Genomic DNA, 115343 nt, shown 5'->3' with positions numbered 1-115343 from the left:
CAAAAGATAAAATAGGTCCTAAGTAATTTCCTTCTAAAGCCAGTGAACAACCAATACCGAATAAAATCGGGAACAGGATTCCTTGCATCACCGTATCACCAATACCAGCCACTGGTCCCATCAATCCAGTACGTACCGCATTGATATCTTTTGCTTTGATATCTTCACCATTTGCTCGTGCTTCTTCCATTGAACATGCAATTCCATTGATGATTGGGCCAATAGTAAAGACTTCTGAGTTGTAGAAAACCATGTATTTTTTTAATTCTTCTGCACGCCTTTTATTTGTATCATATAATTCACGAATGGGTGTGATCATTAAGTTGGTAGCACCTAAAGCCTGTAAACGCTCATAATTGTAACAAGCTTCTGTACTTGTTGACCATAACCAAGTTTTAACTAATGTACTCTTGGAAAGCTTTTTCGTATATTCTGGTGCTACAGTGGTATTATTTTCTCTGTCATCAACAGGGGCTACTTCAACATCTTCAATTTTCTTATTCACAGATAAACGTTTGACTTTTTTCTTCTTGACTTTTTCTTCTTTATTATTACTGCCCAAATACACTACTAAAGCAATAATTGCTGAGAAAATTGAAATTGCGGTTATTCCAAGACCTGAATAAACAGTTAAGAAGAAACCACCAAAGAACCAAGGAATCAGCTTTTTCTTACCTAGATAATTCAATAACATTGCGATTCCTAGTGCTGGCATGATCCCACCAACGACTTCTAGTGCGTTAATCAGATGCTTCGGCACCATATTAATTAATTGTTGTGCCCAACTACTGCCAGAATAAACTAATAAGAAGGCTGGAATACCATATAAAATAAAGGACATACAAGCGGATGGAACAAAGTTCATTAAACGCACGCCTCGCAGGTTGCCCCGATCGAGTAATTTATCCGCGCGGTGAATCCAAGCAGCATTGACTGTCATGTAGACTTGGTTCAAAAGCAGACCAAGCATACTGAATGGTATGGCAAAAGTTACTGCCATCTTTGGATCTGCACCAGATAAAATTGTCATCGCTGTACCGAATATGCCTGCAACGATCGTATTACTAGGCATTGTACCTCCAGCTGAAATCCATCCTAGATAAATCAACTGAATATTGGCACCAGCCAGCATTCCTAACATTGGATTACCCATAAATAAACCTACTAAAGTTCCAGTGGTTAATGGGTAAACTAAACATTTTGTTACAGGACCAAAGAACCACCATTGGCCCATCGTTGCTAAGATTGCAACCAAAATTGCTGATACTACCATTTTATTTCCTCCCTAATGGTCTTTGCTTAAATAAACCATCACTTTTCCTTTACGTGCATACTTCAACGTACTTAATTCATCACCAATTTCTTCTAGACTTAGTTCCGCACTAATAATTTTCTCAGTATTAATTAGACCACTTTCTAAAAGCTTGACGGCTCTTTCAGAAGTTTGTGGATTTAAATATGAAGTAAAAATACTTAACTCTTTCGTATAAGCTGCAAACTGATTAAATGAAATCGGTTTTTCTGGATCACCTAAACCAAACAGGAGAACCTTACCATTTTTCCCAGCGATCCTGATAGCCTGTTCCATTGTTTCTTTTAGTCCAATACATTCCACGACATAATCAATATTTATTTCTTGAGCTATGGTTTCGATTTCTTGATCTGTCACAGCTAAAGTGGCACCAAGTTCTAAGGCTAGTGCTCTCTTTTCTGCTTCTTGCTCAATCACAATGATTTCACTAGCTCCGCTGTATTTGATTAATTGCAGCATCAATGAGCCAATAGATCCCATGCCATATATCACTACTGTTTTACCGCTTTTAATTTGAATAAGATCAAGTCCATGAATAGAACAAGATAATGGCTCAGTAAAAGCCGCGGCTTCTAAATCCAACGAATCAGCTATGTGATAAACATTCCGTTCCGGCGGATATACATACTCGGAAAATCCTTTAACCACACCATGGCGTTCTAGACAGAAATTTGGGAAACCTTGCTGGCACCACGTACATTTTCCACAGCCGTAGCTGGGGTCACAAGCGACGCGATCACCAGGTTTAAAATACTTGCATTCTGGCCCAACTTCCATCACGATACCAGAACATTCATGGCCTAAAATAATTGGCGGAACCACGACACTAGCGCCGTTTTTTCCTTGAAACTTATGGATATCAGTTCCGCAGAGTCCGCACCACGCTACACGGATTTTTACTTCATCATCAATTGCAGATCGTTCGGGGATGTCACGTACCTCATAGGTATAGTCCCCAACATAATATCCTGCTTTCATATTTATCCCTCTCACTCACTCAAGTTTTTGAATAAGTTGATTTTACGTGAAACAATCTCTTCGATTTTATCCAAACAAGGAATAACATTGTTACGATTAGAGATATTTTCTTTATTGGCATCGTAACATTCCTTTGATTTACGGTTCCAGCCAACTAGCAATTCTGTCCCTACATTAAATTTTCGAATACCTAAATCAATTACTTTTTTAACATCATCGTCTTTGACACCAGTACCGCCATGAATGACTAAAGGAATGTCAACAGCTTCTTTAATTTGTTTCAATTGATCAAAGCTGATATTCGTTTTCGACTTGTATTGGCCATGATTTGTTCCAATTGCTACCGCCAAAGCATCAATTCCTGTTTCAGCAACAAATTTAACGGCATTTTTCGGATCTGTGTAATATACTTTGTCCTGACTAACTACTATCCCATCTTCTGTGCCGCCAACAGTTCCTAATTCTGCTTCAACACTGACACCATATTTTTTGGCAAAGTTAACCACTTGCTTGGTCTCAAGAATATTTTCTTTAAATGGAAGTGACGAGCCATCAAACATAACTGAGCTGTATCCTGCTCGGATGGCTTTACGAATTTCACCGAAGTCTTTTGCATGGTCTAAATGTAAAACCACATCCACTCCGTATTCTTCAGCCATTGATTTACAAATAGCGACAAAGTTACGATGCCCAACATAATTTGCGGTTCCGCAACTCGTTTGAACAATCACTGGTGTTTTTTGCTTCTCTGCCGCCTTAATAATTGCAGGCAACATTTCCAGGTTGTGAGTATTGAACGCCCCGATAGCCATATTCAACTGATCTGCATCTTTTAAAACTTCTTTTAACGTTACATACATTAAAAATTCCTCCTAAACATTATCTGAATCTCTAACAAAAGATGGCCATCTTTTTTCTATATTATTTCTAAATATAAAAATGTTAGAATATACGTACGTTCGATTCGATTTCATCATATAATATCTAAAAGGCAAATGATATACTTCTAAAATGAAAACCCTTACAGCTTTTACGATATTTTATAGAATTATGTAAATTCATTCATGATAGAATAAAATAAAAGGTATTTGGAGGATGCTATGATTATTGATATTAAAAAGGAGAGCTATGAAAGTTTGTCTGCGTCTGAACGCGCAGTTATAGACTTTTTAAATAAGAATGAACGTCTGATTCCTGAGTTATCTATAACAAAAATCGCAGAGAAAACTTATGTTTCTTCTGCGACAGTGTCTCGAACAATTCAGAAATGCGGGTTTTCTGGAATTAATGAACTTCGATATAAAATATCACAACAAAAACAAGAAAAAAGTACCTTTGATGCTCCATATGTTGTCAATAATATTTTGGCGAAATCTTTTAGAGAGTGTACACAGACAATTGATGACATAGATTCAACTGCAATCTATCAAATAATTGAATATATAAAATCTGCTAAACGAATTTTTATTTACGCAAGAGGATTTACTGCATTAATTGCAGATGAATTTCAGATGTACCTTCAATTGTTAGGTTACAATGCGATAATAGTGAAGGATAGTATGTGGATGAAGAATACTGAACAGATAGTCACTTCTGACGATATTATCATTATTCTTTCTATTCGTAATTCAACACCAGAATTAGCAATATCAGCTCAAAGTGCTAAAAAAGTTGGTGCTAAAGTTGTGACGATTTGCTGTAAAAGTAAGACTAACTTAGAGAAGTATTCTGATATTACAATTATTGGACACTCTGAACAAATTATGGAAGTCAGTGGATTGACAGTTTATTCTAGAATTCCCTTATTAATTATTACTCGCACAATAATAGAATATATTGGCTTATAAAATGATATAAGAAAAAAAACACATTCTTTTCACTTGTTGTGGAAAGAATGTGGTAAAAATATTTACTAGTCTTTGGTACACTTTTGGTATTATTTATAATTTATATTACACTTGATACAAACAAGCATCACGATTATTAGACGTGTAAGTCTTAAAAATAGATATAAAAAAGGTTGAAATAAACTCTCTAGATTAGAGTGAAATCTATCTAGAGAGTTTTTATATTGAAAAATAGTATTAACTATTTTTTATTCTTGTCAGCTTTAGGTAGTGGGTGGGCATTAAGTGCATTGTTAGGGATCTTTAAGAAGTCTTGCTTACCCATATTGCCGTAACTTTGTCCTGCACTAAAGCGCATTAGTTTGTTAACTTTAATTTTTACTAAGTATTGAAAAGAGTATAGTTTTTTGTTTTTGACTACTAACTTTGCAGTCATGCCTTGAATTTTACCCATTTTAACTAATTTATTGTAAATGGTTTTTTGCTTGGGACTTTGTGTATTAGTAGTAAAAATTGGATCAAGCGCATCTTTCATTGTTTGCTGATCCTTGATTTTGGCATTTAAGGTATAAGTATGACCTTTGCGGGTCATTTTATAAGCTTTAGTAAGAGCGGCAGGTGGATCCATCAACATCGCGTTATTAGTGAATGAGTCGAGTAGGTCAGCATAAGAATGACCTGTCAGTTTGTTAAAATCGGCTTTGTACCACTTACTCTGCCCGTTAATATAAACGTGATTGGCACTATCCACCCATTCTTGTGAGGACTGGGTTTTACCCTTAGATTGTGTTTCGTAATTAAGCTGAAAAACAGTTGGGTTGCCGCCGAAAAGGGCGGTAGTAGCAACCACCTGCTTAGATGTATCAGTGCCTAAAGTCACTGTTTGCTTAGCTTGTCCGCTCTTAAATGATTTCTGTGAACATTTGATTACTTGGCTTTTAGTTAGAATTGGTTCGCTTTGTTTTTTCGGCTTGGAACAACCACCCACAACTAGCGCTGCAGCAATACTCAAGCCTAAAATTAGTTTTTTAAATTTCATAGTGAGTTAGATTATCTCTTTTCTTATAATCATTATTATAACTATTGTATCGTAAAATATAAATTTAAAAAATGATTTTTAGTCCTAAACCCTATGAAAACAAAATGTAAATGTGTAAAATAATAAGTGAAACATTTAATTTGCAAAGGAGATATTTCATGTCAAAATTAGTTTTGATCCGTCACGGACAAAGTGAATGGAACCTTGAAAATAAATTTACTGGTTGGATTGATGTAGATTTATCAGAAAAAGGCGTTGAAGAAGCAAAGAATGCAGGTAAGTTAATTAAAGAACACGGTCTTAAATTTGACCAAGCCTATACTTCAGTTTTGACTCGTGCTATTAAGACTTTACACTATGCTTTGGCAGAAAGCGACCAACTTTGGGTTCCCGAAACTAAGAGCTGGAGATTAAACGAACGTCATTACGGCGGTTTACAAGGTTTAAATAAGAAGGCTACTGCCGATAAGTACGGTGATGAACAAGTTCACATTTGGCGTCGTTCATACGATGTTTTGCCACCAAAGATTGAGGATGACTCAAAATACAGCCAAGTTCATGATCGTCGTTACGCCGATCTTGACCCACACATTATTCCACGGACTGAGAACTTAAAAGTTTGTTTGGAAAGAGTTATGCCATTTTGGGAAGACCACATTGCTCCAGACTTATTAGCTGGTAAGAATGTCATTATTGCCGCTCATGGTAACTCACTTCGTGCCTTGACTAAATACATCGAAAACATTTCTGACGCTGATATTATGAACTTGGAAATGAAGACTGGTGAACCAGTAGTTTACACCTTTGATGAAAAGTTGAATGTCACTAACAAAGAAAAGTTAGACGACTAATTTAGAACCTAAAAATAAAATTCCTAACCATCGGTTAGGAATTTTTTAGTATCTGCGACTTATTTGTCACTTGTGATTAAATCGTCAAGTTGCCGCCCATCTTGTTCAGTATATTCTCGTAATTTTAAATCATTTTTATCAGTATGATGGCATGTATGCTTCCATGTTTTACTTGATTTATATCAGTCTAGCTTTCACATATTTTTGAAACATGAAAGTGATGTTAATTAAAGAATCGCAAATTAGGTAAAAATAAAAATTCATCAATATATCTGACGAATTAATAACTCGTTTTATAAACACAAGATTCTTTTTGAAAAGCCTTGCAATAGTTATATAATTAGTTCAAATATAGTTATGAGCAGGATTATAAAATGAATTTTACACAATTACATTGTTTTGTTGAAGCGGTGGATAACTCAAGTTTTACTATTGCTGCAGAGGCTCTGAATTTCACTCAGCCAGCTGTTTCAAAAAATATTAAGGATCTAGAAAACGAGCTTGAGGTGACATTAATAGTTCGTGAGCACCATCGAATTTCGCTGACAGATGCGGGCAGATATTTTTATAAAGTAGCCCGTAATGTGGTGAATGACATGGATTATGCCAAGGATTATCTTAGAAGCAATAAAAGTAAAATTGGAAACTCTTTAAGAATAGGAGTTTGTAATATTCCGTTAGAAGAAGAATTAATGCCAATTGTTTTGCATGAATTGCATAAAATTGACAAAAGCCTGGATATACGCTTTAGTGATGTATTAAATTATTCAATTTCTGAAATTTTAAATCATCATGTCGACATTTGTCTTGTTTCGCGTGATAGTGTAGAGGCAATTAAGAATATTAGTTTTGAGCCCTTAATTGAGGGACATTTTGTTGTGATGTGTCCTTCAAATTCTATACTAAGTAAAAAAGAAAAAGTTACTTTAAAAGATTTACAACAACAAACTATATTCTTATTTAATCCGACAAATTCGTTAAGCTTTCAAACTCAAAATGAATTAATTGCAAATATGAATGTGAAGCATATAAGGTTTGTCAGTGATTTCTTTAAAATGGGCATATATGTTAAAGCTAATTGGGGATATGGTATCTTACCCAATTTTATTGCAGATTATAATGCAAAAGAAGTTAAATATTTACCACTTGAGTGTCGCAAAATACCGCCTTATGGCATTGCTTATATGAAGTCCGCTGTCAGAGATATTGATATTGACAAAGTAATTCAGGTTTTTAAAAGTGCGATAAAAAGGACTGCTTAATTTCATAAATAGTTTTAAGAATTAAAAGGAGCTCGTTAATCTGTTTGCAAGAGATTGACAAGCTTTTTTGCTGCTAAAATACAAAATATTTCAAGCATTCCAGTTTGTTATTTTACATTTTAATGTGCTTGCCTAAATACCAAATTAACATGCTACTTTAAGAGTGTGCACAAAATATAACTAAAGAAAGAGTTGGTAAAAATGGAAAGCAATTATGACGTAATTATAGCGGGAGCAAGCAATTCTGGTGGAATGGCTGCTTGTGCTGCGGCTGAAAAGGGTGCAAAAGTTTTGTTAATTGATAAAATGGGTGATTCAAAATATTTGTATCGCTCATCAATTGCGGCAGTAAACAGTAACGCACAAAAAAAGGCTGGAATAAAAATAGATAAAGCAAAATTGATTAATTTTTTAACTTTATTTGCTCAGTCTAATGTTGACCAGCGCCTTTTATGGAAATGGGTTAATAATAGTGCTGAAACTGTAAATTGGCTTGAAGATAATATTTTAAAACCTAATGGTGGTCACATTATGGCTCAACCAGATGCAGGTTATGAAACTCTTATCAATACTGCTTTTCCAGTCGAAAATGTGATTGCAAATGCGGATGATACTGATTGGGCTCACTATGGTTCTTGGGTAATTAATAAAGCTCAAGAATTAGGAGTGACTTTACAATATAATACCAAGTTGGAAGATTTGATTACTGATGATGAAGGCAAAGTTATAGGCATTGTTGCCAGTGATCGTCAAAGCGGACAAAAAACGAAATATTATGCAAATAAAGGCGTTATTATCTGTACTGGCGGATATGGCGGAAACAAGAGTCTGATGGCGAAATGGAATCCATTCGGTCTAAAAAAGAATGTTTATTCTGATGGCCCGCGTGATGATGGGTCAGGTATTCTGGCTGGTCTTAGAGTTGGAGCAGCTCGTGATGAAGAACCAGCAGAAACCATTTTCGATCGGGGCGGTGTCAAAGTAGGTACAAATGCAGAAGATCACTATGTAGTGGATTATCGCGGGTTTGGCTACTTTTGGCTCGGATCATACCCGTTTTTAAAGGTTAACTTACAAGGGGAAAGATTCGGAAATGAAAGTGAACCATATCAGTTTGACATCAATAGTGCAGCGAAACAACCTGGTTATTTAGAAGCTGTTATTTGGAATGAAGAAATAATGAATCATTTAGAACAGTTTCATACATTAGGCTGTTCAAGACTAAATTGGCCAGGAATATATGATACAGAAGGTGCTAAAGCTGAAGTTCAGCGCCGACTTGATGATGGGACAGCACAAAAAGCAGATAGTATTGAAAAATTGGCCGCTAAACTGCAATTACCAGAAAGGAACTTAGTCAGAAGTGTTGAGCGCTACAATCAGCTATGCCAAAACAAAGAAGATAGCGATTTTGGTAAAGAACCTTATCGAATGTTTCCAATTGAAAAGGGTCCATACTATGGCATAATTTTGGGCGGTCGCTTATTAGCTACTCTTGATGGATTACGGATTAACACTAACATGCAAGTTATTGATAAAAAGGGTAATGCAATTCCACATTTATATGCGGCAGGTAATGCCAGTGGTGGCTTTTTCTGGGGTAGTTATCCTGATCGTGTCCCAGGTCTAGCATGCAGCAGGGCTCAAACTTTTGGGCGACTAGCCGGCAAAAACGCTGCTGATAACTAATTTGCTTTTAGAAGGAGAAAGTAAATATGGAAGAAAAACAAATGCCTCGTCTTTCAAGTTATCGTTGGGTTATTCTAGCAATAGTATGCTTAATGGACGTGGCTAGTAACTATATTCAATTTCAGGTTTCTGTACTGGCAACACAAATTATGCCAGCTTTACACATTTCAACTGCTCAATTTTCAAGTTTGCTAATGGCTCCCATGTTGGTGGCTGTAGTTTTAAGTTTACCAGCAGGATCTTTGGCAGATAAATTTGGTGCTAAAAAGGTTGTAACTGTAGGATGCATTATTTCAATTATTGGTGCCTATGGTCGTTTAATAGCAACTAATTTTGCTATGATGATGGTTATGCTGTTGTTGTTTGGCGTTTATATGTCAATTTTAAGTACCAATACAATTAAAATTTTTGGTATTTGGTTTAAACAAGATACTAATTTAGCAATGGGCATGTTCTTTGCTTCAGCCAGCATTGGAATTATTCTTTCACAATTAACGGGACCGTTATTCTCTAGTGTTAAGGCAGCTTATATGTTTCCTCAACACTGCTACTTGTTTTGTCAATTTGTTGGGTCCTTTTTATTAAAGACGCCCCTAAAGGAGAAAAAGTTCCTCCTTCAGAACCAGTAACAAAATATATCAATATTGCTGTTAAAAGTAAAAAGACTTGGTTAGTTGCGATTGCCGGTGGTATTGGTCAAGCTGCTTCAATGTCATTTACAGGGATTTTGCCACAAGCTTTAATTAATGGCAAAGCAATGACACCAGCCGGAGCTAATGCAATTGCATCTGCTGCAGAAATTGGTAGTCTGATTGGGGCAATGTTAGGGCCTGCAATTATTGGCAAGATGAAAAAAGCTAAGCCAATAATGGTAGTCTTTGTGACCATTTCGGCATTAGCGATGTTCATGGTCGCATACTTATCCGGTAGTGGTCTTTTAGTTATAGACCTAGTACTTGGTGGATTGTTTGGTGCTTCAGCTGGTCCAATTTTGCAGTCAATGATTATTTCATTTCCCGAAATAGGACCTAAATATGCTGGTAGCGCTGGTGGTATTGTTGGTATGACATCTACTTTACTATCTTATATTTTACCAGTTGTGATTTCTTCAATTGCCGGACAAAATTATGCCTTAACATTTATGATTCAAGCTGCTTTGTCCTTCACAACAGCATTTTTTGTTTTAGCACTGCCAGATGCTAACCGTGCAAAAAGAAAATAAATAAGTGAATTAAATAAACTAAAGCGTGAAAAATCTCGTTTTTCACGCTTTTAGTTTGCTTTAGTTTTTAATCTGGTTCGTTAATATTTAAAATAGCATCGAAGACGCTTTGGGGCAACTTGATATCACTTTTAACAGCTTGTCTCTTATTTAGACTTTGTCTCCGCAAAAGTTGCTGTTTCTTTGAAATACTCCGTTTTTCACCATTAACTGCCGCATTCTTGCGCAAAGGCGGCACGTCGACTCTTGCAATTGACTTGTTTTCCACCATTGCTTGCACAGGCATCGGATACAGGCGCCGCGGCACAGTATACTTCAATTTTTTAACTAATTTGTGAGCGATCAAATCTGCTTTTTGGCGGGGCACAATAATATCTAGAGCATCAACAGCGGCGTAGTTAATTTGAATTTGAATTTTGACTACATCTACAAGTTCATAATCCAGAAATTCAGTATCAAGAGTCGCAAAACCATGAGTAATTGATTTTAAACTATTGAAAAAGTCATAGGCAATTTCGGAAACCGGCAGTTTATATGTTAATGTGACTAAATCTTGTTGATTATCTAAATTAACCATTTCCCCAAAATGCTGGTCACACAATTTCATGACTGCACCCAAATAGTCATTGGGCGTAGTAATTACTGCTTTAACGTAAGATTCTGTGACGTAGTCAATTTCGGAAAAATCAGGGAATTTAGCCGGATTGGTAATTGTGACGTATTCTTGCTTTGGCTCAGGCTGCTTGAGATAAACATGGTAGGTGGCGTTGGGAGCAGTTGTCAGCACTTCCACGTGGTATTCATCACGCAAACGTTCTTGGATAATTTGCAAGTGAAAGATGCCTAAAAAGCCGCAACGAAAACCGGCATCGAGGGCTTCAGATTGCTCTGGCGTGTAATGAAAAGCTGAATCATTAAGTGCCAACTTACTAATAGCCTGCTTTAACGCCTCATAGCTGGTTTTTCCTTTAGGATAAAGACCAGCATAAACCATTGATTGTGCGGGTTTGAAGTGCGGAATCGCATTTTTAGTCGGATTGTCTGCAGCAGTTAGGGTATCGCCCACCTGGACGCTGGCGACATCTTTAATTCCTGTCACCACGTAACCAACTTCTCCAGCATTCAGGGCTTTCACTGGCTGCATGTTGGGTGTGAAAATTCCTATTGCTTGTGCGTTAAATATACTGCCGCCTTGCATTAACTGTAGTTTTTGCTCACTTTGCAGCTGACCGTCAATTAGTCTGACATCCGCAATAATTCCCTGATAAGAATCATACTGCGAGTCAAAAATTAACGCCTTAAGAGGTTCATCTGGGTTTCCCTGAGGAGCTGGGATTTTTTGGTAAATTGCTTCTAAGACTTGGTGCACATTTTCGCCGGTTTTAGCAGAGATTTTTAAAATAGCCACATCAGCAAATTCGGGGCGCAGTGCACGTATTTGGGCTTCTATTGCCGCTACGTCAGCAGCTGCGTTATCAATCTTATTAATCACTGGAATGATAGTCAGATTGTGCTTTAAAGCCAAACGTAAATTAGCTACCGTTTGTGCTTGTACGCCCTGGGTTGCATCAACTAATAAAATAGCACCGTCACTGGCAGCCAGACTTTTAGAAACTTCGTAAGAAAAATCAACGTGTCCCGGAGTATCGATTAAATTGTATTCGTATTCCTGACCATTGTCTGCTTGATAAAAATTGCGGACAGATCTTGATTTAACGGTTACTCCATGCGCTTGTTCTACTTCCATGCTGTCGAGCAGTTGGTCACTTAATTGTCTTTTGCTGACAGTATCAGTTTGTTCCATAATTCTGTCGGCTAACGTTGATTTGCCGTGATCAATATGGGCAATTATGGCAAAATTTCTAATATTAGCAAGTTTCATTCTATTTAGCTCCTCCCAGTTTTTGTGCTAATCCTTGTAAATAAAATAGCATTAATTGATTGGCTTCTTGTTCAAGGTCGATTTGAAAACCTTTAAAGTCTACGGGCAATTGATCGTGGTGAAATTCATCCAAGTTCATCATATTCATTAAGCCGCTAATGATGGCACTTTGAATAATGAAAAGGTGACTGGCTTGCTTATCGTCTAAGATATTAATGCGCTTAGCAATGGCTTGCCCTAATTGATGATTTACCTGATATAATTTTTTGCGACCGAGTAAAGTTTGTTCTTTGTCGGCGGCTGTTTCTAAAATTGGACCACGCAAAGCGTTAAGACGTAAGAGATCAGGTCTTTTACTAATTAACAAATGATTTTGCTCTAGTAAAAAAGAAGAAAATGCTGACCAAGTAGTAATATTTTCGGCTGCTTGAAAACGAAGCAGAACGTCTTTTAGATAGTCTTGGTATCCAGAAAGCAGCAGGTACATGAAGATGCTTTCTTTAGTTTTGAAATAATTAAACAGCGTTCCTTTGGCTACGCCGGATTCGCGGGCAATGCGGGCCATGGATATTTTGTTAAAATCATTTTTTTGAAATAATTTGCTGGCAGCCGCCGCAATCAGTTGTTTTTTAGCTTCTTTTTCTTGGGGAGATAAGACATACATAATTATTTTATACTCCTTTTATTCAACAATGACCAACGGTCATTTTACAAATAATTACAAATTTTTGCAAGAAAAAACCACCTCAAGAGAAGGTGGTTTTACATATGAATTAATTATTAATATATTTCTTTAATTGTTGTCCTTTAAAGCCAGCACTTAAACCTACTAAGAGCTTAATTCTGGCTTTTTGCCCATTTAGTCCGCGGCAGAAAATGATGCCCATTTTAGCTAAACTGACACCGCCACCCTGATAATCATAAACTGGTTCTGCGATACCATTAAAACAGCGTGAAACTAGGACAAGGGGAATATTGTTATCAAGCAGTTTTTGCAATTCCGGCAGTGTTTGCGGGGGCATATTGCCGGCTCCTAAAGCTTCAATCACAATTCCATTAGTAGTCGGTTTATTTAAAGCTTGAAAAATTTCTGGTCCCATGCCGGCATAAGCTTTAACCAAATAGACATTTGAAACTACATGGTCAATTGGCAAATGCTGCTGTGGATTAATAGTTTGGACATAATTAACGTGTCCTTCCGAAACAATTCCGATCGGACCAAATGTGGCCGTCCTAAATGTAGCGACATTGGTAGTATGGGTCTTGGTCACATAGCGGGCAGGATGAATCTCATCGTTCATGACGACCACCACCCCTTTACCAATAGAAGCATCTGAACTGGCAACCATTATTGCAGTTTTAAAATTATACAGACCGTCACTGCCAATCTCGTTTGAAGAACGCATAGCTCCCGTAACTACCACAGGCATTTTGCTGGAGATGGTTAAATCTAAAAATAATGCTGTTTCTTCTAAAGTATCGGTGCCGTGGGTAACAACAGCACCGAAAAAGCCTTCTGCTTCAGCTTGGCGTATCCGTAAAGAAATCTGCAACATACGCGCCGGAGTGATGTGTGGTGAAGGTAAATTGAAAATTTCCTCAGTAACTAATTGGACATCATCGTTAACGTTTAAAGATAGATCAGTCAGAGGGTTTTGGCTGTTAGGCTTAATTTTCCCTGTTTCGTCCTCTGACATTGAGATGGTGCCACCTGTGTGTAAAATTAAAATCTTTTTACTCATATTAGTTTACTCCTGTTTTTTATTTGATTGTTCTTCTAAAGGTTAGCATAATTTGCAGGGTGCAGATACCCTTAAAGGCTTTCGGTTTTGGAACAAAAAAGCTGGTTAAAAAGACCAGCTGTCTTAACTTAAAAACTTTAATCCGTAAAGACTTCTTGTGCTATACCGAACGCAGACCATGCTTTGGGCCAACCGCAATAAAAAGCAAGGTGGGTAATTAATTCAACTATTTCATCTTTAGTAATGCCGTTTTTCTTGCCGATAACCATATGTGACTTGAGCTGGGGAAAAGCCCCTTGTGCCATTAAGGCAGCACAAGTAATTAAACTACGGTCACGTGCAGATAGTTTGTCTTCTCTTGACCAAACTTCACCAAATAAAACATCATCATTTAATTCTGCAAATTTAGGAGCAAAATCACCTAAATTATCTCTGCCAGCAGTTTGTTTCTTCATTTTTAATCCTCCAATTTCTGATATTCTTCATCTGTCACTGGTTCAAGCCACTTGGGAGTTCCAGCAGTAATGGCAATGTGGGCAAACCAGCTGTCTTTGGTTGCGCCATGCCAATGTTTAACACTGTCATGAACTACCACTACATCACCAGGGCGCAATTTACGAGGAGCTTTGCCTTCTTCTTGATACCAGCCTACACCGGCAGTAGCCAGTAAAATTTGAAAGCCACCGATATGCTGATGCCAGTTGTTGCGACAACCGGGTTCAAAACTGACATTTGAAACGCTGACATTAATATTAGGATCACTGACTAAACTCTGCAGATAGCTTTGACCTTTAAAATATTTTTGATAAGCAGTATTTTTTTCACCTAAAGCAAAAATACCATCTTGCACATCACTTTTATGATCGTTCATTTTTTACACTCCTTTTTTATAATTTATTATTGTTACTTTAATCCTTAATGTGCAGTTTAAGTCAAGTGCTCTACCGGTTAAAAATAGCAATATATGAATTTTATTAATAATTAGGAATTGTTTTTTGACTGCCGTATTTTATAGGAAACAATGTGATAAAATTAACTTATTAAATGAAAGCGATTTATATTAAGGAGACTATCATGATTTATCATAAAAATTTTGCATGGGATGCTAATTATGATGTTGTTGTATTAGGATTTGGTGGTGCTGGTGCCACTGCCGCCCGGTTTGCGGCAGATAATAACGCTAAGGTCCTGCTGGTAGATTCTGCTCCAGAAGGACATGAAGGAGGTAATACTCGTTATTCCGCTCAATTAATTGGTACGGGAAATGATTTTAAGGAATTGAAAAAGTATTATCAGAAACTAACCGCCCCAATGGAACTTGATGAAGATATGATTGATACCTATGTTCAAGGGATGGTTAATACTCCGCAATATGTTTCCCAGTACTTAGGTGTCAAACCAAATAGTGCTAAAGAATATGCACCAGATAAAAGTTATGCTTTTAGGGAATTTCCTGAGTTTGAAGGATCAGAATCTTATGATTTCACCACTGTTACTAAACATTGGTTTGACGCTTCTTTATGGCAAATTTTGAAAGAGCAGGTAGTTAAGCGGCAAGACCAAATTGATGTTTTATATGGCACACCTGCTGTAGAACTAATTCAGGATCCGGAAAGCAAAAAGATCTACGGTGTGGTCATTAAACGCGACGGCAAACTATTAAAGGTTCAAGCTAAAAATGGTGTCGTCATGACTACCGGTGGTTTTGAAAACAACCAAAGAATGATTGAAGACTTCATCGGAGCAAAAAGATTGGCTCCTTTAGGTACTCTTTATAACAAAGGTGACGGTTTGAGAATGGCGCAGGAAGTTGGCGCCGACTTTTGGCATTTGCACAACTTTGAGTCTTTGGGGCTACTTCATGGTATGGCTTTTGCAGTACCGAAAGGACAGCGTGGTCGTTTAATGCTGGGAGCACAAAATAAAGCTGTTTCTAGCGGCAGTGTCTTTGTAATAGGAGATGATGGTACTAGATACTTCAATGAGGCAGAAGAAAATCGTCATGGTCACATCAAGAACCATGGTCAGTGGAAAGTGCCACTAAACCAAGAGCACCCATACTTAATTTTTGACGAAACCAAAAAGCAGGAGTTAGATAATGATAAGATTATTGGTGATTACAAGCCATACACAGAAAATGTCATTCGGGCTGATTCTGTTTCAGAACTAGCTGCAAAAATTGGGGTTGAACCGGCAGTTTTGTCTGATACTCTTAATCGTTTCAATAAAGCATGTCAAGAACAAGAGGATCCTGAATTTAGAAGGGATCCGGCTACTTTGCGCACATTTGCCGGTAATACGATTTATGCCGTCAAACTGGAACAAACGATGCTTAACACTCAGGGTGGTCCAAGAAGAAATAAAAATGCGGAAATTTTGGATACCAGAGGAAAAGCCATCCCTAACCTTTATTCTGCTGGTGAACTTGGCGGTATCTGTGCTAACCAATACCAAGGCGGCAATAACTTGGCAGAATGTTTGATTTGGGGCAAGATTGCTGGAGAAAATGCGGCTAAGCCCAAAGTTGATGAAACAACCGATGCAGCAAGTGGGGCTACTATGCATGAAAAGCATTTAACCTCCGACCTTAAGCATGAAACCTATGAAGCAGGGAAAAACCAGTACATTGGTAAATCTACTAAAGGTATGGGTGATGAAATAGTTGTGCGGGTAACTGTTGATGAACAAAAGAACTTAAAGAATATTGAAGTTTTGAAACAAGCTGAATCAGACGACTATGGGTTGAAAGCTATCAAGGCTTTGCCTGCAAAAATGGTACAGGCAAATACCGTTGACGTTGATGCAGTCAGTGGTGCTTCAAGCTCGTCTCGTGGTCTCAAAGACGCTGTTAGAGATGCCTTAAGTAAAATTGCTAAGTAGATTATTGTTAATAAAAAGGGTCATTTTAATTAAATGGCTCTTTTGTATACGCCAAAACAAAATATATAGATTTAAAATGCTATTTTTATATTACCTGTTTTTTAGTATAATATACATAGTAACAATTACTACTTTTGGTGAGGTAATAAAATGAATTTTACTCAATTACGCTGTTTTATCAAGGCAATAGATAATTCCAGTTTTACTATTGCAGCTGAGCGCTTAAATTTTTCCCAGTCTGCAGTTTCTAAAAATATTAAGGACCTTGAGAATACTATCGGTGTCACTTTAATTAACCGTGCGCATCATCGTATTTCGTTAACCAGTGCCGGTAAACACTTCTATCATGTTGCACGCAATGTTGTGGATGATATGGATTATACGGTTGCTTATTTGCAGAGCCAGAAAAATGATCCTGAGACTCTTTTACGGATAGGTGTTTGTGATACACCTTTGGAACAAAAAATTTTGCCAATCTTTTTAAGAAAATTGAGAGAGTCTGGTAGTAACCTTAATGTGCAGTTTATTTTTGTACTTAACAATTCTATCGGAGAACTGCTTAATCATCATGTAGACTTGTGCGCTATTGCCCGGGACGATGTTAATGTAGTAGCTGACGTAAAGTTTAAACCGCTGATTAAAGGGCAGTTTGTGCTAGCTTGCCCTAAAGGTTCGCCGCTAGCTGAAAAAAGTTTAATATCTTTAAAAGATCTCAAAGATACCAATATCTTTTTATTGGATCCTAATAGTTCCTTAAATGTCCAGATGAGGTATCAGGACATTCTGATTAATAATATGGGAATGGATCACATTAAATTTGTGCAAGATTTTTTAGCAATGGATATTTATGTTAAAGCCGGTTGGGGTTACGGCGTATTACCTAATTTCATTGTTGATGGCAGTGCAAAAGAAGTTACGTACATTCCAATTGATTATCATGATATTTCACCTTATGGCATTGCTTATATGGAGTCATTTACCAATGAATCAGTGTTAAAAAAGGTTGTTAGCATTTTAAGAGAAACAATCAAAGAGTTTGCTCCAGATAAAAATTAATTTTATCAATTAAAATTATTGTTATTTAAAAATACTTGCAGTAAAGGCGACTTTGCTAATATTGCAAGTATTTTTTATTGCATATTTATGTTGAAGATATTGTTATGTATTCCATTTGGTAATCCTCAATTCTTAAATGCGTGCAGAGATTTCCCTCTTTCATAGTATTATGAAAGCGGTTAAAGGTTTTATTTAAAAGTGAGGGATAAAAATGGAAAATACGTATGATGTAATTATCGCTGGTGCCAGCAACTCCGGTGGTATGGCAGCATGTGCAGCGGCAGAAAAAGGAGCTAAAGTCCTGTTAATTGATAAACAGGGCAGTTCACAATTTCTGTACCGGTCTTTCTTTGCCGCTTTAAACAGCAATGCTCAAAAGCGGGCTGGGATAAAGGTTGATAAAGCCAAATTAATGAACTTCTTGACCTTATTTTTCCAGGACAACGTTGATGAGCGTCTACTTTGGACCTGGGCAAACCACGCAGATGAAACAGCTAACTGGCTGGAAGATAATATCTTGAAGCCTAATGGCGGTGTCTTAAGACCGCAAAAGGATGCTCACTATGAAACAGTCGTTAACACCGCTTTTAATACTGAACTTGCAATTGCTACACCTGATAATGGCTGGGCTCATTATGGTGACTGGGTAATTGATAAAGTCAAAGAATTAGGAGTTACCCTGAAATACAACACTAAACTTGAAGAACTGGTTACAGATGATAGTGGTGCAGTAACCGGTGTGATTACCAGTGATCGCTCAAGTGGTGAAAAAACAGAATATAAAGCTAACAAGGGTGTCATTATTTGTACTGGTGGCTACGGTGGCAACGTTGAGCTAATGAAGAAATGGGATCCGCTCGGCTACAAGAAGAATGTTTATTCAGATGGTCCGCGTGATGATGGTTCCGGTATTCTGGCAGGACTTAAAGTGGGGGCTGCCCGTGACGAAGAACCAGCTGAAATCATTTTTGACCGTGGTGCTGTTCCGGTTGGCACCAATGCTGAAGAACATTATCAAATTGACTTTAAGGGTCCCGGCTATTTCTGGATGGGTGCCTATCCTATGCTTAAAGTTAACCTGAACGGTGAACGTTTTGGCAACGAGAGTGTTCCTTATCAATTTGATATTAACGCTATGGCTAAACAGCCTGGCTATTTGGAAGCACAAATTTGGTCAGAAGATACTATGGATCACTTGGCACAATTTAGGACTCAAGGTTGCTCTCGTTTGGGCTGGCCTGGTATTTACAATACTGAACAAAACAAGGCTGAAATTCAACGCAGAATTGATGATGGCATGGTGCAAAAAGCAGATACCATTGAAGAATTAGCTGAAAAACTAGATTTGCCAAAAGATAATTTAGTTAACAGTGTTAAACGTTATAACGAAATGTGTGCCACAGGCGTTGATACTGATTTCGGTAAAGAAAAGTTCAGATTGTTCCCAGTTGATAAGCCGCCATATTACGGTGTCATTATGGGCGGACGACTTCTGGCAACGCTTGATGGGTTACGCATTAATCCTAAGATGGAAGTCATTGACAAGAAGGGTCAGCCAATTCCTCATTTGTATGCGGCTGGTAACGCCAGTGGCGGGTTCTTCTGGGGTAGTTACCCAGATCGTGTTCCAGGTCTCACTTGCAGTCACGCTCAAACATTTGGTCGTTTAGCGGGACAAAACGCTGCTGAAAATTAGTTTTTATTTAAAAGGAGCTTTATAAAATTATGGATCAAAAACAGTTACCTAAACTTTCAAGTTATAGGTGGGTAATTTTAGCCATCATCTCTTTGATGGATGCCACTAGCAGTTATATCCAATATCAGATTTCTGCTTTGGCAACCCAAGTCATGCCGGCTTTACATATTGCACCGGCGCAATTTCAGAGTTTGCTCATGGCGCCAATGTTTATTGCTGTTTTTCTGAGCATTCCTGCTGGCTCACTTGGAGACAAATATGGTGCTAAGAAAATTGTCAGTGTTGGTTGCTTTGTTTCAATAATAGGCGCTTATGGTCGTTTATTCGCTACTAATTTTGCTACGATGATGATTATGCTATTACTTTTTGGTGTTTACATGGCTCTTTTGAACGCCAACGCACTGAAAATTTTTGGGTCTTGGTTTAAGCAGGATACTAAACTAGCCATGGGTGTATTTTTCGCATCAGCAAGTATTGGTATCATGCTAACACAATTAACTTCTCACATGTTCCCAAGTGTTAAGGCAGCTTACATTTTCTCATCTACATTGTTATTAATCTTAACTGTTTGCTGGATTTTGTTTGTTAAAGAAAAACCTGAAGGTGAAGAAATTCCGCCAGCACAGGCTCAACAAGCTAAACCTGAATCAGCAATGAAATACTTTAAAGTTGTAGCTCGTAGTGGGAAAACTTGGTTAGTTGGTCTTGCTGGTGGTTTAGGTGTTGCTGCTAGTGAAAGTTTTTCAGGCATTTTGCCTCAAGCATTTGCCGCTCGTGGTATGACACCTGCTGCAGGTAGTATGATAGCTGCTATTGCTACTATTGGTAGCTTATGTGGTTCTTTATTTGGACCAGGTCTTATCAATAAGGCTAAAAAAGCTAAGCCAGTGATGATTGTCTTTACTTTGATTGGTGGTGGCTTAATGGCACTTACATGGTATATACCTTTGGGATTGCCGCTAACTATTGCTTTAATTCTTGGTGGTTTGTTCGGTGCTATGACCGGCCCAATTATGAACTCAATGCCAATTCAGTTCCCTGAAGTTGGTCCTAAATATGCCGGTAGTGCCGGAGGACTTGTAAGTACAGTTTCACTGCTTCTTTCGTCATGTCTTCCAACTGTAATTGGTTTAATTGCAGGTAGAAACTATGAAATGACCTTTATTATTCAAGGCATGTTCTTCGCAATCACCGCTATTATCATTGGAATCTTACCAGACGCAAACGGTGGTCGCCCACGCAAATAAATGAAAGGAATTATTAGATATGGCAAAAAAGATAACTACAAATCCAGGTAAATATACCGGCTCAGGTCAAGGTAAAGAGAGCCGGATTAACCTTGAAGTTGAGGTTGACACGGATAAAATCGTTAACGTTAAACCACTAGATAAATATGCGCCCGACAGCTTAGCTGATAACGCATTTAAGAAAATGGCGCAAAAGATTGTTGACCAACAATCAGTTGATGTTGATGTGGTTTCTGGTGCATCTGAAACTTCACGCGGTATCATTGAAGGAGTCAAAGAGGCTCTGAATAAAGCAGGAGTTGACTTCAACGCTCTGAAAGAAAATGGTGGACAAACCGCTGGCAAGAAAGAAGAAACAATCAATGTTGATGTTGCTGTAGTCGGTGCCGGTGGTGCCGGCGTGGCAGCTGCTTTAGCTGCTCGTCAACATGGCGCAAGCGTTGCTTTATTTGAAAAGACCATTTCACCACTCGGTGCAAGTACTTTTGCCGGTGGTATGTTTGCCGGAGATAGTCAACAACAAAAAGACCAAGATGCAGTGGTTTCCAAGAAGTGGCTTTATGACGAATACATGGATGCTTCTCAAGGCTATATGAATTCAATTTTGGTTCGCCGCATTATTGACGAATCAGGAAAGACTGTTGATTGGTTAAATGAAAACGGCGCTATTATGAAATTAGTTGACGCTGGTACTGGTGGCAGTTACGATCACATTGGCATGCCGGCTACTCTTCATGGTTATCAAGAAGGCGGCACTAAGGCAGTAACTAAATTGATTGAAAAATTCAAGTCAATCGGTGGCAAGATGTACTTCGGTTTTGCTGGTAAAAAATTACTGCAAGATGATGCAGGCAAAGTTACCGGCTTAATTGCCGAAGGTGATGACAAATCACTACATGTTAATGCTAAAAAAGTTGTCATTGCTACTGGTGGCTTTGGCGGCAATCCTGAAATGCGTAAAAAATATTTGGGCGATGTCAACACACAAGGACAGGTTTTACAAAACACTGGTGACGGCTTGAACATGGCTTGGGACGCTGGTACTGCTCACCATATTAACGGCTCAACGCACTACTTCTGGCAAACTTTCAGTAATAAAGACGTTGGTGACATGGCAAAACTTGTTGGTCCAAATTGGATGCCTGTTAACGCTTTGTCAAACTTCCCTAACTTGCGCGTAAATAATCGCGGTCAACGTTATGCTAGTGAAACACACGCCTTAGACTTTGCCGTACACGGTGCTGAATTATCAGAACAACCGCAACAAACAGAATTTGTCATCTTAGATCAGGCAATGCTGGATAAGATCAAAGAAGGCGGAACTGTCGCAATCGAAGATCACTATGGCAAGTGGAAGAACCACCGTGAATTTTACATGGAATTTAATTTCCCAACTGATACTGCTGAAAACATCAAGCATGAACACGAAAAGACAGATTTTACTGCACTTTTAAATAAGCTTGCATCAACCAATGTGGTATTTATTGCAGATACAATTGCTGAATTAGCTGAAAAAATGGGTGTAGACAAATCTAATTTGCAAAAATCAGTTGCGCAATACAATGATGCTAAGAAGAAAGGTGAGGATGATCTCTTCTTCTCAGATACCAAGAGAATGATACCGGTAGAGCAGGGTCCATTTTATGCCGTTAAGTTTATTGCCCGCAACCTCGGTACCCTTGGCGGAGCAACAATTGATGAAAAAATGCACGCATTAGCACCAAATGGTGAACCTGTACCTAACCTGTACGTAGCAGGTGCAGATGCTTCTGGCATGTATGGCAAAGCATATGTCGATTTTGAAGGTGGTACTTTAGGATTTGCTTATATTTCGGGTAGACTGGCCGGAATTGATGCGGCTGAAACTGCCAAAGCTGGAAAATAGAATAGATATGTTCAAGACTATGTAAGAAAAATAACAGCATAGCTTTAATTTGAGGAATAGATTATGACACAAGAAAAATATGATGTAGTCATTGTGGGAGCAGGTCTTGCCGGCTTTGCCGCTGCAGATGAAGCTGTTGACAATAACCTAAAGACTTTGCTGGTTGAAAAAGGTAAAACGACTGGCGGAACTGGCAATTATGTAGAAGGTGTTTTTGCCGCCGACTCTGAATTGCAAAAAAAGGATAATGCCACACTTAATAAGGAAGAATTACTTAAAGAGGAATTAACTTATTCGCATTACAAGGCTGACGGCAAAATGTGGCAAAAGTATATTGCAAATGCTGGTAAAAATGTTTCTTGGCTTGAGGACCATGGCGCTGAAATTGGAATGGTTGCCAATTTGGGTTCTGGTGCTAGAACTTGGCATTTGTTTAAAGGCAGGGGGCATGATGCTATTCATAATGGCCTGGAACCGTATGCTAAAAAGAAGGGCATAACCATTGCCACATTAACGAGAGTGACTGACTTAAAGAAAAATGCAGACGGCACTTATGATGTTACTTTAACTGACGTCATTGAAAAAGTGACGAAAGTGGTTAATGCCAAAAACGTTGTTTTGGCAACAGGTGGATACTTAAATGATCAAAAATTATTAGAAAATACACCACACCAAAATCCTGATAACATTATCCCAGTTAACTCTGGTAAAAATACGGGAGACGGTTTGAGATTGGCCTGGAAGTTGGGCGCTAAGAAGTACTTTACGGGAATGGCGATGATGTTTGGCGGCCAATTGAAAGATAAGACTGTCCCTTCATTCAAGCTCTGGGGCACAGCCATCTGGAGTTCAGTTTGTGATCAACCACAAATGTGGGTCAATGAGCTCGGTGAACGTTTTGTCGATGAAAGCGCAGCTGTAGTGAACTGGGCAAACGAAGGCAACTCAATGAACCGTCAAGACCGGGTTTTCTGTATCTTTAGCCAAAAGATTTTGGATGACTTTACTGATAAGTCATATCCAAGGTCTATGAAACCGTTTGTTCCGGAAGACAGATACCCAACTTTGCGTGATGATATTGCCAAAGCTGAAAAAGAAGGTCGCGAATACCTGCATAAAGCTGCAACGCTGGAAGAATTGGCTCAAGAAATTGAAACTCCTAACTTAGTTGATTATGTCAAACACTATAATGAAATGGCTGCCAACGGTGAAGATACTGATTTCCATAAGCCGGCTAAATACATGTTGCCAGTTGATGGTGATGGTCCATTTTACGCAATTGAATTAGGCGTTGGGGCCTATACTACCGGTGACGGTCTGCGGGTTAACACTAATAATGAAGTATTGGATACTAAAGGTAGACCAATTAAGGGCTTGTATGCTATTGGTGGCGATGGTTCAGCCGTTTTATATGGTGACACCTATGGTGTTAATATTCCTGGCACGCATGCAGGATATTGCATCTTTTCTGGACGCAACGCAATTAAAGCAATTGCAGCTCATAAATAAAATAGTAAAAAAATAATTTCAAAATAAAACATTATACCAGCGAAAAAGCCAACTCATTTAATATGAGCTGGCCTTTTTGTGTAAATTTTAAATTATGCGTTTGCTGTTACAAAGTGATCAATTTCATCTAAATATAATTGTTTTTGACGTTGGCTTATCCAAGAAGTTTCAAAAGAATTCTTAGCAAGCTGCACTATTTGGTCTTTGGTAAGATCATATTTTTGTGCTAGAGCATAGTAATTGTCACTAATATAGCCCTTAAAATAGGCAGGGTCATCCGAGTTAATAGATACTTTGACACCGGCATTTAATAGCTCAATAACCTCTTGACCTTTCATCTCTGGTGATACAAAGCTATTAGACAGTGGGCAAGACGTTAAGCCGATCTTTCTTTTGGCTGCTAATTCTACCAAATCTGGATCTTCCACAATGTTGGTACCGTGATCAAGACGTTCAACTTCCATTATTTCTAATGCCTGACGGATATGTTCGATTGAATCTTTTTGATCAATATCACAGTGAGTGGTGATATGAAGTCCAGCAGAAGCTGCTTCTTCAAATTGACGGGCAAATTTTAGCGGAGGATTATTATGTTCATCAGAATCAAGTCCAATGCCAATAATTTTATCCCGGTATTTCAGACCTTCCTGCAGTGTTTTTCTAGCTGATTCCTTTGAAAAATCACGTAAAAAGCACATGATCAGATGAGCATCGACATTTAAAGCACGGGCATCAACTGTAGCTTGATAAAGTCCATTTAGAACAACTTCAAAGGGGATGCCACGGCTAGTATGGGCTTGGGGATCAAAAAAGAGTTCAACATGCCGTACATTATTGGCAGCTGCCTTAGTTAAGTAGTCCCAAGCCAAGTCGTAAAAGTCTTCTTCAGTTTGTAAAACATTCATTGCTGGATAATACACAGCTAAAAATGATGCTAAGTCATGATAATTATATGTTTTTTGGACATCGGCAATGGTCGTTTGACCTATATCGACATGATTGCGTTTAGCTAACTTTAGCTTCAGTTCTGGCTCTAAAGTGCCTTCAATATGCAAGTGCAATTCGGCTTTAGGCAAGCCACGGGTAAATTCTGGTGTAACGACTGAACTCATATAATCCTCCTTAATAATGTTCTTATTTTTAAACTATTATCTTAGTTTAGCATAATTTTTATCATAAAAATAGAGTAAAATACGAACAAATTTAAGTAAATTAAAATATACGTTCCTATAATAACTGAGTGCAAATAAAATACCTAACTAAAAATATAGCTAGGTAAAAAGAATCATCCTTGAATAAACTTAATCTGCATGCCGCCACTTTGCATCTGTTAAAATCCGAGCGGTTAGTAAACCGATTGGCAGGGCAGTAATAATCATTAAAGCATCCATAATCCAATAAGCACCAACATTAATGTTAGTAATACCAAAATTAAAGACAGCACGATACATGTATAAACCGGGAACCATTATGACGATTGCAGGTACAGTGATTGCAATACGAGGGAAACCAACTTTATCACGGACAAAACTGGCAATTAGTCCTGCTAACAATGCTCCGATGAATGCTGCTAAGGCGGCCGGAACATGATTAAATTCAACTAGACTTAAACGCAATGTATTTGCCAACGCTCCAATAACTGCTGCTACAGTCGCCATTGATACTTTAGCATTAAACAAGATTGAAAAGCCAAAAACACCACAGAAACTGGCGATCATTCTTAAAGTTGTTAATAGCACTGGACTAAGAGCAATTTTAGGCATTGTACCGGGTGATAAGTTGAGCATAGTAGCCGTACCCCAGCCCACCATTGATGCAATCATGACAACAAGTATTGCGTAGGCTAGTCTCTCCAGCCCTGATCGCATATCAAGTTTTGACATATCAAGACCAGAAGTAATAAAGGGAAATCCGGGTATGACATAAAGCATTGACCCAATGTAGCCATACGCATGATTATTTCCCCAACCACAAAGTATTGTCCCTACTTTAAAGCAGATGAAGTAGACCGCGCAGGAAATAGCCACACCAACAGTTATTTTGGCAACTAGAGTGATTTTTTTCTGTCCTAATAATTGCTGCAGGTAGTTACCAATGAGCGCTCCAAAAAATGTACATAACATTTCCGGTATTCCACCACCAAGGAGAAAAATAAAACTGGCACAGGCTAAGCCGGCACTCAAGGCAGAAATGATTAAAGGATAATTTTGAGTATGGCGCTCAATTTGATTCAACTGGTGGTGAACTGCACCAATTGTCCAATAATCATTTTCAGTTTCAAATTTTCTGACAAATTCTTCCATTTCATTAAGCTTGTTCATATTTACTTCCGTAGCCGGTAAGGAAAGGGTTTGTGAGTAAGACTTGTTGTCAACGTCGAAACAGGTATAACTAATATTTACTAGACCAATGTCTGCTGAACAAGTGATTTTAAGTGCACGTGCAATGGTATTCATAGAATCCCGTACGCGCCAAGCCCCAGTACCACATTGAAGTAGCATTATGCCAATTCTGCCGACTAAAGATCCTTTTTCTACTAAGGTGATATCTTTGACTAAAGTATCATCTGGACTTTTGAAAAATTGTTTCCAGTGAATTCTCATGTGGTGTTTATTAGAAATCTTCGGATATGATGCTGGAGACTGGCTGTTTTTCATAATTGAATTGATCACCTTTCTTTTTATAATATTTTAATTTTACCATACACATGGTTGGGTCAATTTTGTAGGATTCGTTTTTAAAATCATGTTAATCATCAAAAAGTGTAGTATACTACAGTATGATAAAACAATAGTATTACGGTTTGTGACAAAAGGAAATAGTATGACAGCTTTTTTAAATCGAATTGGTCCCAAAATTAAAATTGCAAATACTTTGATTGAAAAGGAATTAAACAAGCAGTTTGCAGAAATCTTTAGAGATTATTCTTTAACAGGTGCCCAAATTTCTTTGATGATTTATTTATATGAATCAAAAGCGCGACAAATCACCCAAAAAGAAGTGGCAGATGCTTTTGTGCTGAGTCATCCTACAATTAGAGGAATAGTTAAACGCTTAGAAGCAAATAAGTTAATTGCTACTTCGCGTTTAGAAAATGATCAAAGGCAAATTGTTTTGAAGCTTTCGGATAAAGGTTTTAATTTAATTGACAAAAATATTGTCAAGATTCGTTCGATTATGACTAATGTTAATACTCGCATTACTAAAGGTTTATCAGATCGTGAAATTTCAGAATTGGAACAAGTTCTGAGCAAGATTTCGGCTAACTTTTAATTATCATTAGCAAAAGTGTAGCATGCTACAATAATGAAAGGATAAAAATGATTAAAAATATTTCTAGTAAAAAAAGAACTTTAATGATGGCTGTTTTACTATTTGGAGCATTTGTTTCGCTGTTGGCCGAAACTTTTCTTAATAATGCTCTGCCAACAATAATGACTATTTTTAAAGTTAATCAGGCTACTGCTCAATGGCTTACTACTTCTTATTTATTGGTCGTAGGGCTAATGATTCCCATGTCAGCGTGGATCTTTGAATCATTTAATTTAAGACAAAACTTTTTAACAATGATGCTAATTTTTTTAGCAGGTTCACTTATTTGTGTTTTTGCGCCTAATTTTCCAGTGTTGCTGTTAGGCAGAATTATTGAAGCAGTTGCGGCTGGTAGTTTAATGCCTTTTATTCAAAATGTCATTTTGCTTATGTTTCCTCCTGAAAAAAGAGGTATGGCGATGGGAATCACTGGCTTAGTAATTGGTTTTGGACCAGCTGTTGGCCCCACAATTTCAGGATTAATCTTAAGGTATGCAGACTGGCAAATGCTTTTTATCATTTTAAGTATTGCCAGTGGTATAGTTGCCATTTGTGCAGTTTTTAGTATTCAAAACATCACTGAACCTCGTAAAAGCACCACAGACCTAGTATCATTTGTTGGGTCTTTTTTTGGCTTTGGTTTAATCTTGTATTCCCTGTCTGATATTGGGAACACTGGCAAAATTACAATTGCAATAGCTGCGTTCTTTACAATTGGTACACTAATTATTTTGTTATTTTGTCGTCGTCAGTTGCGTATGAAAAATCCTTTGCTTAATATTCGTGTTTTTCATAATCTAAAATTTGACTTGTGTACTTTATTGAGCACTATCAGCAATATTTCAATGGTAGGGATTGAATTGGTGCTACCTTTGTATTTACAAACTACTAGACAAGAAAGCGCATTAACTTCTGGTTTAGTAATGATGCCAGGAGCATTGTTAATGATCGTTTGCAATCCAGTTTCAGGTTCTTTATTTGATAAATTTGGCATTAAAAAATTAGCACTTTTCGGATTTTCTATGCTTTTATTGGGTACTTTCCCAATGACTGTTTTTAATAGTAAAACCAGTTTAGTTTTAATTAGTCTGTGTTATGCCATACGTATGGTAGGCATATCTTTTACCATGATGACCACGTTTACTGCAGGTATTAATGTGGTAGAACCTCAAATGACTGCACATGCTAATGCAGGTTCCTCTACAGTAAGACAAATTGGTGGCTCACTCGGAACTGCGTTATCAATGTTAGTAATTAGCTTGTGTGCAAATGGTGTTTCAAATGCTAAGACTACAAATTTGACAGTTGGTTATCGCTGGGGTTTTATCCTAATGCTGACTTTTGCAATAATTGGATTTTTGGGTTCTTTATTCTTGTCTGAAAAAGAAAATTAAAAAATTTGTTGAATTAACCACTAATAGGGCAAAACTAGTTAAGATTGCATTATTGCTTGTTTTTAAGTATTGTCAACTAATAATTCAGTATTAGTTAAACTTGAATTATCAGTTGTCTTTTTTAATTTATATGGCTAATAAATGTTAAGTTTGCTCGCTTTTGCAAGAAAATGACAAGTTATGATTGAAAATGATTGCTTTTAATTATTAAACCGCATAAAATACTGTCTGGAGGTTAAATGTATGTTAACGCCAGAGAGACAAAAAGTAATTGAAGACTACGTGAACCAGCATGGACTGTGCCGAGTGAGTGATCTTTGCTCAATGACTTCAACATCTGAATCAACGATTAGGCGTGATCTTAATCAGATGGAAGAACAAGGCTTAATCAAAAGAGTGCATGGTGGCGCGCAATCAGTTAAAAGCTTTACCCATGATGTATCACAACACATTCGTTTTTCTATGAATCATAGTGATAAAAAGCTAATTGCTCAATATGCTGCTAAAAACTTTGTCCATAAAGATGATTACATTTTTATTGATGCAGGTACGACAACGTATGAGATGGTTCCTTTTATTGCTCTGATTCCAGGAGTGACGATTGTTACTAATGGTTTAGAAACAGCACTATGTGCTCTTAATCATGGGATTGAAGCTATTCTTTTAGGTGGACGTATTAAGGAAAATACGCACGCTGTAGTGGGTCAAACAGCTCTAAAGCAACTGCAGGAAATGAATTTTTCCGCCAGTTTTGTTGGGACTAACGGACTTGACTCTAACGGCAATTTGACCACGCCCGATACTGAAGAAGCAGCTATTAAAAAAATTGAAATTACTCAGGCCGATCAGGCATACATTTTGACCGATACTTCTAAAATTGGGGAGCGCAGTTTTGCGACTTTTGCACAAGCTGGGGATGTTACCATCGTTACTACCGCATTAAGCGCAAAAGACAAAGAACTACTGCCAGCCAAAATTAATTTGAAGGAGATTTGCTAATGATTTATACGGTTACAGTTAATCCGGCTTTGGATTACGTAATTCAATTAAAACAGGTTAACCGTGGTGAAGTTAATCGCGCAGACAACTGCTCGTTTCTAGCTGGTGGTAAGGGAATTAATGTTTCCCAAATTCTTAATCAGCTGGATATTGACAATACAGCCTGGGGTTTTGTCGGTGGTTTTACTGGTAAAGAGCTGGTACGTCAACTTAATCAGCGGCACATTGTTAATGATTTTGTGACCATTTCTGATGTGACTCGTGTTAATGTAAAAGTTCATGCTGAAGAAGAATCTGAAATTAATGCAGCTGGGCCGAATATTACTGCTCAAGAAATAACTGCTTTTAAAGCTCATCTTAGCGATTTACAAAAGGGCGATATTGTCGTTTTAAGCGGTTCGTTAGCTCCTAGTTTGCCAGTAGATTTTTACAAAGAACTTTTGCCTACTATTAAGAAAGCAGGAGCAGACTTTGTAATTGATACCACTGGTCAAGCTTTGCTTGATACTTTGAGCTATAAGCCGTTGGTAATTAAACCCAATCATCATGAGCTGGCCGATCTGTTTAATACCACTTTTGCTTCAGATAAAGAGATGCTTGAGTGCGCACGCAAATTGCTTGACATGGGCGCGCAAAATGTTATGGTCTCCATGGCTGGTAAAGGTGGGTATCTGATTACGCCAAAACATTTTTATCATGCCAAAGCGGCTGTTGGAACTGCAGTTAATTCTGTTGGAGCAGGTGACTCAATGATAGCTGGCTTTGTTGGTACTTATGTAAAAACAAAGGACCCGGCTCAAAGCTTCCGTATTGGTATGGCCTGCGGTGCTGCCACAGCCTTTACTAAGGATATTGCAGTTAAAAGTCAGATTGATGCGGTTTTGCCGCAAATTAATGTTGAAGAAATTTCGTAATTTGAGGAGAATTTAAAATGAAAATTAAAGATATTTTGGCTCCTGAATCCATGATTATGGCGCTTAAAGCGACTAATAAGGAAGATGCTGTTAAGGAAATGGCAGACTTGGAAGTCAAAACAGGCATCGTCAATGACGAAGATGAATTCATTAAGTCAATTTGGGCGCGCGAAAATGAATCTACTACCGGGATTGGCGAAGGTATTGCAATGCCACATGCCCGCAATAAAACAATCAATAAGGCGCGTGTACTTTTTGCTAAAAGCGAAAAGGGAATTGACTACAATTCACTTGATGGTCAACCGGTTCATTTATTCTTTATGATTACCGCGCCAGACGGTGCTGATAATACTCACCTTGAAGCCTTAGCTAAATTGTCCGGGTTATTAATTGATCCTGATCTGGTTAACGCTCTTAAAAAAGCGCAAACCCCTGAAGAAGTAATCCAGCTTTTTGAAGACGCTGAAAAACAAAAAGATGCCGCTAAACAAGCTGAGAAAGAACAAGCTGCAAGTACCAGTGACAGTAAGAAGGGAGAAAAACCTTTAATTGTCGGCGTTACTGCATGTATTAACGGCATTGCCCACACTTACATGGCTCAAGAAGCTTTGATTAAAGCCGGCAAAAAACGTGGCGTTGATGTACGCATTGAAACCAATGGTTCTGAAGGTGTCAAGGATAAATTGACCGCTGATGAGATTAGCCGTGCTCAAGGAGTTGTTATTGCATCGGATAAAAAAGTTGACATGCCTCGTTTTGATGGCAAGCCACTAATTTCTCGTCCAGTTGTTGACGGTATCAACAAGCCTGATGAATTGATTGACAACATTTTAGAATCAAAAGCCAGCGTTTACCATTCAAACGGTGAAAAGAGCAGTGACGATAGTGACAACTCTAAAGAGGGCGTTTGGGGTTCAATTTATAAGAACCTTATGAACGGCGTTTCTCACATGTTGCCTTTTGTTATCGGCGGCGGTATCTTAATGGCAATTTCCTTTATTGTGGAAAACTATGCTGGTGGACCAAAATCTCCTGCTTTTATTTTCTTGAACAATGCCGGTAACATGGCTTTTGCGTTCATGGTGCCAATTCTATCAGGTTACATCGCGGAATCAATCGGTGACTTACCGGCTTTAATGCCTGGTTTTGTCGGCGGATTTATGGCGACAGTTTATAGTGGCGCTTACGGTGGTGCTTATGTTGCTAATGTGGTAACCAATGCAAAATCACCTGCGGGCTTCTTAGGTGGTCTGGCTTCTGGATTTATTGCTGGTTATCTAGTGGTCGGCTTAAAGAAATTATTTGCCAAGTTGCCAAAATCACTTGAAGGAATGAAGCCAATGCTCATTTATCCAATCTTGAGTCTGCTCTTCATTGCCCTGATCATGTATTACATTGTTAACCCAATCTTTAGTGCAGTTAACTTCGCCATTACTAACTTCTTAAACCAAATGGGTACGGGCAACTTAGCTGTTTTGACAACTATTTTAGCTGCCATGATGTCAATTGATATGGGTGGACCTTTCAACAAGGCTGCTTACGTCTTTGCCTCTGGTGCTTTTGCCAACGACCCACATTCAACTGTTGCTGCTGTAATGATGGCTGCCGTAATGGTTGGCGGTATGGTACCACCATTTGCGACTGCAATTGGTACGACTTTCTTTAAGAATAAATATACTTTAGATGAACGCCGTGCAGGTTTAACCAACTGGATTTTAGGTTTTTCCTTCATTACTGAAGGTGCAATTCCGTTTGCTGCAGCTGATCCTGGACACGTACTGCCTTCATGCATCATTGGCTCTGCTGTTGGTGGTGCCTTAGTGGGCTTGTGGCACATTGGCGTTCCAGCACCTCACGGTGGACTCTGGGTTTCTCCACTTGCCAACCACATTTTACTTTACTTTGTTGCTACAATTATTGGCTCCATTGTTGCAGGCGTAATTTTAGGCCTGTGGAAAAAACCGATCGATCAACAAGATAATAAATAATCAATTCAATTATTTTTAAAAATTTGCACTAAGCTGCTCGCTAGCTTAGTGCTTTTTTGTTTACTTTATTTTTTTGCTTAGATTTTTTCAGTTCGTGAATTTGAAAGCCTATTTTTACCATTTAAAATATTATTTTGCGCAGTTGAATACGATTTCTATTGCTTATGTTGAAAAATTTGCGATACTTATATGGTATAAGTGGTGCATTCCAACTTAGTTTAGAATTGGAGAATAACGTGTTTAATTTATTTGTCTTACTATCAGAGCGTTTAGGAATCATAATGGTTCTAGCGTTTCTCCTTGTTAACATGCGCTTTTTCAGAGATTTAATTGAAAAACGGACTCTTAAATCACAAATTTGGCTGTTTATTATTTTTTCACTATTTGTAGTGATCGCAAACTTGACTGGGGTAGAAATTTCAAGCTCAAAAGAAATTTTTACACCTTTAATTATCACTGGATTACCACAATCGGATTCAATTGCGAATACACGTATGCTGGTCATTACAACCGCCAGTTTGACCGCAGGACCGTATGTGGGGTTATTAGTTGGTTTGGTAGGTGGTCTGCATCGGGTAATTTTCGGTGGTTTTTCAGATTATTTTTATATCGTCAGTTCAGTTTTAATTGGCTATTTAATCGGTGTTTTAGGAGATAAAGTTAAGAAAAATAATTTATACCCGTCAACTTTTTGGGTAGCAGTTTTATCTTTTTTAGCAGAACTAATTCAAATGGCATTTATTTTTGCGTTTCATGGTTTTGGCTTAATTAAGTTAATTTTTATTCCCATGATTTTATTAAATACAGTTGGGTCTTGCTTATTTATAGAAATCTTGAAGACTTATTTATCTAATGAACGGCAATTACGAGCCGTGCAAACTAAAGATGTCTTGGAGCTGGCTAATAAAACATTACCCTACTTTCGTCACGGCCTTGATAACGATTCTGCTGAACATGTTTGTAAAATTATCAAAAAGTATACTAATTTCGACGCAGTAGGTTTAACTGATCGTGTTAACGTCTTGGCTCATGTGGGTGCAGGGCAAGACCACCACATTGCAGGGGAACCAGTCATAACTGATTTATCTAAAACTGTGATTGCCAGCGGTAAGGAAAAATTGGCCCGTTCTAAAAAAGAAATTGGCTGCCCCCATGAAGGCTGCCCACTTTCATCTGCAATTGTTTGCCCTTTGCAGGTGAATGAAAAAACAATTGGCGCTTTAAAATTATATTTTTGTGCTGAACAAGAAATGACTGTTGTTGAAGAAAACTTGGTTCGCGGGTTAGCCATGATTTTTTCAGGTCAACTCGCAATTGGTATTGCGGAACAGCAAACTAGTTTAGTCAACGAGGCTGAAATTCGGGCATTGCAAGTCCAAATTAATCCCCACTTCTTCTTTAACGCTATTAATACGATTGGTGCGTTGATGAGGGTAAATGTTGATGAGGCCCACAGAGCCTTGATGGAATTGAGTACATTTTTTAGACTGAGTTTGAAAAATGGTCAGGCAAAAGAGATTACTGTCGAACAAGAAAAGCGCTACGTTAGTGCGTATACTGAAATTGAGGAATTGCGCTTTCCGCATAAATTTACGATAAACTACGAAATTGATGTTCCCGATGATACCCTGCTGCCTTCTTTTTGCTTGCAAATTTTTGTGGAAAATGCCATCAAGCATGCTTTTAAGGGTCGAAAAACCGGTAATCAGATCAATATTAAGTTAAGTAAAAAAGAGGACTATTTACAGATTTTAGTCAGTGATAATGGTATGGGCATTAAGCCAGCTATTTTAAAAAGACTAGGTCAAAAGCCGATTAGTGAAACAACTGGTAGCGGAACGGCATTGTATAATTTGAATAAACGACTGATAGGTTTATATGGTACAAATAGCCAGTTGCATATTCAAACCAGTGACAGAGGAACAACTTTTATAACTGAAATTCCATTAAACCAAGCGGAAAAAAGTAATTTTGAAAGTTAGGGGAAACGTAAATGAAAATTTTAGTGGTTGACGATGAACCATTAGCGCGGACTGAATTGTCATATCTAATTAAAAAAAGTCCTGTTTTAAAAAAGCAGAAGATAAAACTCTATCAAGCAGAAGATATCAAAGAAGCACAGGGAATTTTACTGAAATATAAGGTAGATTTATTGTTTTTAGATATTTCGCTTAACGAAGAAAACGGTTTTGAATTAGCAGATGAGCTGAAACAACTGAGTTATTCTCCGATGATTGTTTTTGCCACGGCATACGATGATTATGCTGTTAAAGCGTTTGATGTTGGCGCGCTTGATTATGTGTTAAAGCCTTTTGAACAAGAGCGGATTGATCAAGCGTTAACTAAGGCGGCAAAGATTTTAAATACTGAAGATAATAACTTAAAGCAGCGTGAACAAAAGAAAAGCGATGTTTTAAGTATCGAACTCGAAGATCGTAATGTGATTGTTAAAAAGCTGGAAATAGTAGCAGCAACAGTTAACAATGGCATTTTGACCATTGAAACAAATACGCAAAAATATGAAACACGAAAAACTTTGGCTTGGCTAAAAGAGCGTTTAACAGATTCATGTTTTATGCAAGTTCATAGGAATGCGATCGTCAATATTGAAGATATTAAGGAAATTCAGCCTTGGTTTAATCATACTTTGTTGCTAATCATGGTTAATGATGCCAAAATACAAGTGGGGCGGTCATACCGCAAAGAGTTAAATGAGCGCTTAGGAATGTAAAAATATTTAAAATGGCTGGTGAAATTGTCTAAATGCAGTTCACCAGCCATTTTTTGCAATTCGCCAGTAAATCGCTTACAAAAATCACTTTTACCAGTATCGTATTATGTGAAAGCAAGAAAGCTTAAATGAGAAAGGAAATTGATTTTATGAAGAAAGAAAAAACAAAATCAGCTCCAATTTTAGTTCAGATGTTTATCTATGCTGCAATTTTGTTTGTAGCACAAATAATTTCTGACTTAATGCCAAAGTCTTTTCCCGTCCCAACTCCAGTAATTGGGTTAGTTTTGCTATATGTTTTATTAACCTTTCATGTTATTAAAGTTGAATGGGTTGATTCTTTTGGTAGTGCATTAATCTCACTGATTGGTTTTATGTTTGTTCCATCTGGAATTTCATTAGCTGCAAATTTGAAGATTATGCAAACGCAGGGATTGCAACTAATCATAGTAGTAATTGCATCTACAATCATTTTATTAGTTGTTACTGCCTACACTACAAGATTCTTTAGTTGGGTTATTAGCAAAGTTACTAATAGCCAATTGCATGTAGTCGATCATAAAAAAGTAGGAGATGTTAAGTAATGCAATATATTACTAATCCATTATTTGGCGTATTTTTATCGCTGATTGTATTTTTAATTGGTCAATGGCTATTTAAAAAATCTAAAGGTTTTTTCCTTTTTCAACCATTATTTGTGGCTATGGTCTTAGGAATAGCAATTCTAATTATCTTAGCTAAGTGCTTTGACGTAACAACGGCTACCGTTTATGCTAAAGCCTATAAACCTGGTGGTGACATCATTTTCTGGTTTATCACGCCAGCTACAATTGCTTTCGCAGTGCCATTGTATAAGCGTAACGATGTTGTAAAGAAGAATTGGTTGGTTATTCTTCTAGGCTTGGTTTTCGGTACACTTTTCTCAATGGTCTTGATAACACTTGTTGCTAAAGCAGTTGGTCTAGACGCCGTGGGTATCAAATCAATGCTTAGCCAGTCAGCTACTACTGCAGTTGCAATGCCTCTGACAAAAGCTATTGGTGGTAACGCATCGGTTACTGCCATGGCATGTATACTTAATGCCGTAGTTATCTACGCTTTAGGTAAACAGCTGGTTAAGTGGTTTAATTTAAATAGTGATCCACTGGGAACTGGTCTGGGACTTGGTGCTGCTGGACACACTATTGGTTCGGCTTTTGCCTTGGAAATGGGTTCCATTCAAGGAGCAACTGCTGCTGTGGCAGTTGTGGCAACGGCTTTAGTTGACAATTTGTTAGTTCCTGTTTTTGCTCATGTAATTGGGTTATAAGTTAATAATTAATAGTTTTATGATATTCTGTTTACTTACTCTAAAGCGTGCGAATTGATCGCACGCTTTTTAGATTATCTCGACTTAATTTGAATTAATCACAGTAACAAAATAGTCTTTTTATTTATATGATTAATAAAACTGTAATATAAGTATTTAATGTGTCGCTTTCAAAGCAATCTGTTTTTAGTGTATAATGGTTATTAATTGTAAGTAACTTTCGGCTGTACCTCAATTGATGAGGGTGCTGTCATCCAAAGAAACTACACTTTAAAATGAAGAGGAATGACAACAATAATGAAATTTGTTAAATTGAAAAAATTATTTGCTGTAACAACCTTATTAGGCTTAGTTCTTTTAACGTTAAGTGCATGTTCACCAAAGCCACATAAAAGTAACAAAATCTCAATTATGACTACGACGAATGTTTATTCAGATATTGCGCAAAACATAGTCGGTAAATATGGTAAAGCAGAAGCTATTATTAAGAAGTCAGCAGCTGACCCACATGACTTTGAGCCTACGACTAATGATGCCAAAAGATTATCTAATGCGGATATCGTTGTAGAAAATGGTTTAGGCTATGACGGCTGGATGGATAAACTTGCTTCTTCAGTTGACAAAAAGCCAATTAGAGTGGGCGAAGATTTGATGGGCCTTGAAAAGGGCGCTAATCCTCATATTTGGTTTGATTTGACTATGCCTACAAAGTATGTTAATTACTTAGTTAAGAGGCTCAGTCAAAAGGATCCTAAACATGCACGTTATTACCGTAATAATGGTAAGAAGTATTTAGCTGAGATAGCTCGCGTGCAAAGGTCTTCTGCTAAATTAACCCATCACGTTAAAAAGCCTGTTTACGTTAGTGAGCCCGTGTTTGATTATGCTTTGGCTTCCGTCAATATTAAAGTCGCAAATAAAGATTTCGAAAAGGCAATTCAAAATAACACTGATCCTAGTCCAGCAGCCGTTCAGAAAATGTCTGAGGGTCTTAAAAAACAACAAATTGCATTTTTTGTAGTTAATGAACAGACTTCAAGTTCTACGGTTGATAATTTTATTAAGTTAGCAGAAAAGAATAATATTCGTATTTTAAAGGTAAGAGAAACTATCCCAGATAATACTAATTATCTCGATTGGATGAAAGATAGCTACCAAGATTTAATTAAGGTCGCTCAAAAATAAAGTTATAAGGGGGAAGAAAAATGAAAAAGTTAATTGCTGCTTTGGCATTGGGTGCAAGTATTGCAACTGTAGCAGCTCCAGAGTCATTGGTAGTCCAAGCAAGTACAATCAATGATACTGCAAAACAAAATTCTTATGGTGGCGTGACATATTTGGACCAAATGTTGGCTCAAGAAGGCGTGCAATATAATGATTTTTCTTCTGCCAACCCTATTAATTATCGTAATGGCAAGCCTGAGGGCGTAGTTATTCATGAAACTGCCACGCCTAATGCTACAGCGCATAACGAAGCTATCTACTTTAATAGAGAGTGGATGAATATTTATGCTTACGTTCATGCTTTTGTAGATAAAACAGGCGTTATACAAATGACTAGTCCAGACTATGGTGTTTGGGGTGCTGGTCCTGTAGCAAACAACCGCTTTGTTCAGGTTGAATTATGTGAGGAAAACAATCTCGCAGATTTTGCTAAAGGCGTCAATAATGATGCCATTTATGTTGCGCAAATTTTACACCGGTACAATTTAGTCCCTGATAATGCTGTTCATGATGGTCAAGGAACAATATGGTCGCACCATGCTGTGTCTACATTCTTAGGAGGAACAGATCATACCGACCCTGATGGCTATTTTGCTAAATGGGGTTATTCGATGGATGATTTCTTCGATTTGGTTAAATACTATTATGATCAAGGGTCTTCAACTACTAATACTGGTATTGCTGCTTCTGATCCGGTGGTTACTAAGCCTGTTGAAACCAATAAGCCAACTAAGAAGCCAGTTTCAACTATTCTACCAAAGCCGGTTGGTACAAAAATTCTGATCCATAATGCATTGGTATATGATGAAAATGGCGTGGCAACTAAATTACCAACTAAAAAAGCAGGGACCAAATTAACTATTTACGGCAATCAGACCATTAAAAAGAGAAAATATCTGCAGATCGGCATTAACCAATATGTAGTTGCCAGCAACGTAGAAGGCAAATTGCAGCGCTTGAGTCACAATGCGTTTATTTATGATGGTACTGGTCAACGAATTGGCACGGGTAAATTATATCGTGGCAATTATGTCCGCACCTATGGTGGACGAGTAAAAATTAAGGGTCGTAAGTATTACCCAATTGATGTTAATCAATTTATCAAAGTGGGCAATTTTAAGTAAAAAGTAAGGAATATAAATTGTCAGATGTTTTAGAAGTTACAAATCTCACTATGAGATTTGACAAGTATACTGTTTTTAAAGACTTGAATTTTAAGTTAAAAAAGGGTTCAATGACCGCGCTTTTAGGGCCTAACGGAACAGGGAAAACAACTTTAATCAATATTCTGATGAATATGCTCACACCAAGTGCGGGTACATTTAAATTTGCTGATGCAGTTCGTTTAGGATACGTGCCGCAATTTCGCAATATTGACGCAGAATATCCGTTATCAATTGAAGCTTTTATCGGTTTGAATGCTCCGGTTATCAAAAATAGTGCTACAAAACAGGCGATTAAAAAGCAGTTAGAGGAAACTAATTTATATCAAATTAGGAATACACGTATGGGTGAAGCATCTGGCGGGCAAAAGCAGCGTGCATATCTAGCACAGGCCCTACTTGATAATCCTAATGTTATTATTTTGGATGAAGCCACCGCAAGTCTTGATCCTATGGCTAAGGATGAGTTAATGAAGTTAATCAAGCATTTAAATGGCAAACATAAAATTACTGTTTTGTTTGTCACTCATGATGTTTCATTAGCGCGTAAGTATATGCAAAATTATTTGTATTTAAATCACGGTCAAATTGAGCAAGGTGAAATGTCTCAATTTAAGGAGGCATACGAATAATGTTTGCATACGGATTTATGAGAAATGCCTTTTTGGCAAGTACGTTTATTGCAATAACTTGTGGTACTGTCGGTGTCTATGTTGTTGCACGTAATTTTAGTTTTCTGGCGCATACGCTGTCAGAAATTGGTTTTGCCGGAGCAGCATTTGCCGTTTGGCTAGGAATTGGGCCTTTATGGGGCATGCTTTTATTTACCTTGCTTGGTTCAATTGGCGTTGGCGAGTTGTCCCTGCACAGTGAGCAAAAAGAATCATCAATTAGTGCAATTTCAGCATTATTTACTGGTTTAGGCGTGCTTTTTCTAGCAATTTCCGGCGCAAATAGTAATTACGCCACCAATATTTTGTTTGGCAGCATCATTGGAGTAGATCATCAGGGTGTAATGCAACTGGTAATCTTATCGATTATTGTGCTGCTCTTAATTTTTAGCATTCAGCGGCAATTAAACTTTGATTCTTTTGACCATATTGGTGCTCTTGCACATGGAATAAAAACTAATTTCGTCAGTGTGATTTTTTTAATTGCTTTGGCAATGTCTGTTTCAATTGGTGCCCAAATTGTTGGCTCACTGTTAGTTTTTATTTTGTTAACTCTACCGCCGGCAACTGCCAATTATCTTGGCAAAACCATTCCAGCAATGATCGCTTGGTCCGTCTTTTTTGCGTTGATTGGCGTATGGCTGGGACTATATTTAGGCTATATTACTAATTTACCCGTTACATTTTTTATAGCGGTTTTCGAAGTTGCAGTATACCTTGTTACCTATTTCACACATATTATCAAGCATAAACTATAGGGCATCTAAGTAATTTTCATTTAAAAGTTTGCTTTTCACTATCTTGTGAAAAAATTATACAGTTATAACGCCGTTATTTGAACATTTCTTTTTAAATTTCACTAACTTTTGTAAGCATTTACATGTATAATAGGAAGTGGAAATATTATAGAAAAAGGAGTTTTTAAAATGACATCATATTATAACGGTTTTCCCCAAAGCGATCGTGATGAAGCAATCGATATGATTAATCTCGATGAACTCGAGGAACGTGCAAAGAAGGTCATGCCGGAAGGGGCATATTATTACATTGCTTCTGGTTCTGAAAATGAATGGACATGGCGTAATAACATCTCTGCCTTTAATCATTTTCAAATTGTCCCACGTGCTTTGACTAATATGGATCACCCACAACTTGATACTGAGTTTATGGGTATGAAGTTAAAAACACCAGTGATGATTTCACCAATTGCTTGTCACGGCATCGCTCACAAGGATGCGGAGATTGCCACTCAGAAGGGTGCTGCTGCAGCAGGTGCATTATTCTCATCAAGTACATACGCTAACAAGAGCGTTGAGGATATAGCAGCTGCTGCACCAGATGCTCCGCGTTTCTTCCAGCTTTACCTTAGTAAAGACTGGGGCTTTAACAAGATGGTTTTTGATGCAGTTAAAAAAGCTGGCTACAAGGGAATTTTCCTTACTGTAGACGCTTTGGTATCAGGCTTTCGTGAAGCTAACCTTAGAACTAAGTTTGCTTACCCTGTTCCACTAGACTTCTTTACTCGTTATCAAGGAGCAAAGGGTGAGGGTCAAACTGTTGCTCAAATGTATGCTTCTTCTGCACAAAAGATCGGTCCAGAAGACATTAAACGCATTAAGGAAATGTCTGGTTTGCCAGTATTTGTGAAAGGTGTTGTTTGTGCTGAAGATGCCTACTTGGCTATGGGTGCCGGTGCCGATGGTATTTATGTGACTAACCATGGTGGCCGTGAAGTTGACTGTGGTCCTGCAACAATTGATATGTTGCCTGAAATCGCTAAAGCTGTTAACCACCGTGTACCAATCGTCTTTGATTCCGGTGTTCGTCGTGGTTCTCATGTCTTTAAGGCATTAGCTCTTGGTGCCGATATGGTCGGTATTGGTCGTCCATATCTCTATGGTTTAGCATTAGGTGGTGCTAAAGGTGTTCAATCAGTTATTGAACAACTCAACCAAGAATTATTAATTGATATGCAATTAACCGGCTGCAAGACAATTGAAGATGTCAAGCACGCTAAGATTACTCATATCAATTACACTGCTGACAACTTGAAGTCAAATACTGATCCTTCAAGAGTTAAGCCTTATCCAGTAACTGCTGAAAATCAATTAAAAGAAAATGATTCAGACGCTGTCACTGGTGCTTCACAAGCTTAATTAAAATAAATAATAAAACCACTCCACATATTTTAGCTTTTTAAACTAGAATAGGGAGTGGTTTTTTATTGCTTAAAAAAGTATAGCTATTAAGTAATATTTGTAATTTTATTTTTATATCTTTATAATTGCTATCATAAAAATAAATGTGGAGGAAAAATATGAAGAAAGCGTGGAGATTGATTGAAGCACTGCTTGTGACAGTTTTAATGTTAACTATAGTGCCTCAAAAAACAAGTGCAGCTGACAAGCAGGAAGCAAGAACTGATAATTATCTGCGAAATGTCAAGCGCAAGGGTGAATTGGTGATGGGAACTAGTCCCGATTTTCCTCCTTACGAATTTGTCAAAAACGTTAATGGCAAATCTAAAGTTGTGGGCATGGATATTGAAGTCGGCAAAAAAGTTGCCCGCGATATGGGCGTGAAACTTGTTGTGCGGACAATGGATTTTGACTCTCTATTAGTAGCTCTTGAAACTGGAAAAGTAGACATGGTTATTTCAGGAATGGACGCAACACCCAAAAGAGCACAAAGTGTAGATTTTAGCCGTGCATATTATAAAAGTGGTCAAAACCTGTTGATCAGGACTGAAGATAAGGATAACTATCACGATTATAAATCTTTTGCTGGTAAGGCAATAGGTGCCCAAACTGGTAGTATGCAAGCTACTTTAATTAAGCAGCAGGCTAAGAAATCTAAGTTGAAAACCATGGATAAAGATAATGATTTGGTTCTTGGTTTAAAAACGCACAAGTTTGACGCCGTAGCTGTTGATAAGGCTACGGCAGAAGCTTTTGCCAAAAATACTTCGGGGATTATGGTCATTCCGTCTGGCTTTAAGGTTGATTCTGCTGGCTCCGCAATTGCTTTTCATAAAGGAGCTAAGAGTTTAGTTAGACAAGCTAATAAATCAATTGCTGAAATTAAGCAAAAAGATTTAATTAACCAAAAATATTTACCTAAGGCAGGTAAGTATTTAGCTGGAGGCAAAAGCAAAAAAGAGGTCAAGGCTTCTAACTCCATGTGGGCATATAAAGACTTCTTTATTGCTGGTGTAGGGTATACCTTGTTTATTTCTGCTATTTCAGTATTTTTTGGCTTTTTACTAGGGGCAATATTGGCATTTATGCGCCTAGGTCGTAACCAAATAGCACGGTCTGTTGCCACTGCATACGTTGAATTTGTCCGCGGGACGCCTTTGATGGTACAACTATTATTTATTTATTTTGGACTAGGCTTAATCATCAATATTCCAGCCTTACTATCTGGTATTATTGCGGTTTCCCTTAATTCAGCTGCCTATGTGGCAGAAGTTATTCGTTCGGGAATTAGCTCAATTGCTGTTGGTCAGACAGAAGCTTCCCGCTCTCTCGGGCTTTCTCGCACTGCCACTATGCGTTATGTCATAATGCCCCAGGCAATGAAAAATATTTGGCCGGCTCTGGGGAATGAATTTGTGTCGCTGATTAAGGAAAGTTCCATTGTTTCTGTAATTGGTGTTAAAGATTTAATTTATCAATCACGGATAGTTCAAGCCGATACATACCGCGGGGTTATGCCATTGGTAATTACAATGATTTTATATTTCATCATAACTTTTGGCCTATCTAGCTTAATGAAAGTATTTGAAAGGAAAATGAATCATGACTGATAAATTACCGGTAATAAAAGTTGAACATTTGCAAAAAAACTTTGGCAATAATAAAGTCCTCAAAGATATTAATGCAGAGGTCAATGAGGGGCAGGTTATCTGCTTAATTGGTCCATCTGGTGCTGGGAAAAGTACTTTTTTGCGTTGCTTGAACTTGTTAGATCAACCTTCGTCTGGCAAAGTCATTTTTGAAAATAAGGAATTGACCGCACTGAGTGAAGATCAACTTGATCAGTTACGTGAAAAAATGGGGATGGTGTTTCAGCAGTTTAACTTGTTCCCGCATATGAGTATTATTGAAAATATCAAGCTAGCGCCAATGAAAGTAAAAGGTATGTCCAGTAAAGATGCTGAAGCTAAGGGACTTGAGCTTTTGCGGCAAGTAGGCTTGGAAGATAAAGCCGACACTTTTCCAGCTAGTCTGTCAGGAGGGCAGCAGCAGCGTGTTGCTATAGCACGTGCCCTAGCAATGGATCCAGAAGTGATGCTTTTTGATGAGCCGACATCTGCTCTTGATCCGGAAATGGTAGGAGAAGTACTTAAAGTCATGCAGGATTTGGCGCAAAAAGGGATGACTATGGTAGTAGTAACTCACGAAATGGGTTTTGCTAAAAATGTGGCAGATGAAGTATGGTTTATGGCGGATGGGTATATTCAAGAAAAAGCTGCTCCCCAACAATTTTTTACTCAGCCACAGACTCAGCGCGCTCAGGACTTTTTAGCAAGAGTGCTAGAAGCATAAAAAGGAGATAGATATGGAAAAAGCGCGTGCACTTAAAATTCTGACGGACTTAATGGCGATAAATTCAGCTAATGACCATGAAGGTGTGGTTGCCGACTATCTGACTTCATTGTTTAAGCAGTATTCTGTTCAGATTGTTAGAGTGACTTATTCTGCTGGTAGAGATAATCTGGTTATTACGATTGGTGATCATGGTCCGCTTCTGGGCTTTTCTGGACATGAAGATGTGGTTTCTGCAGGAGAATTGTCTAACTGGCAAACACCGCCGTTTACACCCACTTTTAAAGATGACAAAATTTATGGTCGGGGCGCAAGTGATATGAAATCTGGTCTGGCAGCGATGGTAGTGGCAATGCTGGACTTACTTGAAAGTGGTAAGGATTTGCCGGGGCGTATTAGACTGTTAGCTTCTGTGGGAGAAGAAACCGGAGAATACGGTGCAGCCCAACTGGTTAAAGAGGGTTACGCCTCTGATTTAGACGGACTGGTAATTGGCGAGCCCTCGAACTTTGATGTTCGCGTTACACATAAGGGAGTGATTGATTATTATGTCTACTCTCAAGGAGTGTGCGTTCATTCTTCAACTCCTGAAAAGGGTAAAAATGCCATTATGCCTCTTATTTCTTTTGCTCAAGCAGCTCAGCAATTAATGTCTAGTCACCAAAAGCAAGATCCCGTTTTAGGATCTTTAACACACGTAATTAGTCAAATTCATGGTGGCAGTCAAATTAATTCAGTGCCTGACAGAGCGTGGTTATCAGGCAATATTAGAACGACACCTTTATATCCTAACCAGCAAATTTACGCTGAACTTGAACGTATTGTTGCTGATCTCAATGAACAAGGAGCTCAGCTTAATATCCGCTACAGCTTTCCTGAAGTGCCACTTCCTGACCAATCCGGAAGTAAATTAGCTAAACTGGCACGGCAAGTGGTGGAGCAGAAAATCGGGCGGCCGAGCCAATTTACAGCTGGAACCGGTGCGACAGATGCTTCGGAATATATTCAAGCAGGAGATTTTCCTATTATTATTCTAGGACCTGCAGCAGGAACAACGGACCATGAACCAAATGAATTTGTTGAAATAGCAGCATATTTAGATGGGTGCCGTCTTTATCAAGAATTGGCATGGGAATTCTGGAATTCAAATATATAAAAATAAAACCCGCTTCTTAAATAAGTCAGAAGTGGGTTTTGATGTAAGAAATTATAATTTACATACTTGTTATATTATTTGTTGTTAAAAGTTGCAAGTATTAATTGAAATTATTTTGAACAATTTGCTTAAATTCAGCTAAGCGTTTGGCAAAAGTTGCAAATGCTTCTTCCAAATATTCAGGTTGAGTCATGTCGACGCCTGCTTTTTTCATAATTTCAACCGGATAGTCACTTGAACCAGATTTTAAAAAGTTAACGTAAGCTGTTGTTTGTTCTTCGGTGCCATGAACAACGTTATTAGCTAGAGCTGTAGCTGCAGCAAAACCTGTAGCATACTGGTAGACGTAGAAATTGTAGTAAAAGTGGGGAATTCTGGTCCACTCTTTGGCAATTTCTCCACCCGGTTCAACGCAATCGCCATAGTAGCGCTGGTTAAGTTCACCATAGCATTTATTTAGCCGGTCAGCAGTTAAAGGCTCACCCTGAGCATCCATTTCGTGAATTTTTTGTTCAAATTCGGCGAATTGAGCTTGTCTGAATAAAGTCCCTTTAAATGAGTCCAAGTAGTAATTAAGAACAAATGCACGTGTTTTAGGATCTTTTACATGGGCTAAAAAGTATTCGGTCAGGATGTTTTCGTTAGTAGTTGAGGCAATTTCGGCAACAAATATAGGATAATTACCATAAACGTAAGGCTGATTTTGTCTCGTATACATACTGTGAACTGAATGCCCCGTTTCGTGTACTAAAGTATACAGAGAATCAATATTATCCTCCCAGTTAAGGAGTTCGTAAGCGTCCGTATCATAACAGCCACCAGAATAAGCCCCTGTAACTTTATTTTTTGATTCAACCACATCAATTACCCGATTATTGAAAATATAGTCTACCTGCTTTAAATAATCTGCTCCAAGTGGTTTCAAAGCCTTTTGCGCTTCCGCTTTGGCTGCGTCAAATGTATAGCTTAAAGACGGTTTGCCTGTTAGAGGAACATAGATGTCCCACATTTGCAGGTCTTTTAAACCTAAAATTTGTTTACGCAGAGCCACATATTCATGTAGTAAGTCTATATGCTTGTTTACCTCTGCAATTAAGGTATCGTAAACGGCTGCCGGTACATTATTTTCATTGATCGCGCAATCGCGGGCTGACTTATAATGATGAACGCGCGCATAATAGTTATGCTTTTTGACTACTCCAGAAAGAGTGGCCGCCAATGAGTTTTGGTATTGACCGTATGTGGCATACATGACATCAAAAGCTTCCTTGCGGATAGTTCTGTTTTGCGATTGGATTAGTAAGGAATATAATCCTTCCGATAATTGCACCATTTCGCCGTCATCATTTTGCGTATAACCAAATTCCATGTCCGAATTAGTCAGCACATTATAGGTATTTTCAGAAGCAGACATTGCATCTCCAGCATCGGCAACTAATTTTTCTTCTTGAGCAGACAAAGTATATGGTCGCATTCTGGTAATCTGCTCCAATAAATGATTGTAATCAGCTAGTCTTGGTTCTTCGCGTTTAAAGGCGGCTAATTTCTCAGGGGAAAGGCTTAAAATTGCAGGAGCCATAAAAGCGGTAGCGGCATCAAATTGATTGGCTAGTCCTTGTACTTGAGAAACTAAACCCAAATAGTGGGCATCTTTGGTATCGACATCACTGGACAAACTGGCATAAGTATAAACTTTTTCCAAGTGGCGAGTAACTGCAAATATTTGCGTAATCCCGTCATATAAGGAGGTTCCCGAAGTAGTAAAATTGTCTTTGATAGTGCTTAAAGCTGGTATTTCTTTTTTAACACGTGTATATTCATCTTCCCAGTCTTCATCAGATTTGAATATTCTGGTTAAGTCCCATTTAAGATTTTCAGGGACGTCTTTTCTTTTAGGAATTGTCATATAAATTCTCCTTTTTTGATCTATTTAAGTAAATTATACTAAAGAATAAAAAATAAGATATTATTAATTATAAGTGATATTATTTTAATTCAAGTTTGAAAGTGATAAAAATATAACATGGAAAACTACGAAAGGGATTAAATAGAGTAATGAATTCAAACTCAAAACGCAGAGAGGATTATCATAAAAGACGTTCTTCTCTGAATCTTCATCGTAATCTTGCTTTAGCAGCACCGTCTAAGGTTTTTAAAGGTAGTGTTTGTGCCCGAATAGTTGGTATTATATTAGTTCTATGTGTCAGCTTTGGTTTAGCTTGGGCAGCTCATATGTATTTTGCCTTACATAGCGCAATAGATGGTAATGGTGGTAACTATGCCACTTCTGCTAGAATTGCCAACAAGCAGCCGATTTCTGTTTTGATTCTTGGCGTCGATCAGGGACTAGAGGGTCGCCACGATAAAGGCAATTCGGACACTATTATTTTAGCTACTGCCAATCCTAGTAAGAATAAAGCGACAATGACTTCTATTCCTCGTGATACCCTTGCTAACATTTTAGGTGATCCGGGAAATAAGTACAACATGTTTAGGATTAATTCAGCTTATGGCGTTGGCGGCAGTTCTGCTTCTATGAGAACAGTTTCTGCTTTAATTGGCGTACCAATTCATTATTATGTTGAAGTTAATATGAAGGCGTTAAAGAGCTTGGTTAATGCGGTTGGGGGAGTCGATGTTAAAGTACCATTTAGTTTTTCTTATGATTGGTGCGATTTTCATAAAGGAAAACAACATTTAAACGGGCGTCACGCAGTTGCTTATGTCAGAATGCGTCATGATGATCCTCGAGGTGATTATGGTAGACAGATGCGCCAGAGGCAAGTCATTACAGCGGTCGTTCATAAGGCAATTTCTGTTGACTCAATTGCTAATTACCGTAAACTAGTTAATATTTTTTCTAAGTATGTCAAAACAAACCTGACTTTCAATGACATGTTGGCTCTAGCGCTCACTTACCGTGGCTGCTCTGAAAATATTGCTAGCGGTTATATTCAAGGTCACGATGCCTGGATCAATGGTTCTTCCATTCAAGTTGCCTCTACTCAGCAATTACAAAAGGCATCTGACAAGATACGTGCCAATCTTGACTTGGAAAAGAAAGTATTGGATAATGATGAAACGAAGCTCAACAAGCTAAACGAGCAAAATAACCATATTAAGTGGAAGGACCCTAATCCGTTTACGAATTATCAAATTTATCATTCAGTAATAACTGATGAAACAAATAATAATTCTACGGGAAATACCGGTGGCAATAATACTACTGGTCAATAGTTATTTCTTAAAGAAGGGGGAAAATAAATATGCGTAAGCAATCAGCGTTTTTAATTGCTTATGGGGCAATATCAGCACTTATTGCGTTTATTGCTGTAATATTCATTTGCTTACGCACGTTGCACTGGAATTTGTCAATCTCTATTTTGGTTGCAAGCGTATTTGCCTTATTTTTCTTTGTTCTTTCATGGTTTCGGGGACATGCTTCTGCTGAAATCAAACGGATTACACGTGAATTTCATTTAACTAATGAAGATTTAGCTAATATTACTGGAATGAAAGCAAGCGACTTTCCAATTTACAATAATAAACTGCAATTAATTTTGCCTAAACGTTATTGGCCTAAAATCTTGGATGCTTTGCAAAAATATGAACAAGAAAGAAAGTAAAAGATGGGTAAATCGCCCGTCTTTTTTAATTTGCACACACATAGGGCAATGGTAGGTTAGCTATAATATAAGTGAGATATTTTAAATAAACCAAGGGAGATGTAGGATGAGTTTACTCACAGTTAAAAATTTGGGACAGGGTTTTGAAGACAAGACATTATACGAAAACAGCAGTTTTGTTCTCAATAAAGAAGATCACATGGGAGTTACTGGTCAAAACGGTGTTGGTAAATCTACCTTGATTAAAATTTTAACTGGCGAAATACTTCCTGACGAAGGACAGGTAAAATGGCAAAATAAGGTAACGGTTGGCTATCTCGATCAATATGCTAAATTAAAGCAGGGTGTAACTATCCGCCAATTTTTGCGCACAGCTTTTGCACAACTTTATCATAAAGAGAAAGAGCTTAATGCTTTATATGAAAAATATGCGGTAACTGGTGATGATTCTTTGCTTGAAAAGGCAGGCAAAGTACAGACTTTCTTGGAAGAAAATGATTTTTACGGCATAGACACTGAAATAGAGCGTGTTGCTTCTGGATTGGGGTTAGCAGAACTAGGATATGACCATGATGTCAGTGAGCTTTCTGGTGGTCAAAGGTCGAAAATTATTCTGGCTAAGTTATTATTACAAAAGCCGGAGGTTTTACTTTTAGACGAACCTACCAATTACCTAGATGTTTCTCATATAGATTGGCTAGTTGATTATCTCAATGACTTCACTGGTGCTTTTATTGTTGTGAGTCATGACTATGATTTTTTAGGCAGGATTGCGAATTGTATTATTGATATCGATCTGGGGACAATCACTCGTTATACTGGCTCGCTTAAGCAAGCAATGCGCCAAAAAGAGGCTAACCGTGAGACATACATGAAAGCCTATAGCAACCAGCAGCGCAAAATTGCTAAAACCGAGGCATATATCCGTAAAAATAAGGCAGGTACCCGTTCTAAAAGTGCAAAATCGCGTGCAAGACAGCTTGCTAAAATGGAAGTATTAAACCCCCCTAAAGGAAACCATAAGCCTCACTTTACGTTTCCTTATGTTGCGACAGCTGCTAATTTACTTTTGCAGACACAAGATTTAGTAATCGGTTATGATCATGCTCTTGTCAAAGAGGCGTTTAACTTTTCAGTGGGCGGCAATGAAAAAGTTGCTATTACTGGTTTTAACGGTATTGGTAAGACGACTTTGTTAAAAACTCTACTTGATCAAATTGATCCGATATTTGGTACATTTAAATTATCTGAAACCGCCAAAATTGCTTATTTTAAACAGGATTTGACCTGGCCTAACAATAATATGACGCCGCTGCAATATTTACAGGAAAATTTTAACCGCATCAAGCCTAAGGAATTAAGAGGTGCTTTAGCAAGGTTGGGAGTTAGCGCTCAGCAAGCTATGAGTCCTTTAAAAAAATTATCTGGAGGAGAGCAGGAAAAGGTAAAATTAGCTAAAATGCAGTTTGAACCTGCTAATTTATTATTTTTAGATGAGCCCACCAATCATTTGGACCGTGATTCTAAAGATGCCTTGCGACAAGCGATTGTCAAATTCCCAGGAGGAGTTATTATCGTTAGCCATGAACGCGACTTTTTCCAGGGCAATTGGATTGATAAAACTATTGATATTGAAACTATGAATAAAATTTGAGGTAACAAGATGGATGCTACTAAACGAGGTGAGACCTTTTATCAAGATTTGCTTGATACCTGCCTAACCGCTGGAGAATTAATGATTGAGGGCGGCAGTGAAATGTACCGGGTCGAAGATACAATGATGCGAATTGCTAAGAGTGCGGGTGAGCCTGACCCACGTGTGTTTGTTGTGCCTACCGGTGTTTTCATGAGTTTAGACCATGGCAATTATTGTCAAACACTACTAGTTCATGAACGCAATATCAATCTTGAGCTAGTTGATCGGATTAATTCTTTATCACGGGCATTTGCTGAACAAAAAATCACCTTGCAGGAAGTTAAACGCGAAGTTAATAATATAGCCAGTGGTGGTTTTCCTACTTTTCCTGTCTGGTTGCAAACTATTGGGGCAGCAATTTTGAGTGCTACTCTCATGGTTATGTTTATGAATAATTATGACTGGATTGACTTTCCGGCGGCCGCAATAGTTGGTGCAACCGGTTTTATTTCTTTTTATTATTTTAAACGATTTACGAATGTTAAATTCTTGTCTGAATTGGTGGCAGCGGTAATTATGACAGTGTTAGCGGCAGGGTTAGTCCATATCTTTCCGCAAATGATCATCGACCATATTTTAACGGGAGCGCTAATGCCGCTAGTTCCTGGCTTAGCCTTAACGAATGCACTACGGGATTTATTTAAAGGTGATATTCTTTCGGGTATGGTCAAAATTTGTGAAGCCCTTTTAACTGCATTTGCACTAGGTGGCGGCGTCGGTATTGTTTTAAAATTTTTGGGAGCATAAAAATGTCATTTGGAATTGAATTATTAATTAATATTGCATTTGCCTATTTAGCTTCCGCGGGATTTGCTTTGACAATCAATGTACCCCGGCGCGTAATTAATCTTGCCGGTATCAGTGGTGTCACCAGTTGGATAATTTACTGGTTGGCGATGCGCGCTTCGATGGGCCGCCTTTTGTCAAATCTGCTAGGCTCATTTGCTATTGGTATTTTAGGCATAGTTTTTGCGCGAATGAAAAAATGCCCAGCTACAGTTTTTTACATTCCCGCGATTGTTCCTCTTGTACCGGGAGTTCCTGCTTATCAAGCAGTACGTGAATTGACTTCAGGCAATCTTAGGGGCGCTAATGATGCGGTTTTGCGTGTAATAATTGTAACCGGCTCAATAGCTTTGGGCATGCTTTTGTCCAGTATGTGTGTCGAAATCTTTTTTAGGATAAAAAAATTTTACAAAAACAAATCAAATAAGTATAATAATTAATGCGAGTCGACAAAAACGCGAGATGCGTATTTGTATGAGGACACCCGTCTTAAGTGGCAGGCACGGGAAGTGCTGGTGGTTGACCAACCTGATGTGAACAGAAGTAGTCACCTATTATTTTATTAATGGGCCTCGATTTAAAAAGAGCAGATTCTTAATTGAATCTGCTCTTTTTTACTCTAAATATAAGGCTTGCTTTCCTTGTTGATTAAAACTTCTTTCCAAGTTTTTCCACGGAATTGCTTTATTTTTATGACCAAAAGGATCATTTACGTAAACAATACGTGCTTTTTTATCAAAGCCCGTGATGACACAAGCATGCGAAGAAGGAGTGACGTGTACTTCCCCTTGAGCTGTTTGCCAAGTTTGCATGTCGCCTACATGGTTAAAATTGGTCGTTGTAATGATTAAAACTGGATGACCATCAGAGACTAATTTTATTACTTGGATAAAGTCATGGTTAGTGAAATTTCTAATGCGGTTTGTATATTTAAGTCCAACTTGTTCTAACGGTTCATTATAAACACACCAGCCTGCATTTGCCTGACTCATATAACCAACAAAACCCACATGAGGATTACCGCGGTACTTGCCATTATCAGTGTATGAAGACACGTGTTTAATGTTTTCTGAGAGGTCAAGTTTATTAACTTTAATTCCATAGTAACGCAAAAGCATTGATAAAGAGGTAACTTCACAGCCATTAGGCAGGTCAGGATATTGATTCTCTAACGGTACGTCTAATTTTTGAGTAGACTTCAGTGTTAACCAATCATAGCGGTCTTTAAAACCAGACGAGTTACAGAAGGCAAAAACTAATCCGAGTAAAAAGACCCCAAAGAATAAAATCAAAATAGCTTTAAAGGAAAATCTGTTCTTTTTCATAAAGCTATTTAAACATAGGTCGATTGATAAAAGCAAAAAATCGCTCAAATTAATGAGCGACTTTGCTAAATTTTATTTTTTATTGAGTAAAAGTAGGGATTAATGATGAGTTGCGCTTGATAAAGCATCAAGACTATGATCTTCACCTTTAACTGCCATACCTTCAACGTCCATTCCTGGGCAGAAGACTTCGTCTTCAGGTACTCCTCTTTCTTCAGCAAATGCCTTAGTCAAAGTTTCCATGTCCATCAAATGATATTTCTTGTCTGGTTCTTTTGGATCAACAATTTGAATTTGCGCCATCATACCGGCATCTTCGTGCTCGATAATGTGGCAGTGGTACATGAAGACACCAGTGTTTTGGAAGTAAACCTTTATGCGAACCGTTTCTTGAGGTGCTACTTCGATAGTGTCCTTGTATACGCCTCTTTCGTTTGGATATGGTTCTTTACCGTTACGTGATACAACCAAGAAGTGGGCACCATGAGTGTGGAATGGGTGCAACATGCCGTTAACTTTATCGTTAGTGTTAGTTACATCCCAGTATTCAGCATTCATCAATTCCTGCTTCATATCAATTCTTTCCATTGAGAACAACTTACCGTTGATCATGTTGTGGTTATCCATAGTAACATGAGGAACTGGTGAGTTAGGGTTAACAACTGGATCGTATGGTTTGAACAATGTGTCAGGAATTACGCTGTCATCTTTTTCATAGCTGTGAATTCTAAACTCAACCAACTTGAAGTCGTCAGTGTAAAGGTTGACAACATCGCCTTCTTTGTAATTACTGAAATCAACAACTACTTGTTGACGCTCACCTGGTCCGATTAAGACTTTAGTTAATTTAACTGGGTGCTCCAAGAATGAGTCATCACCGGCGATTTGGGTCATTACCAAGTCATCGCTAAAGTGCAGACGCCATTCACGACGGTTAGAACCACCTAAGAAGAGCAAACGTACTTTTTGAGTAGTGACATCAACGTATGGACGGACAACACCATTGATAATTGGAGTGTCACCAAAGATACCCATTGCGTTGTAGTCTGCCTTGTAGTCAAATTGGTTATCTTCGTGGAAAATACGGTCTTGCAAAATAATTGGGAACTCGTCCTTACCGTAAGTCTTAGGAATTGGCAACTTAGCTTCGTTGGCGTCAGTAATGACAACACCCATTGCTAGTCCCATCCAAACTTGCATAGCAGTTGATGGACATGGGTGAGCGTGAAGCCATGTTAAGGCTGCCGGTTGCTTAACAGTAAAGTCAATATGCTTTTCTTCACCTGGATAAACTGGTGAGTGGCAAGCACCATCATTACCAGGACCTTGAAGTTCCATACCATGCCAGTGGTATGTAGTTAATTCTGGCAAGCTGTTCTTCAAAGTTACGTGAACGTGTTGCCCTCTGGTCAAAACCATAGTTTTACCAAGAACTGGGAAGTTGTAGCCCCAAGTATGAGTCTTTTTACCTGGCAAAAATTGGAAGTCACCTTCCTGGGAATCAATTGTGAACCAAACATCATTGTTTTCTTGTTTATCAGGCTCTAATACTGGTGGAACAATTAAAGGTTGAGCTTCAACACCTTCAGGAATGTGGAGATCCTTGTATCCCATTTCGTGATTTTTATCAAAATCTTCGGAATTATAGAAATAATCTGTGTAAACTTTATCTGACATATTCGTCTACCTTTCAGTTAAAAAATTTAGTGAAAAATTTTTAGTTACATGTTAAATTTACTCTATGTGAAAACGCTTGTAAAGTAGATAAAGCCATGTTTTTAAAGTATTAATATAAAAAAGAGCTTTTTTAAGTTTGTGAAGAGCAAAATGTTATTTAATAATAGTAAGAATAGCGCGCAAGAAGTAGGATTTTAGTATTAAAAACAAGTTTTTAGTATTTTAAAGCAAATTTCACTAGTATAAATGTTTTTTAAAAAATATTTTTAAAAGAAATAAAATAAATTGTTTTTAATCGCAAATTTGAGTATCGTATATAAGACTGATAAAAATTAATAAATTTAGATAAGGGTTTTTACTTTGAAAATTAACTTAACAGATTTAACTACAAAAATAGAACAAAAAGATTATATTGAGGACTTAGAAACTGTAAAATATGCTGATATTAGTAAGTCTAAAGCTAAAGTGCATGAATTGGCAGCAAAATTAGTTAAAGAAACTGCGGCCGCTCTTAAACATAATTCTTTAAGTCATGTAGCTGTTGAAGTAACGGGGCAAAGACCGCTTACTTTTGCATTAGAAAGCAATATTATTAATTTGCCCTATGCCAACTATAAAAAGATTGCCAACTTTTTTGAAGAGCAGAAAGAGTACCCTGTTAACGTCTATTTTGAAACTCAATCGGAGTATTTAAATGCGTCGGGTTTTAGAATTGATCAAGTCGCAACAGAAACTGATATTAAGCAAAAAGAAGATACTGTAATTGCTGAATTGACAGAAGCTATGCAGGAAAAAATTAAACAGGTTCGTGAATACCAAAAGCCGGTACCAGTCGCTAAAAAGAAAACAGTAACTAAAAAAAGAGCAACGACTAAAACGAGTTCAAATAAAACCAAAACGGCAGCTAAAACTAAAGGTACTAACTAAAAGATAATTTGCTCTAGTTAGTGTAGCTGTGATGGTTACAATATCTTTAATTTGTTAAACTATATAAGAACTCAACTATTCAAAAGATGCTTTTTACAATATAATGGAGAAAAGTGTAGGGGGTCCGTCATGATTAGCTGGAATCTACTTGGAGTTTTGTTATGGGTAGTTATTATTTTGTACCTGGTTTTTGTTGTGCAAAATATTCGCAAGCGCCGTATTACCATGATTATCAAAAAGCACAGACAGTTTAGCTGGCCTAATTTTTTGATAGATTTAATAGAGGTGGCAATTCTATTAGTAGGTATTGTTTGGCTGTTCGGTAAAACCATGTTAGATAACCCCGCTCTTGATGATACCAGTAAGATTACCTCGAATATCACATACCAGCCCATCGTCATGAATACTGGTGAAGGTAATTCAAGTTATGTAACAATTAATTCTAAAAAGAAAAAGATTAGCACACAGACCTTTACATATTATCGACCAGGCAAGAAAATCAAAGTATCTAGTGACTTTGCCACTGTGGCTTACGGCAAAAGCCCGCTAGACTTAAATGCTGCCAGAATTCCTTATGACAAAAAACAATTAACTAAAATGGATCGTAAATATCAGCGTGCGTATGTCGCGATTTATACGGCTACTTATAAAAAAGTTTGGCAAAATGGAATAGGGATGCATGCTGGTCATAATGCCACACGTTACTACTTAATCAGGATACCTGATGCTTCTTTTATTAAGGAAAAATAAAAACGTAAATGAAACAGCTGGGAATTTGGGAAAAGCTTGCACAACTATTGGTTTAAGCAAACCATTGTGCAGCAATTCAGTTTCATTTACGCTTTTTTGTTATTCTTTTTTATTGACCTGTACTAATAAATTGCCTTCGATAAATGCCAAAATAAAGCTGGCAGTTAAAAAGTCGACTACATTGCCAGATGAAAAGGCAGCTAATAAGATAAAACCGCTGGAAACTATTAAAGAACTTACCAGGTATGTGCGTGCAGTTTTATATTTGAGCCACCTACATGCACTATAAAGCAATACCGCAAGGTAAGGACCGACAAATAGCAGCATACCCAACCAGCCTAATGAATATATTTGTGAGGCAAAATCACGTTCTAAATTAAAAATATTGTTTTCTCTTATATAGGAAATACCGAAAAACTTGTCTAAAGGATTATTGTTTGTCTTCACAACCTGATTAAGCATGGCTTTTTCAATGTGGCGGTTTTCCATACGGGATTGACCGGGTTCACGAATGATTTTTAGCCAAAATTCAGGATCATATTGATAAGGATAGCTTTTTAAAACAAATTTTGGATTTAGTGCATATTCTTGATAATTTTGCTTAATAAAGGAGCGAAGAAATTCCGCTCTTTTTTCTCCTGTAGGATATTTTCTTAAACCAGCAGCTAATTCCTGCTTTTCATCTGTCAGGTCATGATCAGATTGCTGGGCTAAATAAATTTCATAGTTATATCTTTGAATTGCAGGTCCAAAAGGCAAAATAACTAAAGAGCCTGCTTCAATTATAACGGCAACTAGAAAAGCCTTGCCCCCGTTTTTAACGTCCTTTATTAAAAACTTATGGATTGCAAAAACAATTACGCTGACGATTATTCCGCCAATTAAACCAATCGCTGCTACTTTGGTACCAATCTCAATCATTGCTAATGCCTGTACAATATTGAGTAGGACAGTAAACCAATTAAATGAAGTAAAAAGGTAATAAAGCATCAGCGGCAGCAACATAAATAGTACAGCTGAAATCATATTGGTAAAATTAAAGAAGCCCTTAGACGCCATATGGGAATAACCAATATTGGGATTAAAAAACCATTCAAAAATATTGGCGCTAATGGTGCCAGTTTCATACGATTTAAGCGAAATTATGAATAAATTAGATAAGACGATAGTCCCGGAAAAAAGTCCAGAAATGCCTTCGATAACATGTTGCAGCTGCTTTTCTTTAAAGCCTAATTCATTAGTTAAATAAAGAACTGTTAATGGCAGCACCATTCTGATGAGGTAAAAGATTTCACCAGTTGGTGTGTAACCATAACCATTGGGACTAACACTGTTAAATTGTTGCACATGTACTAAATGCAAACCTGAATATAGAATTAATAGCACTATATAAATTAGCAACCATTTTTGGCGTGATAATCTTTGCCAAGAATTTTTAGCACTAAAGTAAAGACAAATTAATGTAAAAACGGCTAGGATACGAATAATTGTTGGTAGAGTAAAGGGTAAAATTTTGGCTAAAGTTCCATGATAAAACCAATATAAGTCTAAAAATGGCTGGATTAGAATAAACCAGAATAAAACGGTTCTTGCTTTTTCTTTCACTTTTGTCTCCATATCATAAATATTTTCATGATTTAATTTTAGGCAAAAATAAGACAAAAAAAAAGAGCAGTGAACCATATTCACTGTTTCTTAATTAAAATTTGTTGCTAATCCTTTTTAGTGGCATCATTTGCAGCATCTTGATCAGATTTGGCAATTTTTTCTACCTTAACATCACTTTTAGCTAAAGCTTGAATTTCCTTGATTTTCTTTTTAGGAACACTCTTTAAATTCTTGAAGTTGACTACTATTTTATGATTAAGGTCGCTAACTGCAGTTTTGTCAGTAGGATCAAAATCAATAATTGATAGGAGAGCAGAATTTTCGTAAATTTTTTCGACTTTACCTAAAAAAGGCTTTGTTAGTTCTTCTTCAGACTTGGCGCTGAGAATGTCATTTGCTTTTACGTCTGCTTTTTTCATAATATTATTTACTTCCTCTCTCAACCATGTTTCATTATAATAGAAAGATATTATTATAAAAGTGAATTGTTTTCAAGTAAAGGAAGCTCGGGTTTTGCAAAAATTAATTTTAATTGCCGGTCCTAGTGGCGCTGGTAAAACGACTGTTTCAGAATATTTAGCGCAAAAGTTTGCTATTCCGCGTGTACTGACACATACTACTAGGCCAATTAGACCGGGTGAAATTCCCAATAAGTCATATCATTTTGAAAGCGAGGAGAGTTTTAGTCAGTTACATTTTTTTGAACATGTCCAATATGGTTCTTATCAATATGGCTCAAGTCAAGAAGCATTGACCAATGCCTGGGAACATCACGATATAGTGTCGCTTATAGTTGATATTAAAGGAGCAGCATCATATTTAGCCGCAATTAGAGAACAAGTTTTCTTTTTATACATTACAACCAGTTCTCAAAGAATATTGGCAGAGCGTTTGCTTAAACGGGGTGACGATCCGAATAAAATTAAAGAACGTTTAAGTGGCAGTGAACTAAATACCTTACCTGATTCTTTAAAAGGAAGCGCGCACATACTGGTTAATGATGATTGGAATGAAACCAAAAACGAACTTGCAACAATAGTTCATAGCTTAAAAAATAGCTAAGGAGAATTTAATTACACTTTGTAAAAAATATTTGTGTTTCAAAATATAATTCTTAACATTTTGTAGCTCGTTTGACACGAATGTGTAACATTAAATGTTTAAGATAGAAAATGTCGAATAAAAAGAGTGAGTAATTTTATATACGACTTGCTCAGTACGGAGAAATTTGTCTAGAAAAGAGCCTAATTTTGAAACACGGACACCAAAAGAGCTTAATCAAGCTTATAACTGTTATAGTTTTATTTTTTACAAGTGCTGCTGGCGCTACTGTAGTGACTGCTACTACAGCCAAAGACGTCAGTGCCAGTGCGGTAACTAAAAAAAGGACAGCTGTGGCCACACTTGCCAAAAAGCAAGTTGGCAAAGGTTATGTGTATGGTGCTACCGGCCCGTATTCATTTGACTGCTCTGGTCTGGTGCAATATGTTTACAAAAAGGCTGGTAATAAAGTTTTACCAAGAACCACTTATTCACAAGTAACTCAAGGCAAAAAAGTTTCACTTAAAAAGTTAAAGAAGGGCGATTTACTTTTCTGGGGTTCTTCTGTTTCTCCGTATCATGTCGGAATTTATGTTGGCGATAATCAATTCGTTCATGCTGCAACACCAAGTCAAGGCGTTTTAAAGCAATCATTAAGTGCGTACTTTTATCCATCGGCTGCTAAAAGAATTCTAGAGTAGAAATTTAATAATTTTCCCGTTCGACCAATAATTCATATTTACTTCTATAAATAACAAGAACATTTTAAATGAGGTCCTTTATCATATAAATTCGATGGAAGGGCTTTTTTACTTACTAGTATTATTATTGTAACCTTCTTGTAATAATCTACGAGTAAAATTGATTTTGTAACATAGAAGTAGAATTGAATTGTCTTAAACATTTAATGTGATGACGGGAGGATATTGATTTTGAAAGTAAAAAGTAATTGGGTAAAATTTACTACTGCAGCAGCTTTAGCAGTTACTGGATTTGGCGTTGCCAATTTAGCTAATTCTAATGCGACAGCTGCGACTGTTAAAGCGGCTACGAAAAAAGTAAAAATCAATTATGTCCCTGGTTATGGCATTAATATATGGGATAATTATGAAAATCCTAACTTTACTGGCGAGCGGATTAAACACGGAAAAACTGTTGCCGTTTTGAGCAGCGCTATTGACCAAAAAGGCAATACTTGGTATCAAATTGGCGAAAATCAATGGATTCAGGCTCGTTACACAGTTAAACCTGGTACCAAAATCAAGGCAGTTTCTCCTCAGAAAAAATCTGTCAAACAAGCTGAAAAAGTTGTTGACTTGGCTAACGCTGAAGTGGGTAAAGCTTACGCTTGGGGTGGCAATGGTCCTCAAGGATTCGATTGCTCAGGACTAGCTCAATATGTTTATAGTAAAGCTGCTGGCATGAATTTGAGTCGCACTACTTATTCTCAAGTTAAGGAAGGTAAAAAAGTTTCATTGCAGAACTTGAAGCCGGGAGATCTCTTGTTCTGGGGTTCATCGACCGCCCCTTATCATGTGGGAATTTATGTTGGCAATAACCAATATGTTCATGCAGCAACTCCAACTCAAGGAGTTGTTAAAGAAAATTTGAGTTCATACTTCTATCCATCAGTTGCTAAGCGTGTTCTTGACTAAGAATACGATTTGAGAAAAAACACTTAGAAAATTTCTAAGTGTTTTTTTATTGCAGTTTGATTAGTGTAACTTGATTAAATATCTGAAGCGGTTAAAATAAAATTGAATACTAATTTTTGATCACATTATACTACCTGAAGGAGAATTAATTTGATGAAGCGTAATTTTTGGAAAATGGGTCTTGCAGCAGCATTGACACTCACCGGAATTGGTGTGGCTTCACCACAGAAAATTGTGGATGCTGCTACACTAAAAACTCCAGTTAAAAGAATAGAAATAAATTGCTTACCAAGTAAAAGCGTCAAAATTTGGACTAATTATGAGGGTGGACAGTTAATTAACTTTCGCGCTAAAAATAAAAGTAAGTGGAATGTTGCTAAAACGGCAGTGGATCGTAAAGGCAAATTATGGTACATGATTGGTGATAGTGAGTGGATTGAAGCGCGCTATACCAAAGACTTAGAAGAACAATCTAATATGAAAACTGCTCAAGAACAAGTAAGAAAAACTGCTACCAAAAAGAAAATTAAAAAATCTAAGCTTAAGGTTAAAGCTAAGAAGGTAGTGAAGAAGGTACCAAAGCAAAAAGTACAAAAACAAAAAGTAGTAGTACCTCAGCTTAGTAATGTTGTAAAAAAGAAAAGTAACAAAACTACTGCAGCTCCAACCATTACGCATTTGAGCAATAAGACTGCTTCTCCTAATATTTCTAAAAGGACGCAGGCGGTGGTCAACTTGGCAGAAAGCCAGGTCGGCAAAGGCTATGTTTGGGGCGGCAATGGACCGGACAATTTTGATTGTTCCGGTTTAGTGCAGTATGTTTATAACCAAGTTGGTGGCGTTAGTTTACCGCGGGTGACAACTGATCAGGTCAAAGTAGGCGTAACAGTGCCTATGGATCAATTGCAACCTGGTGATTTGCTATATTGGGGATCGGCTGACGCGCCTTACCATGTCGGTATTTATGTCGGCAATAATCAATATGTCTGTGCTGCGACACCGGAGCAGGGTGTGGTTTTGCAAACAATAAGCTCTTACTTTTATCCTTGTGTTGCTAAAAGGGTAATTGCTTAGAAGAGAAGTTACCATAACTTTGGCAGTACGTGTCGTTAAAACAAAAAACTTCTTACAGTGTGTAAGAAGTTTTTTAATTTAGACAATATAATTTGAAAATCTATTCTGTTGTTCTGGAGCTAAACGAACAGTCACATGAATGCCGTCGTTTTGAAAATTTTCACTGATTACTTGTGCATTTTCATGTAGATAAGACAGTGTTTTACCATCTGACAGTGGCAATAGCAACCTGGTTCTTTTGTAATTAACGAATATTCTTTTAGTAATTAGATTGGCTAAAGTAGTAATCGACTTAGGATCAGTTGCGGAATATAGAATATTACTGCCCTCAATTTGCGGATAATTTCTTTCTGACTTATCAGCTTTATTGTAAGCAGTAATCATAGGGGTGTTTTTGATGCCAATTTCATTCAGAACATTTTGTGTAGTGCGGATCATTTGAATCATATTTGGATCAGATGCATCTACAACATTTATCAGTAAATCGGCATCCCTTACTTCTTGCAAAGTAGCCTTAAAAGACTCAACTAAGTTATGAGGCAGCTTTGAAATAAACCCTACTGTATCAGAGAGAATAAAGCTAAAATTGTTATCTAACTCTATGCGCCTGACATTAGTATCTAATGTAGCAAATAGCATATTTTTAACAAAAACCTGCTTGTCGCTATGTTTAGAAAACTCTTGTAAAAGCCCATTCATCGTGGTTGATTTACCAGCATTCGTATAACCAACCAAAGCGACTTTGGGAATATTATTTTGATTACGTCTTTTGGCTTTTATTTCTTCCTGCTGGGAAATTTCTTTTAATTCATTCTTGATGATGGCAATTTGTTTACCGATAGTTCTTCGGTTTAACTCTAGTTTTGATTCGCCCGCACCCCGGTTGGCAAATCCACCGCCAGTGGAACCGCCGTTTCCTCTTTGTTGGTCTAGATTATTTTCAGACGGATGCAACCGAGGCAGTTCATATTGCAACCGTGCCAGCTGCACTTGTAATTTTGCTTGTTTAGTGCGAGCTCGCTTTGAAAATATTTCTAAAATTAGTTCGGTGCGGTCAATTACACGTAGTTTAGTCAATTTTTCTAAATTGCGAATTTGAACTGGAGTCAATTCATCATTAAGGATAAGTACTTTTGCCTTTAAGCCGCGTGCCATATCTTTTATTTCATTAATTTTACCCAGACCAAAATATGTTCCAGCTACTATATGCTCTGCATTTTGCCGTGCTTGTCCCACTACTTCCATATTGGCAGCTTCAGTCAAATTAGCAAGTTCAGTCATATAATAATCAAAATTAGAATCATTTAAGTTAACCCCGGCAATAAAAGCTTTATTTTTACGTGGAGTGTTTTCAATCATTTAATTCTCTTTCTATATTAATAAATAGTTACGGGAAAATTTATTTTAAAATTCAAAAATCCACATAGTTCATTCTTCTTTCGCTCATTTATTAGTTTAATTTTAATACAAAATAGCTGCTTAACCAAACTTTCTAGTGGGCACTGAAGATAGGCAAATAGCAAAAATAGGCTAAAAAGAAAGCTGAGTGATTTTAAAAACCATTCAGCTTAAAATAAAAATTTTTATGACTACAGTCTAGGCTTCTTTTGCATTATCAATTTCACCGATGACTTTAGCTTTAACCCTAGTTGTTTCTCCTGGAGCATAGGCAAGTGGCACCTCGGTCACTTCAACTACTTTAATAGTATCGGCTTTTGCACCAGCCATTATTGCTTGTTGCCCTGCCTGTTTTTCTACATCAGATAATGCATCTGAGCGTTTAACATGAGCATACTGATAAACTTTTTCATATTCACCACCAATGCTGGCAATTGTGGCACCAATAGCGTTCGCAACACCGCCAAAATCACTTTTTGTAATGTGTTTAACTCCTTTGAGAGTTTCAGGTGCAATAATTGACCCTCCGCCAACTAAGACTACTTCCACATCTTCGGCACTTGTTTTCATCTGATCAATACCATCTTCTAAGATTGCAGCGATCTTCCTCATAGCTTTTTGTGCAGTATCTTCATCAATTGACTCTACTAACTTAGGATCACCAATTTGACATAGCCCAAGACGAACAGCAATATCAGTTGTTGTTAACGTGTCTCCGCCAAAAACGAGGGCCTTTTCGGTAATAGCATAACCCACGCTATCAGGACCGACAGTAACTGATCCATCATCACTGACGCGCACAATTGTACCACCACCAAGTCCAACAGATAATACGTCAGGCATTCTAAAGTTAGTACGAACGCCACCTACAGTTACAGCCTTTGAAGATTCACGGGGGAAGCCGTTTGTTAACACGCCAATATCAGAAGTGGTCCCGCCAATATCAACTGTTAAAGCATTTTTAATTTTAGATAAATAAGCTGCACCGCGAATACTGTTGGTTGGTCCGCTACCGATTGTTAAAATAGGATACTTAGCAGCATATTCTAATGACATCAACGTACCATCATTTTGACATAAGTAAACAGTAGCGTTAGTAATTTTTTCATCTGCCAATGCGTGTGAAAAACCATGAGTAACGTTTTTGATAACTTTGTTTAAAGCAGCATTCAAAATAGTAGCATTTTCTCGTCCGATCAAGCCGATGGAGCCAATTGAAGATGAGATAGAAACGGGAAAGTCAGAGCCTAAGATTTCGTGAGCTATTGCACTGACACGTTTTTCCTGATCATCGTTAATTGATGAGAAAACTCCAACTACGGCTAATCCATCTATTTGACCTTGCCATTCATTAAGCTTAGTACGCACTTCTTCTTCTGAAAAAGGCACAATTGGATCGCCGTTAAACTCATAACCGCCATGTATTAAAGCATATTTGTTCGACAGAATTTGCGTAATATCTTCAGGCCATTCTGTATAAGGCAAGACAGATGCGGTTGCGGGATAGCCAATTCGCAGGATACCGACTTTACCGAGATTTTTACGTTCAACAATTGCATTAGTGGCTTGAGTTGTCCCCAGCATTGCCTGTTTTATTTGCTGAACATCAATATTTTTGCCATTAACAACTTTATGAATAGCATTTTTAATGCCAGTTTCAATATCTTTGGTAGTATGGGTCTTAGCTGAAACAAGTACGTTTAATTTGTCATCCAATATTACGGCATCAGTATTTGTACCGCCGACATCAATTCCTAATTTATACACCTAATTTTCCTCCTATTAATTGTTGTATTCTGCGTAACGTTTTTCAATTGGGACATAATCAACATCGTACTTGAAATACCGCGGTCCCACGAGTTTTATACCGGCTTCGGTGCGCCATTTTTCATTGGCTGGCAAGCCCAGAACCATAATCCGTTTACCATAACGGACTTCTTCATTTGTAATAGGAAGCAAAGTGTCAATATCAACCATAGTGATTAAATCGGGAACGGTTGCCAAAATTTTGCCGTCAAGCTGCATAATAATATTTTCGTTCTGGAAAGAAATCTTACCAGTTTGCCCCTCATTTTCATTAAGACCACCCAAAGTAATTTCACCAAAGTTAAATCCACCCTTAGTGACATGGGAAATATCCGTGATTTTAGCTGTCATCAGTTTATAACCATGAGTCAAATGCAATAATTCACTTAACGCACTGTCAACGGAGTCGTAATCATTGGCATGTTGAATTAACTGCCCAATTTTTTGACTCAAATCAACGATATTCAAAACTCCAGCTTCACGTATCTGTTTACCAGTTAATGAATCACTGGCGCTTGAAGAAGTAGCACCCACTTGCACCGTGAAGTTACGACCGATACGCTCAGCCCAGAAAGCATCAGGAGTATTAATTAGTGAAGTATTCCCCCGCTCATCTGACAAAACCATAGGAGTTACTGAATGTCCTGCTAAAACAAAAGTTGACATCTGTAATTCTGGGAAAGCCCGTCCCATTCCGTCAGCATCTGCAATCGGCAAGTCCATATTGGCGGCTGCAACGATTGGCATCATCGAATTGATGCCACCTGCTTCAATCGGAAAGGTACCATAAATTTTTTTGCCATAATATTGCTCAAAAATTTTAAAAGCATTCACGAACTCATTTCCATTAGGAAATTTTTCCATTGAAACTGCTGGGGCCCCAATATTTGAAGCTGAAACAAATAATTCGTCATCTGGAAATTCGTCTGGTGCAAGCAAAGTCACTGGACCATGTTTTTTAATGGCTGAAATTGCCATCAATTCGCCAATAAACGGATTGCCTCCACCACCTGAGCCCAGCAAAGAAGCTCCAATAGCAATTTGTTTTACATCCTTAATTCCTATTTCTTTACTCAAAATCTATTCCTCTATCCCTTTATTTTTAACTATTCGCTGATCAACTTTTCTAACTAAAAGACTACCTAAGTAATAGACCAGCCCTGAACTAATAAGAACATTTAAAGACTGCACCCCCCATGTAACGAATTGACCGACTAAAATTCCTATTATCCAAGCGATAACCGTCATTACAGGTAATTTAGCAGAAGTTTGGGGCAACTCTCCTTTAGCCCGACTTTCGTCTAAATTTTTGCGGTCGGTTTTTAAAAGCCAGTAGTCAACAAACATAATGGCTGCTATTGGTGGGAAAACAACGCCTAGTACAGTCAAAAATCCTTGAAATTTATCAATTAAGCCAATAACTGAAAGAATTGTTCCTAATATACCGGTAATGACAGTCATAACAGATCTGTTCAAACTCACTTTAAAAACTTGCCTAAAAAAGTTAACGACATTTAAGCTGGCAGAATAAAGATTCATGTCATTAACTTTAACTGATGACAACACAATTAAAGCAATTCCCAAAGCTCCTGTTAATTGGTAAATAATAGGCATAATTTCTTTTGAGCCAATCGCGTGAGCCATTAACACGCCAATGACATTGACGCCTAATTCACCCACAATCGTACCGATTACACAAACCCAAAAAACATCGCGACCGTTTTTAGTACGTCTGGTTATATCAGGCATGATGATGGCGCCAACGATAAAATTACCTGTAACCATTGTGATCCCAGCACCCATGCCCATTGCGGCACCGGGAGCAGCCATCGTTACTAAATGACTGAGGCTATTGCCTTTAAGCATATTGTAAGTGGCAAAGCCCATTACAATAATAAAAGCTGGAATTGAAATGTTGGTGGTCCAACTTAGCCCCTTAAAGCCGAAAATAACAGAAAAGGTAACTAGCAACCCGGTAATAGTAGCAACCAGTTGATAATTAATATTACTGTGAGTAATTGTGTTCATTATCTGCACGACGCCTTGGGCAAATACAGAGTTTTGAATGCCAAACCAGCCAATTAAACTAATTGCAAAGGTTAAACCAACGATAGCTGAGCCAACTGTGCCAAATCCAGCCCATTTTGACAAAAGACTGGTAGGCAGGCCCTCTCTTTGACCGGCTAAACCTAAACCAAATGAAATGAATTGTAAGATGACACTACCCAAAATAGTGGATAGTACAGCGTCATGAAATGTCATTCCGTATCCTAGCTCTGCACCAAGCATGAACTGACTTAAAGCTACAAATCCTCCAATTTGTACCATTAACACTTTCCACATCGGATCACGTTTGTCTTTAGGGAAACGTTGTGTAGAGTAGTCATCATATGTATCTTCAACTGTGGAATTATGATTTTTTTCCGCCATAGACTTCCTCTTTCTAAAATAACAATAAGTTTATGATGAACAATATAGTCACCGTATTATTAGAATAATTATTATTTGCTAATTAATATCTAATGTTTTTGAGTATAGATTAGTAGTTAATTAAAGTCAATGCTAATTTTTGCTTAGTTTTCAAATGTTTTTAGTGCTAATTTGTAGTAAAAAATAATAATTGCACAAATAATCATTTTTAAAATTCTATTAATAAAATTTAAGTTTGTAATTGAGTGATTCTAAACCAATATTATTTTATTTGAACTATTTATTTAGCCAAATAAGATATTACAAAATCTAGTCCAAACTTTATTTTGACTGTAAGTTGAAACATTCTTCATCTTACAAAAACAACTGCATAATATATGCAGTTGTTTTTTCTTGGCAGCTGAGAAAAAAAGAGTATAATTCAAACTATTAAGGTACCTAACTAAATTGAAATGGAGATAAATAAATGACACAAAAAATTAGTTATCAAACAGATATCAGGGTACAAAAAAATCGGTGGTGGATACTAGTTGCAGTTGGGCTTTTTACATTTATGTCAACTTTAGACGGCACAATTGTGAATATTGCTTTACCCGTAATTAGTAGTGATCTGCACATCCTAATGAGTCAGTCAGAATGGGTTGTTTCTTTATATTTAATTGTGGTTTGCAGTTTTATCCTGTTTTTTGGGAAGCTAGGTGACATATACGGTAAGATTAAGATCTTTCGCCTAGGAGCAATTTTCTTTATTGCTGGCTCGTTATTATCAGGCTTCAGAATTAATTTGCTATTTTTGCTGCTAGCAAGAGCTATTCAAGCATTTGGAGCTGCCATGACTATGGCAACCAACAACGGCATTATTACTGAAATTTTTCCAAGTACTGAAAGAGGCAAGGCTTTGGGAACTATTGGCTCCTTTGTAGCCCTGGGTTCAATTGCAGGTCCTGGTCTAGGAGGATTGATATTGAGTCGCCTGTCTTGGTCTTATATTTTCTGGCTAAATGTTCCGGTAGGATTGGTTGCCGCAGTTATTGGTGCAATCTTTTTACCCCAAGACATTACATTTACCAAAACCGCGCTGGATAAAACCGGTTCTTTCAGTTTTGCTTTAGGCATGATTACACTGTTTGGCGGCATCTTTTTAGGACAGCAACTGGGTTTTGGCGCACTGCCCGTAATTATAATGCTGCTAGTGGGACTAGTTAGTTTTGTCTGGTTTGTGTATGTCGAAAATCATGCAGCCAACCCTTTATTACAATTTAAGTTGTTTAAAAATCCAGATTTTTCTGTTAGCCTGCTTTGTGCGTTGTTAATTTTTATTACGAACTTTTTCTTTAATGTGGTTACACCTTTTTACTTAGAAAGTGCCCGGCATTTGTCTCCAAGTCAAACCGGCTATATTTTAATGATTTTACCTGTAGTACAATTGTTTGCGGCTCCAGTGGCAGGTTCTCTTTCTGATAAAATCGGGCCCAAATTAATTACCTTTATCGGATTAGCTTTGCTGTTAATCAGTCAAATTGGTTACATGCTGTGCAACTTAAAATCTTCCATCTGGCTCTTTATAATAAGTATTGCAATTATGGGGCTAGGTAGTGGAATATTCAGTTCACCCAATAACTCGTTGGTAATGGGGTCAGTTGAGCAGAAAGATTTAGGTGTTGCCGGCAGTATCAATTCCTTGTCACGTAATTTAGGTATGGTTATCGGAATATCTAGTGCTACTACGGTATTATTTGCGGCAATGAGTATGGCAAAAGGCAGTCGGGTCACGACTTACTTGCCTAAGCAGCCGGAGATTTTCATTTATGGTATGCACGTAGTCTTTAATATTTCAATGATTATTTGCTTTATTACGGTCATCCTAAGTGGCTGGAGACTATTTAAAAAGAATAATAAATAAAATGTAAAAAACGTTGAAAAGAACATTTTTTCAGCGTTTTTTTGTGCAAAAGAATAATTTTTGCATAATTATTTCTTCTTTTGGCTATTTTGGGTATATTATGATAGAAGAAAGCGCAAATGAGGAGGTTTAGGATGAACCATAAAGTTGTGACGTATCCGGCTATTTTTAAGCCACTGGAAAATGATATATATGTGATTAAATTTCCTGATGTTAAAGGAGGAATAACAGAAGGACAGGGTTTACGTGAATCAATGAAGATGGCTGCTGACACCCTTGCCAGCCGTTTGTACAACAAACAGATTTTGCCTAAAGTCAGCAAGATTAGTGATATTGAATTACCAGATGATGGTTCCTTTGTTGCACCAGTTTCTGCAGACTTAACTGAAGCCTCGCGTGATCGTATTAATTACGAAATATAATAGACAAAAAAAGCATCCCAATTCCTTGGGATGCTCTTTTTATTAACTTGTTCCAAAAACTTTTATAATTTTCGGGAACAAGTTAATTATAATATATCTAAATTGATTTTGCTAATAATTTTAGCTTCTTTTATTAAAAAGTGCTTTCAAATAAGCTCAAAATGAAAAGTAAATAAAAAGAGTCTTTTTTATACCACTATTAAGCCAGCGGCAGTATAATCTTTTTTCATAAAATATTTATTTATCATAATTATACCGCCTTAGATTTTAACTCAAATTGACAGCAGCATTATTTGAGTGCTATTTTTGAAGAAGAAAAAGTTTGGGAGTAAAATATGCAAATAATTGAGAGTTCAGTTTTGCGGATTGCCATTTCTGAGAAGGGTGCAAAGCTAGTTAGCCTGATTCCGCAGAACGATCAAAATGATTTTTTTAAAGATGCTGAAAAACAAAAAGCTTTGAACGTCAGCTTTGAAGGAGCGGACCAAAAAGAAAATTGGGCTGAATTATTGCCGTGGACTATTGTTGATAAGGGAGATTCACGTGTAAGCTTAGCCTTAATAGACGATGTTGCCAGTTATAAAAAGTTTCCTTTTCATTTTGAAGTGATTTTAACTTATGCTATTGATGGGAACAAGGTAGATATTAAATTTTATTTGAAAAACAATTCACATAAGGATATGCCATTTTCAGTAAAATTTACAGTACCTCTTTTTGAAGATTGGTCTGTCAAAGCTAATGCAAATGAGGTTGAAGTGGTTAAAAATAAGTCTAAATTAGCCTTTTCTTCAACGGATTTTATTATTACTAAAGAAAATAACGAAGTGACTGCAGTACGCAGCAATTCAATTCTCACTAGTGATAGCGATGAGAATTTAGTGTTAACCTTAACCTTGAGTTAAACATTGTAATATTTTTAATAAGATGTGTAACAAACCGACAGCGGCTTGTTTTTTTGCTATAATGTACTCATTGTAATTAAATTTTGGGTAATAAAAAGTTATGGATCACAACGATAATCATCCGAGTCAAAGTCGGGTTGAATTACATGAGAGAGATTACCATAAAAAGAGACGTCTTCTGGCCTGGGTGTTAAGTATCACAGCTCTTTTAATTACGGCGATTGGTGTATATTCAGCGTATATTTATTTTCGAACAAAAAATGCTGTCGATGATGCCTATGACAGCAGTAATCGTGTTCAAGTTAAAAATGGTGAGTTTGACGGAAAGAAAAAATTTGCGGTATTGCTGATGGGCACTGATACAGGCGCTCTTAACCGCGAAGAAAAAAATGGTAACACTGACACAATTATTATTGCAGTAGTTAATCCGCAAAAAAAGCGTTATACATTGATGTCTGTACCGCGTGATACAATGGCAGAAATGGTGGGCGCAGATGAATTTCAAGTAAAAAAAATAAATGCAGCCTATCCTATAGGCGGAGCTGCGATGTCAATGGCAAGTGTTTCAAAGTTGGTAAATGTACCTATTAAATATTATGCTCTAGTTAATATGAAAGGTATTATGCGCCTGATCCGTTATGTTGGTGGTATCAATATCAGGCCAACTCTTAGCTTTGAATACGGTGGCTATATTTTTAAGAAAAACCAGTTGACTCATATGGGTGGTGGTGGTGCTTTAGCTTATGCGCGAATGCGCTATGACGATCCGGCAGGCGATTATGGGCGCCAAAAACGTCAACGACAGGTAATTACAACTATTATTAAAAAAGCAGTGTCGCTGAACACCCTTACTAAACTAGATTCAGTCCTAGAATCAATCTCTGGCAGCGTTAAAACCAACTTACCCTTTGATGCACTAAGACAGATTGTTTTTAATTACCAAGATGCAACTAAGAACGTCAAAAATGATTACCTTCATGGTCACAATGCTACGATAAATGGTGCTTCTTACCAAGTGCAATCTACTAGAGAACTGCAACGCGTTTCCGACTATTTACGTGCTGAATTAGGGTTACCTTTGACCACGGTTAACAATAATGAAACTTATCAAAATAAGCGTAATAAAATTGCGGGCTTTGATTTTAAAAATCCTGATAGTCAAGATTACCAGATTTATGATGATTATCAAAACCAAAATTCTCGGGGAGAAGGTGACTATTAATAATGCGTTTGTGGTCGATCATAATTGGTTATGCGTTTGGCTGCTTATTGGCTGCGGTACTAGTTTGTCGTTTTGCTTTGAACCAAGATCCTACCCAAGTAGGTTCTGGCAATCCTGGAACGGCAAATGTGGGAGCCGTGTTTGGAAAAAAATGGGGCATAATCACTTGTTTAGGTGATATTCTAAAAACACTTATTTGCCTTTTAATTGTGCATCATATTTTTTCAAGCAAAATTGCTCTTGTGTACGCCGGCTTAGGCTTAATGCTGGGCCATTGCTTTCCTTTTTGGGAGCATTTTAAAGGCGGCAAGGGCGTAACAGTAGCTGTTTTAGTAGCTGCCGTTTATGACACAAGAACAGCTGCAATTACATTATTAGTTGCCCTGTTTCTTTTAATAACATTACAAAATTTGACGGTTCCTCCGATAATTTTTATAATATTGTTCAGTTTATATGAACTAATAAAGATCAAAGAAGCCGGATTAGTATTATTGCTGATGACGTCGATTATGATTTTCAAATTCAGATCTGATCTACGTGACTTTTTTACTGGCAACGGCAAAAAAGTTGATGTCTTATACACAATTAAAAAGAAATTGGGTATTAAACGCGATAATTAATAGCAACATTTTTAGTGAGGAATATAACTAGAAATATGAGTAAAAACAAAAAATCTTTAAAAGCTATTCAGATAATTTGCATATTAGTGGCAACTCTATTCATGCTCGTGCAAATGTTCAGTTTGAAAGGTATTGCTGCTAGGGCACACTATTCATTTGTCCGTTTTATGCCTAATATGTTGCATAATGCGACGTTAATGTTGGTACCCATGGTCTTTGGGGCTATTTACAGCAAGAAAAAAGAGAGTGTTAGTGAAAGTTTCAAATATTGGTTGTTAGCCAGTGTAACTTTGATTGTTTATTACATCTTTTTCTTCTTTATAGTTCCTACACGCTTTAATATGTGGCGCGTTTGGGGCATGTTATTCCCGATCATTACCAGTACTTCGGTTTTATTCTCCGGTTTGTTTTTTTGCTTGTTAATTCAACCGTATCTTTTTGATTTACTGCATAAATTAAATATTAAACAAAACCTGCTGGTACTAAGTTTATTAACATTATTAGGCTTTGCCCTAAGTGCTGGTAACCTATCTTTCCAATACTCACTTTATGGCCTATATCTTGTTTTGTTCTTTGCCTGGGGCATGTTTTTAGCTCATATCCACATTAGTAAGAAGATATTAACTCTATCTTTAATCAGCGGTTTTCTCTCCTTCTTCATTGTGGTGATTGGCGTTTCAGGCTTTGATGCGGTTTATTGGTCGCAGATTATTTCAGGTAATGGCGGGGGCGACTGGAACCGGGAATTTCTCAACAACCCTTCTTCGCCGTTTATGTTTTTACTAGTTGTAGCGGCATTTTTATTACTTAAAAAGGTAATTTTAACTTTTACTAAAACGCAAGCCCGCTACTTTATTCCAGTAATTATGATTATGGATGCGCCAATTTCTCCGAGATTTATGAACGCATTCCGCTTTACTGACTCGTCTACTATCAATAAATTGATCATGATAGTGGTTATGTTGGTAATCGTTGTCCTCTGGTATATGGTGCTAAAACGCTATTTATTCCAAATTACGCCATTTGCTAAGATCATTAATTATTTAGATAATGAACCTAATTTAGCCAAAATTTGTGAAAAAATCTGGTCGATTTTTACCAAATTTGTTATTTCCAATCGGGTCAACTTACTTACTTGGGCTTGGTTCTATATTTTAAGTTTCGGCTCTTTTCTAATTGAATCAGATAATTTACGAATTCAAATAAGTACAGCTTCAACAATTAATGCGATAGTTTACCTTCTTGGCACTAAATTCTTTGCCATGATTTTGACAACTATCTTTCTTGATGCGTTGTTTTCCGTATTTTACTTTGTAACAACGCGGTACTGGACTTCAAACATTTTAGTAAGTTTGATTGCCATTGGCTGGGCTGTCGCAAATAAAATTAAGCTGCTACTTCGGGGAGAACCTATTTACCCGACTGAGATCAGTGAAATTGTTAACTGGAAAACCCTAATTCCAATGATTGGCAAGACTACTGTCATTGTGATTTTAGTAGCTATAGTTATTGTAATTGCCCTTGATATTTTCTTGGAATGCAAAGTTCCTATTAAAAAGCGCGGCTCTTGGAAGAGACGTGGAATTTGGGCATTGCTCAGTTTACTATTGTTTGTAACGCCATTACGCTTCAATCATGATGGCGGAGTTATTTATCACATCAACCGTGGTTTTGATAATAAACAAAGATTTCGTAACCCTGAACGAGATATTCAAGTAAATGGGCCTGTTCTTAATTTCTTGAATTATATTGACTTGCAAATTATGGATCAACCCGAGGGTTATTCGGAAAAAAGTATTAAACAGCTCAACACCAAATACGAAAAAGTAGCGGCTAAGATTAATAAGAAACGTAAAAACGATCTTAAGGACCAAACCATTGTCTTTAATTTGAGTGAAAGTTTTGTTGATCCAAATACTTTCCCAACAATCAGGTTTGACCGTGATGTACCAAATCCGGTTAAGTTTATCGAGTCGATGAAGTCACGTTCCACATACGGCAATATGCTGAGTGCCGGTTATGGTGGTGGTACTGCCAACATGGAATGGGAAACTCTAACCGGTTTGAATATGGGGATGTTCAAGTCTACTTTGACCCCTTATGTTCAAATTGTGCCGAACTATGATTTCTACCCAACAATAGGGATGAACTTCGATTATAAATCTGCTGTCCACCCATTTATTGGTACGTATTACTCAAGACAAGAAGATTATCATAGGTTTAAATTTGATAAGTTTATCTATGTTGGTTCAAAATATAAAGTTATTGACCAAAAGAAATTGGGTAAGAGTGGTTATAACTCTGACTTTACTACCTATGCTAACGGTCTAAAAGAAATCAATTCCCGCGATGGCGGACAGTTTATCAACCTGATTTCAATTCAAAACCACATGCCATATAACAATTGGTATCCAAATAACGAATACATGGGCAAGATTTCAGGAGAGTTGTTCAAATCGCCAGCAGTTCGTGATCAAATGGCTACTTACGTTAAGGGAACGCAATACACTGACAAGGCAGTTAAGCAGTTTATCCAGCAAATTGATCAAATTAAGAAACCAATTACTTTAGTCTTTTACGGTGACCACTATCCAAGTATCCTTTCTCAAAGTTATACTGCTAAATACCCGGTACAAATGCACTCAACACGCTACTTTATCTATTCCAACAAATATGCGCGTCAACATGGTGCTAAAAAGAGACTGCCGCGTAAGGCAAATAATTTTGTCAGTTCCAGCGACTTTATCGCTATGATGCTTGAACAGACTGATTCTAAAGTGACACCTTACCAGGCACTTTTGACTGAGGTACATAAGAGACTGCCAGCAATTACCATTAACTTTAAAGGCGATAAAGGCTTCGAATTAATTGGTCGTAAAGGTCAGGTAATTGAACCAAAATATCTGACTAAAAAGCAGCAAGAAATTTTAGCTGATTATGAGGCTGTTCAATATGATATGACGGCTGGTAAAGCTTATGGTTTAAAGATTAAAGGCTTTTACAAGTAACAAATTGATATTGACTTATTAAGAAAAAATGAGTATTATCGTTTATAACAAATTTAAGTAGTATCACGATTCAGAGTTCAGAGAACTAGCGGTTGGTGAGAGCTAGACAGGTCGTGCATGGCGAAATACGAGTAGGGTGGTTCCCATATAGACCACAATTAAGGCACTTAGTAATAGTGTAAATGTGGGTGGTACCACGGCTAAAAATAACTAGTCGTCCCTAGATTCATCAATTGAATCTAGGGACTTTTTTGTTGGAGGAAAAAGATGGCAAACTTTGATATTTTAGAAGATTTAAAGTGGCGTGGAGCTATTAATCAGCAGACTGATGAAGCTGGACTGACTAAATATTTGCAAGAACATGATAACTTGGCACTATATTGTGGTACCGATCCTACAGGTGATTCCCTTCATATTGGTCACCTTATTCCCTTCATGATTTTGAAAAGGTTCCAACTTGCAGGTTACCACCCTGTGATTGTTATTGGTGGTGGTACAGGAACAATTGGTGATCCTTCAGGACGCAAATCAGAGCGGGTACTTCTTAGTGCTGAAAAATTGCATGAAAACGAAGTAGCCCTTACCAAGCAAATGGAAAAATTGTTTGGTACTGAAAACTTTGAAATCGTTAATAACGCAGAATGGCTTGATAAATTAAGTCTAATCGAATTTTTACGTGAATATGGTAAACACTTCCAAGTGAACAACATGATTAATAAGGATGTAGTTGCCAGCCGCTTGGAAAATGGTATTTCTTTTACCGAATTTTCTTACCAAATTTTACAGGCTATTGATTTTTACCAATTGAATAAAAACTATGGTGTCCAAATGCAAATTGGTGGTAGTGACCAATGGGGCAATATTACAGCAGGAATTGACCTAATTCACAAGTTGATGGGTTCAGAGAGACAGGCATTTGGCTTAACGATCCCATTAATGTTGAAAGCTGACGGCACCAAGTTTGGTAAATCTGCTGGTGGAGCTGTTTGGCTTGATCCTGAAAAAACCAGCCCTTATGAATTTTATCAATTCTGGATCAATCAAGATGATCGGGATGTAGTTAAATATTTGAAGTACTTTACTTTCCTTAGCCATGAAGAAATAGACGATCTGGCAGAGCAAGTCAAATCAGAGCCGTGGAAGCGAACAGCGCAAAAGACACTCGCCAGAGAAGTAACAAAATTTGTTCACGGTGAAGAAGGCTTAAAAGAAGCAGAAATGATTACCGACGCACTGTTTTCCGGTGACATTAAGAATTTGTCGGTCAAGCAAATTGAGGAAGGGCTAAAGAGCGCACCAGCGGCTGAGGCATCGTCTCAGAGCCAAAATATTGTGGACTTCTTAGTTGATACCCAAATCGAATCTTCCAAGCGTCAAGCTCGTGAAGATGTGACTAATGGAGCAATTTATGTGAACGGAGACCGTGAGCAGTCGGTAGATTTTGAAGTTGATCCTTCTAAGGCATTTGATGGTAAATATGTCATTATTAGAAAAGGTAAAAGAAAATACACTTTAGTTACAATTAAAGATTAGTCTAAAAGGGGCAGTTGCTATTTTCGCAACTGCCTCTTTTTTAACTCCAATTAAGAGAGTATAATAAGAAATACATTATTTTTTAATTTAGGAGGGAAAAATGCGTGCACGGGTAATACTTTATAATCCAGAACATAAAGCATTTTTATTGATCCACAGGTTTAAAAATGGGCGTGATTACTGGGTGGTTCCAGGTGGTGGCGCAGAAGAAAATGAAACTCCAGTGGCTACTGCAATCAGGGAAATAGGAGAGGAATTGAATCTTCAATTAAAGCCAGCTGCTCTAACGCATTTTTTTACAAGTGAAGCAAAAGAAGAATTCTTTTACACTGAAATACCGTACATAGTCGCACCTGCAATCAGCGGCGAAGAAAAAGAACGCTCAAGTAAGTCTAACGTTTATCAGCCAGAATGGGTGGCAAGTGCTGATTTAACTCAAATTAATTTAATGCCACCTGAAATTGCTGCTAAAATAATAACGGCAATTTGACAAAGAAGTGCTAAAACTTCACACTTTTCTGATATTAAAGCACTTTAAATTATCTTGATAGGAGAGTAAAAAATGGCTCGAAGTGATATTTTAGTAACAACTACCGAAAATATACCAGGTAAAAAATATGAAATTATTGGTGAGGTATTTGGTTTAACTACGCAGTCTAAAAATTTAATTAAAGACTTTGGCGCAGGTCTCAAGTCAATGGTTGGTGGTGAAATTCGGAGTTATACCAAAATGCTTGAAGATTCACGCAGTCAGGCATTGGAAAGGTTACGGCAAAGTGCTGCAGATGTAGGTGCAGACGCAATCGTAATGATGCGTTTTGACTCAGGCTCGATTGGCGGCGACATGCAATCCGTTGTTGCTTATGGTACAGCTGTGAGATTTATTGCAGATAATGACTAGATATAGTATTATTTGAAGTATTCGCTTCACGAGAGTGAATACTTTTTTGTTGAGTTTGATTTTGCCACTTTAGCTCAGGAGGTAGAGCACCGCCGTGGTAAGGAGGAGGTCCTCAGTTCAAATCTGGGAAGTGGCTTAATTTTTAATAACCTTAATTTATCAAATTATGATTTAGATAAGTGAAGGTTATTTTTTATTAATAATAATTGCTTTATCCAAAACTATTTAGGTCCTTCACTAAGTTGTAAAAAATTTTAGTAGAATTAAAGCCAGCAATGCTTTTGATGAACAATGCGTTAGGCAAAGTACAAATAAATGTGATTAATTGCTTTTTTATATTGCTTAAATTGCTAGTTAATTATATAACTAATAGTGTTAGGTATGTAATCTAATATAGGAAAAATTAAGTTATATCTTAAAGTAAGGAAGTTTATCTGCTATGAAGAAGATCAAATCAATCAAGAAACTGTTAATTGTGGGAGTGATGCTGTCCGTAGGCTCTGCTGCGCTAGTTGGCTTGAATTCTCATCCAGTTGCTGCCAAGCCGCTACCGCCTTTACCAGTTGCAACGACAAAGGATTTTAACAAGTTACAGAAGCTATCTAAAAAACCTGGTGCTCATTATATTAAAGCAAGAAAGTGGTATGCAAGCTTTGTTCCTGGCGATAATGTTGAAGCATATCGCTATCTTAAATCACATAAAAGGACAGGAACTAAGTCTGACCCAGGAGTTGATGACTGGGATATTTTTGTAGGTGCCGGAACAATTGCTGGTAAACGTTATTTCATTAGCAATATTGAAAACAGAGATGGAAAAACAAAGTACATGATTCCAGCAGAGTATTGTCATGTGCCTTATGGCTACAAGTTTAAAAAAGGTCATGCTACAGTCCATGATTATCTTGGTTCTTTGGCAAACGCCTGGAATGGTTACACAGAATTAGATAATGAATATGGTCGCGCATTTACCGAAGAAAATGTCATTTATAGTAATAAAGAAGATGCCACCTTTACTGTTACCCTCAAAGAAGATGGGCAGACACGTGGTAAGTATAAGGGCTTCTGGATTGGGCTTACGCCAATAAAATTTAGAGTTGACGGCACTGATACCTACGAAAATTATTATCCGCTGTACAACTACGTGCCAAATGGTGAATTAGTTGTGAGTTATATTAAGACCGAAGATTTGAATCAATTTAAACGGGCAACAGTTAAATATGATCACATGGGCACAATTACTAAGAGCCATAAATTTAAACCGGCTCATAAAAAGTTAGATATGTAGTTAATTTTAGTAAGAACTTTATCAAGAACAGAAGGAAAAAGCCATGAACGAGAAAATAGTCATAAAAAAGGACTTAGACGAAAAATCAATTGGTTTAAGAAATTTTTTGTTACAGCCATATGATGGTTTCGGTAGTGAAAATGAAGATTTTGCGGCAATCATATATGTTAAGGGTGGCTGCAGTAATGGAAATAGTGAAGCTAAAAGTGATGATAAATCTGCTTGGATGTATTATATTAAAACACCTGATAAGCAATATGAAGACCATTCCAATACCGAGTTAAAAGGATTTTCACAAAATAGAATGACTTTAGAAGCTATTATTCAAGCAATGACTGGATTAATTAATTTACAAATAGATAGACATAAATTACTTTTTGTTACTGATTACAATGATCTGTTTGGTGGTATTACAGAATGGGGTAAAAGTTGGCAGGAAAATAGATGGACAAGATCAAAAAATAAAAAAATCATAGATCTAGACGAGTGATTAATTATTTTTCATGCAGTTGAAGATTATTTCTCAGGGAGTAAAGTGTTGTTTTATTCCAAATCAACTCCTGAATTCAGTGAAGGTATGAATCAGGTAACAGAGTTTGTGAATAGCCAAACTGGATATAAAACATCACATTAATGTAACATTCTACTATTATTTATACCAAGATTTGTTAGTGCATTTTGACTAATATGAAAGAAAGTTTGGTCAAATTAACAAAAAGGGATAGACTATTAAGCAAGTACTATTGATTACTACACTTTAGGTCTATCTTTTTTGTAGTCAAAAAAACAAAAATAGTTGCTTTAAATCAACTCTAAAGCAGGAATTAATATGGTGGCATTCTAAAATGTTAAAACTAGTGAGATATTTTAAAAGCAATGAGCATAAGAAAATTGTAATATAAACTTCTTTATTGCTAGTTTTAATAAAAATAATTTATTGATTGGGAAGGAAATTAATTTGGATTTAACTAAAGTTACTGAATTTGTCAAAAAGCAGCTGCAAGATGAAAAAACCGGTCATGATTTTTATCATGGTCAACGGGTAGCACATTTGGCCAGCAAGATGTATTTGCAGGACAATCCCGATGCACATACAGATAGCCGCGTGGTTGCTATTATTCAAGCTGCAGGATATTTGCATGACACTATTGACGAAAAAATTTGTGCGAACCCTGACCAAGTTTTAGCTGATATTAAAGAATTGCTTCCCCAAGTAGGCTTTACCTCGTTAGAAACTAAAGATATTTTATTTACTATGCAACATATGTCATTTTCCGCTAATATCGAGCACCACTATCAGTTACCAGTATCTGGAGAATACGTGCAAGATGCTGACCGCATTGAGAGTTTGGGTGCAATTGGTATTGCTCGTGCTTTTACTTACGGCGGCGCTCATGGAAATGTGATTTATGATCCGAAAATTAAACCACAGAAGCTTGTAAGTCACGATCAGTACCGTGAACACACAGAAACAACAATTAACCATTTCTACGAAAAATTATTTCATTTGGCTGACTTAATGAATACTGCTAGTGGAAAAAAAGAAGCACAAAAAAGAACAGAATTTATGCGTAATTATGTGACAGAATTTATGGCTGAATGGAATGTTTAAACTGCGTGTAGCCTCATGCAGCTTTTTTGCGTTTTTATAAAAAAGCCAATTGCTGAGAAAATTTAATTTGAGGATTTTCCATTTTTAGCAGCGCTCTTTTACGGTCTAAACCGCCAGCGTAACCGGTTAAAGAGCCATTGCTGCCGATTACCCGATGACAGGGGATAATTAAACTAATGGGGTTATGTTTGATCGCAGCACCGATAGCTCGTGCTTTATTTACTTTATCTTTTTGTCCTTTTTGCACGCGCTCGGATAATTCTTGATAAGTAACCAGTTCACCGTAAGGCACTTTTTGTAATTCTATAAGTACTTGCTGGGAAAACACTGACACATTGGGCTTAATAGGAACAGTCTGTGGGTCAGGATTTTGACCGGCAAAATATGCAGAAAGCCAATTTAAAGCTAGTTTAATTGGTTTATTAACAGAACTTTTAACGCTGGTTAAGTGGTAGTTGGCGCCAAAATATTTTTGATCGTTAAACCATAGTCCTAATAAATAATGCTGGTTGCTTAATAGCGTAATGCTGCCTAATTGAGATTGATAAAGAGTTTTATATAGTGTCATTCTTAATCCTTTATTTTGTTAAGTATATAAGAGATCGCTTGTTAAATATGGTTATATACCAAAAGTCGATTTTCGTAAATTAGCTATATCATATTGTACTGATAGTTGCGCTCAATTACTATATAATAATTTTAGGTTTAAACGATTATTGTCTGTATGATTAATTTAAAAGGAAAAATAAAAATTGGGTTATAAAATTTTTGTATCTTATAAATATCAGGATCATGATGTTGCCAAACTAGAAGGCGGTAAAAATCAGACCCCCAGAGATTATGTTGATTATTTGCAAAAAATTAGTTTCAGTGGGGATGACGTAAATAAAGCAGAAATTGCCAATGAAGATTACAGTGGACTCACAGATGAAGCTATCAGAAAATGTTTAGCAAAAAAGATTTGGGATTCGTTAATTACGTTGGTTTTGATTTCTCCCAATATGGTTGATCTTGCGCAGGCAGAAAAAAACCAGTGGATACCGTGGGAGATTGCTCAGTCACTAAAAACGCGGACAAAAATAGGTAAAAGGACTTTGCCTAACGCCATTATCGCAGTTGTACTACCTAATGTTTCCGGTAAATATAATTACTTTGTTAACTATTGGAAATATATTGACCAAAATAACCAGCAACACCTAGTACGCAACATATCAGTTAATCGGACTTTCAAAATCATTGCTCGGAATATGTTTAATCTCAAAGAACCAATGGTCGACTTTGTATCCGGTAAAAAAGTCTATCACGGAAATAGTAGTTATATAACTGTGGTCGAGTGGAATAAATTTATTAAAAATATGGATTATTATTTTAAAAAAGCAATTGCTATCAGAAATAGCATTGCAGATTATAATCTCTCAGAAAAATTAGATTAACAATGGATTAAAACATTTCTATACGAAAATTTTTGGATTTTTTCTTTGTTGTATACAAAAAAGAATAACATGTAGTTTACATTCATTTTCATGAAAAATGAGAACGTTGATAGATCAATACTCCATATTGTAGCCTGTCTTTGACATAACCACTAAATATGGTATGTTATTACTGTTGATATTTACAGGAGGTCAAAATATGAAGTCAAAAATCAAAAAAATCTTTTCCATTAGTCTAGCGGCAGTTGCAGCTGGTCTGGCACTGACAGCATGTGCAGGAAAAAAACAAGGTGGCAGCAATAATTCAAGTAGTAGTGCCAAGCACTCAATTGCTTTAATTACTGATACCGCGGGTGTTAACGATAATTCTTTTAATCAGTCTGCTTGGGAAGGCTTTAAGGAATATGGTAAAGACCATCATCTTAATCGCGGGCGTAATGGTTACCAGTACTTTCAATCCGGTAGCGCAGCAGATTTTGAGCCCAATTTTGATCAGGCAAGTAAAGCCGGTTACCAGACAATATTTGGCATTGGCTATAGTTTAAAAGATGCTGTTAAAGCAGCGGCTAAAAAGAACCCAAAAAAGAACTACGTCATTGTTGATGAAGTAATTAAGGGGCAAAAGAATGTGGCCTCAGCTAATTTCAAGAGTGAGCAAGCTTCTTATTTGGCAGGTGTAGTTGCAGCAACGGAAACAAAGACTAACGTCATTGGTTTCATTGGCGGCGCTCACGGCAATATTATTGACTTGTTTGATGCCGGTTTTACTAAAGGCGTTCATGACCAAGCTAAAAGATTGCATAAAAAGATTACGCTGTTAAATCAATATGTAGGTGATTTCAAGAGTGCCGATAAAGAAAAGGCAATTGCGCAGTCGATGTATGCCAAAAAGGCAGATATTATCTTCCATGCTTCTGGTTTAGCTGGTAATGGTCTGTTTCAAGAGGCTAAGTCAATTAACCAGACGAGAACAGCTGCCAAAAAGGTTTGGGCTATCGGGGTTGATTCTGACCAATCTCATTTAGGCAACTACAAGGCTAAAGACGGTAAAAAAGATAACTTTGTTTTGACTTCAGTTATCACAGGTGTAAATGTAGCAACACGGGACATTTCTAATCGTGCATATAACGGAAAATTCCCTGGTGGTCAACAGTTAGTTTACGGTTTGAAAACTAATGGTGTTTCCATCAAACGCGGACAAATTAGTGAAAAAGCATGGCAATATTCGCGTCAGGCACGCACTGAAATTATTAAGGGTAATATCAAAGTCCCGCTTCATCCAAGTAAATAGTTCGCAATATGCCAACATTTTTACCTATAAACAACCACAAAAAAATATATCTTGAATTAATACGTATTTTATTATAATATTGGTATTGAAAAGTTCGTATTTTGTGGAGGGTAATATCATGGGTAAGAAATTTACGAAATTTTTGTCATTAGGAATAATGGTGGCTTCGTTCACTTTGCTTTTGAATGCTTGTTCGGGAAAAAAACAGGGAACAGGCAATCAAAATAAGAAGGATAGCATCGCTTTAATTACAGATAGTAATGGTATTAACGATCAATCTTTTAACCAAAATGCTTGGGCTGGATTCAAGGATTACGGTAAGGAACATAACCTTAAGCAAGGCAAAGGCTATCAGTATTTTCAATCAAGCAGTGCAGCTGACTACACACCTAACTTTAATCAAGCTGCCAAATCTGGTTACCAAACTATTTTTGGTATCGGTTATATGTTAAAAGATTCAGTTAAGGCTGCTGCTAAGAAAAATCCTAAGAAAAATTTTGTAATCGTTGACGATGTAGTACCTGGTCAAAAAAATGTAGCATCTGTTACTTTCAAGAGTAATGAATCATCTTATCTAGGTGGTGTAGCTGCTGCTTATTCAACCAAAACTAATAAAGTTGGTTTCATTGGTGGAGCTAAATCAGCTGTCATTGATACTTTTGAAGCAGGTTTCAAACAGGGCGTAAAAGATGCTGCTAAAGCTCAACATAAAAAAATAACTGTCAGCATCCAATATATCGGTAACTTTACTTCAACTGATAAGGCTAAGTCGATCGCGCAATCAATGTATGCCGACAAATGTGATGTAATATTCCAAGCTGCCGGAAATGCGGGTAACGGTGTTTTCCAAGAAGCTAAAGCACTTAATCAAACTAAACCGGAAAGTAAGAAAGTTTGGGTAATTGGAGCTGACGTAGACCAGACAAACTTAGGCAACTATAAATCCAAAGATGGTAAAAAGGCTAACTTTACTTTAACTTCTGTTCTAAAGGGTTTAAACGTAGTGACCAAATCTTTAGCTGATGATGCTGCTGATGGCAAATTCCCTGGAGGGAAACATCTTGTCTATTCATTAAAGGACAACGGTGTTTCGATTATGAAGGGTAATCTTACATCAAAAGCTTGGCTTGCAGTAGAAAAAGCCAAGCAGCAAGTAGTTTCAGGGAAAATAAAAGTAGCGCAGAAATAAAGTAAATTATTGATTAAAACTCTTTGTGTATTCTTATGCAAAGAGTTTTTTACAAAAAAGGAAATTAACATAAAATGGAAAATATGACGAACGTAATAGAAATGCGCCATATTGTTAAGGATTTCAATGGTTTTAAAGCCAATAACGATATTAATCTGACTTTGAAAAAGGGTGAGATTTTGGCTTTATTAGGGGAAAATGGCGCAGGTAAGTCAACTTTAATGAGTATTTTATCTGGCTTAATGACCCCAACTTCCGGTTCTATTCTGGTTCGTGGACAAAAAGTTAACATTAAAAATCCAACTGTCGCAAAAGATCTGGGTATAGGCATGGTTCACCAACATTTTATGTTGATGGAATCTTTTACCGTATTAGAAAATATTATTTTGGGTCACGAAACAACTAAGGGTCCCAAATTAGATTTAAAAAAGGCTCAGCAGCAGATTAAAGCTTTATCTGAACGTTATAACTTAAATGTTGATCCTCAGAAAAAAATAAGTGAGATTACTGTGGCACAGCAACAGAGAGTGGAAATACTTAAAGTTTTGTATCGTGGTGCCGATATTATGATTTTTGATGAACCCACTGCGGTTTTAACTCCACAGGAAATTACTGAATTTATTCAAATTTTGCATGAGCTAGCTAAAGAGGGTAAATCGATTATTTTAATTACTCATAAATTAGAAGAAATTGAGCGTTCAGCTGACCGTGTGACTGTTATTCGGGCTGGTCGCAGCGTAGGGACTTTTGATGTCGCTAACGTTGATAATAACCGGTTGGCAGAATTGATGGTTGGCCGCCACGTTAACATGGAGCTTAATAAACCAACTGAAAAAGTTGGTAAGACAATGTTGCAAGTTGAAAATTTACAAGTTAAAAACAAACAAAACGTTGCTGTAATTAAAGGGATGTCCTTTGAAATACATGCTGGTGAGATTTTGGGAGTTGCCGGTATTGATGGCAATGGTCAAGATGAACTGGCGAGGGTGCTAACAGGCTTGCAGCATGTTCATTCTGGCAAAATTATCATCGACGGTGAAGATATGACCAACCATAAAGTGCGTCAAATTACTGAAAAGGGCGTGTCATATATTCCTGCTGACAGGCAAAAATATGGCTTAATTTTACCTTTTTCTGTTTCTGATAACTTGGCTTTACAAACTTACTATCAAGAACCATTTTCACGCCACAATGTCATGCATTATGATGTCATTCATGAACATGCTCAAAAATTAATTAAGCAATTTGATATTAGAACCACAAGTGAAAGAGTACCTGTCAGTGATTTATCCGGTGGTAATCAGCAAAAAGTGATTATTGCCCGTGAACTAAGCCGCAACAGCAATTTAATTATTGCTTTTCAGCCGACACGCGGACTTGATGTTGGTGCTATCGAATACATTCATAATCAGCTTCTAAATGAACGAGCTCAGGGTAAAGCAATTTTGCTAATATCGTATGAACTTGATGAGATTATGCAGTTGTCCGATCGCATTATTGTACTTCACGATGGCAGTATTTCTGGCGAAGTCAGGCCAGAAAACACCAGTGATGAAGAGTTAGGTTTATTAATGACTGGCGTTAAGAAAGAAGGCAGCGCACTTGCTTAAAGTAACACTAAAAACTAAGAAAATCCTAGTCCCAATTGTTTCCATTTTGGCAGGCTTTATTGTTGGTGCTGTCATCATGCTGATCTGGAGCTATAATCCGTTTCAAGCTTATGCTTCAATGTTTTCTAGTGCATTAGGCAACATGAACGGTATTGGTGAAACCATTCGTGAAGCTACGCCACTGATTTTTACCGCTATCGGCTTTGCTATTGCTTCAACTGCCGGCTTTTTCAATATTGGTTTACCCGGTCAGGCTCAAGCTGGTTGGCTATCTTCCATTTGGGTAGTTCTTGCCAACCCGCACATGCCTAAAGTAATTTTGCTTCCGCTAGCTGTGCTTACTGGTATTCTTGCCGGTGCGCTTGTTGCCGGTGTAGCCGGCTGGTTGCGCGCTCAATTTGGTACCAACGAAGTAATTACAACAATAATGATCAACTATATTGTGCTATATTCTTGCCAGTACTTAATGCAGCAAGTTATGCCGGGTCAATTAAGGGTTGACACTGATACTACAAAAACAATTGCTGCTAATGGCAGCTTAAAAATTGATTGGCTCAGTTCAACGTTTGGTGATTCGCGGATTAATGCGGGAATTTTCATTGCTCTGGTTGCCGTCTTTTTATACTGGTATTTAATGAGAAAAACTACTACTGGTTTTGAAATTCGTTCGGTTGGTACGAACGCTGCAGCCAGTCGCTATGCTGGTATGTCTGCTAAAAAGAATATTATGCTGTCTATGTTACTATCTGGCGGCTTTGCCGGTCTAGGTGGTGTTGTGCAAGGTCTTGGTACTTATCAAAACTACTTTACCCAAACAACTAGTCTGGATATTGGTTGGGACGGTTTGTCTGTAGCTCTTCTTGGCGGGGGCACGGCTATTGGTATTCTTCTAGCATCATTACTATTTTCTATTTTAAAAATTGGTGGCTTAGGGATGCAGACCATTGCTGGTATTCCTTATGAGATTGTTTCAATAGTAATTGCTGCTATTATTTTCTTCGTTGCAATTCAGTATGTCATTGGTCTTTTATTTAAAACCAAAAAGGCTAAAGCAATTCAAGAACAAACTGAGGGCACAGAAAAAAAGTCGGAAAATGTGGTGGTGAGTTCCACTAAGGCTCAAGGAGGACAAAATTAATGAATTTAGTTTCAATTTTAGCGCTAATTGTGTCATCAACTTTTGTGTATTCAGCACCACTGATCTTTACAGCTTTAGGCGGCGTTTATAGCGAAAACTCGGGGATTACCAACATTGGTCTTGAAGGAATAATGACAATGGGTGCTTTTTCCGCTATTGTGTTTAACCTGACATTTGCTTCTACTTTTGGTAAGGCAACTCCTTGGCTTGGTCTTTTTGTCGGCGGTATTGTAGGTTTGCTCTTTTCATTGCTGCACGCGGTTGCTACCATTAATTTTCATGCTGATCACATTATCAGCGGAACCGTGCTTAATCTCATGGCACCACCACTAGGAGTGTTTTTAATCAAAGCAATTTATGATAAGGGGCAAACTGAAAATATTACTCAAAGTTTCGGTTACTTTAGCTTTCCTGGCTTGGCTAATATCCCTGTCATTGGTCCTATCTTCTTTCAAAATACTTCAGCGCCTGCGTGGTTGGCAATAATTGTGTCAATTTTGTTATGGTGGATTTTATATAAAACCCGCTTTGGGTTACGCCTGCGCTCTTGTGGTGAAAATCCGCAAGCCGCAGATACTTTAGGAATTAATGTTTATGGAATGCGCTATGCCGGCGTGTTAATATCCGGCTTTTTAGGTGGAATAGGCGGTGCAGTATTTGCAGAAGCAATTTCAGGCAACTTTTCAGTTTCTACTATCGTGGGGCAAGGTTTTATGGCGCTAGCCGCTATGATTTTTGGTAAGTGGAATCCATTAGGTGCAATGCTAGCGTCACTATTCTTTGGTTTTGCTCAAAGTATCAGCATTATTGGCAATCAATTACCATTCTTTAGCCACATTCCTGCTGTTTATATGCAAATTGCCCCATACGTAATTACCATTTTAGTTTTAGTCCTGTTCTTTGGAAAATCTGTTGCTCCAGCAGCGGATGGTCAAAATTATATTAAGTCGAAATAGGTAGAAAAATGAAAGAAATATATTTTAATCATGACGGTAATATTGATGATTTAGTGTCATATTTGTTACTTTTATTGGCTCCAGACATTAAATTAATTGGGGTCAGTGCAATTGATGCTGACGGTTATGTTGATCCTGCTGTTGAAGTATGCCGTAAAATGACGGACCGATTTAACTTACGCGGTGACCAAATAGAAATTGCCAAGTCAAATTCACGGGCTGTAAACCAATTTCCGGAAGAATGGCGTAAAGCTGCTTATTCATTTGATTTTTTACCATTATTAAATCAATCTGGCAAAATGATTACTAAAATGGCAGAAAAGCCTGCCCATTTAGATATGGTCGAAAAAATTATGGCGGCAAGTCAACCTGTAACTTTAGTTATGACTGGGCCGTTAACAGATTTGGCGCGCGCTTTAGAAACTAATCCTAAAATTGCAGATAACATTGAAAAACTGTATTGGATGGGTGGAGCGCTTGATGGACATGGTAATGTTATTCAAGTTAACGCTGATGGTACACAAGACTGGAATACCTTTTGGGATCCATTTGCACTTGAAAGAGTATTGCAATCTAATATTCCAATACAAATTGTAGGTCTTGAAAGCAGTGAAGAACTGCCACTAACAGATGAGATAAGAATGCATTGGGCCAGCTTACGTGAATATCCCGCTGCTGATTTAGTTGCGCAAGGCTATTGCCTTTTAGTTAATCCTCCAACTAAGAGTGTCCAATTATACTTCTGGGACGTTTTAACTATAATTAGTGTCCTTTATCCTGAAGTGATTTTAGAAAGTAAAAAGCACCAAATAAAAGTAATTACGGAAGGATTAGCTGCTGGCCGCATGGAAGATGATCCTAATGGTCGGGAAATCAATTTGGTTACTAAAGCTGATAAAAAACTATTCTTTAAGAAATTTGACGAATTATTACTACGAAGTAAGTAATTAATATTTGTAACAAAAAAGACGAAATTCGTGTTTGAATTTCGTCTTTTTATTAGTTATAGCTTAGCTTAAGCAAGTGAGTCCCAAGCTGGTAAGTCTGTAATTGGACCTTCGGCAATAGCTACTTGTTCTGGAGTCAGGTACTTCTTGTGGACAACAACTTCGTAAACATAATCTTTAAACCAGTCGTTGTTCATGACGAAGAAACCTTTGTCTCCGTTCTTTTCACCCCAAGAATTTTCAACTTTCCATTGGCGAACATGACCGCCGTCCTCATCCACGCCGACTAAAGTCATAGCATGAGTTGAGGCACCGGCACCAGTTCTTAAGCGGTCTGCCTTAGACATCTTAAGGTCTACGCCAAAGAGGTCGCTTAATTGATAGAGGTCACTATCAAGATAACCCTTTTTACGATCGCTTTGTTCACCAACATCATTACCAAACCAAACAGCCTCACCATCTTTTAATTGGTTAACAGCTGCAGTTTCCAAGTATTCCATCGGCACATTCAAGAATTTAATGCGATAAGAACCTTCAACGTTATCTTCAAATGGCAGACCATATAACTTATCATATTCATGATCCGGTGCATTAGACAATACAACGTAATCATTGAAGTCAACATCGCCCATGTATTTATGCAAAAATTCTAGTGGGGTTAAATCTTTGTCCAAATGATATTTCTTGTCATCATCACGGTATTCCAAATCAAATTTCTTAGGTGGTTCACCGACTGCAATTGCCGTCATTTGGTAAACTTCACTTAGGAATTGTTTACGGGCTTTCTCGACTTCATCGTCTTTACCGTCTTGCTTTAATTTACGTAGGACTAGCGCATCTTTTTTGAGCTTATCACCCAAAGCCTTGGCAAAGCCCATAGTATTATTGGCGTTAAAGCTTTCAGGCATAGCATAAGAAGGCACAACGCCATATTTTTCAATCAAAGCAGCTCCCATGTGGAATTGACCACCATCTTCACCGGCACCGTCTAAATGAGCTTTAACGGTGCGTGAATCAAGCGGCTCATCGGCAGTAGCCAAAATATTGTCATAAAAAATATTTGCGCGCTCGATTTTATCCCAGAAAAAGTTATAACTTTGAGAGAAGGTAAAGTTCTTGCAGTGATATTTTTTGCCAAAATTGTGGCGTAAGATGTTTAAAGTAGCAAATTCCCAGCAACGACCTGATTGGCGTTGATTAGTAACATTTTCTGTGTCAAGTTCGGTTGAAAATACACGGGTCAATTCACTTTGAACGCGATCATTGTAAGCAGCTGTTAAAACACCACTTTTTTGAGCAGCTCGAGCAACAACCTGATTTTGCGGATTTTTATTAAAGTTTTCCGCAAACTTTTCCAGTTCTTGGACAGTTAGTTTATGAGCCATAAAATATATTCTCCTTTTTTAATCTATTTTTAAATTACTTTATATTTTAAGCTAAAAGAAAAGCGAGTTCAATAGCTGAACCCACTTTGACTTTATAATCCTAAAACTTGTTTCTTCTTAGCCGAAAATTCTTCTTCAGTTAATATTCCTTCATCAACTAACTTTTTTAATTGCTTTAACTCTGCAATCATATCTTGAGTATTTTCTGGTGCATTTTGTACTGGAGCACTTTGAATACTTTGTTGGTAATTCTGCGACATGCTTTTAATAGCATCTGCTAAAATTGGTGCGGCAGTTTTATCTAAATCGTTAAGAAAAATATTTGTTGCGCCATTGGTTATTTGAATTTAGCAGTTAATAATCTTGAGAATGAAAAAGATTAAAAGGTGAGGTGGTCTCTGCTCTAGTGGACTGCGTATTAGTAATAATCGAACTGCAAGAATAACTATGTTAAATTATTATTGATATTCTTAGATTAAAACTATTTAAAGCAGTTGGAAACAAAATAAGCCAACCGGAACTTAATCTGGTTGGCTTATTTTATTGTTTCTGAAAAATTTTATTTTAAAAACAGTTCAGACAAATTTAAATAGACTTTCTCTTATATCAATGAGTTAATATATTTTGATGACTTGAAAGCAATTAGTCAATTTGAATTGAGTTATCACTTGCACCAGCTTGTTGCTTTGGCAGGGTAATAGTCAATACACCGTTATCGTATTTGGCGTGAATGTCACTTGCAACCACATTTGGCAATCTGAAGCTGCGTGAAATGTGACCTTCGCTTCTCTCACGGTGAATTATGCTATTGTCCTTAGACATATCTTTGAAAGACTTTCTTGAGCCTGATACACTCAAAATACCATTATTATAATTAAGGTGGATCTTGTCTTTATCCATTCCCGGCATATCAACTTTAATTACATATTCTTTGTCGTTTTCAACAACATCTGATTGCATTAATTTTGCTACTTCGTTATCGTCAAAAAATTTTCTTGGAAGATCAAACCAATCGTTCATCGCATCGAATAAATCATTGTGCCGATTCATCATATCATTTGCCATAGTAAAAAACTTCCTTTCAAAATTTATATATTTGTATCAGAAGACTTTCATTTCTTCCTGACACTTATTATTATAGTATGCAGATTTTTAAAATGGAAATAATTAGCACTCTTATTTTATGAGTGCTAAAAATTAAATAAAAAAGCTAATATTACAGTGCTTTAAGCATGTGGATAATTTTAGCAGCAAAAATATAGGAGAAAAATATTTTGGTTTATTATCAAAAAATGACACCACAGGGCTATCAAAAAATTAAAGATGAAATTGCTGATTTGAAAAAGGACCGACCTCGAAGAATTAAAATTTTGCAGGAAGCACGCTCACTAGGCGACTTATCGGAAAATACTGAGTATACGGAAGCAAAACGTGATTTAGGCCACCTTCAAAGTCGCCTGCGTTATCTGGAAAAGCAATTGAAATATGCCGAAATCATTGAAAAAAAGGCTGATGGCAAAGTAGATTTGGGCAAGACAGTCACACTGAAATTTGCTGATGACCCAGAAACTGAAACATATCAAATTGTCGGTCGTATGGAAGCTGATATTGCTGCTGGAAAAGTTGCGTTTGATTCGCCGTTAGGGCAGGCAATCATGAAAAAAGAAGTTGGTAAAACCGTCAGTGTTGCTGCACCGGCTGGTGAATATCAAGTTACTATTGAAAGAATTGACTAATTTTCCGCTTGATTATTCGAACTTGTGTTTGTATAATTTATTTTAGCGAACACAGGTTTGCAATAGGAAGTGAAAGCAATGTATGATTATCGTTATGAGCCGCACCGTTTGATTTTCATGATTGATAACAAGTCATTCTTTGCTAGCTGTGAGGCCCTGCAATTAGGATTAAATCCGATGAAAGCTGTATTAGCGGTTGTTTCGCATCAGCCGCATACAAATTATGGCTCGGGGCTAATCATGGCGGCCTCACCTTTAGCGAAGAAAAAGTATGGGTTGACTAACGTCATGAGAGTGCGGGATCTACCTACGAAAAAAGAAGCACCAGATTTAATTTTGGTAGAGCCACATATGAATTTATACATCAAGCGCAGCATGCAGGTATTGGCAATTTTTCAAAAGTATGCTGCTGATGAAGATATCCATGTTTACTCAATTGATGAAAGCATGATTGATATGACTAAATCCTGGCGTTTGTTTGGAGATGACCCTTATCTGGTTGCGCGTAAAATTCAGGTAGAAATTAAAAACAAGATAGGCCTTTATACTACTTGCGGCATTGGAGAGAATCCCCTGCTAGCTAAACTGGCAATGGACATATCAGCCAAGCACCGCTGTTCAATGATTGATTATTGGCATTATATTGATGTGCCAGATACTATTTGGCAAATTAAAGATTTGGAAGAAGTTTGGGGGATTGGCAAAAGAATAGCTCGGCGCTTGCATCACCTACATATTAATAATATGTATGAACTGGCACATACTAATCCGGCAATTTTGAAAAAAGAGTTTGGCGTAATTGGTGAACAGCTATTTGCGATTAGCTGGGGAGTTGATCGCAGCATTATTAGCGAAAAATATTATCCCATAATGAAGAATTACGGCAATTCGCAGATTTTAAACCGTGATTACACAAATCAACGAGAAATTGAAATAGTTTTACGTGAAATTGGCGAACAGGTTGGTGCCAGAATACGTGCTCATCGTTTACAAGCTGGCTGTCTTAGCTTATTTGTTGGCTTTTCTAAGTATGAACAAGATGGTAGTCGCAAGGGCTTTAACGTGCAGCAAAAAATTTGTCCCACTAATGATAATGATTTGTTGGTTGAAGAAATACTGGCACTTTTTCGTAAAAACTGGCGTGGTGAAACGGTACGTGCTTTAGGGGTTAATTGTAGCCGCTTGGCACCAGATAATTGTCAGCAATTAACCTTTTTTGTTCCCGCGACGCAGCAAATTAAAAAGCACACAATAAATGTAACTGTTGACAAAATCAGGAAAAAATATGGTTTTACCAGTTTGGTCAAAGCCTCAAGTCTGTCTAAAGGGGCAACGGCGATAAGACGCAGCAGTCTGGTTGGCGGACATAATGGTGGAAATGCTTATGAATGATTTTGATAAAATTGTCCAAGATTTTTTTAAAAACTACCAAGATCGTAAAATGAAAAAGTGGCAAGGCTTCTTTTTAAGCGATCATACTATGGCAATTAATAAAGATAAGCAAGAACGCAGCGTAAAGCATCCTGCTAAAGATACTATGAGTATAGAAGATATAAGCTTGCAGCTACTCAAGGCGTACGGTAATCACCGCATGGTCCACCTGCAGCTTAAGGTTATGAATGACGACAATCAGTTGCCGGCAGATATTGTTGGCTTTGTCAGTGGTTATAGTGAAGACGGCATTATTGTTGCTGGTCAAAAAATTGCTTTGGAGGATATAAATAATATTAGTGTAGATTAATAAATCTGCCTTGATATTTTATCTAGGCTACTTTTTTTGCTATAATATGGAACTTGTAGAGTAAATAATATTATAGAGGTAATTTTTGTGAATACACCAGCATCAAGGCAAGGCAACTTAATACGCTATCTTATTTATTTTATTAGCTATTTAATGGTTGCCGGAGTGATTAAGCTAGTTACTGCTAATTCACCAATTCATATTTGGGATCTAATCTTATTTGCAACTATCTCATTAATGGTTTCATTGTTTTTTATTTATCGCTTTAATAGGGAACAACGTTTTTTTGACCGTAGTTTTGCGGGTTCTTGGCTTAGCAACTTTGGCTTAATTATTAGCCTGACTGTTGTGGTAACTGCATTGCGAATTAGTGTTTCATGGCTCCAATCTTATGGCAGGCTTAAACTATATAATTTTCAAATTGTCTATTTACACCATGAAGGAGTAGCGACTTACTGGTTTTTAGTAGTGGCCATTGGTGTAGTTTTGCCGATACTGCAGGAATTTTTAATCACTGGTTTTTTATTTAACTATGCTTTTAGAAGTAACACTGTTTCAACTGCAATTTTAGGGATACTAACTTCAGGTATCTTATTCAGTCTTCTTAATTGGCAGCATTCATTACCTTTACTACTTATTAATGTGATTTTTGGAGCCCTTTTTGCTTGGTCATACCTTTATACGCAAACTTTATGGATGCCAATTTATTTAGCAGTATTAAATGGCGTTCTCCTAATGATTATGACTTAAGTAATCGAAATTAGAAAAGTCAGGAAATAATGTTTCCTGGCTTTTCTAATTTCGTTTCAAAAGTTGTTATCACACTGTTAGGTTCTACAAATTGTTTTTTGCAATACAAGGTAACTGTTATTGCATCCTAATGACTGCAGCGTAGATCTTGACTATTTACTTGCACATTTTATACCCAGTTAACAAGAAAAGGTGCAACTACCTTTTAAAAAGATAGCTGTAATAACTTATAATTAAAAGTTAAATTTATTGCTGGTAACTAATAATTCGGCAGCTAAAAAGCAATGACTTTGATGGTCATTGCTTTTTAATTAAGCGGATAGCGTGAATCGAACCCGCATCTTCAGCTTGGGAAGCTAACATTTTACCATTAAACTATACCCGCATTACTCAAACAGTTTACCATGTTTCGTTTTCGAAACCAAGTTTTGTTTTTTAAAATTTTACAAGTAAGCTGCTAAGAGAAGAAAAATGTCCTAAAGTAATGTCATTTTTTAAGAGCTCTAGTCTCAATTTGCGTAATAATAAATAGGATTGAGAAGCTGTTTGAATTAATTTGGAGCTATTGTTATTACTTTTTAGGTGGTAACCTAACAGAATCAAGACTTAACTGGCTGCGATCAACTAAAGATGAAAAGTTCTGAAATAGCCATTGGCGCAGTTCAGCAGCCTGGAGAACTAAAGGCATCCGGTTATGAATTTCAGCGTAAGTCTTATTTGGCTGAGTAGTAACCATTGAAAAATGATCCTTTTGATAAATTCCGGCAATTAGTGTTAATGTACTATTTTTATTCTTGAAACTGAAGCGTTCATGGTATGTATGACCATTTGCGGCAGAATAAGTATTATGTCCTGATTCAAAAAATTGGCTGGCAACAATAATACAACGAGATTTGGCAAAAGAAGAATCCCACATTGACCGTTTTTCTTCAAAAAAGCGTTCAATTCGCGCATTAAATATGACTTTGTTTTGATCATACGGACTAGGATAACCCCATGATTTGGGCAGTAGTTGCAACTGGTTATCAGCATAAACCAAAACGGGAGCAAGACCTTTAGGAAAAATGTTCTGGTTTTGAGGCAAATTGCTTGCCGGTTCTACTAAAGGCAAATTTAAGTCATTTACTAAGTATTTTTTAATTTCTGCTAAACTTGGCAGTTGAAATTGGTTGCACATTTTTTCCTCCGTGTTTAATCATTGTATGATTTTTGGTAGAATTAATATAATTATTACATTAAAAAGATTTTAATTATTTAAGGAAGGTAAATTATGATGAAAAAGAAAGTTATCCTTACAGGTGACCGACCAACAGGAAAATTGCACGTGGGACACTATATTGGCTCGTTAAAAAACAGGGTTAAATTGCAAAACTCAGGTGAATATCACCCATTTATCATGATTGCCGACACGCAGGCTTTAACTGATAATGCGCGTAATCCTGAAAAAATTCGCAAAAGTTTAATCCAAGTAGCACTGGACTATTTGGCAGTAGGTATAGATCCTGAAATTTCTACAGTTTTCATTCAATCACAAATACCAGCTTTGTTTGAACTGACAGCCTATTATATGGACTTAGTTACGGTGAGCCGTTTAGAGCGTAATCCGACTGTCAAGGCTGAGATTAAGCAGAAAGGTTTTAATGATTCTATTCCCGTTGGGTTCTTAAATTATCCAGTGTCGCAAGCAGCCGATATCACAGCCTTTAAGGCAACTTTAGTACCAGTTGGAGACGATCAGGAGCCAATGCTAGAACAAGCACGTGAAATTGTGCGGACTTTTAACCGTGTTTATAACCGCAATGTTTTAGTTGAACCCCAAGGCTACTTCCCTGAAAAGGGCGAAGGACGCTTACCTGGCTTAGATGGTAACGCCAAAATGTCCAAATCCTTAAATAATGCTATTTATCTGTCTGATGATGCCAAGACCGTTGAACAAAAAGTAATGTCAATGTATACTGATCCGCAGCACATTCATGTTGAAGATCCAGGCAAAGTGGAAGGCAATACTGTCTTTACCTACCTTGATATTTTTGATCCTGACAAGGATAAGGTAGCGCAATTAAAGGAAGATTACCAAAAAGGCGGTTTGGGTGACGTCAAAATTAAGCGTTACTTAAATACGGTGTTGGAGAAAGAATTGGCACCGATACGTGAGCGTCGTGCTCAATATGAACAGGATACATCTGTTGTCTATGATATGTTGATTGAGGGCTCTAAAAAGGCAAACGAGGTGGCCAACCAAACCTTACAAGAGGTGCGGGACGCCATCGGTTTGAATTATTTTAAGAGGTAACTAAAATGCGTAAGCGAATTCCTTGGAAACAGTACTTTATGATGCAGGCTTTGGTCATTGCCCAAAGGTCAACTTGTGATCGGGCTTTAGTCGGCAGTGTTTTAGTGAAAAAGAATCGTATAATCGGAACCGGTTATAATGGTTCTGTTACTGGTCAGCCGCATTGTGATGATGTGGGTCATCAATTAGTTGACGGGCATTGTGTGCGCACCATTCATTCTGAAATGAACTCACTTATTCAATGTGCGCGCAATGGTGTTTCAACAGATGACACAGAAATTTATGTCACACACTTTCCCTGTTATAATTGTGCTAAGGCATTAGTGCAAGCTGGAATTAAAAAAATCAATTATTATTTTGATTATAATGACAATCCGCTGGCAATCAAACTTTTTAAAGACTGTGGGGTTCCTTATGAACAAATTAACATCGATCGCGAATATGTGGAGCAATTGGCACATAAGCTGGAAGATGCTGAAAACTAAACTAGTTTTTTTTACAGCATTAATTGGTGTTTTTCTAACAACGACTGGTTTTACTAGTCCCAACATTAAAGATAATAGCAATTTGCTTGAACGTGAAACCAGCAAGTTAATTTTAGCAAAAAATGATCGTTATTTTCAGACCAGTGAACAGCCACAAATAATTGTTAAAACGGTAAATCGCGTCGATCACCTAACGCCTGCTAAATTGAATAAGTATAAACGCACTGTTTTTATTGTAGTAGGAACCAAAAATAAAAAACGCAATGTGCAGATTTATTCCAGTAAAGACTTACACAGCGCTTTTAGTGCTGATGTTAGAGGAAATATAATTCGTTCTCAATCCGACAAGTTGCGCAGTACTAATAAAAAAGAATTTAATGAAGGTTTGCGTTTCGTTTTTAGGGCTTGTGCAACTACAATTGACCAGCGTTACCAGTATTCATTAGACAAGTATGATTTGTCCAGCAATGAAAGAGCCCAGCTTACTCATCCGCACAAGGTGGCATTGCCGATTGCATTAGCTCTAGGCCTAGTAGTTGGAGGTTTAATTTATTTCTTTAAAAATAATCTTTACCGAAAAAGGTAAAATAGTTGACTTTTTACTGATTAATGTATTAAACTCACAATGCAAATTGAATAAAAACAAAATAAACTGTTAGGTGAGACTCCTACGTGAACAAATGCTATCGCCCGGAAACATCCAGAGATGCCAACGGGTCAAATAGTTATCGTCGATATAAGGCGAAAACCAGATGGCTAGCAGCAAGGCTTACGTCACGTAGTGTTAAAACTGAACGATGAGTACAATAATACCTGTTGAAAAAGGTTCGCCAAGCGGTTAGCATGGGCGGTCCTTTTTTAGTTTGTTTGATTTTGTTTTGTGAGGAAAAGGAGTGGGGAAAATGCTGAGAAAACCAAATGGTACAGCTGGTAACAAAGATCTGGCCCTGGTCAAGGCAATTGCCAAAGAAAGCAGGTCGGAAACTTTAGCGCGGTTGCATGCAAGCAGTAATGGCTTGTCTAGCGAGCAAGCTGAAAAAAATAGGGCAGAATATGGCTCAAATACTATCGCCACCAGTAAACATAATTCTAAGTTACGCTTTTTAGCGGAGGCTTTTATTACTCCTTTCACTTTAGTGTTACTTGTTTTAGCTACTCTTTCTTTGTTTACTGATTATATTTTTGTACCAGCGGGAGAAAAGGATTTAACTACTGTTGCTATTATGGTGACAATGGTGCTTATTTCGGGTATTACCAGTTTTGTCCAAAACGTCAGATCGTCAAATGCAGTAGATTCTTTACTTAAGATGGTTTCTGTAACTACGGATATTATTCGTGATGGCAAAGATCAAGAAATTGACACCAGTAAAGTAGTTGTAGGTGATGTGATTCGTCTAGCCGCTGGTGATATGGTGCCGGCTGACATGAGGCTTTTGACGAGTAAGGACCTTTTCTGCTCGTCAAGTTCCTTAAATGGTGAGTCTAATCCGGTAGAAAAAATTGCTACCAGAAAACCCAAGTTAGGGTCTGATAGAGATTATTTAGATTATCCCAACATTTTATACGAAGGCACAACTATCGTTTCAGGTTCTGGGCTCGGAATTGTTTTTGCCACCGGCGAAAGAACAATGTTTGGTAAATTGGCCCATGATATTTCACATAATGATGTGAAAAATACAACATTCGACATTGGTATCAAAAATGTTTCGAAATTATTGATCATCATGACCGCGATTATTGCTCCCTTAGTTTTTATTATTAACGGGATAACTAAAGGCGATTGGATAAATGCGCTAATATTCTCAATTGCTACTGCTGTGGGACTTACGCCGGAAATGCTGCCTGTGATTGTAACAACCAATCTGGTTAAGGGTTCGATTGAGATGTCGAAAAAGGGCACCATTGTTAAAAAGATGAATTCCATTCAAAATTTTGGGTCTGCCGATATCTTGTGTACTGATAAAACTGGTACGTTAACACAAGACAAAGTAGTTCTAGAGCGTCATTATGATTTGAATTTACAAGAAAACCCGCGCATTTTGGAATTAGGCTACCTTAACTCTTACTATCAAACAGGGATGAAGAACTTGATAGATAAAGCTATTATTGAGGCTGCGGGGGATGAATTAGATATTAATGAGATCCAACGTGATTACAATAAGATTGACGAAATTCCCTTTGATTTTTCCAGAAGACGAATGAGCGTAGTGGTAGAAAATTCCGATGAGCAGCACGGTAAGCACTTGTTAGTAACTAAGGGTGCTTCAGAAGAAATGATGGCTGTTGCTACTAAACTGGAAGTTGACGGACAAATTTTACCGCTGACTCCTGAGCGTAAACAGAGGGTAATGGCTAAAGTCAACGATATGAACGATGACGGTTTGCGTGTCATTATGCTGGGTTACAAGCGCAACCCTGCTCCTGTTGGTGAATTTTCAGTCAAAGATGAAAATGATCTAATCTTATGCGGTTATCTGGCTTTTCTTGATCCGCCAAAAGAGAGTGCGAAAGATGCTTTGGCACGGCTTAAATATGATGGCATCAACGTTAAAATTTTAACTGGAGACAATGAAGCTGTTACTAGAACTGTTGGCTTACAAGTCGGACTAAATGTTGACACAGTCTATTCAGGCGCAGACCTTGAAGGTAAAAAGCCTGAAGAACTAGCAAAAATGGTTGAAGAATGCAATATTTTTGTTAAATTATCGCCAGAAGATAAAACTAAAATTATTAACTTACTAAAGCAAAATGGTCATACTGTAGGCTATATGGGTGATGGCATTAATGATGCTCCGGCGATGAAAGCAGCCGATGTTTCAATTTCTGTTGACACGGCTGTCGATATTGCCAAAGAATCAGCTGATATTATTCTGCTTCATAAAGATTTAAACGTCTTAGAAGAAGGCGTAAGAATTGGCCGTAAGGTATTTGGTAATACCATGAAGTATATTAAAATTACCCTGTCATCTAATTTTGGTAATATCTTATCAATCATGGTGGCTTCGTCCTTCTTGCCGTTTTTACCGATGCTGCCTTTGCAGCTCTTAGTCTTAGACCTGCTTTACGGAACCAGTTGCTTGGCACTACCGTTTGACGATATGTCTGATAGGTTTTTGAAAGAGCCAAGAACATGGTCTACTAAAAAATTACCTAAATTTATGTTTTATTTTGGTCCGACATCATCAGTATTTGATATCTTAACCTTTGCTTTGCTTTTCTTTGTAATTTGTCCACAACTTGTAGGTGGAAATTACAATGCAATCAGTGAAACACAAAAGGTTGCTTTCGTAGCTCTATTTCACACAGGTTGGTTTATTGAATCACTGTGGACACAAGAAATGGTCATTCATGCTTTACGTGATCCGCGTCTGCCGTTTATTAAGCAACACGCTGCACCGGGAGTCACGCTGGCAACATTTGGCGCAGGTGTTATTGGCAGCTTAATCCCATTTTCATTTTTGGCACAAAAGTTGGGCTTTGGCAAAATGCCAATCTCATTTATGTGGGTAGTTTTTGCTATACTCGTAATGTATATTTTGTTGACAACGCTGGTTAAGCATTTCTACCTCAAGGGCGAAAGATTTTTAATTTAGAAAATTGAATTTGATTGCTAAATAACTACAAAAAAGAGGACTCCGAGAGGAATTCCCTTTTTTAGTGATGTAGTATAATATAGTATAATTAAGCGAAAATTAAGGAGAAAATGAATATGGCTGATAAAAAAACTTTTTATATCACAACACCAATCTACTATCCATCCGGCCGATTAACTATCGGTAATGCGTATACCACAATCGCAGCTGATGTGATGGCACGCTACAAGCGCAGCCAAGGCTACGATACCTTCTTTTTAACTGGTACTGATGAGCACGGATTAAAAATTGAGCAAAAAGCGGAAAAGCAGGGGATTAAACCGCAAGAATTTGTAGATAAAATGGTTGTTACTTATAAAAAGTTGTGGAAAAGCCTTGACATTTCTTATGACAAATTTATTCGTACTACTGATCAAGAACACGTTAAAGGCGTACAAAAAATATTTGAACAACTTTTAAAACAGGGCGACATCTATCTTGGTGAATATACTGGGTGGTATTCAGTAGAAGATGAGGAATACTTTACCGAATCCCAGCTGGCTGAAGTTTATAAAGATGATGATGGTAATGTGATTGGCGGTAAGGCGCCCTCAGGTCACGACGTCCAACTAGTTAAAGAACCATCATACTTTTTCAAAATGAGTAAGTACGCTGACCGGCTTTACCAATACTATCAAGAACACCCTGACTTTATCTTGCCCCACACCCGTGAGAAAGAAATGGTTAATAACTTTATTAAGCCTGGTTTGGAAGACTTGTCTGTTACTAGAACAACAGTTTCTTGGGGTATTCCAGTTCCTAGTGATCCTAAACACGTTGTTTATGTTTGGATAGACGCCTTATCTAACTATATTACAGCGCTTGGTTATGGGTCAGATGATGACTCTTTATTTAAAAAGTATTGGCCTGCTGATATTCATTTAGTCGGTAAGGAAATTGTTCGTTTCCACACTATTTATTGGCCTATTATGTTGATGGCTTTGGGACTACCATTACCTAAGCATGTTATTGGTCACGGCTGGGTATTAATGAAAGACGGTAAAATGTCTAAGTCCAAGGGTAACGCGGTCTACCCTGAATCAATTATCAACCGCTATGGTGTTGACGCCTTGCGCTATTACTTAATGCGTGCCTTACCATTTGGCTCCGATGGTGTCTTTACACCAGAAGATTTTGTAGAACGAGTAAATTATGACTTGGCTAATGACTTGGGTAATTTACTTAATAGAACCGTTTCAATGATTAATCAATATCAAGATGGCTTAGTAAAACCAGTAGCACAAGATCAGGATGATTTTGGTAAAGACTTGATGCAGACTGCCCAAACAGTGATTGCCAATTACAAGAAAGAAATGGATATCCTGCACTTTACCCAGGCGATTGAAGATATCTGGAAGTTTATTAACCGCGCAAATAAATATATTGATGAAACAACACCGTGGATACTAAATAAAGAAGGCAAAACTGCCGAATTAGCGCGGGTAATGTCAAACTTGGCAGAAAGTCTGCGCATTATTGCCCTATTAATTGCTCCGATAATGACAAGAACACCGGTTGAAATGTACCGTCAGTTAGGACTTGATTGGCATAATGACGAACTGAAACAACTTGAGTTTGGCGCTTGTGCATGGAACACAAAAGTGGTTGCTGATCCAAAGCCAATCTTTCCACGAGTAAAACCAGAAGAAGAAATTAAATACATTAAGGATGAAATGGCTAGGGCAAAGCCTAAGAAACAAAGCCGCAGTGAACAAGGTGAGGATAAAGAAATCAGCATTTCTGATTTTGATAAAGTTAAGATCCAAATTGGTAAGATCTTATCTGTTGAACCAGTTCAAGGCTCTAAAAAGTTGCTGCAGTTCCAGCTTGATTTTGGCAACGGCGATGAAAGACAGATTTTAAGTGGTATCAGACAATATTATCCGAATGCCAGTGAGCTGCTGGGCAGGAAGGTTCTGGCTGTCACTAATCTTAAGCCGCGTAAAATGTTAGGTCATCTGAGCCAAGGTATGCTGCTTTCCAGTGAAAAACATGGTGAAGTAAAACTGGCTTTAGTTGGAGACGAACATGAAATTGGGGCCCAACTAAGTTAATGGAATTAATTGATAACCATACTCATTTACAAGATGAACCATTTCGTGGCAAAGAAGAATTTTATTTAGATCGTGCTCAAAAGCTTGGTGTGACCAAGGTAATTTGTGCAGGACAAGATCCTGATTTTAATCTCAGAGCAATTGATTTAAGCCAGCGCTTTGACCAAGTCTATGCTATGGTCGGCTACTGCCCTGATGTGGCTAAAAATTATGATCAAAAAGCAGAAGATCTTTTAATTGAGCAGCTGCAAATGCCTGGTGTAGTGGCTCTGGGCGAAGTTGGCTTAGATTACTATTGGGACGAGTCACCTCGCGCTATCCAAAAAGAAGTTTTTGCCCGACAGGTTGAAGTGGCCCATGAACTAAAAAAGCCGGTAGATATTCATACCAGAGATGCTTTTGGAGACTGTTATGCTATTTTAAAAAATAGCAACTTAGAATACGGTGCCATTTTACACAGTTTCAATGGGGACGTTTCCTGGTTGAATAAATTTTTAGCTCTAAATGTCTACTTTTCATATTCTGGAGTTGTATCGTTTACGAAGGCGGTAGAAGTTCATGAAGCAGCGCGTAAAACTCCTTTAGATCGTTTGCTGGTTGAAACTGATGCGCCATATTTAACACCAAAGCCCTATCGCGGCAAACAAAATGAACCGGGAAATGTCTATTACGTGGCAAAAGCAATAGCAGAATTAAAGGGAATTTCACTAAATGAAGTTGCGCAGGCAACATACGAAAATACGATGAGGGTCTATGGTCTTAACTAAAAAACATTTTAACGCCGTGGTTGTAGTTGAAGGAAAAGATGATACCATTCGTCTTAAGCAATTTTTTCCGGGAATTGAAACAATTGAGACAAACGGGTCGGATGTGCCAGAAACAGTACTAACGCAATTACGGGAATTAGCAACCAAAAGAGAAATAATTGTTTTGACTGATCCTGATTTAAATGGTGAACGGATAAGACGATTGGTGACTGCCGCAGTGCCAACTGCTAAACAAGCGTTTATTTCTCGCAAAGAAGGGGAGCCTCAGAAGAAGGGCAACTCTTTAGGCGTTGAACATGCCTCTAAAGAAGCTCTTGCCAAAGCCTTATCGGATTTGCACGAAAACAAGCAGCCAAGTAGTGATTTGACAAAAGAAAAATATCAAAAACTTGGTTTAACTAGTGGAGCAAATTCTCGTAAATTGCGTGAGCAAGTGGGGATTAAACTGCGAATTGGCTACGGCAATGCTAAGCAGTTTTACCAACGATTACAAACGTTCGGTATTTCGCTTTCTACATTAGAACAAGCAGTTGAGGAGGCTAAAAATGAGCAATGAAATTCCTATTGGCTCTCCAATTAGAACGCAGGCAATTATTAACCGCTATTTCATGCGTGCTAAAAAGAATTTGGGTCAAAATTTTTTAGTAGATATGGCTGCACTGCAAGGCATAGTAAAAGCAGCAGCAATTCAACCTGGTGATCAGGTAATTGAAATAGGACCAGGAATTGGTTCTTTAACTGAGCAACTACTAATTGCAGGGGCCAAAGTTTTTGCCTATGAAGTGGATGAGAATCTAAAAGAGATTTTGCATAACGAATTACCCGCTAAAGTCAACGGGCAGCCTCTTGATCAGCTTTTTAAATTAAAAATGAAAGACATTTTAAAAGCTGACTTTACAGAAGATTTAGCAGGATTTTTTGACCTCGCTAAGCCAATTAAAGTAGTCGCAAATTTACCGTATTACATTACGACGCCCATCATTTTCTTCCTTAATAATTCTTCGTTGCAATTTTCAAACTTAACTTTAATGATGCAAAAAGAAGTAGCAGAGCGCTTGAGCGCACATGCTGGAACAAAGGACTATGGTCCGTTGACAATTGCGGTTCAAGCGGAAATGAGCGTAAAGTCATTTTTGACGGTTAAAAGCAGCTCCTTTATTCCTAGACCTAAGGTTGATTCAAGTGTAGTGGTATTAAAGCCTCTGCCGGAAGAAAGTAAAATAAAAATTGCTAATCCCGCTCATTTTAACTGGGTGGTTAAAATGTGTTTTGCACAAAGACGCAAAACATTAAATAATAATTTAAAAACACTTCTGCCTGACAGTACAAAACGGTTGCGCCTAATTAGCTCCTTAGGAGTTGATGAGCGTGTTCGACCAGAACAGTTGACACTGAAGCAGTTTGTGGAAATTGCCCGCAATGTGCCGGTTAAAAAATGACGAAAATATTCTGGGGTTGTTTTTAAAAAGAATTGAAAAAATAATAATAAAGTGGTAAAATACAACTCAAAGGAGTTGTTTTCATTGCCAACATCTATTATGACCATTAAGAGTAAGCTGGATTCACATTTAGGTGATTCGTTAACTGTAGTTGCAAGAGCAGGACGTAAGAAGGTTACCAAAAGGCGAGGAGTTTTAAAGGAAACTTTTCCCGCAGTTTTTGTGGTTGACCTAGATCAAGATTCAAATAATTTTAAACATGTTTCATACAGTTACACGGATTTGTTAACCAAAAACATTACTTTAAAGTTCGATTAATCAGCTTAAAAGCTGACCGTCTAAAATTTATATCTTTTGGCATTAACATTTGGTAAAATGTTAGTGCCTTTTTTTGCGGTTGAGTGTATAGTAGTAACTGGCAAAAGACAAACAATAGAAAGGAGATTCTATGAAACGTTCAGAGAGATTAGTAGATATGACTAAATATTTAATGGAACGACCACATGACTTAATTCCGCTGCCATTTTTTGCAAAAAGGTATGGTGCAGCAAAATCATCAATTTCAGAGGATCTTGCAATTTTAAAACATACATTAGCAAATAATCAAGACGGCATATTGGAAACTGTAGCAGGAGCAGCAGGAGGTGTGCGTTACATTCCCTTTTGGGGCAAAAAGCACGCTCAGAATTATTTAAATGAGTTGGCAACACGGATTGAAGATCCAGATCGTATTTTGGCTGGAGGGTTTGTCTACCTCTCAGATATTTTGGGTAATCCAGAAGACTTGGATAAGATTGGCAAATTAATTGCAACACGTTATGCTTATTCAAATATTGATATTGTGATGACTATCGAAACTAAAGGAATTGCACTAGCTCAAGCAGTTGCTCGTTACTTAAATGTTCCTTTTATTATTGCGCGCAAGCGTTCAAAGGTGACTGAGGGGGCAACCGTATCTGTAAATTATATTTCTTCTTCGCTTGATCGTGTTTCTAAAATGGAATTACCGACTAGGGTTTTAAAAGAAAATTCCAATGTTCTGCTAGTAGATGACTTTATGATGGCAGGTGGTACCCTGACTGGTATGCAACAATTAGTCAAAGAATTTAATAGCAACATTGCTGGAGTTTGTGTATTATGCGAAGCAGATTTTGATGATGTTAAATTAATTGAAGGGCACCTTTCTTTAGTTAAAATTAAACGAGTAGATGACAAGAAAAAAGTTATTATGGCAGAACCTGGTTCATTAGTTGCACACACGGATTTTGACCGCTTTTAGTTTAAGAAATGATATACTAAATGATAATTATTATTCAAGAATATAAAAGAGGCTGAAGTTAATGAAAAAATTCGTAGTTGTTTTGGCGGCTGGCAAGGGAACACGCATGAAGTCAAAACTATATAAGGTTTTACACCAAGTATGCGGCAAGGCTATGGTCGAATATGTGGTAGATGCAGCTAAGGCAATTAAACCGGATAAAATAGTTACGATTGTTGGTAATGGTGCGGAAGAAGTAAAAAAAGTTCTTGCTGGCAAGTCTGAATTTGCTTTGCAAAAAAAACAATTAGGTACAGGAGATGCTGTCTTAACTGCTGCAGATAAACTGGCAGATCAAGATGGTGCGACATTAGTAATAACTGGTGATACGCCATTATTTACAAGCCAAACTTTTCAAAAATTATTTGACTATCACCAAAGTAAGGGCAATGCAGCTACAGTATTAACTGCTCAGGCTCCTGATCCTTATGGCTATGGCCGTATTATCCGGGATGAACAGGATAATGTCTTAAGAATTGTAGAGCAAAAAGACGGGACATTCGATGAATTAAAAATCAACGAAATTAATACTGGTGTTTTTTGCTTTGACAATAAACAGCTTTTCAAAGCCCTGAAACAGGTCAATAACCATAATGCCCAAGGTGAATATTATTTAACTGATGTTTTGGAAATTTTACGCCGTCAAGGACAAAGAATTGGTGCTTACAAAATGCGTGACTTTACCGAAAGCATTGGTGTCAATGATCGCTCTGCTTTAGCTCAAGCTAATCAGCTGATGCAAAAACGAATTAACGAAAAGCATATGGCAAATGGAGTTACCTTTATTGATCCTGCCACAGCTTATATTGATGCAGATGTTAAAATTGGTTGTGATACTCAAATTGAAGGAAATGTGGTTATTAAAGGCAATTCAGAGATTGGGTCAGGATCTATAATCGCTTCAGGCTCACGCATAATTGATTCGAAAATAGGCAATCATGTCACTGTTACTTCATCTACTATTGAAGAAGCAGAAATGGCTGATTTTTCCGATATTGGTCCAAATTCCCATTTGCGTCCTAAAGCAATTATTCGCAAGGGCGTACATATCGGCAATTTTGTAGAAATTAAAAATGCTGAAATTGGTGAGAATTCTAAAGTTGGTCATTTAACTTATGTTGGGGATGCGACTTTAGGTCGCGACGTTAATGTTGGTTGTGGTACGATTTTTGCTAATTATGATGGCGTTAAAAAAGAACACACTAACGTTGGAGATCATGCGTTTATTGGTTCAGGTGCTACCTTAGTGGCACCGGTTAATATTGCTGATCATGCTTTTGTAGCAGCAGACTCAACAATTACTAAAGACGTAGCTAAATACGAAATGGCAATTGCACGCGGCCGGCAAGTGAATAAGCCTGATTATTGGCATAAATTGCCGCTTGCAAACGATCCTGAATGGAAATAGGTTAGCTATAATTTAAAATAAAAAGAGTTGGAATAAATGTGTTAATCTGAAAAATTAATCACGCTAATGAAATCTGCCAACTTTTTTTAATTTTGTTAAGAAAATAAATAGCCCCAGAGTTTTAATAACTCAAGGGCTATTTTGTTTCAGCTAAATTAACTATTTAAAGTTAGTTTGCTTAATATATTTATTTTTGGCAACAATATAATATTTCTTATTGTTGATTTTGACTGCGCTGCCGTATGTTTTGACAACTTTATGTTTATGCAAAACTTTTTTACTTATCCGAATACCGTGTTGACTGTAAATATAAGCATTATGCTTCAGCTTAAGTTTCTTAGCGTCAATATTTGCAGCGGCAATGAATAAGCCATCGTCTAACATGTAGTAGCCTTTATTATTAATCATTTGGAAATTAACCGTATTAACAGTTGAGCCTGCAAGAATAATCAGTTTATTAGCACGTTTGCCGTTTTGATCATACAGATATGAATTATGCATAATAGTCTTTTCGACCACCGGTTGCTGCTTTTCAGTCACAGGTTCGTTGACCGGGCTTGCTGTAACGGCTGTAACTGCAGTTTTTTGAATTGCAATATTTGTAGCCTTAACAAAACGGTTTTGAGCAATAATGAAGTACTTCTTGCCCCGAATATTTACTGCACTGCCATACGTATTAATATTATTGCCTTTTCTTAACACACTCGCTTTCTTAATTCGTTTGCCATGTTTATTGTAAACATAAGCATTATGTTTTAATTTTCGACTGGTTGAAACTACATTGCCAATAGCAACATAGTAGACTTGGTTCTTATTGCCTCTATCAACCAGAATGTAATAGTGTTTCCCGTTAATTTCTTTAGTGCCATATGAAGTAATGATTGAGCCGGCACCAAGAATAACTTTGTTAGCACGTTTGCCATTTTCATCGTAAAGGTAAGCGTTATGCATTAAAGTTAATTCTTCGCTATGGCTTAAATCAAGTTCTGGTTCTTCTTTTTCTTCCTTGCCAGTATTATCAATAGGTTTATTGTCAACTGGGGCAAGGACAGATTGAGTAGTAGAGCTATGATTATTTTCGTGCTGACTATTATCATGAAGAATATGGTCAATGGTAGCAGAATCTGTAGCATCAAGATAAATTTGGTTAATAGCATCATCACGCAGTTTAGTAATTGTCTGACTGTCATTAACCTCAGGCTGATTAAGCGCATTATTTGCAGTATTCAGATCAGTATTAATTTGGTTAATAATAGCTTTCTTTTCTTGCTCAGTGTATTTGCCAGTGGACTGAATTTCACTTGTAGCTGCATTTTGTGCGTCTGCCAGAGCTCCAGCAGCAATTGCCTTTTCACCAGCTAATTCTGTTGCAGCGAGTTTATCCGCGTTGGCAGGATCATTGAGCGCATCTTTAGCTTTTTCGTAAGCTTGATCAATGCTGGTCGTATTTGCTTTGTCCTTAAATCTGTCTTTGAGAAGTTTAACAGCGGAATCATAGGCAGCTGTTAGTCTTTCTTCTTGTACTTTACTATCGTTATTTAAAATATTCTCAAGTTCTTTACTATCACTTACAATAATACTGCTTATCTTTTCAACTGCATCCTTTCTGGCAGTTTCTATTCCATTAGAATCTTGAGCTTGAGCAATAGTACCCGTTTGATCCGAGTTGGCTTTAGCTGCTTCTTGGTCAATGTAATCTTTAATTGCCTGTTTTTCAGTATCAGTATAATCGTTGCCATCCTGATGTTTTAATTTATCAACTTGGTTTTTAGCGTTAGTGACGGTGTCAATTACGGCACCTTTAGCTATTTCTTTTTCAGCTGCAATCTTAGCTGCTGTGATATCTGCAGGTGAATCACCATTGACGCGTGAATGCTCCTGGTAGGCTTGATCAACGCTGGTGGTATCGGCATTTTTACCAAACTTGTCTTTTAGTTCAGCAACCGCTTTTTGGTGTTTATCAGCCAAATCGTTATTTGCCTCTACTTTAAGTAAACTAATGGATTCATTTTTGGCAGCATTACCGGCACTGTTAATATCATCTTTGGCAGTTTCGGTGATTTTATCAATTTGGTTCTTTTTGCCTGATGTATCACCTTTAGGAGCAGTAACTGCATCAATTTTGTCCTTGGCCTTTTGGCTATCATCTTTAATTTGCTCTTTTAGCCTGTCTTTTGATTCAGTTGATAATTTATTATTACCGTCAATTTCTTTAGTAACCTTATCAGCTTCTTCGTCAATGTCAGCTTTAGCATTTTCCTTATTGATAATAGTCATAGCCTCATCATAAGCAGCACTGACAGTCTGGATATTTTGAGCTTCATCAATAGCTTTTATTTGTTCATCAATACGATCTAGCACTTCTTGAGCCAGTTTATCTTTTAATCTGTCTTTTAATGTCTTGTATGCGTTTTTGATGCCAGTCACACCATCAGCACCTGCAAAAGCGTTTTTTTGTTCATCATTAAACCATTCTGGTTCAGTGCCGGTTTCAGGTTTAGTTAACAGACGATCAATATTTTGACCAATGTTTGCTTCATCTGGGATGTCGCTAATTGCTGTAGCCTTTTCTATATCTTGGAAACTCTGTTGATAAGCATCATCAATTGCAGCTTTAGCTGCCTTCTTCTGCTCGGCAGTTAACTGAGATTGATCAATTATATTATGGGCCTTAGTCTGTTTATCCTTTAGAATATCTTCAGCTTTTGTCTTTTGACCAGCTAGGGCAGCTTGATCCTTAATAGCATTGAACTTGTCAACTGCTTGATCTCGTTTGCCATTTATTTGGTCTTTAGCCTCTGTTTCAGATTGTTGAACAGAATTAATGTCAGTTTTTGCTTTTTCCACAAGTTTTTGAATTTGTTCCTTCTGCTTTTGCTGATCCTCTGGTGACAAACCTGATTTTTCTATTGCATCATTTGCTTCTTTTTGAGCTTGTTCGACTTGAGAGATTGCCTCTTGTTTAGCTTTGACTATTTCGGCTTTTTCTTGCGCAACTTGGAAAATACGGTCGATTTCTTTTTTACCGAAATTAGGAATTTCATCCTGTTGAGCTTTACCTTGTTGGGCATTTTGAGCTTGTGCTAGTGCATTTTTGTAAGTATTCTCAAGTTTAACACCCGCAATCTTATCTATGGTTCTATTGACGGCTTCATCAAGTTGCTTTTGCAGTTCTTCAATTTGCTCTTGCTCTAGATTAGTTGCCACACTGGCAATTTCCCCTTTATTTTTAAGGTATTCCTTAAACTTGTTAATCAGATTATTTTTTTCCGCAGTCAGTTGACTAGGCAACTTGGCCTGATCAATATTTGTTTTGGCATCTTGTTCTAACTGCGACAGCTTATCACTTGTACCGGCATAAATTAAACTAATAAAGTTATTTAAAACTCGTTCAATATTATTATATCCGCTAGCGACATCATTACCGGCTAAGTCTAAACCATCAATATCAGTTTTGGCACTTGCAGAATATTCTTTCAGGCTCTTAACTATTTGATTTTTATTATCAAAGTCATCACCTAATTTGCTAATTGTGGTAATACCTTCATTTGCAGCTGCTTGAATTTGCGTAATAGTGTTTTGCTTATTATTTCTAGCGGCAATAATATTAGCAGCAGCTTTCTTTTGTTCCTGATCTATTTGGGCTTTCATTTGGTCAGCGACAGCGCTGTCTTCAGTTTTATCAGCTTTAGCTTTAGCGCTAGTGGCAGCAGTTTGTAGATCGTTTAGAGCTTGAGCTAGAGCTTCTTCGTTAGCAATATCATTATTGACCTTGTTAAGAGCTGTTTCACCATTACCTTTGGCAGCATTAATTTTATCCAGATGAGTGGCGGCAGAAATTTCGGCTTTAGCTGCACTTAAAGCGTCACTAATAGCCTTACTTAAGTCATCATATTGATTTTGATCAATTTTGTTATGCAAACGGTCATCGTTTAAGCGCTGGCTCAGCTTTTTAGCCTGCTCAACCAGTGAGTTGTAAGCGGCATTTTGTTCCTGCAGTAAAGCTGCGTTTTCTTTAGCATTTTGTACAATGCCAGTAATGGCATTTTCAGCGACTTGTTTGACTTTTTCTACCTCGTCTGGACTTTGCGCCTTGTTAATATTTTGGATAGCTGTCTCTTTATTTGAATTGATTAAGTCAATTTGCTGGGCTTTCTCAGTATCACTTAGAGCTGACTGTTCGATCTTCTGGATATCAGTTGCAGCTGTTTGGGCAATATTTTCTAAATATTTATTGGCATTATTCTTAGCAGCTTGTAATTGGGCAGCGCTTAAAGCTTTGTCAATGTTGATAATACCAGTAGTCTTAGCGGATGCAATATCGTCTGTTGTTTGCTGACCGTTAACCTGACTGACGGCTTTATTTTTGGCAGCAGTTGCCTGACTCGTATACTGAGCTTTTTCTTCAGCACTTAAGCCTGTAATTTGATCAATTTGAGCTAAAATACCCGGAGCACCAGGATTATTAGTTTGACCGTTTAGTTCCGCTGTCAATGCTTTAATTGCTTCGTCTTTAGCATTTTTTATTTTGGCAGCGTCATTAGAATCTGCTGTAGTCTTAATTCCTTTGATGTGATTAATGGCAGAATCTCTAATGTTCAAAACAGTGCTACTATCCTCAGCAGCAGTAATGGCTGAAGTGGCATTCTCTAGAATAGAATCAACACTGTCTTGATCCTTTTTATCTTTTAAGTTGTTTTTGATTTCGTCTGCGACATCTTTAATAGCTTTTCTGGCCTGTGCTTTGGTGATTGCTAAGTTACCACTTGCTTCCGCTTTATTGATTGCATTAATGGTATCAGTAGTGATTTTATTAATACCATCTTTTGTCTTGCCATTTTGTAATTTACTCTTGGCATCCGCAACAGCCTGATTAATATCAGAGATTGCCTGATTATATTGGGAACTAGCTTCTTCTTTTTCTTCAGCGCTTAGAGTGTCATATGAAGATTTTAATCTGCTAATTGCTTCTTGAGCAGCTTGGTTAATAGCCTCTTCGCTGTGATGTTTAGCATTCTCCAAATCAGCTGTCATAGCTGTGGCTGCAACCTGACCAATAGCATCTTTACCATCATTTTTGGCTTTGTCTACGGCATCATTATTTTTTTGCAATTCAATATTTTGCTTAGCTTTAGTTCTTTCATCGTTGATTTTTGCAATGGTTTGAGTTTTATCCGCGTCAGACATCGCAGATTGATTAATGGTAGAAATTGCTTGATCAGCCTGCTTGTCGACTTCTTGCTTAGCATGATCAATATTGGTATCAAGGCTTTGCGCATCCCTAACAACTGTGTTCATATTATCAATGCCTTGCTGTTTTTCAGAATCGACTTGAGCAGCAGGAACATTCTTTACTTTAGCAACTGCATCATTATAGTAATCAGTTAACTGTTTAATTAATCCGTCTTTAGTAGTGCTGTTAACATTTTGTAAGTTGGTAATTTGATTAGAAACATCGGTGCAGGTGTTCAACAATTCTTTAAGGGCAGCGCTTCTACTTGATTGCAATACAACGTTAGCAAGAATTTTATTTAAAGCTTCCCGACCGGCGTTTGTTGCAGTAGCAATTTCATCTTGAGAATGAGCATTTTGAATATCAGTTTTGGCTGAAGTTAAAGCAGAACTAATTTCGTCATAGTAATCACCTTTTTCTTTGCCGGAAAGGTTAGGATCTTTTTCGATACTTGTCCGAATTTTCTCTGCTAGAGCATTTAAGCCAGTGTCTTTATTGGTTAAAGCATCATCTTTTTGCTGCTCTAAGTATTTTGCTTCTTCACTGGCAATACTGCTAGCAACGCTGGCCATAGCAGCAATGCCGTTATCCCTATCTTTAGCCACTTGTTCAGCAGTCAAGTCGTTGTATACTTTGCTGGTTGCCGTTTCATAGAAGCCATTAATTTTGTCTGTTAGTGCGTCTTTTTGCTCGCTATTAATTTTATTATCGGTAAAAGCCTGATTAATAGTATCTAAGTCTTTTTTCTTCTCATCTTGCAACGCTATATTTGCCTGAGATTTTGCGACTATTAATTGACTAGCCGCCAAATCCTCATTGATACTGGTTTTACCAGCTTGTCTAGCGGAATTAACACCATCATTGTCTTTAGCTGCATTAATTGCTGCTTTGGCGTTAGCTAAGTCTTTATTAATAGTTTCTTGATAATGTTGTTTATCTTCTGGACTTAAAACAGTATCGTCAAAGTCGTCAATTGTACTTAAAGCGTTATTAGCTGCTTCTTCAACTTCCTTGATTGCATCTTGACGCTGCTTATTTAAATTATTAGAGCCGGTATTAGCAGCATTTTCTTGATAACCAGTAATATTTTTAATAGCATTGTCTCGATCTGTTTCAATTGCATTTTCATCTTCGTCTTGAGTGATTTTAGCAACACTTGCAGCAGTTGCAGTATTAATTAGTTCTTGGTATTTGGTTTTTTCCTCGTCACTCAGATTTTTATTATTTGTAATCGTAGCAATGGCTTTGTCTTTTGCATCCTGAATTGCTGCAATAGCTTGATTACGTCGACCACTTAAGTTTTGCTCATCAAGTAAATTGTTTAATGCGGCAGTGCCTTCTTTAGTAGCTGTATTAATATCAGCTATAGTTTCGGCATTATCAATGCGGCTATTATAGCCTTGACTTCCGGTAAGCAATTCACTGGCTTTATTGGCAGCATCGTCTTTATTCTTGGCCGTTAAATTAGGATTATTCTGAATTTTGTTAACAATGTCTTGTTTAACTGTTTCCAGTTGCTTTTTAGCAGCAGCCTTATAAGCACTCAAAACGTTCTGCTTACCGTCAATAATATCCTGGTTAATAGCGGTAAGTGAGTCATGGCTAGCAATCGTGTTGGTAGCATTAGTGACCGCATTATCAATATTAGACTCTTGCTCAACTCCTAAATTGTTTTTAGCTTCAGTTGCATCTTGCTCAATTTGCTTTTTAGCAGCAGCCTTATAGGCATTTAAAACATTCTTTTTACCATCAATAATATCCTGGTTAATAGCGGTAAGTGAGTCATGGCTATCAATCGTGTTGGCAGCATTAGTGACCGCGTT

At 37.3% G+C, this 115343-nt stretch carries 98 protein-coding genes, 2 tRNA genes, 1 pseudogene and 1 riboswitch (1 of these 102 only partly in view); of the genes and pseudogenes, 74 read left to right on the top strand and 27 right to left on the bottom strand.

Annotated features, from left to right (window positions below; genetic code table 11):
- The 3 genes in view from JF73_RS07460 to JF73_RS07450 are tightly spaced (at most 12 nt apart) and all read right to left on the bottom strand, a layout consistent with a single transcriptional unit that may run on beyond the window.
- On the bottom strand, positions 1-1273 hold the 5' portion of the coding sequence (locus JF73_RS07460; protein WP_046327651.1) for a PTS system mannose/fructose/sorbose family transporter subunit IID. 389 nt of this gene lie to the left of the window's left edge; the window shows 1273 of its 1662 coding nt (coding positions 1-1273); its start codon is at positions 1271-1273; the stop codon falls past the left edge of the window.
- A gap of 12 nt (positions 1274-1285) precedes the next feature.
- Positions 1286-2290 (bottom strand): zinc-dependent alcohol dehydrogenase family protein, encoded by a 1005-nt coding sequence (locus JF73_RS07455; protein WP_046327650.1) that lies wholly within the window; start codon positions 2288-2290, stop codon positions 1286-1288.
- Positions 2291-2301: 11 nt separating this feature from the next.
- The gene (locus JF73_RS07450; RefSeq protein ID WP_046327649.1) at positions 2302-3150 is read right to left on the bottom strand and encodes a class II fructose-bisphosphate aldolase; all 849 of its coding nucleotides are present in this window, start codon (positions 3148-3150) and stop codon (positions 2302-2304) included.
- Positions 3151-3390: 240 nt separating this feature from the next.
- Here JF73_RS07450 and JF73_RS07445 point away from each other — a divergent pair, with 240 nt between their 5' ends.
- Entirely contained in the window at positions 3391-4137 is a 747-nt protein-coding gene (locus JF73_RS07445) for a MurR/RpiR family transcriptional regulator (RefSeq protein ID WP_046327648.1), read from the top strand.
- Between the two features lie 241 nt (positions 4138-4378).
- Here the strand turns inward: JF73_RS07445 and JF73_RS07440 are convergent, their stop codons facing one another.
- On the bottom strand, positions 4379-5176 hold the full coding sequence (locus tag JF73_RS07440) for a DUF6612 family protein (RefSeq protein ID WP_046327647.1): 798 nt from the start codon (positions 5174-5176) through the stop codon (positions 4379-4381).
- Between the two features lie 158 nt (positions 5177-5334).
- Between JF73_RS07440 and JF73_RS07435 the strand changes: the two genes are divergently transcribed.
- From JF73_RS07435 to JF73_RS09980, 4 genes and pseudogenes are all read left to right on the top strand, one after another.
- Positions 5335-6027: a 2,3-diphosphoglycerate-dependent phosphoglycerate mutase gene (locus JF73_RS07435; RefSeq protein WP_046327646.1), complete on the top strand. Its 693-nt coding sequence runs from the start codon at positions 5335-5337 to the stop codon at positions 6025-6027.
- A gap of 374 nt (positions 6028-6401) precedes the next feature.
- The gene (locus tag JF73_RS07430) at positions 6402-7289 is read left to right on the top strand and encodes a LysR family transcriptional regulator (protein WP_046327645.1); all 888 of its coding nucleotides are present in this window, start codon (positions 6402-6404) and stop codon (positions 7287-7289) included.
- Positions 7290-7490: 201 nt separating this feature from the next.
- The gene (locus tag JF73_RS07425) at positions 7491-8978 is read left to right on the top strand and encodes an FAD-dependent oxidoreductase (RefSeq protein ID WP_046327644.1); all 1488 of its coding nucleotides are present in this window, start codon (positions 7491-7493) and stop codon (positions 8976-8978) included.
- A 26-nt stretch (positions 8979-9004) separates the two neighbouring features.
- Positions 9005-10200 (top strand): annotated as a pseudogene (locus JF73_RS09980) (MFS transporter).
- A gap of 67 nt (positions 10201-10267) precedes the next feature.
- Here the strand turns inward: JF73_RS09980 and lepA are convergent.
- From lepA to JF73_RS07390, 5 genes are all read right to left on the bottom strand, one after another.
- Positions 10268-12082 carry a translation elongation factor 4 gene (gene lepA, locus JF73_RS07410; RefSeq protein WP_046327641.1) on the bottom strand — a complete coding sequence of 605 codons (1815 nt, stop codon included), beginning with the start codon at positions 12080-12082 and terminating at the stop codon, positions 10268-10270.
- 1 nt (position 12083) lies between these two features.
- Complete coding sequence (locus JF73_RS07405) at positions 12084-12746, bottom strand: TetR/AcrR family transcriptional regulator (protein ID WP_046327640.1); 663 nt, start codon at positions 12744-12746, stop codon at positions 12084-12086.
- A 109-nt stretch (positions 12747-12855) separates the two neighbouring features.
- Entirely contained in the window at positions 12856-13824 is a 969-nt protein-coding gene (locus JF73_RS07400; protein WP_038524237.1) for an asparaginase, read from the bottom strand.
- A 137-nt stretch (positions 13825-13961) separates the two neighbouring features.
- Positions 13962-14279, bottom strand: a complete 318-nt coding sequence (locus JF73_RS07395; protein ID WP_046327639.1) for a carboxymuconolactone decarboxylase family protein — start codon at positions 14277-14279, stop codon at positions 13962-13964.
- Positions 14280-14281: 2 nt separating this feature from the next.
- Entirely contained in the window at positions 14282-14695 is a 414-nt protein-coding gene (locus JF73_RS07390) for a cupin domain-containing protein (RefSeq protein ID WP_046327638.1), read from the bottom strand.
- 203 nt (positions 14696-14898) lie between these two features.
- Here JF73_RS07390 and JF73_RS07385 point away from each other — a divergent pair, with 203 nt between their 5' ends.
- The 6 genes from JF73_RS07385 to vprA all read left to right on the top strand — a co-directional run bounded on the left by JF73_RS07385 (position 14899) and on the right by vprA (position 24097).
- Complete coding sequence (locus JF73_RS07385; protein WP_046327637.1) at positions 14899-16704, top strand: FAD-binding protein; 1806 nt, start codon at positions 14899-14901, stop codon at positions 16702-16704.
- Between the two features lie 150 nt (positions 16705-16854).
- The gene (locus tag JF73_RS07380) at positions 16855-17760 is read left to right on the top strand and encodes a LysR family transcriptional regulator (protein ID WP_046327636.1); all 906 of its coding nucleotides are present in this window, start codon (positions 16855-16857) and stop codon (positions 17758-17760) included.
- Positions 17761-17971: 211 nt separating this feature from the next.
- Complete coding sequence (locus JF73_RS07375) at positions 17972-19456, top strand: FAD-dependent oxidoreductase (RefSeq protein WP_046327635.1); 1485 nt, start codon at positions 17972-17974, stop codon at positions 19454-19456.
- A gap of 29 nt (positions 19457-19485) precedes the next feature.
- Positions 19486-20703 carry an MFS transporter gene (locus tag JF73_RS07370; protein WP_046327634.1) on the top strand — a complete coding sequence of 406 codons (1218 nt, stop codon included), beginning with the start codon at positions 19486-19488 and terminating at the stop codon, positions 20701-20703.
- A gap of 19 nt (positions 20704-20722) precedes the next feature.
- Positions 20723-22588 (top strand): FAD-dependent oxidoreductase, encoded by a 1866-nt coding sequence (locus JF73_RS07365; protein WP_046327633.1) that lies wholly within the window; start codon positions 20723-20725, stop codon positions 22586-22588.
- Between the two features lie 63 nt (positions 22589-22651).
- The gene (vprA, locus tag JF73_RS07360; RefSeq protein ID WP_046327632.1) at positions 22652-24097 is read left to right on the top strand and encodes a vinyl phenol reductase; all 1446 of its coding nucleotides are present in this window, start codon (positions 22652-22654) and stop codon (positions 24095-24097) included.
- A 92-nt stretch (positions 24098-24189) separates the two neighbouring features.
- On the opposite strand, the gene add is transcribed toward vprA, so the two are convergent.
- The gene (gene add / locus JF73_RS07355) at positions 24190-25209 is read right to left on the bottom strand and encodes an adenosine deaminase (protein WP_046327630.1); all 1020 of its coding nucleotides are present in this window, start codon (positions 25207-25209) and stop codon (positions 24190-24192) included.
- A gap of 189 nt (positions 25210-25398) precedes the next feature.
- The gene (locus JF73_RS07350) at positions 25399-26754 is read right to left on the bottom strand and encodes a threonine/serine exporter family protein (protein WP_046327629.1); all 1356 of its coding nucleotides are present in this window, start codon (positions 26752-26754) and stop codon (positions 25399-25401) included.
- Between the two features lie 166 nt (positions 26755-26920).
- On the opposite strand from JF73_RS07350, the gene JF73_RS07345 reads away from it, so the two are divergent.
- The 17 genes from JF73_RS07345 (at position 26921) to JF73_RS07265 (ending at position 45508) form a co-directional block, all read left to right on the top strand.
- Positions 26921-27370: a MarR family winged helix-turn-helix transcriptional regulator gene (locus JF73_RS07345; RefSeq protein ID WP_046327627.1), complete on the top strand. Its 450-nt coding sequence runs from the start codon at positions 26921-26923 to the stop codon at positions 27368-27370.
- A gap of 47 nt (positions 27371-27417) precedes the next feature.
- Positions 27418-28803 carry an MDR family MFS transporter gene (locus JF73_RS07340; RefSeq protein ID WP_046327625.1) on the top strand — a complete coding sequence of 462 codons (1386 nt, stop codon included), beginning with the start codon at positions 27418-27420 and terminating at the stop codon, positions 28801-28803.
- 243 nt (positions 28804-29046) lie between these two features.
- Positions 29047-29802: a DeoR/GlpR family DNA-binding transcription regulator gene (locus JF73_RS07335; protein ID WP_046327624.1), complete on the top strand. Its 756-nt coding sequence runs from the start codon at positions 29047-29049 to the stop codon at positions 29800-29802.
- Positions 29802-30716: a 1-phosphofructokinase gene (gene pfkB, locus JF73_RS07330; protein ID WP_046327623.1), complete on the top strand. Its 915-nt coding sequence runs from the start codon at positions 29802-29804 to the stop codon at positions 30714-30716. Before JF73_RS07335 ends, pfkB begins: the two co-directional genes overlap by 1 nt.
- 17 nt (positions 30717-30733) lie before the next feature.
- The gene (locus JF73_RS07325) at positions 30734-32704 is read left to right on the top strand and encodes a PTS fructose transporter subunit IIABC (protein WP_046327622.1); all 1971 of its coding nucleotides are present in this window, start codon (positions 30734-30736) and stop codon (positions 32702-32704) included.
- Positions 32705-32985: 281 nt separating this feature from the next.
- Entirely contained in the window at positions 32986-34686 is a 1701-nt protein-coding gene (locus JF73_RS07320) for a LytS/YhcK type 5TM receptor domain-containing protein (RefSeq protein ID WP_046327856.1), read from the top strand.
- An 11-nt stretch (positions 34687-34697) separates the two neighbouring features.
- Complete coding sequence (locus tag JF73_RS07315) at positions 34698-35435, top strand: LytTR family transcriptional regulator DNA-binding domain-containing protein (RefSeq protein WP_046327621.1); 738 nt, start codon at positions 34698-34700, stop codon at positions 35433-35435.
- A 149-nt stretch (positions 35436-35584) separates the two neighbouring features.
- On the top strand, positions 35585-36019 hold the full coding sequence (locus JF73_RS07310) for a CidA/LrgA family protein (protein ID WP_038525050.1): 435 nt from the start codon (positions 35585-35587) through the stop codon (positions 36017-36019).
- Positions 36019-36744 (top strand): LrgB family protein, encoded by a 726-nt coding sequence (locus tag JF73_RS07305; RefSeq protein ID WP_038524191.1) that lies wholly within the window; start codon positions 36019-36021, stop codon positions 36742-36744. The genes JF73_RS07310 and JF73_RS07305 overlap by 1 nt, the downstream gene beginning before the upstream one ends.
- 297 nt (positions 36745-37041) lie before the next feature.
- Positions 37042-37929 (top strand): metal ABC transporter solute-binding protein, Zn/Mn family, encoded by an 888-nt coding sequence (locus JF73_RS07300; protein ID WP_046327620.1) that lies wholly within the window; start codon positions 37042-37044, stop codon positions 37927-37929.
- Between the two features lie 20 nt (positions 37930-37949).
- The gene (locus JF73_RS07295; protein ID WP_046327619.1) at positions 37950-39092 is read left to right on the top strand and encodes an SLAP domain-containing protein; all 1143 of its coding nucleotides are present in this window, start codon (positions 37950-37952) and stop codon (positions 39090-39092) included.
- 50 nt (positions 39093-39142) lie between these two features.
- Positions 39143-39763, top strand: coding sequence for a metal ABC transporter ATP-binding protein (locus JF73_RS07290; protein ID WP_046327855.1), 621 nt, complete (start codon positions 39143-39145; stop codon positions 39761-39763).
- Positions 39763-40560: a metal ABC transporter permease gene (locus tag JF73_RS07285; protein WP_046327618.1), complete on the top strand. Its 798-nt coding sequence runs from the start codon at positions 39763-39765 to the stop codon at positions 40558-40560. Before JF73_RS07290 ends, JF73_RS07285 begins: the two co-directional genes overlap by 1 nt.
- Positions 40561-40728: 168 nt before the next feature.
- On the top strand, positions 40729-41958 hold the full coding sequence (locus JF73_RS07280; RefSeq protein WP_046327617.1) for a (S)-2-hydroxy-acid oxidase: 1230 nt from the start codon (positions 40729-40731) through the stop codon (positions 41956-41958).
- Positions 41959-42119: 161 nt separating this feature from the next.
- Positions 42120-43610, top strand: a complete 1491-nt coding sequence (locus JF73_RS07275; protein ID WP_046327616.1) for an ABC transporter substrate-binding protein/permease — start codon at positions 42120-42122, stop codon at positions 43608-43610.
- Positions 43603-44352: an amino acid ABC transporter ATP-binding protein gene (locus JF73_RS07270; RefSeq protein WP_046327615.1), complete on the top strand. Its 750-nt coding sequence runs from the start codon at positions 43603-43605 to the stop codon at positions 44350-44352. Before JF73_RS07275 ends, JF73_RS07270 begins: the two co-directional genes overlap by 8 nt.
- A 13-nt stretch (positions 44353-44365) precedes the next feature.
- On the top strand, positions 44366-45508 hold the full coding sequence (locus JF73_RS07265; protein ID WP_046327614.1) for an ArgE/DapE family deacylase: 1143 nt from the start codon (positions 44366-44368) through the stop codon (positions 45506-45508).
- A 100-nt stretch (positions 45509-45608) separates the two neighbouring features.
- Here the strand turns inward: JF73_RS07265 and pepF are convergent, their stop codons facing one another.
- Positions 45609-47414 carry an oligoendopeptidase F gene (gene pepF / locus JF73_RS07260; RefSeq protein ID WP_046327613.1) on the bottom strand — a complete coding sequence of 602 codons (1806 nt, stop codon included), beginning with the start codon at positions 47412-47414 and terminating at the stop codon, positions 45609-45611.
- 149 nt (positions 47415-47563) lie between these two features.
- Between pepF and JF73_RS07255 the strand changes: the two genes are divergently transcribed.
- The 5 genes from JF73_RS07255 to JF73_RS07235 all read left to right on the top strand — a co-directional run bounded on the left by JF73_RS07255 (position 47564) and on the right by JF73_RS07235 (position 52056).
- Complete coding sequence (locus JF73_RS07255; protein WP_046327612.1) at positions 47564-48745, top strand: LCP family protein; 1182 nt, start codon at positions 47564-47566, stop codon at positions 48743-48745.
- A gap of 29 nt (positions 48746-48774) precedes the next feature.
- Positions 48775-49134: a hypothetical protein gene (locus JF73_RS07250; RefSeq protein ID WP_046327611.1), complete on the top strand. Its 360-nt coding sequence runs from the start codon at positions 48775-48777 to the stop codon at positions 49132-49134.
- Between the two features lie 106 nt (positions 49135-49240).
- Positions 49241-50788 (top strand): ABC-F family ATP-binding cassette domain-containing protein, encoded by a 1548-nt coding sequence (locus tag JF73_RS07245; protein ID WP_046327610.1) that lies wholly within the window; start codon positions 49241-49243, stop codon positions 50786-50788.
- A gap of 9 nt (positions 50789-50797) precedes the next feature.
- Entirely contained in the window at positions 50798-51577 is a 780-nt protein-coding gene (locus tag JF73_RS07240) for a threonine/serine exporter family protein (RefSeq protein ID WP_046327609.1), read from the top strand.
- A gap of 2 nt (positions 51578-51579) precedes the next feature.
- On the top strand, positions 51580-52056 hold the full coding sequence (locus tag JF73_RS07235; RefSeq protein ID WP_046327608.1) for a threonine/serine exporter family protein: 477 nt from the start codon (positions 51580-51582) through the stop codon (positions 52054-52056).
- Between the two features lie 174 nt (positions 52057-52230).
- On the opposite strand, the gene JF73_RS07230 is transcribed toward JF73_RS07235, so the two are convergent.
- Both JF73_RS07230 and JF73_RS07225 read right to left on the bottom strand, forming a co-directional pair.
- Positions 52231-52941: a C39 family peptidase gene (locus JF73_RS07230; RefSeq protein WP_046327607.1), complete on the bottom strand. Its 711-nt coding sequence runs from the start codon at positions 52939-52941 to the stop codon at positions 52231-52233.
- Positions 52942-53040: 99 nt separating this feature from the next.
- The gene (locus tag JF73_RS07225) at positions 53041-54618 is read right to left on the bottom strand and encodes a multicopper oxidase family protein (protein WP_046327606.1); all 1578 of its coding nucleotides are present in this window, start codon (positions 54616-54618) and stop codon (positions 53041-53043) included.
- 360 nt (positions 54619-54978) lie between these two features.
- Here JF73_RS07225 and JF73_RS07220 point away from each other — a divergent pair, with 360 nt between their 5' ends.
- Together JF73_RS07220 and JF73_RS07215 are read left to right on the top strand one after the other, a co-directional pair.
- The gene (locus JF73_RS07220) at positions 54979-55545 is read left to right on the top strand and encodes a hypothetical protein (RefSeq protein ID WP_046327605.1); all 567 of its coding nucleotides are present in this window, start codon (positions 54979-54981) and stop codon (positions 55543-55545) included.
- Positions 55546-55674: 129 nt separating this feature from the next.
- The gene (locus JF73_RS07215; RefSeq protein ID WP_046327604.1) at positions 55675-56295 is read left to right on the top strand and encodes an LVIS_2131 family protein; all 621 of its coding nucleotides are present in this window, start codon (positions 55675-55677) and stop codon (positions 56293-56295) included.
- A 99-nt stretch (positions 56296-56394) separates the two neighbouring features.
- On the opposite strand, the gene JF73_RS07210 is transcribed toward JF73_RS07215, so the two are convergent.
- The gene (locus tag JF73_RS07210; protein WP_046327603.1) at positions 56395-57900 is read right to left on the bottom strand and encodes an O-antigen ligase family protein; all 1506 of its coding nucleotides are present in this window, start codon (positions 57898-57900) and stop codon (positions 56395-56397) included.
- A 107-nt stretch (positions 57901-58007) separates the two neighbouring features.
- On the bottom strand, positions 58008-58322 hold the full coding sequence (locus tag JF73_RS07205; protein ID WP_046327602.1) for a hypothetical protein: 315 nt from the start codon (positions 58320-58322) through the stop codon (positions 58008-58010).
- A 94-nt stretch (positions 58323-58416) separates the two neighbouring features.
- Here JF73_RS07205 and JF73_RS07200 point away from each other — a divergent pair, with 94 nt between their 5' ends.
- The 4 genes from JF73_RS07200 (at position 58417) to JF73_RS07185 (ending at position 61673) form a co-directional block, all read left to right on the top strand.
- Positions 58417-58965, top strand: a complete 549-nt coding sequence (locus JF73_RS07200; protein ID WP_046327601.1) for a guanylate kinase — start codon at positions 58417-58419, stop codon at positions 58963-58965.
- A gap of 188 nt (positions 58966-59153) precedes the next feature.
- Entirely contained in the window at positions 59154-59645 is a 492-nt protein-coding gene (locus JF73_RS07195; protein WP_046327600.1) for a C40 family peptidase, read from the top strand.
- 231 nt (positions 59646-59876) lie between these two features.
- On the top strand, positions 59877-60599 hold the full coding sequence (locus JF73_RS07190; protein WP_046327599.1) for a C40 family peptidase: 723 nt from the start codon (positions 59877-59879) through the stop codon (positions 60597-60599).
- Positions 60600-60752: 153 nt separating this feature from the next.
- Positions 60753-61673 carry a C40 family peptidase gene (locus JF73_RS07185; protein WP_046327598.1) on the top strand — a complete coding sequence of 307 codons (921 nt, stop codon included), beginning with the start codon at positions 60753-60755 and terminating at the stop codon, positions 61671-61673.
- A 78-nt stretch (positions 61674-61751) separates the two neighbouring features.
- Here JF73_RS07185 and hflX read toward each other — a convergent pair whose 3' ends face one another.
- The 4 genes from hflX to JF73_RS07165 all read right to left on the bottom strand — a co-directional run bounded on the left by hflX (position 61752) and on the right by JF73_RS07165 (position 67307).
- The gene (gene hflX, locus JF73_RS07180) at positions 61752-63032 is read right to left on the bottom strand and encodes a GTPase HflX (protein ID WP_046327597.1); all 1281 of its coding nucleotides are present in this window, start codon (positions 63030-63032) and stop codon (positions 61752-61754) included.
- A gap of 237 nt (positions 63033-63269) precedes the next feature.
- Positions 63270-64838: a hydantoinase/oxoprolinase family protein gene (locus JF73_RS07175; protein ID WP_046327596.1), complete on the bottom strand. Its 1569-nt coding sequence runs from the start codon at positions 64836-64838 to the stop codon at positions 63270-63272.
- Positions 64839-64853: 15 nt separating this feature from the next.
- Entirely contained in the window at positions 64854-65954 is a 1101-nt protein-coding gene (locus JF73_RS07170) for an S-methyl thiohydantoin desulfurase family protein (protein WP_046327595.1), read from the bottom strand.
- 3 nt (positions 65955-65957) lie between these two features.
- Entirely contained in the window at positions 65958-67307 is a 1350-nt protein-coding gene (locus tag JF73_RS07165; protein WP_038524113.1) for a purine-cytosine permease family protein, read from the bottom strand.
- A gap of 466 nt (positions 67308-67773) precedes the next feature.
- On the opposite strand from JF73_RS07165, the gene JF73_RS07160 reads away from it, so the two are divergent.
- The 13 genes from JF73_RS07160 (at position 67774) to JF73_RS07100 (ending at position 80715) form a co-directional block, all read left to right on the top strand.
- A complete protein-coding gene (locus JF73_RS07160; RefSeq protein WP_046327594.1) occupies positions 67774-69210 on the top strand; it encodes an MFS transporter in 1437 nt (478 codons plus the stop codon).
- Between the two features lie 134 nt (positions 69211-69344).
- Positions 69345-69632 (top strand): type II toxin-antitoxin system HicB family antitoxin, encoded by a 288-nt coding sequence (locus tag JF73_RS07155; RefSeq protein ID WP_046327593.1) that lies wholly within the window; start codon positions 69345-69347, stop codon positions 69630-69632.
- Between the two features lie 335 nt (positions 69633-69967).
- A complete protein-coding gene (locus JF73_RS07150; protein WP_046327592.1) occupies positions 69968-70534 on the top strand; it encodes an aldose epimerase family protein in 567 nt (188 codons plus the stop codon).
- 100 nt (positions 70535-70634) lie between these two features.
- Positions 70635-71756: an LCP family glycopolymer transferase gene (locus JF73_RS07145; RefSeq protein WP_046327591.1), complete on the top strand. Its 1122-nt coding sequence runs from the start codon at positions 70635-70637 to the stop codon at positions 71754-71756.
- Positions 71756-72376, top strand: coding sequence for a glycerol-3-phosphate acyltransferase (locus JF73_RS07140; RefSeq protein ID WP_109918763.1), 621 nt, complete (start codon positions 71756-71758; stop codon positions 72374-72376). Before JF73_RS07145 ends, JF73_RS07140 begins: the two co-directional genes overlap by 1 nt.
- A 35-nt stretch (positions 72377-72411) precedes the next feature.
- Entirely contained in the window at positions 72412-75384 is a 2973-nt protein-coding gene (locus tag JF73_RS07135) for an LTA synthase family protein (RefSeq protein WP_046327589.1), read from the top strand.
- A 267-nt stretch (positions 75385-75651) separates the two neighbouring features.
- Positions 75652-76917: a tyrosine--tRNA ligase gene (gene tyrS, locus JF73_RS07130; protein WP_046327588.1), complete on the top strand. Its 1266-nt coding sequence runs from the start codon at positions 75652-75654 to the stop codon at positions 76915-76917.
- Positions 76918-77017: 100 nt separating this feature from the next.
- Complete coding sequence (locus JF73_RS07125) at positions 77018-77407, top strand: NUDIX domain-containing protein (protein WP_046327587.1); 390 nt, start codon at positions 77018-77020, stop codon at positions 77405-77407.
- A 72-nt stretch (positions 77408-77479) separates the two neighbouring features.
- A complete protein-coding gene (locus tag JF73_RS07120; RefSeq protein WP_038524086.1) occupies positions 77480-77818 on the top strand; it encodes a heavy metal-binding domain-containing protein in 339 nt (112 codons plus the stop codon).
- Positions 77819-77881: 63 nt separating this feature from the next.
- Positions 77882-77954, top strand: a tRNA-Thr gene (locus JF73_RS07115).
- Positions 77955-78257: 303 nt separating this feature from the next.
- The gene (locus JF73_RS07110; RefSeq protein WP_046327586.1) at positions 78258-79103 is read left to right on the top strand and encodes a hypothetical protein; all 846 of its coding nucleotides are present in this window, start codon (positions 78258-78260) and stop codon (positions 79101-79103) included.
- A gap of 43 nt (positions 79104-79146) precedes the next feature.
- Positions 79147-79593, top strand: a complete 447-nt coding sequence (locus JF73_RS07105; protein WP_046327585.1) for a ribonuclease HI — start codon at positions 79147-79149, stop codon at positions 79591-79593.
- 468 nt (positions 79594-80061) lie between these two features.
- A complete protein-coding gene (locus JF73_RS07100; protein WP_046327584.1) occupies positions 80062-80715 on the top strand; it encodes an HD domain-containing protein in 654 nt (217 codons plus the stop codon).
- Between the two features lie 34 nt (positions 80716-80749).
- Here JF73_RS07100 and JF73_RS07095 read toward each other — a convergent pair whose 3' ends face one another.
- Positions 80750-81283 (bottom strand): methylated-DNA--[protein]-cysteine S-methyltransferase, encoded by a 534-nt coding sequence (locus tag JF73_RS07095; protein ID WP_046327583.1) that lies wholly within the window; start codon positions 81281-81283, stop codon positions 80750-80752.
- Between the two features lie 184 nt (positions 81284-81467).
- On the opposite strand from JF73_RS07095, the gene JF73_RS07090 reads away from it, so the two are divergent.
- From JF73_RS07090 to JF73_RS07060, 7 genes are all read left to right on the top strand, one after another.
- Positions 81468-82148, top strand: a complete 681-nt coding sequence (locus tag JF73_RS07090) for a TIR domain-containing protein (RefSeq protein ID WP_046327582.1) — start codon at positions 81468-81470, stop codon at positions 82146-82148.
- A gap of 199 nt (positions 82149-82347) precedes the next feature.
- A complete protein-coding gene (locus JF73_RS07085) occupies positions 82348-83439 on the top strand; it encodes a BMP family lipoprotein (protein WP_046327581.1) in 1092 nt (363 codons plus the stop codon).
- A gap of 118 nt (positions 83440-83557) precedes the next feature.
- A complete protein-coding gene (locus JF73_RS07080) occupies positions 83558-84628 on the top strand; it encodes a BMP family lipoprotein (RefSeq protein ID WP_038524069.1) in 1071 nt (356 codons plus the stop codon).
- Between the two features lie 74 nt (positions 84629-84702).
- Positions 84703-86238 (top strand): ABC transporter ATP-binding protein, encoded by a 1536-nt coding sequence (locus JF73_RS07075; protein WP_046327580.1) that lies wholly within the window; start codon positions 84703-84705, stop codon positions 86236-86238.
- Positions 86231-87376 (top strand): ABC transporter permease, encoded by a 1146-nt coding sequence (locus JF73_RS07070; RefSeq protein WP_046327579.1) that lies wholly within the window; start codon positions 86231-86233, stop codon positions 87374-87376. The genes JF73_RS07075 and JF73_RS07070 overlap by 8 nt, the downstream gene beginning before the upstream one ends.
- Positions 87376-88332: an ABC transporter permease gene (locus JF73_RS07065; RefSeq protein ID WP_038524064.1), complete on the top strand. Its 957-nt coding sequence runs from the start codon at positions 87376-87378 to the stop codon at positions 88330-88332. The genes JF73_RS07070 and JF73_RS07065 overlap by 1 nt, the downstream gene beginning before the upstream one ends.
- 8 nt (positions 88333-88340) lie before the next feature.
- Positions 88341-89279 (top strand): nucleoside hydrolase, encoded by a 939-nt coding sequence (locus JF73_RS07060; RefSeq protein WP_046327578.1) that lies wholly within the window; start codon positions 88341-88343, stop codon positions 89277-89279.
- Positions 89280-89347: 68 nt separating this feature from the next.
- Here the strand turns inward: JF73_RS07060 and JF73_RS07055 are convergent, their stop codons facing one another.
- From JF73_RS07055 to JF73_RS07050, 3 genes are all read right to left on the bottom strand, one after another.
- Positions 89348-90664, bottom strand: coding sequence for a C1 family peptidase (locus JF73_RS07055; protein ID WP_046327577.1), 1317 nt, complete (start codon positions 90662-90664; stop codon positions 89348-89350).
- Positions 90665-90756: 92 nt separating this feature from the next.
- Positions 90757-90924, bottom strand: coding sequence for an SHOCT domain-containing protein (locus JF73_RS09545; protein ID WP_084608705.1), 168 nt, complete (start codon positions 90922-90924; stop codon positions 90757-90759).
- 382 nt (positions 90925-91306) lie between these two features.
- A complete protein-coding gene (locus JF73_RS07050) occupies positions 91307-91729 on the bottom strand; it encodes an Hsp20/alpha crystallin family protein (protein WP_034978036.1) in 423 nt (140 codons plus the stop codon).
- Between the two features lie 209 nt (positions 91730-91938).
- Here JF73_RS07050 and greA point away from each other — a divergent pair, with 209 nt between their 5' ends.
- The 4 genes from greA to JF73_RS07030 all read left to right on the top strand — a co-directional run bounded on the left by greA (position 91939) and on the right by JF73_RS07030 (position 94891).
- A complete protein-coding gene (gene greA / locus JF73_RS07045) occupies positions 91939-92400 on the top strand; it encodes a transcription elongation factor GreA (RefSeq protein ID WP_046327576.1) in 462 nt (153 codons plus the stop codon).
- 78 nt (positions 92401-92478) lie between these two features.
- A complete protein-coding gene (locus JF73_RS07040; protein ID WP_046327575.1) occupies positions 92479-93792 on the top strand; it encodes a Y-family DNA polymerase in 1314 nt (437 codons plus the stop codon).
- Positions 93785-94141 carry a hypothetical protein gene (locus JF73_RS07035; protein ID WP_046327574.1) on the top strand — a complete coding sequence of 119 codons (357 nt, stop codon included), beginning with the start codon at positions 93785-93787 and terminating at the stop codon, positions 94139-94141. The genes JF73_RS07040 and JF73_RS07035 overlap by 8 nt, the downstream gene beginning before the upstream one ends.
- Positions 94142-94228: 87 nt before the next feature.
- Positions 94229-94891 carry a CPBP family intramembrane glutamic endopeptidase gene (locus tag JF73_RS07030; protein ID WP_046327573.1) on the top strand — a complete coding sequence of 221 codons (663 nt, stop codon included), beginning with the start codon at positions 94229-94231 and terminating at the stop codon, positions 94889-94891.
- Between the two features lie 314 nt (positions 94892-95205).
- On the opposite strand, the gene JF73_RS07025 is transcribed toward JF73_RS07030, so the two are convergent.
- Together JF73_RS07025 and JF73_RS07020 are read right to left on the bottom strand one after the other, a co-directional pair.
- Positions 95206-95276, bottom strand: a tRNA-Gly gene (locus JF73_RS07025).
- A 186-nt stretch (positions 95277-95462) separates the two neighbouring features.
- Complete coding sequence (locus JF73_RS07020) at positions 95463-96068, bottom strand: SOS response-associated peptidase family protein (protein ID WP_046327572.1); 606 nt, start codon at positions 96066-96068, stop codon at positions 95463-95465.
- A gap of 96 nt (positions 96069-96164) precedes the next feature.
- On the opposite strand from JF73_RS07020, the gene trpS reads away from it, so the two are divergent.
- From trpS to glmU, 11 genes are all read left to right on the top strand, one after another.
- On the top strand, positions 96165-97184 hold the full coding sequence (gene trpS, locus JF73_RS07015) for a tryptophan--tRNA ligase (protein ID WP_046327854.1): 1020 nt from the start codon (positions 96165-96167) through the stop codon (positions 97182-97184).
- Between the two features lie 5 nt (positions 97185-97189).
- The gene (locus JF73_RS07010; protein WP_038524032.1) at positions 97190-97669 is read left to right on the top strand and encodes a deoxycytidylate deaminase; all 480 of its coding nucleotides are present in this window, start codon (positions 97190-97192) and stop codon (positions 97667-97669) included.
- Positions 97599-98255 (top strand): TPM domain-containing protein, encoded by a 657-nt coding sequence (locus tag JF73_RS07005; RefSeq protein WP_370448319.1) that lies wholly within the window; start codon positions 97599-97601, stop codon positions 98253-98255. Before JF73_RS07010 ends, JF73_RS07005 begins: the two co-directional genes overlap by 71 nt.
- Positions 98256-98313: 58 nt before the next feature.
- Positions 98314-98479: riboswitch (M-box (ykoK) riboswitch) on the top strand.
- A gap of 92 nt (positions 98480-98571) precedes the next feature.
- Complete coding sequence (gene mgtA, locus JF73_RS07000) at positions 98572-101262, top strand: magnesium-translocating P-type ATPase (RefSeq protein ID WP_046327570.1); 2691 nt, start codon at positions 98572-98574, stop codon at positions 101260-101262.
- A 116-nt stretch (positions 101263-101378) separates the two neighbouring features.
- The gene (gene metG, locus JF73_RS06995; RefSeq protein WP_046327569.1) at positions 101379-103355 is read left to right on the top strand and encodes a methionine--tRNA ligase; all 1977 of its coding nucleotides are present in this window, start codon (positions 101379-101381) and stop codon (positions 103353-103355) included.
- Entirely contained in the window at positions 103355-104122 is a 768-nt protein-coding gene (locus JF73_RS06990) for a TatD family hydrolase (protein WP_046327568.1), read from the top strand. Before metG ends, JF73_RS06990 begins: the two co-directional genes overlap by 1 nt.
- Complete coding sequence (gene rnmV, locus JF73_RS06985; protein WP_046327566.1) at positions 104109-104678, top strand: ribonuclease M5; 570 nt, start codon at positions 104109-104111, stop codon at positions 104676-104678. The genes JF73_RS06990 and rnmV overlap by 14 nt, the downstream gene beginning before the upstream one ends.
- Positions 104668-105561: a 16S rRNA (adenine(1518)-N(6)/adenine(1519)-N(6))-dimethyltransferase RsmA gene (rsmA, locus tag JF73_RS06980; protein ID WP_046327563.1), complete on the top strand. Its 894-nt coding sequence runs from the start codon at positions 104668-104670 to the stop codon at positions 105559-105561. Before rnmV ends, rsmA begins: the two co-directional genes overlap by 11 nt.
- Positions 105562-105645: 84 nt before the next feature.
- Positions 105646-105879, top strand: coding sequence for a Veg family protein (locus JF73_RS06975; protein ID WP_038524013.1), 234 nt, complete (start codon positions 105646-105648; stop codon positions 105877-105879).
- 130 nt (positions 105880-106009) lie between these two features.
- Complete coding sequence (purR, locus tag JF73_RS06970) at positions 106010-106840, top strand: pur operon repressor (protein ID WP_038524010.1); 831 nt, start codon at positions 106010-106012, stop codon at positions 106838-106840.
- Positions 106841-106901: 61 nt separating this feature from the next.
- Positions 106902-108287, top strand: a complete 1386-nt coding sequence (gene glmU / locus JF73_RS06965; protein ID WP_046327562.1) for a bifunctional UDP-N-acetylglucosamine diphosphorylase/glucosamine-1-phosphate N-acetyltransferase GlmU — start codon at positions 106902-106904, stop codon at positions 108285-108287.
- Between the two features lie 159 nt (positions 108288-108446).
- Here glmU and JF73_RS06960 read toward each other — a convergent pair.
- On the bottom strand, positions 108447-115343 hold a 6897-nt coding region (locus JF73_RS06960; RefSeq protein ID WP_046327561.1), incomplete at its 5' end, for an SLAP domain-containing protein.

The sequence above is a fragment of the Lactobacillus helsingborgensis genome (assembly GCF_000970855.1).
Lineage (GTDB): Bacteria > Bacillota > Bacilli > Lactobacillales > Lactobacillaceae > Lactobacillus > Lactobacillus helsingborgensis.
The sequence above is the reverse complement of the archived record's forward strand: the minus strand, read 5'-3'. Positions and strand labels throughout refer to the sequence as shown.

Coding starts and splice junctions, on each gene's coding strand:
- JF73_RS07095 (WP_046327583.1), bottom strand. CDS start 81,283: ATGACACTATATAAAACTCTTTATCAATCTCAATTAGGCAGCATTACG.
- JF73_RS07275 (WP_046327616.1), top strand. CDS start 42,120: ATGAAGAAAGCGTGGAGATTGATTGAAGCACTGCTTGTGACAGTTTTA.
- tyrS (WP_046327588.1), top strand. CDS start 75,652: ATGGCAAACTTTGATATTTTAGAAGATTTAAAGTGGCGTGGAGCTATT.
- JF73_RS07305 (WP_038524191.1), top strand. CDS start 36,019: ATGCAATATATTACTAATCCATTATTTGGCGTATTTTTATCGCTGATT.
- JF73_RS07270 (WP_046327615.1), top strand. CDS start 43,603: ATGACTGATAAATTACCGGTAATAAAAGTTGAACATTTGCAAAAAAAC.
- JF73_RS07435 (WP_046327646.1), top strand. CDS start 5,335: ATGTCAAAATTAGTTTTGATCCGTCACGGACAAAGTGAATGGAACCTT.
- JF73_RS07430 (WP_046327645.1), top strand. CDS start 6,402: ATGAATTTTACACAATTACATTGTTTTGTTGAAGCGGTGGATAACTCA.
- add (WP_046327630.1), bottom strand. CDS start 25,209: ATGAGTTCAGTCGTTACACCAGAATTTACCCGTGGCTTGCCTAAAGCC.
- lepA (WP_046327641.1), bottom strand. CDS start 12,082: ATGAAACTTGCTAATATTAGAAATTTTGCCATAATTGCCCATATTGAT.
- JF73_RS07320 (WP_046327856.1), top strand. CDS start 32,986: ATGGTTCTAGCGTTTCTCCTTGTTAACATGCGCTTTTTCAGAGATTTA.
- JF73_RS07315 (WP_046327621.1), top strand. CDS start 34,698: ATGAAAATTTTAGTGGTTGACGATGAACCATTAGCGCGGACTGAATTG.
- JF73_RS07060 (WP_046327578.1), top strand. CDS start 88,341: ATGAAAGAAATATATTTTAATCATGACGGTAATATTGATGATTTAGTG.
- JF73_RS07280 (WP_046327617.1), top strand. CDS start 40,729: ATGACATCATATTATAACGGTTTTCCCCAAAGCGATCGTGATGAAGCA.
- JF73_RS07450 (WP_046327649.1), bottom strand. CDS start 3,150: ATGTATGTAACGTTAAAAGAAGTTTTAAAAGATGCAGATCAGTTGAAT.
- JF73_RS07110 (WP_046327586.1), top strand. CDS start 78,258: ATGAAGAAGATCAAATCAATCAAGAAACTGTTAATTGTGGGAGTGATG.
- JF73_RS07310 (WP_038525050.1), top strand. CDS start 35,585: ATGAAGAAAGAAAAAACAAAATCAGCTCCAATTTTAGTTCAGATGTTT.
- glmU (WP_046327562.1), top strand. CDS start 106,902: ATGAAAAAATTCGTAGTTGTTTTGGCGGCTGGCAAGGGAACACGCATG.
- JF73_RS07285 (WP_046327618.1), top strand. CDS start 39,763: ATGTTTGCATACGGATTTATGAGAAATGCCTTTTTGGCAAGTACGTTT.
- JF73_RS07010 (WP_038524032.1), top strand. CDS start 97,190: ATGCGTAAGCGAATTCCTTGGAAACAGTACTTTATGATGCAGGCTTTG.
- JF73_RS07250 (WP_046327611.1), top strand. CDS start 48,775: ATGCGTAAGCAATCAGCGTTTTTAATTGCTTATGGGGCAATATCAGCA.
- JF73_RS07205 (WP_046327602.1), bottom strand. CDS start 58,322: ATGAAAAAAGCAGACGTAAAAGCAAATGACATTCTCAGCGCCAAGTCT.
- rsmA (WP_046327563.1), top strand. CDS start 104,668: ATGAGCAATGAAATTCCTATTGGCTCTCCAATTAGAACGCAGGCAATT.
- rnmV (WP_046327566.1), top strand. CDS start 104,109: ATGGTCTTAACTAAAAAACATTTTAACGCCGTGGTTGTAGTTGAAGGA.
- JF73_RS07365 (WP_046327633.1), top strand. CDS start 20,723: ATGGCAAAAAAGATAACTACAAATCCAGGTAAATATACCGGCTCAGGT.
- JF73_RS07005 (WP_370448319.1), top strand. CDS start 97,599: ATGAACAAATTAACATCGATCGCGAATATGTGGAGCAATTGGCACATA.
- JF73_RS07215 (WP_046327604.1), top strand. CDS start 55,675: ATGATTAGCTGGAATCTACTTGGAGTTTTGTTATGGGTAGTTATTATT.
- mgtA (WP_046327570.1), top strand. CDS start 98,572: ATGCTGAGAAAACCAAATGGTACAGCTGGTAACAAAGATCTGGCCCTG.
- JF73_RS07445 (WP_046327648.1), top strand. CDS start 3,391: ATGATTATTGATATTAAAAAGGAGAGCTATGAAAGTTTGTCTGCGTCT.
- JF73_RS07295 (WP_046327619.1), top strand. CDS start 37,950: ATGAAAAAGTTAATTGCTGCTTTGGCATTGGGTGCAAGTATTGCAACT.
- JF73_RS07135 (WP_046327589.1), top strand. CDS start 72,412: ATGAGTAAAAACAAAAAATCTTTAAAAGCTATTCAGATAATTTGCATA.
- JF73_RS07075 (WP_046327580.1), top strand. CDS start 84,703: ATGGAAAATATGACGAACGTAATAGAAATGCGCCATATTGTTAAGGAT.
- JF73_RS07155 (WP_046327593.1), top strand. CDS start 69,345: ATGAACCATAAAGTTGTGACGTATCCGGCTATTTTTAAGCCACTGGAA.
- JF73_RS07405 (WP_046327640.1), bottom strand. CDS start 12,746: ATGTATGTCTTATCTCCCCAAGAAAAAGAAGCTAAAAAACAACTGATT.
- JF73_RS07335 (WP_046327624.1), top strand. CDS start 29,047: ATGTTAACGCCAGAGAGACAAAAAGTAATTGAAGACTACGTGAACCAG.
- JF73_RS07375 (WP_046327635.1), top strand. CDS start 17,972: ATGGAAAATACGTATGATGTAATTATCGCTGGTGCCAGCAACTCCGGT.
- JF73_RS07040 (WP_046327575.1), top strand. CDS start 92,479: ATGTATGATTATCGTTATGAGCCGCACCGTTTGATTTTCATGATTGAT.
- JF73_RS07350 (WP_046327629.1), bottom strand. CDS start 26,754: ATGAAAAACAGCCAGTCTCCAGCATCATATCCGAAGATTTCTAATAAA.
- JF73_RS07080 (WP_038524069.1), top strand. CDS start 83,558: ATGGGTAAGAAATTTACGAAATTTTTGTCATTAGGAATAATGGTGGCT.
- JF73_RS07065 (WP_038524064.1), top strand. CDS start 87,376: ATGAATTTAGTTTCAATTTTAGCGCTAATTGTGTCATCAACTTTTGTG.
- JF73_RS07325 (WP_046327622.1), top strand. CDS start 30,734: ATGAAAATTAAAGATATTTTGGCTCCTGAATCCATGATTATGGCGCTT.
- JF73_RS07085 (WP_046327581.1), top strand. CDS start 82,348: ATGAAGTCAAAAATCAAAAAAATCTTTTCCATTAGTCTAGCGGCAGTT.
- metG (WP_046327569.1), top strand. CDS start 101,379: ATGGCTGATAAAAAAACTTTTTATATCACAACACCAATCTACTATCCA.
- trpS (WP_046327854.1), top strand. CDS start 96,165: ATGAAAAAGAAAGTTATCCTTACAGGTGACCGACCAACAGGAAAATTG.
- JF73_RS07230 (WP_046327607.1), bottom strand. CDS start 52,941: ATGAAAAAGAACAGATTTTCCTTTAAAGCTATTTTGATTTTATTCTTT.
- vprA (WP_046327632.1), top strand. CDS start 22,652: ATGACACAAGAAAAATATGATGTAGTCATTGTGGGAGCAGGTCTTGCC.
- JF73_RS07345 (WP_046327627.1), top strand. CDS start 26,921: ATGACAGCTTTTTTAAATCGAATTGGTCCCAAAATTAAAATTGCAAAT.
- JF73_RS07400 (WP_038524237.1), bottom strand. CDS start 13,824: ATGAGTAAAAAGATTTTAATTTTACACACAGGTGGCACCATCTCAATG.
- JF73_RS07425 (WP_046327644.1), top strand. CDS start 7,491: ATGGAAAGCAATTATGACGTAATTATAGCGGGAGCAAGCAATTCTGGT.
- JF73_RS07120 (WP_038524086.1), top strand. CDS start 77,480: ATGGCTCGAAGTGATATTTTAGTAACAACTACCGAAAATATACCAGGT.
- JF73_RS07165 (WP_038524113.1), bottom strand. CDS start 67,307: ATGGCGGAAAAAAATCATAATTCCACAGTTGAAGATACATATGATGAC.
- JF73_RS07245 (WP_046327610.1), top strand. CDS start 49,241: ATGAGTTTACTCACAGTTAAAAATTTGGGACAGGGTTTTGAAGACAAG.
- JF73_RS07385 (WP_046327637.1), top strand. CDS start 14,899: ATGATTTATCATAAAAATTTTGCATGGGATGCTAATTATGATGTTGTT.
- JF73_RS07370 (WP_046327634.1), top strand. CDS start 19,486: ATGGATCAAAAACAGTTACCTAAACTTTCAAGTTATAGGTGGGTAATT.
- JF73_RS07395 (WP_046327639.1), bottom strand. CDS start 14,279: ATGAAGAAACAAACTGCTGGCAGAGATAATTTAGGTGATTTTGCTCCT.
- JF73_RS07390 (WP_046327638.1), bottom strand. CDS start 14,695: ATGAACGATCATAAAAGTGATGTGCAAGATGGTATTTTTGCTTTAGGT.
- JF73_RS07235 (WP_046327608.1), top strand. CDS start 51,580: ATGTCATTTGGAATTGAATTATTAATTAATATTGCATTTGCCTATTTA.
- pepF (WP_046327613.1), bottom strand. CDS start 47,414: ATGACAATTCCTAAAAGAAAAGACGTCCCTGAAAATCTTAAATGGGAC.
- JF73_RS07455 (WP_046327650.1), bottom strand. CDS start 2,290: ATGAAAGCAGGATATTATGTTGGGGACTATACCTATGAGGTACGTGAC.
- JF73_RS07225 (WP_046327606.1), bottom strand. CDS start 54,618: ATGTCAGATAAAGTTTACACAGATTATTTCTATAATTCCGAAGATTTT.
- JF73_RS07055 (WP_046327577.1), bottom strand. CDS start 90,664: ATGGCTCATAAACTAACTGTCCAAGAACTGGAAAAGTTTGCGGAAAAC.
- JF73_RS07340 (WP_046327625.1), top strand. CDS start 27,418: ATGATTAAAAATATTTCTAGTAAAAAAAGAACTTTAATGATGGCTGTT.
- hflX (WP_046327597.1), bottom strand. CDS start 63,032: ATGATTGAAAACACTCCACGTAAAAATAAAGCTTTTATTGCCGGGGTT.
- JF73_RS07255 (WP_046327612.1), top strand. CDS start 47,564: ATGAATTCAAACTCAAAACGCAGAGAGGATTATCATAAAAGACGTTCT.
- JF73_RS07185 (WP_046327598.1), top strand. CDS start 60,753: ATGAAGCGTAATTTTTGGAAAATGGGTCTTGCAGCAGCATTGACACTC.
- JF73_RS07020 (WP_046327572.1), bottom strand. CDS start 96,068: ATGTGCAACCAATTTCAACTGCCAAGTTTAGCAGAAATTAAAAAATAC.
- pfkB (WP_046327623.1), top strand. CDS start 29,802: ATGATTTATACGGTTACAGTTAATCCGGCTTTGGATTACGTAATTCAA.
- JF73_RS07265 (WP_046327614.1), top strand. CDS start 44,366: ATGGAAAAAGCGCGTGCACTTAAAATTCTGACGGACTTAATGGCGATA.
- JF73_RS07290 (WP_046327855.1), top strand. CDS start 39,143: ATGAGATTTGACAAGTATACTGTTTTTAAAGACTTGAATTTTAAGTTA.
- JF73_RS07125 (WP_046327587.1), top strand. CDS start 77,018: ATGCGTGCACGGGTAATACTTTATAATCCAGAACATAAAGCATTTTTA.
- JF73_RS07160 (WP_046327594.1), top strand. CDS start 67,774: ATGACACAAAAAATTAGTTATCAAACAGATATCAGGGTACAAAAAAAT.
- JF73_RS07145 (WP_046327591.1), top strand. CDS start 70,635: ATGGATCACAACGATAATCATCCGAGTCAAAGTCGGGTTGAATTACAT.
- purR (WP_038524010.1), top strand. CDS start 106,010: ATGAAACGTTCAGAGAGATTAGTAGATATGACTAAATATTTAATGGAA.
- JF73_RS07440 (WP_046327647.1), bottom strand. CDS start 5,176: ATGAAATTTAAAAAACTAATTTTAGGCTTGAGTATTGCTGCAGCGCTA.
- JF73_RS09545 (WP_084608705.1), bottom strand. CDS start 90,924: ATGTCGCAGAATTACCAACAAAGTATTCAAAGTGCTCCAGTACAAAAT.
- JF73_RS07300 (WP_046327620.1), top strand. CDS start 37,042: ATGAAATTTGTTAAATTGAAAAAATTATTTGCTGTAACAACCTTATTA.
- JF73_RS07380 (WP_046327636.1), top strand. CDS start 16,855: ATGAATTTTACTCAATTACGCTGTTTTATCAAGGCAATAGATAATTCC.
- JF73_RS06990 (WP_046327568.1), top strand. CDS start 103,355: ATGGAATTAATTGATAACCATACTCATTTACAAGATGAACCATTTCGT.
- JF73_RS07240 (WP_046327609.1), top strand. CDS start 50,798: ATGGATGCTACTAAACGAGGTGAGACCTTTTATCAAGATTTGCTTGAT.
- JF73_RS07050 (WP_034978036.1), bottom strand. CDS start 91,729: ATGGCAAATGATATGATGAATCGGCACAATGATTTATTCGATGCGATG.
- JF73_RS07035 (WP_046327574.1), top strand. CDS start 93,785: ATGAATGATTTTGATAAAATTGTCCAAGATTTTTTTAAAAACTACCAA.
- JF73_RS07105 (WP_046327585.1), top strand. CDS start 79,147: ATGAACGAGAAAATAGTCATAAAAAAGGACTTAGACGAAAAATCAATT.
- JF73_RS07150 (WP_046327592.1), top strand. CDS start 69,968: ATGCAAATAATTGAGAGTTCAGTTTTGCGGATTGCCATTTCTGAGAAG.